The sequence below is a fragment of the Bacillus sp. FSL R9-9492 genome, from assembly GCF_038007365.1.
GTDB lineage: Bacteria > Bacillota > Bacilli > Bacillales > Bacillaceae_G > Bacillus_A > Bacillus_A mycoides.
This window is the reverse complement of sequence record NZ_JBBOXC010000001.1, coordinates 205,343-295,000: the sequence shown is the minus strand read 5'-3', so window position 1 is coordinate 295,000 and position 89,658 is coordinate 205,343. Positions and strand designations below refer to the sequence as shown.

At 37.8% G+C, this 89,658-nt stretch carries 76 protein-coding genes, 14 tRNA genes, 9 rRNA genes and 2 riboswitches (2 of these 101 only partly in view); of the genes, 16 read left to right on the top strand and 83 right to left on the bottom strand.

The features are described 5' to 3' along the window. Together MKY70_RS01660 and MKY70_RS01655 are read left to right on the top strand one after the other, a co-directional pair. Positions 1-911: the 3' portion of a glycosyltransferase gene (locus MKY70_RS01660; protein WP_341022722.1), read on the top strand. It extends 1,021 nt beyond the left edge of the window; the window shows 911 of its 1,932 coding nt (coding positions 1,022-1,932); its start codon lies off the left edge, out of view; its stop codon occupies positions 909-911. A gap of 66 nt (positions 912-977) precedes the next feature. Beyond that, positions 978-1,754: a class I SAM-dependent methyltransferase gene (locus tag MKY70_RS01655; RefSeq protein ID WP_341022719.1), complete on the top strand. Its 777-nt coding sequence runs from the start codon at positions 978-980 to the stop codon at positions 1,752-1,754. Between the two features lie 40 nt (positions 1,755-1,794). Here MKY70_RS01655 and MKY70_RS01650 read toward each other — a convergent pair whose 3' ends face one another. Next, complete coding sequence (locus tag MKY70_RS01650) at positions 1,795-2,739, bottom strand: NAD-dependent epimerase/dehydratase family protein (RefSeq protein WP_341026347.1); 945 nt, start codon at positions 2,737-2,739, stop codon at positions 1,795-1,797. A gap of 302 nt (positions 2,740-3,041) precedes the next feature. On the opposite strand from MKY70_RS01650, the gene MKY70_RS01645 reads away from it, so the two are divergent. The 4 genes from MKY70_RS01645 (at position 3,042) to MKY70_RS01630 (ending at position 6,954) form a co-directional block, all read left to right on the top strand. After that, positions 3,042-3,836, top strand: a complete 795-nt coding sequence (locus tag MKY70_RS01645) for a sulfotransferase family 2 domain-containing protein (protein WP_341022716.1) — start codon at positions 3,042-3,044, stop codon at positions 3,834-3,836. A gap of 204 nt (positions 3,837-4,040) precedes the next feature. After that, positions 4,041-4,763, top strand: coding sequence for a class I SAM-dependent methyltransferase (locus MKY70_RS01640; RefSeq protein ID WP_341022713.1), 723 nt, complete (start codon positions 4,041-4,043; stop codon positions 4,761-4,763). Positions 4,764-4,789: 26 nt separating this feature from the next. Further along, positions 4,790-5,662, top strand: a complete 873-nt coding sequence (locus MKY70_RS01635) for a class I SAM-dependent methyltransferase (protein ID WP_341022711.1) — start codon at positions 4,790-4,792, stop codon at positions 5,660-5,662. 215 nt (positions 5,663-5,877) lie between these two features. Further along, entirely contained in the window at positions 5,878-6,954 is a 1,077-nt protein-coding gene (locus MKY70_RS01630) for a glycosyltransferase WbsX family protein (protein ID WP_131247422.1), read from the top strand. A 14-nt stretch (positions 6,955-6,968) separates the two neighbouring features. On the opposite strand, the gene rrf (MKY70_RS01625) is transcribed toward MKY70_RS01630, so the two are convergent. The 27 genes from rrf (MKY70_RS01625) to MKY70_RS01495 form a co-directional block, all read right to left on the bottom strand. Further along, a 5S ribosomal RNA gene (gene rrf / locus MKY70_RS01625) occupies positions 6,969-7,084 on the bottom strand. Positions 7,085-7,134: 50 nt separating this feature from the next. Next, positions 7,135-10,056 (bottom strand): 23S ribosomal RNA (locus MKY70_RS01620). Between the two features lie 146 nt (positions 10,057-10,202). Beyond that, positions 10,203-11,754: ribosomal RNA gene (locus MKY70_RS01615) — 16S ribosomal RNA — on the bottom strand. Together the 16S, 23S and 5S rRNA genes form the textbook arrangement of a ribosomal RNA operon. A 350-nt stretch (positions 11,755-12,104) precedes the next feature. Continuing rightward, positions 12,105-12,836 (bottom strand): DsbA family oxidoreductase, encoded by a 732-nt coding sequence (locus MKY70_RS01610; RefSeq protein WP_002091706.1) that lies wholly within the window; start codon positions 12,834-12,836, stop codon positions 12,105-12,107. A gap of 191 nt (positions 12,837-13,027) precedes the next feature. Then, a complete protein-coding gene (locus MKY70_RS01605; RefSeq protein ID WP_215576746.1) occupies positions 13,028-13,987 on the bottom strand; it encodes an alpha/beta hydrolase in 960 nt (319 codons plus the stop codon). Between the two features lie 242 nt (positions 13,988-14,229). Continuing rightward, positions 14,230-14,345, bottom strand: a 5S ribosomal RNA gene (gene rrf, locus MKY70_RS01600). Between the two features lie 50 nt (positions 14,346-14,395). After that, positions 14,396-17,317 (bottom strand): 23S ribosomal RNA (locus MKY70_RS01595). A 146-nt stretch (positions 17,318-17,463) separates the two neighbouring features. Beyond that, a 16S ribosomal RNA gene (locus MKY70_RS01590) occupies positions 17,464-19,015 on the bottom strand. 295 nt (positions 19,016-19,310) lie between these two features. Then, a complete protein-coding gene (locus MKY70_RS01585) occupies positions 19,311-20,816 on the bottom strand; it encodes a sensor histidine kinase (RefSeq protein WP_341022692.1) in 1,506 nt (501 codons plus the stop codon). After that, the gene (locus MKY70_RS01580; protein ID WP_341022691.1) at positions 20,800-21,501 is read right to left on the bottom strand and encodes a response regulator transcription factor; all 702 of its coding nucleotides are present in this window, start codon (positions 21,499-21,501) and stop codon (positions 20,800-20,802) included. Before MKY70_RS01580 ends, MKY70_RS01585 begins: the two co-directional genes overlap by 17 nt. Before the next feature lie 145 nt (positions 21,502-21,646). Continuing rightward, a complete protein-coding gene (locus tag MKY70_RS01575) occupies positions 21,647-22,972 on the bottom strand; it encodes an NCS2 family permease (RefSeq protein WP_002091603.1) in 1,326 nt (441 codons plus the stop codon). Between the two features lie 128 nt (positions 22,973-23,100). Beyond that, a riboswitch (purine riboswitch) is annotated at positions 23,101-23,202 on the bottom strand. A gap of 258 nt (positions 23,203-23,460) precedes the next feature. Continuing rightward, positions 23,461-23,853, bottom strand: a complete 393-nt coding sequence (locus tag MKY70_RS01570; RefSeq protein ID WP_137057628.1) for a hypothetical protein — start codon at positions 23,851-23,853, stop codon at positions 23,461-23,463. After that, positions 23,840-24,646 (bottom strand): metallophosphoesterase, encoded by an 807-nt coding sequence (locus MKY70_RS01565; RefSeq protein ID WP_137057629.1) that lies wholly within the window; start codon positions 24,644-24,646, stop codon positions 23,840-23,842. The genes MKY70_RS01570 and MKY70_RS01565 overlap by 14 nt, the downstream gene beginning before the upstream one ends. Next, positions 24,647-25,891 carry a tyrosine-type recombinase/integrase gene (locus MKY70_RS01560; protein WP_240381260.1) on the bottom strand — a complete coding sequence of 415 codons (1,245 nt, stop codon included), beginning with the start codon at positions 25,889-25,891 and terminating at the stop codon, positions 24,647-24,649. Continuing rightward, positions 25,888-26,094 (bottom strand): DUF3173 domain-containing protein, encoded by a 207-nt coding sequence (locus MKY70_RS01555; protein ID WP_137057631.1) that lies wholly within the window; start codon positions 26,092-26,094, stop codon positions 25,888-25,890. Before MKY70_RS01555 ends, MKY70_RS01560 begins: the two co-directional genes overlap by 4 nt. Positions 26,095-26,114: 20 nt before the next feature. Next, on the bottom strand, positions 26,115-27,143 hold the full coding sequence (locus MKY70_RS01550) for a replication initiation factor domain-containing protein (protein ID WP_341074446.1): 1,029 nt from the start codon (positions 27,141-27,143) through the stop codon (positions 26,115-26,117). Continuing rightward, entirely contained in the window at positions 27,124-27,627 is a 504-nt protein-coding gene (locus MKY70_RS01545; RefSeq protein ID WP_137057633.1) for a peptidase, read from the bottom strand. The genes MKY70_RS01550 and MKY70_RS01545 overlap by 20 nt, the downstream gene beginning before the upstream one ends. A 287-nt stretch (positions 27,628-27,914) precedes the next feature. Further along, entirely contained in the window at positions 27,915-29,183 is a 1,269-nt protein-coding gene (locus MKY70_RS01540; RefSeq protein WP_341074445.1) for an FtsK/SpoIIIE domain-containing protein, read from the bottom strand. Between the two features lie 112 nt (positions 29,184-29,295). Next, complete coding sequence (locus MKY70_RS01535) at positions 29,296-30,201, bottom strand: hypothetical protein (RefSeq protein ID WP_341074444.1); 906 nt, start codon at positions 30,199-30,201, stop codon at positions 29,296-29,298. 238 nt (positions 30,202-30,439) lie between these two features. Then, a complete protein-coding gene (locus MKY70_RS01530; protein WP_137057635.1) occupies positions 30,440-30,979 on the bottom strand; it encodes a hypothetical protein in 540 nt (179 codons plus the stop codon). Positions 30,980-31,356: 377 nt separating this feature from the next. Continuing rightward, positions 31,357-33,078 carry a DUF2326 domain-containing protein gene (locus MKY70_RS01525; RefSeq protein WP_341074443.1) on the bottom strand — a complete coding sequence of 574 codons (1,722 nt, stop codon included), beginning with the start codon at positions 33,076-33,078 and terminating at the stop codon, positions 31,357-31,359. Beyond that, positions 33,069-33,296, bottom strand: a complete 228-nt coding sequence (locus tag MKY70_RS01520; RefSeq protein ID WP_137057637.1) for an ABC-three component system middle component 6 — start codon at positions 33,294-33,296, stop codon at positions 33,069-33,071. Before MKY70_RS01520 ends, MKY70_RS01525 begins: the two co-directional genes overlap by 10 nt. Further along, positions 33,280-34,266 carry an ABC-three component system protein gene (locus MKY70_RS01515; RefSeq protein ID WP_341074441.1) on the bottom strand — a complete coding sequence of 329 codons (987 nt, stop codon included), beginning with the start codon at positions 34,264-34,266 and terminating at the stop codon, positions 33,280-33,282. The genes MKY70_RS01520 and MKY70_RS01515 overlap by 17 nt, the downstream gene beginning before the upstream one ends. A 252-nt stretch (positions 34,267-34,518) precedes the next feature. Then, the gene (gene guaA, locus MKY70_RS01510) at positions 34,519-36,057 is read right to left on the bottom strand and encodes a glutamine-hydrolyzing GMP synthase (protein WP_131248060.1); all 1,539 of its coding nucleotides are present in this window, start codon (positions 36,055-36,057) and stop codon (positions 34,519-34,521) included. 165 nt (positions 36,058-36,222) lie between these two features. Next, a riboswitch (purine riboswitch) is annotated at positions 36,223-36,324 on the bottom strand. A 139-nt stretch (positions 36,325-36,463) separates the two neighbouring features. Then, complete coding sequence (gene groL / locus MKY70_RS01505) at positions 36,464-38,098, bottom strand: chaperonin GroEL (protein ID WP_088034007.1); 1,635 nt, start codon at positions 38,096-38,098, stop codon at positions 36,464-36,466. A gap of 37 nt (positions 38,099-38,135) precedes the next feature. Further along, positions 38,136-38,420 carry a co-chaperone GroES gene (groES, locus tag MKY70_RS01500; RefSeq protein ID WP_002009985.1) on the bottom strand — a complete coding sequence of 95 codons (285 nt, stop codon included), beginning with the start codon at positions 38,418-38,420 and terminating at the stop codon, positions 38,136-38,138. Positions 38,421-38,494: 74 nt separating this feature from the next. Beyond that, a complete protein-coding gene (locus MKY70_RS01495; protein WP_002029450.1) occupies positions 38,495-38,623 on the bottom strand; it encodes a hypothetical protein in 129 nt (42 codons plus the stop codon). 199 nt (positions 38,624-38,822) lie between these two features. On the opposite strand from MKY70_RS01495, the gene MKY70_RS01490 reads away from it, so the two are divergent. Together MKY70_RS01490 and MKY70_RS01485 are read left to right on the top strand one after the other, a co-directional pair. Beyond that, a complete protein-coding gene (locus MKY70_RS01490) occupies positions 38,823-39,572 on the top strand; it encodes a CPBP family intramembrane glutamic endopeptidase (protein WP_341022686.1) in 750 nt (249 codons plus the stop codon). Then, positions 39,569-39,760, top strand: coding sequence for a YdiK family protein (locus MKY70_RS01485; protein WP_001246201.1), 192 nt, complete (start codon positions 39,569-39,571; stop codon positions 39,758-39,760). Before MKY70_RS01490 ends, MKY70_RS01485 begins: the two co-directional genes overlap by 4 nt. A gap of 29 nt (positions 39,761-39,789) precedes the next feature. Here MKY70_RS01485 and MKY70_RS01480 read toward each other — a convergent pair whose 3' ends face one another. Beyond that, positions 39,790-40,419: a redox-sensing transcriptional repressor Rex gene (locus MKY70_RS01480; RefSeq protein ID WP_000372704.1), complete on the bottom strand. Its 630-nt coding sequence runs from the start codon at positions 40,417-40,419 to the stop codon at positions 39,790-39,792. Positions 40,420-40,606: 187 nt separating this feature from the next. On the opposite strand from MKY70_RS01480, the gene MKY70_RS01475 reads away from it, so the two are divergent. After that, positions 40,607-42,529, top strand: a complete 1,923-nt coding sequence (locus tag MKY70_RS01475; RefSeq protein ID WP_217809914.1) for an ABC-F family ATP-binding cassette domain-containing protein — start codon at positions 40,607-40,609, stop codon at positions 42,527-42,529. A 413-nt stretch (positions 42,530-42,942) separates the two neighbouring features. Here the strand turns inward: MKY70_RS01475 and tsaD are convergent, their stop codons facing one another. From tsaD to MKY70_RS01365, 22 genes are all read right to left on the bottom strand, one after another. After that, positions 42,943-43,959, bottom strand: coding sequence for a tRNA (adenosine(37)-N6)-threonylcarbamoyltransferase complex transferase subunit TsaD (gene tsaD, locus MKY70_RS01470; protein ID WP_002009991.1), 1,017 nt, complete (start codon positions 43,957-43,959; stop codon positions 42,943-42,945). Beyond that, a complete protein-coding gene (gene rimI, locus MKY70_RS01465) occupies positions 43,959-44,402 on the bottom strand; it encodes a ribosomal protein S18-alanine N-acetyltransferase (RefSeq protein WP_002063534.1) in 444 nt (147 codons plus the stop codon). The genes tsaD and rimI overlap by 1 nt, the downstream gene beginning before the upstream one ends. 13 nt (positions 44,403-44,415) lie before the next feature. Next, positions 44,416-45,108: a tRNA (adenosine(37)-N6)-threonylcarbamoyltransferase complex dimerization subunit type 1 TsaB gene (tsaB, locus tag MKY70_RS01460; protein WP_341022682.1), complete on the bottom strand. Its 693-nt coding sequence runs from the start codon at positions 45,106-45,108 to the stop codon at positions 44,416-44,418. Beyond that, positions 45,089-45,562 (bottom strand): tRNA (adenosine(37)-N6)-threonylcarbamoyltransferase complex ATPase subunit type 1 TsaE, encoded by a 474-nt coding sequence (gene tsaE / locus MKY70_RS01455; RefSeq protein ID WP_016101417.1) that lies wholly within the window; start codon positions 45,560-45,562, stop codon positions 45,089-45,091. The genes tsaB and tsaE overlap by 20 nt, the downstream gene beginning before the upstream one ends. 174 nt (positions 45,563-45,736) lie before the next feature. After that, a tRNA-Asp gene (locus MKY70_RS01450) sits at positions 45,737-45,812 on the bottom strand. 3 nt (positions 45,813-45,815) lie between these two features. Next, positions 45,816-45,892, bottom strand: a tRNA-Met gene (locus MKY70_RS01445). A gap of 12 nt (positions 45,893-45,904) precedes the next feature. Beyond that, positions 45,905-46,020 (bottom strand): 5S ribosomal RNA (rrf, locus tag MKY70_RS01440). Positions 46,021-46,122: 102 nt separating this feature from the next. Beyond that, positions 46,123-49,044 (bottom strand): 23S ribosomal RNA (locus MKY70_RS01435). A 146-nt stretch (positions 49,045-49,190) separates the two neighbouring features. Further along, positions 49,191-50,742 (bottom strand): 16S ribosomal RNA (locus tag MKY70_RS01430). 76 nt (positions 50,743-50,818) lie between these two features. Beyond that, positions 50,819-50,889: transfer RNA gene (locus tag MKY70_RS01425), tRNA-Gly, on the bottom strand. Position 50,890: 1 nt separating this feature from the next. Further along, positions 50,891-50,967 (bottom strand) — tRNA-Pro (locus MKY70_RS01420). Positions 50,968-50,970: 3 nt separating this feature from the next. Further along, positions 50,971-51,047, bottom strand: a tRNA-Arg gene (locus MKY70_RS01415). A 96-nt stretch (positions 51,048-51,143) separates the two neighbouring features. Then, positions 51,144-51,226: transfer RNA gene (locus tag MKY70_RS01410), tRNA-Leu, on the bottom strand. A gap of 16 nt (positions 51,227-51,242) precedes the next feature. After that, positions 51,243-51,315 (bottom strand) — tRNA-Lys (locus tag MKY70_RS01405). A gap of 5 nt (positions 51,316-51,320) precedes the next feature. Continuing rightward, positions 51,321-51,395 (bottom strand) — tRNA-Gln (locus MKY70_RS01400). Between the two features lie 87 nt (positions 51,396-51,482). Continuing rightward, positions 51,483-51,558, bottom strand: a tRNA-Asp gene (locus MKY70_RS01395). 3 nt (positions 51,559-51,561) lie between these two features. Next, a tRNA-Met gene (locus MKY70_RS01390) sits at positions 51,562-51,638 on the bottom strand. Positions 51,639-51,662: 24 nt separating this feature from the next. Then, positions 51,663-51,738: transfer RNA gene (locus MKY70_RS01385), tRNA-Val, on the bottom strand. Between the two features lie 4 nt (positions 51,739-51,742). Continuing rightward, positions 51,743-51,817: transfer RNA gene (locus MKY70_RS01380), tRNA-Glu, on the bottom strand. Positions 51,818-51,825: 8 nt separating this feature from the next. After that, a tRNA-Ser gene (locus tag MKY70_RS01375) sits at positions 51,826-51,916 on the bottom strand. A gap of 3 nt (positions 51,917-51,919) precedes the next feature. Further along, positions 51,920-51,994 (bottom strand) — tRNA-Asn (locus MKY70_RS01370). Positions 51,995-52,108: 114 nt separating this feature from the next. After that, positions 52,109-52,564, bottom strand: a complete 456-nt coding sequence (locus MKY70_RS01365; protein ID WP_016095131.1) for a SprT family protein — start codon at positions 52,562-52,564, stop codon at positions 52,109-52,111. 210 nt (positions 52,565-52,774) lie between these two features. On the opposite strand from MKY70_RS01365, the gene cmpA reads away from it, so the two are divergent. Beyond that, positions 52,775-52,891, top strand: coding sequence for a cortex morphogenetic protein CmpA (cmpA, locus tag MKY70_RS01360; protein ID WP_001143642.1), 117 nt, complete (start codon positions 52,775-52,777; stop codon positions 52,889-52,891). A 57-nt stretch (positions 52,892-52,948) separates the two neighbouring features. On the opposite strand, the gene MKY70_RS01355 is transcribed toward cmpA, so the two are convergent. The 6 genes from MKY70_RS01355 to acpS form a co-directional block, all read right to left on the bottom strand. After that, entirely contained in the window at positions 52,949-55,117 is a 2,169-nt protein-coding gene (locus MKY70_RS01355; RefSeq protein WP_140152430.1) for a Tex family protein, read from the bottom strand. Positions 55,118-55,185: 68 nt separating this feature from the next. Continuing rightward, positions 55,186-55,536, bottom strand: coding sequence for a type II toxin-antitoxin system endoribonuclease NdoA (ndoA, locus tag MKY70_RS01350; RefSeq protein WP_000635965.1), 351 nt, complete (start codon positions 55,534-55,536; stop codon positions 55,186-55,188). Between the two features lie 4 nt (positions 55,537-55,540). Further along, entirely contained in the window at positions 55,541-55,828 is a 288-nt protein-coding gene (locus MKY70_RS01345) for an antitoxin EndoAI (RefSeq protein WP_000004570.1), read from the bottom strand. 311 nt (positions 55,829-56,139) lie between these two features. Further along, entirely contained in the window at positions 56,140-57,309 is a 1,170-nt protein-coding gene (gene alr, locus MKY70_RS01340) for an alanine racemase (RefSeq protein WP_088034765.1), read from the bottom strand. Positions 57,310-57,426: 117 nt separating this feature from the next. Then, positions 57,427-58,377: a LolA family protein gene (locus MKY70_RS01335; RefSeq protein ID WP_002091373.1), complete on the bottom strand. Its 951-nt coding sequence runs from the start codon at positions 58,375-58,377 to the stop codon at positions 57,427-57,429. Between the two features lie 156 nt (positions 58,378-58,533). Then, positions 58,534-58,893, bottom strand: a complete 360-nt coding sequence (gene acpS, locus MKY70_RS01330) for a holo-ACP synthase (protein ID WP_088034763.1) — start codon at positions 58,891-58,893, stop codon at positions 58,534-58,536. Positions 58,894-58,985: 92 nt separating this feature from the next. Between acpS and MKY70_RS01325 the strand changes: the two genes are divergently transcribed. After that, complete coding sequence (locus tag MKY70_RS01325; RefSeq protein ID WP_088034761.1) at positions 58,986-59,534, top strand: rhomboid family intramembrane serine protease; 549 nt, start codon at positions 58,986-58,988, stop codon at positions 59,532-59,534. Between the two features lie 166 nt (positions 59,535-59,700). Here the strand turns inward: MKY70_RS01325 and uvsE are convergent, their stop codons facing one another. The 13 genes from uvsE to MKY70_RS01260 form a co-directional block, all read right to left on the bottom strand. Further along, positions 59,701-60,663: a UV DNA damage repair endonuclease UvsE gene (gene uvsE / locus MKY70_RS01320; protein ID WP_002029436.1), complete on the bottom strand. Its 963-nt coding sequence runs from the start codon at positions 60,661-60,663 to the stop codon at positions 59,701-59,703. A gap of 93 nt (positions 60,664-60,756) precedes the next feature. After that, positions 60,757-62,385, bottom strand: a complete 1,629-nt coding sequence (locus MKY70_RS01315; RefSeq protein ID WP_088034759.1) for a DEAD/DEAH box helicase — start codon at positions 62,383-62,385, stop codon at positions 60,757-60,759. Between the two features lie 306 nt (positions 62,386-62,691). After that, complete coding sequence (gene murF / locus MKY70_RS01310) at positions 62,692-64,068, bottom strand: UDP-N-acetylmuramoyl-tripeptide--D-alanyl-D-alanine ligase (RefSeq protein ID WP_088034757.1); 1,377 nt, start codon at positions 64,066-64,068, stop codon at positions 62,692-62,694. 60 nt (positions 64,069-64,128) lie between these two features. Continuing rightward, complete coding sequence (locus MKY70_RS01305) at positions 64,129-65,217, bottom strand: D-alanine--D-alanine ligase (RefSeq protein WP_088034755.1); 1,089 nt, start codon at positions 65,215-65,217, stop codon at positions 64,129-64,131. Positions 65,218-65,517: 300 nt separating this feature from the next. Beyond that, positions 65,518-66,792 (bottom strand): MDR family MFS transporter, encoded by a 1,275-nt coding sequence (locus MKY70_RS01300; RefSeq protein WP_002029432.1) that lies wholly within the window; start codon positions 66,790-66,792, stop codon positions 65,518-65,520. A 233-nt stretch (positions 66,793-67,025) separates the two neighbouring features. Continuing rightward, positions 67,026-68,198 (bottom strand): homogentisate 1,2-dioxygenase, encoded by a 1,173-nt coding sequence (locus tag MKY70_RS01295; protein WP_002140161.1) that lies wholly within the window; start codon positions 68,196-68,198, stop codon positions 67,026-67,028. Then, the gene (locus MKY70_RS01290) at positions 68,164-69,120 is read right to left on the bottom strand and encodes a fumarylacetoacetate hydrolase family protein (protein ID WP_341022673.1); all 957 of its coding nucleotides are present in this window, start codon (positions 69,118-69,120) and stop codon (positions 68,164-68,166) included. The genes MKY70_RS01295 and MKY70_RS01290 overlap by 35 nt, the downstream gene beginning before the upstream one ends. A gap of 66 nt (positions 69,121-69,186) precedes the next feature. Then, complete coding sequence (gene hppD / locus MKY70_RS01285) at positions 69,187-70,305, bottom strand: 4-hydroxyphenylpyruvate dioxygenase (RefSeq protein ID WP_002140158.1); 1,119 nt, start codon at positions 70,303-70,305, stop codon at positions 69,187-69,189. Between the two features lie 310 nt (positions 70,306-70,615). After that, complete coding sequence (locus MKY70_RS01280; RefSeq protein ID WP_001083697.1) at positions 70,616-70,726, bottom strand: DUF3948 family protein; 111 nt, start codon at positions 70,724-70,726, stop codon at positions 70,616-70,618. Between the two features lie 42 nt (positions 70,727-70,768). Then, positions 70,769-70,885, bottom strand: coding sequence for a DUF3948 family protein (locus MKY70_RS01275; RefSeq protein ID WP_002029425.1), 117 nt, complete (start codon positions 70,883-70,885; stop codon positions 70,769-70,771). A 35-nt stretch (positions 70,886-70,920) separates the two neighbouring features. Further along, positions 70,921-71,037: a DUF3948 family protein gene (locus MKY70_RS01270; RefSeq protein ID WP_000654250.1), complete on the bottom strand. Its 117-nt coding sequence runs from the start codon at positions 71,035-71,037 to the stop codon at positions 70,921-70,923. A 35-nt stretch (positions 71,038-71,072) separates the two neighbouring features. After that, positions 71,073-71,189, bottom strand: coding sequence for a DUF3948 family protein (locus tag MKY70_RS01265; RefSeq protein WP_002029425.1), 117 nt, complete (start codon positions 71,187-71,189; stop codon positions 71,073-71,075). A gap of 35 nt (positions 71,190-71,224) precedes the next feature. After that, positions 71,225-71,344, bottom strand: a complete 120-nt coding sequence (locus MKY70_RS01260; protein WP_002009865.1) for a DUF3948 family protein — start codon at positions 71,342-71,344, stop codon at positions 71,225-71,227. A gap of 464 nt (positions 71,345-71,808) precedes the next feature. Between MKY70_RS01260 and MKY70_RS01255 the strand changes: the two genes are divergently transcribed. After that, positions 71,809-72,681 (top strand): Cof-type HAD-IIB family hydrolase, encoded by an 873-nt coding sequence (locus tag MKY70_RS01255; protein WP_002091393.1) that lies wholly within the window; start codon positions 71,809-71,811, stop codon positions 72,679-72,681. Positions 72,682-72,863: 182 nt separating this feature from the next. Here the strand turns inward: MKY70_RS01255 and MKY70_RS01250 are convergent, their stop codons facing one another. From MKY70_RS01250 to MKY70_RS01230, 5 genes are all read right to left on the bottom strand, one after another. Continuing rightward, positions 72,864-73,829 (bottom strand): ABC transporter ATP-binding protein, encoded by a 966-nt coding sequence (locus tag MKY70_RS01250; protein WP_002091394.1) that lies wholly within the window; start codon positions 73,827-73,829, stop codon positions 72,864-72,866. Next, positions 73,826-74,806, bottom strand: coding sequence for an ABC transporter ATP-binding protein (locus MKY70_RS01245; protein WP_341022666.1), 981 nt, complete (start codon positions 74,804-74,806; stop codon positions 73,826-73,828). Before MKY70_RS01245 ends, MKY70_RS01250 begins: the two co-directional genes overlap by 4 nt. 10 nt (positions 74,807-74,816) lie before the next feature. Further along, positions 74,817-75,737, bottom strand: a complete 921-nt coding sequence (gene opp4C / locus MKY70_RS01240) for an oligopeptide ABC transporter permease (protein ID WP_061689742.1) — start codon at positions 75,735-75,737, stop codon at positions 74,817-74,819. An 11-nt stretch (positions 75,738-75,748) separates the two neighbouring features. Further along, positions 75,749-76,705 (bottom strand): ABC transporter permease, encoded by a 957-nt coding sequence (locus tag MKY70_RS01235; RefSeq protein WP_061689743.1) that lies wholly within the window; start codon positions 76,703-76,705, stop codon positions 75,749-75,751. Between the two features lie 107 nt (positions 76,706-76,812). Next, complete coding sequence (locus MKY70_RS01230) at positions 76,813-78,540, bottom strand: ABC transporter substrate-binding protein (RefSeq protein ID WP_341022662.1); 1,728 nt, start codon at positions 78,538-78,540, stop codon at positions 76,813-76,815. 349 nt (positions 78,541-78,889) lie between these two features. Between MKY70_RS01230 and MKY70_RS01225 the strand changes: the two genes are divergently transcribed. Next, positions 78,890-79,087: a hypothetical protein gene (locus tag MKY70_RS01225; RefSeq protein WP_002115459.1), complete on the top strand. Its 198-nt coding sequence runs from the start codon at positions 78,890-78,892 to the stop codon at positions 79,085-79,087. Between the two features lie 442 nt (positions 79,088-79,529). On the opposite strand, the gene abc-f is transcribed toward MKY70_RS01225, so the two are convergent. Both abc-f and MKY70_RS01215 read right to left on the bottom strand, forming a co-directional pair. Next, entirely contained in the window at positions 79,530-81,416 is a 1,887-nt protein-coding gene (gene abc-f / locus MKY70_RS01220; protein WP_341022660.1) for a ribosomal protection-like ABC-F family protein, read from the bottom strand. A gap of 124 nt (positions 81,417-81,540) precedes the next feature. After that, positions 81,541-81,675 carry an RAxF-45 family protein gene (locus MKY70_RS01215; RefSeq protein WP_002139888.1) on the bottom strand — a complete coding sequence of 45 codons (135 nt, stop codon included), beginning with the start codon at positions 81,673-81,675 and terminating at the stop codon, positions 81,541-81,543. 420 nt (positions 81,676-82,095) lie between these two features. On the opposite strand from MKY70_RS01215, the gene MKY70_RS01210 reads away from it, so the two are divergent. Both MKY70_RS01210 and MKY70_RS01205 read left to right on the top strand, forming a co-directional pair. Further along, a complete protein-coding gene (locus MKY70_RS01210) occupies positions 82,096-82,224 on the top strand; it encodes a hypothetical protein (RefSeq protein ID WP_002029408.1) in 129 nt (42 codons plus the stop codon). A gap of 135 nt (positions 82,225-82,359) precedes the next feature. After that, positions 82,360-83,154 (top strand): DUF4931 domain-containing protein, encoded by a 795-nt coding sequence (locus MKY70_RS01205; RefSeq protein WP_440582327.1) that lies wholly within the window; start codon positions 82,360-82,362, stop codon positions 83,152-83,154. 11 nt (positions 83,155-83,165) lie between these two features. On the opposite strand, the gene MKY70_RS01200 is transcribed toward MKY70_RS01205, so the two are convergent. Next, entirely contained in the window at positions 83,166-83,699 is a 534-nt protein-coding gene (locus MKY70_RS01200) for a transglycosylase SLT domain-containing protein (protein ID WP_000713256.1), read from the bottom strand. A 247-nt stretch (positions 83,700-83,946) separates the two neighbouring features. Here MKY70_RS01200 and MKY70_RS01195 point away from each other — a divergent pair, with 247 nt between their 5' ends. Continuing rightward, positions 83,947-85,596 (top strand): DUF2334 domain-containing protein, encoded by a 1,650-nt coding sequence (locus MKY70_RS01195; protein WP_088034748.1) that lies wholly within the window; start codon positions 83,947-83,949, stop codon positions 85,594-85,596. 32 nt (positions 85,597-85,628) lie between these two features. On the opposite strand, the gene MKY70_RS01190 is transcribed toward MKY70_RS01195, so the two are convergent. From MKY70_RS01190 to MKY70_RS01170, 5 genes are all read right to left on the bottom strand, one after another. After that, positions 85,629-86,399, bottom strand: a complete 771-nt coding sequence (locus tag MKY70_RS01190) for a TatD family hydrolase (RefSeq protein ID WP_088034746.1) — start codon at positions 86,397-86,399, stop codon at positions 85,629-85,631. A 746-nt stretch (positions 86,400-87,145) separates the two neighbouring features. Beyond that, positions 87,146-87,502, bottom strand: coding sequence for a YxeA family protein (locus tag MKY70_RS01185; protein WP_088034744.1), 357 nt, complete (start codon positions 87,500-87,502; stop codon positions 87,146-87,148). 249 nt (positions 87,503-87,751) lie between these two features. Continuing rightward, on the bottom strand, positions 87,752-88,588 hold the full coding sequence (locus MKY70_RS01180; RefSeq protein ID WP_002009911.1) for a YitT family protein: 837 nt from the start codon (positions 88,586-88,588) through the stop codon (positions 87,752-87,754). A gap of 117 nt (positions 88,589-88,705) precedes the next feature. Continuing rightward, on the bottom strand, positions 88,706-89,035 hold the full coding sequence (locus MKY70_RS01175; protein WP_341022657.1) for a PH domain-containing protein: 330 nt from the start codon (positions 89,033-89,035) through the stop codon (positions 88,706-88,708). Positions 89,036-89,195: 160 nt separating this feature from the next. Continuing rightward, a protein-coding gene (locus MKY70_RS01170) for a LacI family DNA-binding transcriptional regulator (protein WP_002009913.1) crosses the window boundary here: on the bottom strand, positions 89,196-89,658 show its final stretch. The gene runs 515 nt beyond the window's last position; 463 of the gene's 978 nt are visible here — the last part of the coding sequence; its start codon lies beyond the right edge, outside the window — the gene reads right to left on this strand; its stop codon occupies positions 89,196-89,198.

Genomic DNA, 89,658 nt, shown 5'->3' with positions numbered 1-89,658 from the left:
GCCAAGAGCTTATTGAAAAAGATTTCAACTTTCTTCATTACATTTATCAACTGTTAAACCTACTTGATCATAATTACAAAAAAATAAGCGTAATCATACCGAACTATAATTACGAAAAATACTTATCTGACCGAGTTAAATCCATATTAAACCAAACCTATCCCCTTTACGAACTAATTTTCCTAGACGATGCCTCTACTGACAATAGCGTATCTATATTTGAACAGGTGCTCTCAAACGAAAATAAGCCCCACCTAAAAGTTCAGCAGATTATTAATGATAAAAACTCTGGTTCTGTATTTAAACAATGGATAAAAGGCATCTCTGCAGCAACCGGTGATTATATTTGGATTGCAGAGGCCGATGACTTATGTGATCAGACATTTTTAGAAGAAGTAATACAAGGGTTTCATATAAATGGTGATGTTACCTTAAGCTACACACAATCAAAACAAATAGATGAACAAGGAAATATCCTAGCCAATCATTATTTAGATTACACAAATGATATTGATAAAGAAAAATGGAAAAGTTCTTATTTCCGAAAAGGGATAGATGAAATACAAGATACATTACTTATTAAAAACACCATACCTAATGTCTCAAGTGTAGTTTTTAAAAACATAGATATAAAAACAACAGAAAAACAATTAGAAAAGTTTAAAGTAGCTGGTGATTGGTTTTTCTATGTTTCTATTCTTAAAGAGGGGAACGTTTATTTCAATCCAAAACCGCTAAACTATCATAGACGACATACAAATAGCGTAACGAGAACAGAAGATTCATATTCCCATTACAGTGAAGTTGTACAAATGCAGAATTTCATTAAAGAAACCTTTACTATCGACGACATTTCAAAAAAGAAAATGTACACATATAGAAAGTACCTTAAAGCATATTTGAAGATTTAATGATATATTTTATTCGCCATCAGTATCTCTTGTAAAACGTTACTATCATTTAAGGGGGGTTACTCTTTGAAAGAATTTATAGAAGCAAATAAAGATTTGCTTTCTCAAATTGCACACAACTACAATGTAAATGCAAGTATCCATCCAGAGGATCATATCTTTCAATTCCTTGTCACTAATCCAGTCTTCCCATCTAAAAAAGAAGCGATAGATTATTATTTTCAAGATGGGAGAAAATCCGCAGAAACACTTTTAGATTTAATTACTTCCTTTTATCCCCCTATAGACACTCCAATTAAATTATTAGAATTCGCATCCGGATATGGCTGCGTAACACGTCATTTATTAAACCCACAAACGAACTTAAGTATAACTACCTGTGATATACATGAAGAGGCTATTAATTTTATTGAAAACACATTAAATACTTCTTCTATCTTATCTCACCCTGAACCTGAACAAGTAAAATTGGCCTCGTCTACGTATGATATCGTCTTTTGTCTATCCTTTTTTTCTCATATGCCTGATACAACTTGGTTTCGTTGGCTTCAAACATTGTATAATGCTGTTTCTCCTGAAGGCTTACTCATTTTCACAACTCATGGTTATCAAAGTAAAAAGTACTTCAGCTTTCCAGATTTAAATAAACAGGGTTATTGGTTTCTCCCTTCTAGTGAACAATTGGATTTAGATGTTCATCAATACGGGCAAACGATCGTTAGTCCCTCTTACGTATGTGACAAAATTAAATTATTACCCTATAACCCTGTCATCAAAAAATACACTGAAGGTTTTTGGTGGGAACATCAAGACCTTTGGGTAATAAAAAAAGAAATAAAATAATAAACCACGCTCTACTGATACAAAAGTAGGGCATGGCTTATTATTTTTTACTATATAAGAACTCTTCAATCCATAGCTTATTTAATCTAATTCCACTTTTGAAATCTATTTTCGGTTCCCAATTACATTCTCGTCTTACTCTATCTATATTTAAAATGATTTTTTGAACATTTTCTTGCCTTTGTTTATAGCAAGTAAAGTCCACTTTTCTTTCCGTTAATTTCTCCAATTCTACTATAATTCGTTTTAAAGAGAGACCCTTGCCGCTCCCTATGTTATACACACAAGATTTCAAACGATTTAATTGTGATAGTTGTATAGTGATTTCAACTAAATCATCGATATAAATATAATCTCGAATAATCTCTTGTGGATTCCCATATATATTAATCTTTTCATTACTGAGATGCTGATACAAAAAACAATTTATTGCCCCAACTTTCTTTAAAGGATTTTGATATTTTCCATATGGATTAGAATATCTGCATACAACATATTCAATTCCGTATTTTTTCTTATAAAAGTACAAGTAATTTTCAAGCGATACTTTTGTTATTCCATAAGGAGAAAGTGGTTTTAATGGATGTTCCTCATCAATAGGTAAATATTCCGGTTCACCATAAACCGTTCCTCCAGAAGATGCTAATACAATTTTTTTAACAGGAAAATTTTTAACACTTTCCATGAAGTTAAGAAAAAAAAAGCTACTGTTTATATCTCCGAAAACATCTTCAATTGAAGTTGCTACATTAGACGTTGCAGCTAAATAAATAATAATATCCACACTCACTAAAGCTTTATATATATCTTTAACATTCGCTAAATCACCTTTAATAAATTCAACCTCACTTATAATATTTTGAGGGAAATTATTTATATGTCTGGAAAATACTTTTACATTTTGACCTTGTTTCAATAAACCTAATGCGAGGTTTATACCAATGAAACTATTTCCACCTACTATTAAATAATTATTCTTCCTCATAATATCCTCTCTAGTAATAAGATTTTTGCTTATCACACCTAGAAATACAAATAAACGAACTTGGTCACCTCTATTATTCATTCTCTTATAATTGTATGCCCCTTATAAATTTTCATTATCTTTATTTTATATTTTCCTTTTAGAATCGATACCTTATTTAAGATGACCGCAAAAACACTCATAATATTTACTCATTCCCATGAATATATTGGATTAGTAAAAACTTGCCTTCTCATATTCTCGTTTATTCTATTTAAAAACCTTCTCCATAAATAAAACGTTCAAAAAGGAGCACTACATGTATGAAGAATGTAAATCAAGAGCTTTTAAATCATGTAATCCTACATAAAGATCGAATCCCACATTTCCATAAAGACTTTCCACTTATACTATTCTGGAGCCATAGAAGCGGATGTACTACTTTAGCTAATTGGTTCTTTTTTCAAATTGGATTATTTACTGAAGCAAAGAAATACCATGACTTTATTCATTACTATGAATTCTGGGTGTATAAAAACAACACCAACTACATACCAGAGTTACAAAATGGGCTTCTAACAGCAAAAAAAGATGTTTGTAAACTTGTACGGAATCCCTATACAAGGGCGGTCAGCTCCTTTTTATTGCTTGCTGACAATCCATATGCTAGCCCTCAATGGGAAAGTATCCGGCATTATTTTTATAATGACAAATATAGTAATCAAGGAATATCATTTAAACAATTTTTATATTACGTTCAAGCATTCAGTTCCAATTCCCTAGCAATAGATATACATTTTAGTCAGCAATACGTCCCAGGTGAAGAAAACTTCATCCAACGCTATATTCCTTTAGAAGATTTTAATACACAAATCACCAAGATAGAACACACGTACGATTTGACTAAATCAAATTTAGCGCTTCTTACAAATTCAGATCATCATCGTGCTCATAAGATGCTTTATACGGGAAACTATGCAGAACTTAGCATTACAGATGTATCCTTCCCCCGCTTTCCAACATATGAAAGCTTTTATGATAAAGAAACCATGGATTTAGTTACAGAAATATATGCACAAGACTTTGAAATGTATCCGTACACAAAAGGGACATTCTAAGTCGATACATTCTTCAATGAATAAAAGCGAATGTATCGCATAGCATAAAGTGAAACTTTAATTAGCGTGGGGTTCTCTCCCGCTAATTATTCCATTCTACCAATCTCACTTTTATGAGTTCCCTAATTTCCACCCACTCTCTTTGATTTCGCTGGTTGTTGACGTGTGTGTCATATGCATTTTTTTACACAGGAGTGATGTCATGTGGAAGGTAATTTGAAGCACAATAATGGATATTGCGTTATTTGTGAGAAGAAAGCTACATTTATAGAGCATAATGATTGGCTTAGAGATCACTACTTATGTTCTACATGCCACTCTATACCAAGGCAGCGCGCTCTAATCCATGTTTTAAATACATTTTTTCCAAAATGGGGTTCCTATCATATCCACGAATCCTCTCCTGGGGGAATTACAACTCAACTACTAATAAAAAACTGCAAAAACTATACATACTCTCAATACTTTAAAAACTACCCTCTCGGCCAATACTTTCAAGGGGTTAGATGCGAGAACTTAGAAGACATGACTTTTCAAAATGAATCTTTTGATTTATTCATTACTCAAGATGTCTTTGAACATGTAATGGAGCCAAACAAAGCCTTTAAAGAAATAGAGCGTGTATTAAAGCCTGGCGGCGCTCATGTGTTTACTGTCCCTTGGTATCATACACTCACAAAGACTTTACAAAGAGCAAGAATCAATAAAGAAGGAATCGAATATATTGAGGAGCCAATTTATCATGGTAATCCTATTGATGAGAACGGGTCTTTAGTAACATTTGATTGGGGTCAAGATATGATTGAATATATTTATACACATGCAAATATGTATACCATTGTTTATTTAAACAAGGATAGATCACTGGGGTTAGATGCTGAATTTCTACATGTTTTTATTAGTAAAAAACACGAAAATGATTTTTAGGAACTATATAATTTGGAGGTTAACAAATGAATAACTTTAAGTTAGGAAGTGATTTTGATAACCTTGTTAGCCCACTTTCTGATGTTGAACTTCTTAATCTATTTATACAAAGTTGCTCACAAACAAAGATAAATGGCATCCCAGTACCTATGTTCCCCTCCGAAGAAATTCAACAACAGTTTGTAGGTGCTTCCTATGAACATGCTCTTTATGAAGCATATTTGTTTTATAGCCTTGTAAAAACATATGCCCAAAATTTAGGCGTTCCCTTGAATAAAGAACGTAAAATTTTAGACTTTGGTTGCGGATGGGGAAGAATCATACGCTTCTTTTTCAAAGATGTTCGCCATAAAAATTTACTTGGTATTGATGTAGATCCTGCAATGATTAACCTTTGCAACGAAACGTTAGGAAGAGGCAGGTATAAAATAGCTCCCCCACAACCTCCTGTAGAATTTATTAATGACAATTCATTAGACATCATATTCGCTTATTCTGTATTCTCACATTTATCCGAAGAAACTGCAGAAAATTGGATAAAGGAGTTTTCAAGAATTCTTCGTCCAGGTGGAATCTTCATCGCAACAACACAAGCACGCTATTTTCTCGATTTCTGTCAACAATTCAAGGAACACCCTGAATTAATTCAAACTGGGTGGCATAAAACTTTATCTCAAGCTTTTCCAGATATAAATCGTGCTATCTCGGATTATGAAAGCGGAAATTTTGTCCACAGTCCTACGGGAGCTGGAGACGTTAGAAATAGTAGCTTTTACGGAGAAACTGTTATACCTAGGACCTATATTAAAAATCACTATGAGAAGTATTTAAAGCTACGGGACTTTTTTGATGATACAAACCGGTTACCCCAAGCTCTATTTGTTCTCCAAAAAGATTAACTCTTTTCGCTCATTTTATAATGAAGATCATTTTGTATCTCAGCCGTATATATTAAATCATCAAAGATTTCCATATCAAGCAAACTGCACAAAAGAATTCATTATGCAGCATAAACACAGTAAGTAAATAACATATCTCATGTTTTAACTAGATTCGAAAAATCAAAAGTAACTTCCCACCACTTGAACTACGAAGAACATAAGGGGGATATATTTTGAAAATAATCGCTTTTTACTTACCACAGTTTCATCAAATAAAAGAAAATGACCGATGGTGGGGGAAAGGGTTTACTGAATGGACAAATACTAAAAGTGCACGACCTTTATTTTCAGGACATTACCAACCTAGAGAACCTTATCAAGATTTTTATTATGACTTAACCACCCCATCCGTAAGAAAATGGCAAGCAGAAATCGCCAAAGCACATGGCATATATGGTTTTTGTTATTACCATTACTGGTTTAAAGGGAAGAGGCTATTGGAGGCACCCTTTAATGAGGTACTTAAGATGAAGGAACCAGATTTTCCATTTTGCCTTTCTTGGGCAAATGAACCGTGGACAAAAACTTGGGATGGTCTTGATAGTCACATATTAATGCCTCAAAATTATGGAGAATTATCGGATTGGAAAGAACACTTTGAGTATTTATTGCAAGCTTTCCAAGATGAGAGATATATCCGTATAGACGATAAACCACTATTCATTATTTATCGCCCTGGGCATATTCCTCATTGTGAACAAATGCTTCATTATTGGAATACACTCGCACAAGAAAATGGTTTGAAAGGTATATACTTTGCAGAAACATTAAACAGCTTTCCACTTCCTAATATAAATGGATTTGATGCTAGCATTCAATTCGAGCCTTTTTATACAATTGCTCATGATAGCTCTTCAGACATAAATAAGACAATATATGAGTCTGGTAAACAAATAAACGCTTGGGATTATGATAAAGTGTGGATGTATATACTAAAGCGATCTCCTCCAGAGAAAAAAACATTTCCTGGTGCCTTTGTTGACTGGGACAATACAGCACGCCGCAAAGACTTAAATAGCAGTATCTTCCTAGGTTCTACCCCTAAGAAGTTCACGATATATTTAAGCAAACAAATCCAGCGTACCTATTCTCTTTACAACAGCGAGTTTTTATTTATTAATGCGTGGAATGAATGGGCAGAAGGTACTTACTTAGAACCAGATAAAAGGCATGGATTCGCCTATTTAGAAGGAGTTAAGCAGGCAATTAACAGAGGTATGAAAGCATACAAAAAAGACGAGTCATTCTGACTCGTCTTAAAGTTGCTTGGCGACGTCCTACTCTCACAGGGACAAGGTCCCAACTACCATCGGCGCTAGAGAGCTTAACTTCCGTGTTCGGTATGGGAACGGGTGTGACCTCTCTGCCATCATCACCAAACTGATGAAGGTATATTCCTTCAAAACTAGATAACATTAGCTTCATATTATATGGTTAAGTCCTCGATCTATTAGTATTCGTCAGCTCCACATGTCACCATGCTTCCACCTCGAACCTATCAACCTGATCATCTTTCAGGGATCTTACTAGCTTACGCTATGGGAAATCTCATCTTGAGGGGGGCTTCATGCTTAGATGCTTTCAGCACTTATCCCTTCCGCACATAGCTACCCAGCTATGCCCTTGGCAGAACAACTGGTACACCAGCGGTGCGTCCATCCCGGTCCTCTCGTACTAAGGACAGCTCCTCTCAAATTTCCTGCGCCCACGACGGATAGGGACCGAACTGTCTCACGACGTTCTGAACCCAGCTCGCGTACCGCTTTAATGGGCGAACAGCCCAACCCTTGGGACCGACTACAGCCCCAGGATGCGATGAGCCGACATCGAGGTGCCAAACCTCCCCGTCGATGTGGACTCTTGGGGGAGATAAGCCTGTTATCCCCGGGGTAGCTTTTATCCGTTGAGCGATGGCCCTTCCATGCGGAACCACCGGATCACTAAGCCCGACTTTCGTCCCTGCTCGACTTGTAGGTCTCGCAGTCAAGCTCCCTTATGCCTTTGCACTCTACGAATGATTTCCAACCATTCTGAGGGAACCTTTGGGCGCCTCCGTTACACTTTAGGAGGCGACCGCCCCAGTCAAACTGCCCACCTGACACTGTCTCCCGGGTCGATAAGACCCGTAGGTTAGAATTTCAATACAGTCAGGGCGGTATCCCACCAGCGCCTCCACCGAAGCTAGCGCTCCGGTTTCAATGGCTCCCGCCTATCCTGTACAAACTGTACCAAAATTCAATATCAGGCTACAGTAAAGCTCCACGGGGTCTTTCCGTCCTGTCGCGGGTAACCTGCATCTTCACAGGTACTATAATTTCACCGAGTCTCTGGTTGAGACAGTGCCCAAATCGTTACACCTTTCGTGCGGGTCGGAACTTACCCGACAAGGAATTTCGCTACCTTAGGACCGTTATAGTTACGGCCGCCGTTTACTGGGGCTTCAGTTCAGAGCTTCGCTTACGCTAACCCCTCTCCTTAACCTTCCAGCACCGGGCAGGTGTCAGCCCCTATACTTCGCCTTACGGCTTCGCAGAGACCTGTGTTTTTGCTAAACAGTCGCTTGGGCCTATTCACTGCGGCTTTCCGTTAAGAAAGCACCCCTTCTCCCGAAGTTACGGGGTCATTTTGCCGAGTTCCTTAACCAGAGTTCTCTCGCACACCTTAGGATTCTCTCCTCGCCTACCTGTGTCGGTTTGCGGTACAGGCACCTTTTATCTCGCTAGAAGCTTTTCTTGGCAGCGGGGAATCAAAGACTTCGCTCCATAAGGAGCTTCCCCATCACAGCTCAGCCTTCACGATAAGCGGATTTGCCTACTTATCAGCCTAACTGCTTGGACGTGCACAACCAATCGCACGCTTCTTCTATCCTTCTGCGTCCCTCCATTGCTCAAACGATAAAGAGGTGGTACAGGAATATCAACCTGTTGTCCATCGCCTACGCCTGTCGGCCTCGGCTTAGGTCCTGACTAACCCTGAGCGGACGAGCCTTCCTCAGGAAACCTTAGGCATTCGGTGGACGGGATTCTCACCCGTCTTTCGCTACTCATACCGGCATTCTCACTTCTAAGCGCTCCACCAGTCCTTCCGGTCTGACTTCACTGCACTTAGAACGCTCCCCTACCACTGATACCATTGGTATCAATTCGCAGCTTCGGTGGTGTATTTAGCCCCGGTACATTTTCGGCGCAGAGTCACTCGACTAGTGAGCTATTACGCACTCTTTAAATGGTGGCTGCTTCTGAGCCAACATCCTAGTTGTCTAAGCAACTCCACATCCTTTTCCACTTAATACACACTTTGGGACCTTAGCTGGCGATCTGGGCTGTTTCCCTCTTGACTACGGATCTTATCACTCGCAGTCTGACTCCTAAGGATAAGTCATTGGCATTCGGAGTTTGACTGAATTCGGTAATCCGATGAGGACCCCTAGTTCAATCAGTGCTCTACCTCCAAGACTCTTACACTTAAGGCTAGCCCTAAAGCTATTTCGGGGAGAACCAGCTATCTCCAGGTTCGATTGGAATTTCTCCGCTACCCACACCTCATCCCCGCACTTTTCAACGTGCGTGGGTTCGGGCCTCCATTCAGTGTTACCTGAACTTCACCCTGGACATGGGTAGATCACCTGGTTTCGGGTCTACGACCACGTACTAAACGCCCTATTCAGACTCGCTTTCGCTGCGGCTCCGCCTCTTCAGCTTAACCTCGCACGGGATCGTAACTCGCCGGTTCATTCTACAAAAGGCACGCCATCACCCATTAACGGGCTCTGACTATTTGTAGGCACACGGTTTCAGGATCTCTTTCACTCCCCTTCCGGGGTGCTTTTCACCTTTCCCTCACGGTACTGGTTCACTATCGATCACTAGGGAGTATTTAGCCTTGGGAGATGGTCCTCCCAGATTCCGACGGAATTTCACGTGTTCCGCCGTACTCAGGATACATTCAAGAGAGAACGAAGTTTCGACTACGGGGTTATTACCCTCTGTGACGGACCTTTCCAGGTCGCTTCGTCTACCTCGTTCCTTTGTAACTCCGTATAGAATGTCCTACAACCCCAAGAGGCAAGCCTCTTGGTTTGGGCTAGATTCCGTTTCGCTCGCCGCTACTCAGGAAATCGCATTTGCTTTCTCTTCCTCCAGGTACTTAGATGTTTCAGTTCCCTGGGTCTGTCTTCCATACCCTATGTATTCAGGTAAGGATACCATACCATTACGTATAGTGGGTTTCCCCATTCGGAAATCTTCGGATCAAAGCTTACTTACAGCTCCCCGAAGCATATCGGCGTTAGTCCCGTCCTTCATCGACTCCTAGTGTCAAGGCATCCACCGTGCGCCCTTTCTAACTTAACCAAACTAAAATTAAAAAAATATGAGCTACACTGTTATCTAGTTTTCAAAGAACATACATTTAAACTTGAGAGATAGTTCTCTCAAAACTGAACGAAACAAAACAAGTCAACGTTTATTGATGAACTGCGTTCATCAATTCTCCATAGAAAGGAGGTGATCCAGCCGCACCTTCCGATACGGCTACCTTGTTACGACTTCACCCCAATCATCTGTCCCACCTTAGGCGGCTGGCTCCATAAAGGTTACCCCACCGACTTCGGGTGTTACAAACTCTCGTGGTGTGACGGGCGGTGTGTACAAGGCCCGGGAACGTATTCACCGCGGCATGCTGATCCGCGATTACTAGCGATTCCAGCTTCATGTAGGCGAGTTGCAGCCTACAATCCGAACTGAGAACGGTTTTATGAGATTAGCTCCACCTCGCGGTCTTGCAGCTCTTTGTACCGTCCATTGTAGCACGTGTGTAGCCCAGGTCATAAGGGGCATGATGATTTGACGTCATCCCCACCTTCCTCCGGTTTGTCACCGGCAGTCACCTTAGAGTGCCCAACTTAATGATGGCAACTAAGATCAAGGGTTGCGCTCGTTGCGGGACTTAACCCAACATCTCACGACACGAGCTGACGACAACCATGCACCACCTGTCACTCTGCTCCCGAAGGAGAAGCTCTATCTCTAGAGTTTTCAGAGGATGTCAAGACCTGGTAAGGTTCTTCGCGTTGCTTCGAATTAAACCACATGCTCCACCGCTTGTGCGGGCCCCCGTCAATTCCTTTGAGTTTCAGCCTTGCGGCCGTACTCCCCAGGCGGAGTGCTTAATGCGTTAACTTCAGCACTAAAGGGCGGAAACCCTCTAACACTTAGCACTCATCGTTTACGGCGTGGACTACCAGGGTATCTAATCCTGTTTGCTCCCCACGCTTTCGCGCCTCAGTGTCAGTTACAGACCAGAAAGTCGCCTTCGCCACTGGTGTTCCTCCATATCTCTACGCATTTCACCGCTACACATGGAATTCCACTTTCCTCTTCTGCACTCAAGTCTCCCAGTTTCCAATGACCCTCCACGGTTGAGCCGTGGGCTTTCACATCAGACTTAAGAAACCACCTGCGCGCGCTTTACGCCCAATAATTCCGGATAACGCTTGCCACCTACGTATTACCGCGGCTGCTGGCACGTAGTTAGCCGTGGCTTTCTGGTTAGGTACCGTCAAGGTGCCAGCTTATTCAACTAGCACTTGTTCTTCCCTAACAACAGAGTTTTACGACCCGAAAGCCTTCATCACTCACGCGGCGTTGCTCCGTCAGACTTTCGTCCATTGCGGAAGATTCCCTACTGCTGCCTCCCGTAGGAGTCTGGGCCGTGTCTCAGTCCCAGTGTGGCCGATCACCCTCTCAGGTCGGCTACGCATCGTCGCCTTGGTGAGCCGTTACCTCACCAACTAGCTAATGCGACGCGGGTCCATCCATAAGTGACAGCCGAAGCCGCCTTTCAATTTCGAACTATGCAGTTCAAAATATTATCCGGTATTAGCCCCGGTTTCCCGGAGTTATCCCAGTCTTATGGGTAGGTTACCCACGTGTTACTCACCCGTCCGCCGCTAACTTCATAAGAGCAAGCTCTTAATCCATTCGCTCGACTTGCATGTATTAGGCACGCCGCCAGCGTTCATCCTGAGCCAGGATCAAACTCTCCAATAAAGTTAGTTTGTCTAGCATCTAAAAATAAAAATTGACGTTCACGTTGTTTGTTTCGTTCAGTTTTCAAAGAACTTGTCTGTCGCTCATTTGCGACTTCCTTATGTTAACATTTTCATATTTCAATGTCAACTAAGTTTTTCATTTTGTTTTGTCGCTTTCTGCGTTGTTGCTATCGGCGACTTGTTCTATATTACACCTCTAAGATACAACCGTCAATATGTTTTTATAAAAAACTTCATTTTTTTATAAATCCTATTTACGTTATTAAATTATCTATCTATATACCTCTTCTATAAGAATAGATAAGCAACCCATGAAACACTCTATGGGTTGCTATTCCATCATAAAAACTATTGTTCTTTTGAAGGTACAGAACAACTTTCATCAGTACAAGACATATCACTTCCACCCTCTGAAGAAAGCTCTTGTAACTTAGGTGCAGGATTCTCTTCTTCCCACACTTGTTGAAGTGCACCAACAAAAGTTTCGAGTGGTTGCGCACCTGAAATAGCATACTTTTGATTAATAATAAAATAAGGTACTCCTGAAATTTGATATTGCTGAGCAATCGCTTCATCAATTCTAACATCATTTGCATATGCACCTTTATCATTAATAACACGTAAAGCTTCTTGCTTATCTAAACCTGAAGCTTCAGCAATAGTAGCAAGCGTATCCACATCACTTAAATTTCTCGATTCAGTGAAATATGCAAAAAGTAGATTTTCCGTAATCTCTTTTTCTTTCCCTTGATCCTTTGCAAATTTGGCAAGACGATGCGCATCAAAAGTGTTCGTCGGCTTCATCTCTTCAAAATTAAAACTTAAACCCATACTAGCTGCATGATTGCCTAGTTGTATATTATTACGCTTAGCTTCTTCAATACTAATCCCATACTTTGATGCAAGTACTTCATTAATACTTGTTCCAGAATAGATTGGAGCATTTTGGTCTAATTCAAAACTTTTAAACTCAACTTCAACATCCTTCTTATGCGGAAATTGCTCTAAAGCCATTTCTAATCTACGTTTCCCAATATAACAAAATGGGCATACAAAATCTGACCATACTTCAATTTTCATAGAAACACCTCATTAACATGTAGTTTTCAATTATTGTAGCACTGGCAATAAGGAATTCAAAAATTTATGCTTCAAACCTTATATACTACAAACCAAAATAAGTTTTTAAATAGAAAAAACGATAATCAAAAGTATAAAAACATTTCCTTCTGATTATCGTATATACAAAATACAAATCTAAAACAATCCAATTACGCTGGAATGTATCTCCCCACGAACTTCCATACGGTATTCCAATATTTATTCGAATCTACCTTCTCGGCTTCTCCATGTCCAGCACCTGGAACAATTAATTTCTCTTTTTCTACTTTTGCAGCATTATATACTTCATCTAACATTTCATAAGGAACGAATGTATCAGCATCCCCATGAATAAATAGCATAGGTGTTTTACTTTTCGCCACTTGTTTTATAGCTGAAGCTTCTTCTAAATCATATCCAGCTCTTAATTTTGTAACTGTATTTGCCGCATTCATAACAGGAAACTTCGGCAAGTGGAATAAATCGTTTAATTGATACGTAAATTCATCAATAACAGTTGAGTATCCACAATCTTCAATAATAACTTTAACGTTAGCAGGTAACTCTTCACCTGAAGTCATCATTACAGTAGCCCCGCCCATTGAAACTCCAAAGAGTGCTATTTCAGCATTAGGGTCTTTCTTTACAATTTGTTGAATCCAAATCAAAATATCTTTACGATCGTGCCAACCCATCCCTATATAATCGCCTTCACTATTTCCATGCCCACGAAGGTCTGGCGCTATGACATTATATCCTTCTTCATAAAAGTTCCGGATATATTTCATCATTTTCGATGCCCTGCTATCATATCCATGAACTACAATTGCCCATTTATGGCTAGATTGTTCATTCATATATTCATAACCTGTTAAATTCAACTTATCGAAAGAATTTACGTTCAATGTATTAGGTTTATGATTTGATACAAAGTTTGCATCCTTTTCTTCATTTGTAGCAAACACACCTCCCGATGCATTCAGAGTTTCTACTAAGTGAGGATTATCCTCTAAAAACTCTTTCTCTTGTTTCGCATTCAACGCATAATTATAAAAATAATTCCCGGCTAACATATAAGTAATTGCTAGAAGGACTAAAACTACTATAGTAATTACACCTATCTTTTTCATATTATCTCCTTTTTCAAAATTAAATCTTCTTATATTCAAGTACTCAAAAAAACAACTGCACTATTTTAACACACCGACAGCTTGCTTCTACAAAAAATAAAATAGAAAATCTTAAACTACACATCAAAAATGACGAAAGAAAATGAATATGAGAGGATCAAAAGAATAAGGATTACTTACTTGAGACTGATAAGAAGTTTAAAACACAAAAAAGACGAGTCATTCTGACTCGTCTTAAAGTTGCTTGGCGACGTCCTACTCTCACAGGGACAAGGTCCCAACTACCATCGGCGCTAGAGAGCTTAACTTCCGTGTTCGGTATGGGAACGGGTGTGACCTCTCTGCCATCATCACCAAACTGATGAAGGTATATTCCTTCAAAACTAGATAACATTAGCTTCATATTATATGGTTAAGTCCTCGATCTATTAGTATTCGTCAGCTCCACATGTCACCATGCTTCCACCTCGAACCTATCAACCTGATCATCTTTCAGGGATCTTACTAGCTTACGCTATGGGAAATCTCATCTTGAGGGGGGCTTCATGCTTAGATGCTTTCAGCACTTATCCCTTCCGCACATAGCTACCCAGCTATGCCCTTGGCAGAACAACTGGTACACCAGCGGTGCGTCCATCCCGGTCCTCTCGTACTAAGGACAGCTCCTCTCAAATTTCCTGCGCCCACGACGGATAGGGACCGAACTGTCTCACGACGTTCTGAACCCAGCTCGCGTACCGCTTTAATGGGCGAACAGCCCAACCCTTGGGACCGACTACAGCCCCAGGATGCGATGAGCCGACATCGAGGTGCCAAACCTCCCCGTCGATGTGGACTCTTGGGGGAGATAAGCCTGTTATCCCCGGGGTAGCTTTTATCCGTTGAGCGATGGCCCTTCCATGCGGAACCACCGGATCACTAAGCCCGACTTTCGTCCCTGCTCGACTTGTAGGTCTCGCAGTCAAGCTCCCTTATGCCTTTGCACTCTACGAATGATTTCCAACCATTCTGAGGGAACCTTTGGGCGCCTCCGTTACACTTTAGGAGGCGACCGCCCCAGTCAAACTGCCCACCTGACACTGTCTCCCGGGTCGATAAGACCCGTAGGTTAGAATTTCAATACAGTCAGGGCGGTATCCCACCAGCGCCTCCACCGAAGCTAGCGCTCCGGTTTCAATGGCTCCCGCCTATCCTGTACAAACTGTACCAAAATTCAATATCAGGCTACAGTAAAGCTCCACGGGGTCTTTCCGTCCTGTCGCGGGTAACCTGCATCTTCACAGGTACTATAATTTCACCGAGTCTCTGGTTGAGACAGTGCCCAAATCGTTACACCTTTCGTGCGGGTCGGAACTTACCCGACAAGGAATTTCGCTACCTTAGGACCGTTATAGTTACGGCCGCCGTTTACTGGGGCTTCAGTTCAGAGCTTCGCTTACGCTAACCCCTCTCCTTAACCTTCCAGCACCGGGCAGGTGTCAGCCCCTATACTTCGCCTTACGGCTTCGCAGAGACCTGTGTTTTTGCTAAACAGTCGCTTGGGCCTATTCACTGCGGCTTTCCGTTAAGAAAGCACCCCTTCTCCCGAAGTTACGGGGTCATTTTGCCGAGTTCCTTAACCAGAGTTCTCTCGCACACCTTAGGATTCTCTCCTCGCCTACCTGTGTCGGTTTGCGGTACAGGCACCTTTTATCTCGCTAGAAGCTTTTCTTGGCAGCGGGGAATCAAAGACTTCGCTCCATAAGGAGCTTCCCCATCACAGCTCAGCCTTCACGATAAGCGGATTTGCCTACTTATCAGCCTAACTGCTTGGACGTGCACAACCAATCGCACGCTTCTTCTATCCTTCTGCGTCCCTCCATTGCTCAAACGATAAAGAGGTGGTACAGGAATATCAACCTGTTGTCCATCGCCTACGCCTGTCGGCCTCGGCTTAGGTCCTGACTAACCCTGAGCGGACGAGCCTTCCTCAGGAAACCTTAGGCATTCGGTGGACGGGATTCTCACCCGTCTTTCGCTACTCATACCGGCATTCTCACTTCTAAGCGCTCCACCAGTCCTTCCGGTCTGACTTCACTGCACTTAGAACGCTCCCCTACCACTGATACCATTGGTATCAATTCGCAGCTTCGGTGGTGTATTTAGCCCCGGTACATTTTCGGCGCAGAGTCACTCGACTAGTGAGCTATTACGCACTCTTTAAATGGTGGCTGCTTCTGAGCCAACATCCTAGTTGTCTAAGCAACTCCACATCCTTTTCCACTTAATACACACTTTGGGACCTTAGCTGGCGATCTGGGCTGTTTCCCTCTTGACTACGGATCTTATCACTCGCAGTCTGACTCCTAAGGATAAGTCATTGGCATTCGGAGTTTGACTGAATTCGGTAATCCGATGAGGACCCCTAGTTCAATCAGTGCTCTACCTCCAAGACTCTTACACTTAAGGCTAGCCCTAAAGCTATTTCGGGGAGAACCAGCTATCTCCAGGTTCGATTGGAATTTCTCCGCTACCCACACCTCATCCCCGCACTTTTCAACGTGCGTGGGTTCGGGCCTCCATTCAGTGTTACCTGAACTTCACCCTGGACATGGGTAGATCACCTGGTTTCGGGTCTACGACCACGTACTAAACGCCCTATTCAGACTCGCTTTCGCTGCGGCTCCGCCTCTTCAGCTTAACCTCGCACGGGATCGTAACTCGCCGGTTCATTCTACAAAAGGCACGCCATCACCCATTAACGGGCTCTGACTATTTGTAGGCACACGGTTTCAGGATCTCTTTCACTCCCCTTCCGGGGTGCTTTTCACCTTTCCCTCACGGTACTGGTTCACTATCGATCACTAGGGAGTATTTAGCCTTGGGAGATGGTCCTCCCAGATTCCGACGGAATTTCACGTGTTCCGCCGTACTCAGGATACATTCAAGAGAGAACGAAGTTTCGACTACGGGGTTATTACCCTCTGTGACGGACCTTTCCAGGTCGCTTCGTCTACCTCGTTCCTTTGTAACTCCGTATAGAATGTCCTACAACCCCAAGAGGCAAGCCTCTTGGTTTGGGCTAGATTCCGTTTCGCTCGCCGCTACTCAGGAAATCGCATTTGCTTTCTCTTCCTCCAGGTACTTAGATGTTTCAGTTCCCTGGGTCTGTCTTCCATACCCTATGTATTCAGGTAAGGATACCATACCATTACGTATAGTGGGTTTCCCCATTCGGAAATCTTCGGATCAAAGCTTACTTACAGCTCCCCGAAGCATATCGGCGTTAGTCCCGTCCTTCATCGACTCCTAGTGTCAAGGCATCCACCGTGCGCCCTTTCTAACTTAACCAAACTAAAATTAAAAAAATATGAGCTACACTGTTATCTAGTTTTCAAAGAACATACATTTAAACTTGAGAGATAGTTCTCTCAAAACTGAACGAAACAAAACAAGTCAACGTTTATTGATGAACTGCGTTCATCAATTCTCCATAGAAAGGAGGTGATCCAGCCGCACCTTCCGATACGGCTACCTTGTTACGACTTCACCCCAATCATCTGTCCCACCTTAGGCGGCTGGCTCCATAAAGGTTACCCCACCGACTTCGGGTGTTACAAACTCTCGTGGTGTGACGGGCGGTGTGTACAAGGCCCGGGAACGTATTCACCGCGGCATGCTGATCCGCGATTACTAGCGATTCCAGCTTCATGTAGGCGAGTTGCAGCCTACAATCCGAACTGAGAACGGTTTTATGAGATTAGCTCCACCTCGCGGTCTTGCAGCTCTTTGTACCGTCCATTGTAGCACGTGTGTAGCCCAGGTCATAAGGGGCATGATGATTTGACGTCATCCCCACCTTCCTCCGGTTTGTCACCGGCAGTCACCTTAGAGTGCCCAACTTAATGATGGCAACTAAGATCAAGGGTTGCGCTCGTTGCGGGACTTAACCCAACATCTCACGACACGAGCTGACGACAACCATGCACCACCTGTCACTCTGCTCCCGAAGGAGAAGCTCTATCTCTAGAGTTTTCAGAGGATGTCAAGACCTGGTAAGGTTCTTCGCGTTGCTTCGAATTAAACCACATGCTCCACCGCTTGTGCGGGCCCCCGTCAATTCCTTTGAGTTTCAGCCTTGCGGCCGTACTCCCCAGGCGGAGTGCTTAATGCGTTAACTTCAGCACTAAAGGGCGGAAACCCTCTAACACTTAGCACTCATCGTTTACGGCGTGGACTACCAGGGTATCTAATCCTGTTTGCTCCCCACGCTTTCGCGCCTCAGTGTCAGTTACAGACCAGAAAGTCGCCTTCGCCACTGGTGTTCCTCCATATCTCTACGCATTTCACCGCTACACATGGAATTCCACTTTCCTCTTCTGCACTCAAGTCTCCCAGTTTCCAATGACCCTCCACGGTTGAGCCGTGGGCTTTCACATCAGACTTAAGAAACCACCTGCGCGCGCTTTACGCCCAATAATTCCGGATAACGCTTGCCACCTACGTATTACCGCGGCTGCTGGCACGTAGTTAGCCGTGGCTTTCTGGTTAGGTACCGTCAAGGTGCCAGCTTATTCAACTAGCACTTGTTCTTCCCTAACAACAGAGTTTTACGACCCGAAAGCCTTCATCACTCACGCGGCGTTGCTCCGTCAGACTTTCGTCCATTGCGGAAGATTCCCTACTGCTGCCTCCCGTAGGAGTCTGGGCCGTGTCTCAGTCCCAGTGTGGCCGATCACCCTCTCAGGTCGGCTACGCATCGTCGCCTTGGTGAGCCGTTACCTCACCAACTAGCTAATGCGACGCGGGTCCATCCATAAGTGACAGCCGAAGCCGCCTTTCAATTTCGAACTATGCAGTTCAAAATATTATCCGGTATTAGCCCCGGTTTCCCGGAGTTATCCCAGTCTTATGGGTAGGTTACCCACGTGTTACTCACCCGTCCGCCGCTAACTTCATAAGAGCAAGCTCTTAATCCATTCGCTCGACTTGCATGTATTAGGCACGCCGCCAGCGTTCATCCTGAGCCAGGATCAAACTCTCCAATAAAGTTAGTTTGTCTAGCATCTAAAAATAAAAATTGACGTTCACGTTGTTTGTTTCGTTCAGTTTTCAAAGAACTTGTTTGCCGCTCATTTGCGACTCCCTTATGTTAACATTTTCATATTTCAATGTCAACCAAGTTTTTTTATTTCTTTTGTCGCTTTCTGCGTTGTTGCTATCGGCGACTTGTTTTATATTACACCTCTAAACTCTAATCGTCAATATGTTTTTCTAAAAAAATATAAAAAGGCTTATCCCTGTTAAAATAAGCCTTTTTATCCTATAACATTCTATTCATTTATTATTTTTCTATAATTGGTAATGAAACGATGAACTGAACGATCCCGTCCTCATACTCAGCTCGAATACTACCACCTTGCAACTCAACAATACTTTTCGCAATAGCTAATCCGAGCCCCGAACCTTCTGTTACTCTACTTCTAGATTGATCTTTCTTATAAAACCGTTCAAACAAGTTCCCTAACTCTTCTCTCGTAAACTCTTCACTATGATTCGCAATAACAATTTGTATATTCCTGCGCTGCCTTTGAAGAGAAACTTTTATCTCTCCGTCATCTTTACTATACTTAATTGCATTCATTAGTAAGTTGTCGAATACACGAACCATCTTTTCCGAATCAATCATCGCATATGCACGTTCCTCAGGAAACTTCTTAACAAACATAAGGCCATGCTCTTCCGCTTGTGGTACTAACTCTTCTATTAATTGATCAAGTAACTCATTTACACACACTTCCTGTTTTTCTAATACAACTTGTTCATTCGTTAACTTCGTATACTCAAATAAATCTTCTATTAAATTCTTTAACTGCTCCGACTTTGCAAAAGCAATTCTCGTATACTCATCATGTTGTTCTTTATTTTCATATTTAGAATCTCGAAGTAATCGCAAGTAACCCATTATAGAAGTCAGTGGTGTACGTAAATCGTGTGATACATTCGTAATAAGCTCACTCTTTTGCTTCTCTAATTTACGTTCCTTTTCTATATTATTCATAAGCTCTTCCGCCATATTATTAATATTCTCAGTTAAAGACGCAATCTCATCTTCACCTTTTTTCTCAATACGGTACGCTAAGTTTCCTTTTTCTATTTCCTTTACACCTTGTGCCATCGCTTCAATTTGCTTCATCTTTCTCTTTGTTATATAGAAGAAAGAGAAAATAAATACAAGTACACCTATGAAAAACGGAAACGGTCCTTCTTGCGTATCATATATTACTTCACCTTCTGGAATCCCACTAACAAACATGTATAAATTCTTATCTTCTATTGTAATAGGTGCAAAAGCTATAAATTCTTTTCTCGTACTTTCAAATTCTTTTCTACCATTCATATAATTAATCGCAAACGATGATGCATTACGAATTGTATTATGCAAATCAATTTGCTCTTCTTGCGCCTGCTTCGTTTTATATAAAACTTTACCGCTCTCGTCAGTGACCAATACTTTTAAAGCTCTAGAGTTTTGTTCTGAATTTTGATTCTCTATTTCAATCATAGTTGATATAGCTTCTAATTTATTTTCATGAACTGAACTATTTGCCACGCTTTGAGCTTGTTGATTAATTTGTTCCATACCAACCCGATAATCGATCGTCGCCTCTCGATTCGCATTCTCAAAAAACGGTGCTGCTGCCTTCGCTGACAAAATCCCTAACAACGCACAAGCAGTAAACGCAGTAATAAGTTGAATTCGTATACTCCGTTTCACACTCTTCACTATCTTTCCAATTAATTCTCGAATTTTCCTAACATAAGTAAATGGATTAAATATCTTTTTCAATCTTATACCCCACTCCCCATACTGTTTTTATATATATTGGCTTCCTTGGATTCTCCTCAATCTTTTCACGCACTTTCCGAATATGAACCATTACCGTGTTATCCGACTGGAAAGATCTTTCGTTCCAAACTTTTTCATAAATTTGTTCCGCACTAAAGACCATCCCCGGATTACGGACTAGTAATTCTAAAATTGAAAATTCCCTCGGGGTCAGTTTCACTTCTTCTCCATCCACAATGACTGTATGAGTGGAGATGTTTATTTTCATCTCTCCAATTTCTAACTCGTCCTCATTTTGAATAGCAAAGCCATTCATTTTCATATAACGACGTAGCTGCGATTTAATTCTTGCGATTAACTCTAACGGATTAAACGGTTTTGCTACATAATCATCTGCACCTGTTGTTAATCCTAAAATTTTATCCATATCTTGCGTTTTTGCCGAAAGCATAATAATCGGCATTTCCTTCGCTTCCCTTACTTTCATACACATATGAATACCATCTACTTTCAGCATCATAATATCTAATACGACTAAGTGCACTTCATTTTCTTCTAATATACGTAACCCTTCTTCTCCGTCCCCTGCTTGCAGTACTTTATATCCTTCGTTCTTTAAATAAATTGTAATAAGGTTCCTAATTTCTTTTTCATCATCTACGACAAGTATTGTTTCCCCGGCCATACTCTCTCCCCCATCACTTTTTTAATCCCTAACTTCTATTATAAGAAAACTTCTGAAGAAAAACGCTCGGAAATCCTTAAGATTTTCTGAAGACGCAAAAAAGGTCTAGACTCCCCTCAAGTCTAGACCTTTCAAAAAACCCCTTTTATTTACGAACGTAGATGAAATATAGTACGAATAAAACTCCCATAACATACATAATTGGATGAATCTCTTTACGACGACCACTCACAACCATTGTAATTGGATAGAAGATAAACCCGATTGCAATTCCTGTTGCGATACTATACGTAAGTGGCATTGAAATGATAGTAAAGAACGCTGGCACTGCAATCTCGAATTTCTTCCAATCAATTTCTCCTAAAGATGAAACCATCAAGATTCCTACAATAATTAATGCTGGCGCTGTTACAGCTGGTGTCACAACACTTAATAGTGGTGAGAAGAATAGTGCCAGTAAGAAGAACCCTGCTGTTACAACCGCTGTAAATCCAGAACGTCCTCCTGCTGCTACCCCCGCAGACGATTCAATGTAAGACGTTGTTGTTGATGTACCTAAAATCGCACCAATTACAGTTGCAATCGCATCTGCAAATAACGCTTTACCTGCACGTGGTAATTTATTGTTCTTCATTAATCCCGCTTGATTCGCAACCGCTACAAGCGTACCTGCTGTATCAAAGAAATCGATAAAGAAGAACGTTATAATAACAATCGCCATTTCAACAGTGAAAATGTCTCCAAAGTGAGTTAACGCTACCCCGAACGTTGGTTCTAGACTCGGTATTGCTCCCACTACAGCTTTTGGTGTATCAATTAATCCCGTTGCTACTCCTAAGATCGCTGTAAGGATCATACCGTAGAAAACTGCACCATTTATTTTTTTAATCATGAAAATGATTGTAGTAACAACTCCGAAAATTGCTAATAACGTTGTGCCCTTCGTTAAATCCCCCAATCCAACAAGGACAGCATCATTCTTTACGATAATTCCAGCGTTTTGGAATCCAAGGAAGGCAATGAACAATCCAATACCCGCCGCTACTGCAAACTTTAACTCTACTGGAATTGCATTAATAATTTTTTCACGAATACCTGAAGCAGTAAGAATAATAAAGATAATACCTGACATTAATGTTCCAGCAATCGCCGTTTGCCACGGAATTCCCATCGTTAACACCGCTGTATAAGCAAAGAACGCGTTTATTCCCATACCTGGCGCTAAAGCAATCGGATACTTCGCAAATATCCCCATAATTAACGAACCAATCGCCGCTGCTAATGCTGTAGCAACAAATACTGCACCTGGATCCATTCCTGTACCTGCCGGTAATCCTTTAACATTTCCAAGCGACAGCGTAGCAGGATTGACAAATAGTACGTAAGCCATAGATAGAAATGTCGTTAAACCTGCTATGAACTCTGTTTTATAATTTGTGCCGAGTTCATCAAACTGAAAATAGCGTTTCATCTTACGTTTCCCCCGTTATATGATTACTCGCCGTATTTCACCCTAGCCCTCTTTTATCTATAAAAATAAAAAAGGCTTCCATTGCATATACATGGAAGCGTTCTATGAATAAAGACAAGTTTCCCCTCATCTTTATCAAAACGCCTCGTAGTCAAGCCATTTACGGTAGCTAGGTAGAAACTTTCGGGCCATATCCCCGATATTATACGACGGCATAATATTCACTTTTCGTTTGAATTACATACTCATATTAACTCGAGGAGGTGGTTTTGTCAATTCAAAAGCGAACATTTTTATAAAATTTTATATTTTCGTTCGTATTAAGGGTAAAAACAAAAAGATCCATCTATACATAAATGATAGATGGATCCTTTTTATTACAATACTATTCCCACTCAATCGTAACAGGTATGAGATAAGTAGTGATATATAGCTACTTTATCTATTTTTCAAGTGTTTGGTGGGGTAATTGGTGGTGAATAAAAATATTATCGAGCGTTCAACGAATTTATGCAAACTAAATAACAAGCAAAATCCCCAAATCTCTTTCTATCACTTTCAATAGTTCCTAACTCGTCAAACCACACTGAACTCCAATTTTGTTGTTTCATATAATTTGCAATTACTTTTAGATTTGTCATAAATGCATTGTGTTGATGTGTTCGGGAATTATCAATGTCTCTACGCTCTTCTAACGTCTGTATACTCCATTCAGCACGAGTATTCGCATAAACGATAGCAGATTTAATCATATCTTCCCAAAACTCCTTAAAATCACTGTCTCTGGTATTAGCAGACTGTAATATTTGAGCATAAATTTCTTCGGCTTCTTGAAAAGTTAAACTACCCTTTTCTTCTAAATATTTTTTATAAGTCAGCATAAACCTCTCTCCATTCTCCTTGTACAGTATCTTTTTCAAAGGTTGAATATCTTTTCTTTTCCGTATCATATTTTAAGACCGGAATATTACCGCTTTTTTCAACAGTACCATCAATATAAAAATGACTTTCCCCATCCCAATAAACTTTTCCAAGATATTCTTTTTTATTTGCTATCTCCACACTTGAAATATGCCCTGCAATAATATCTTTATAAAAATATCCTGTCTCAGCTGGGTACTTTTGTGTGAAATACTCTTTAGGAGTACCATGTTTCCACAAATCTTCGGCTTCTTCTAAAATACCAGCATGGACAAATATTTGTTGGTCTGTTTCAAAGTAACGAAGCTGTTTAGAAATATTCAGTAACCATTTCAACAAATCACCATGTTTCTTCTTAATAGCTTCCTTTAATGCCTCACTTACTTTTTCATATGAATAGGTTAAAGGCTGAAAAGTATCAAAAATCCCTCTATACTCCTCGACAGTAAGGAAACTTTTAAAGGTACATATATCTGGCTCCTGAAATAATAATTTAAAATCATCCTCTTGGGAATATAACCAATGCAGGAATATTTCATCATGATTTCCTACCAAAATAATAACTTGATCCACATGATTTTCATGTAATTCTTTTATGTAATATAAAACCCTACATGAATCATTTCCTCCATCCACGTAATCACCTAGGAAGATAATTTTGTTTTCTTTATTCTTTAAATCAACATTTTTCAACGAATCAATCATTTGATTGTAATAACCATGAATATCGCTAACTGCATATATTGTAGCCATTTATTTATCCCTTCTTTTTTTTATAACTTGATTTCCATTGAAAATTATCTTCGTATATTCGGCAGTTTCTATTTTTATATTCCCTGACATCTCCTCAGCAATTGCCATATCAGCACCACTCCACATATGAGCATAATGTTTTAAAGTAATCTCAGGACTTGAATGACCCATACGTTGAGATAAAACTAGCACCGACACATTAAATTCATTAATAAGATATGAAGCATGAGAATGACGCAATCCCTTTGCTTGTATCTTTTTCACTCCTGCAAATTTAGAATATCGCTCAATAATTCGTGATATCGTTGATTTAATCATCGGTAGACCATCATAACTAAACACAAAATCATTTTCCTTACCTAATCCAATCTCTGTTTGCCTACTTTTCCAGTCATTTAAAATTTTGATAGTGTCATCATCCAGTGCTACTATTCTCTTTCCACCTTCTGTTTTTGTATATGAATTCCGTTTCCAATCCGCTCTGTTTTTTATAATAAGCATATGATGAATCCTTATACGTTTCTTTGTTAAATCAATGTCATTCCAATATAAAGCTGTTCCTTCATTCACACGAATCCCTGTCATATAATAAACCCATAACATAACGAAATTTAAGTGTTCATAAAAATCACCAATATAAATTTGATTTATCACTTTTTCAAATTCTTGTTTTGTCCAATAGGGTACAATAGCTTTTCCTTTGTTGATTGCCCTAACCTTTTTTGAAATATTGTATTCTAAGTATTGCATTTCAACAGCTTTATCTAAACTTTTACGAAATGTTCCAAAAACTAAACTCGCATAGGATTGAGCATACCCAGCTCCTCCACTTTCTTGACTTGTTAATAACCATGTACGAAAATTTTGTACGTCCTCAACTGAAATAGAACGGAGAGGAATTGAAGCAAATCTATCTCTTATCTTTTCCAATATTCTTTGCTTAATAGAAAAGGTACTTTCTTCAACTTCTGTTTGATAATACGACATATATACAGTATTCATAAATTGCTCGTAAGTCATTTTATAGTTAGCGTAACTATTGACTTTATGATATTCTCTTTTTAATCGAGTTAACTCTTTGTTAGCTTCGAACGCGGAAGAAAAGGGCTTTCCATTAACGTCTTTCCTTCCTTTTTTTCGTATTCGTTTTCCTGTAATCCGATCAATGCCAAATTCTGATTGATAAAAGAAATTTCCCTTATCATCAACATATACACCAGGGTATTTCGTTGTTTGCTGCGTCATTGGGAATTACTCATTTCTGTTATAAGAGCAACTCCTAAAATGGATTCAACCACATCCCTCGGTACTCTCCCCAGTCTTTTGTTGTTATAATACGGACAACCTTTTTGCACCATGATTGCTTTTGCTTGCCTAATTAGTGAAACAGCTTGATATTTCTTATATCCTAGTTTAATTAAATCATCTTTACATATTGTTGTACCCATCACAACAACCCCTTTCCACGCTAATATTCATCCTCACTCATAAGTTCTAAAACACGTTGCTCAATTAATGTTTGGTCGGACTCAGTGATTTTTTCTTTCCCCATATGTATTAACTCTTTCAAATAAAGATCAGCATATTTTTCACCATATACGCGCCTAAATGACTCATAGAGCATACTGATTGATTTTACCGTAGCATTTTCAACCCAATTTTTCTTTTTCTTTAAGGTGAGCTTTTCACGCTCTACTTTTAAGGGGATTTCCTCAATACCATCTACAAGTTTTTGCCACCATCTCATTGTAGGAAGTCTATTTTTATTATGTAAGTCACTAGCACCCTTAGGTTGTGTCTTGAAACAATAATGAGCTGATAAAATACCTTTAACTATGGTATTAAGTGGTTTCCCATTCGATATTTGAAGAGCAACTTGCATTGCTTTATTTCCAGTCAGCTCTAGTTCCCATCTGACCCACTTTTCAACATTTACAATTTCACCTGCATTATCTCTTCTTTCTTGTTTTTTATCATAGATTCGTAATATTTGCGGAGATGCACCAATATACAATGTAAAACCGGTCAATTTCCCATCAAGAATCCTACCACTATTTATTTCAATAAATTTATGACTTTTCGTACTTAACTGTCCTCGTTTCACATAATCCTGCAACACTTTTACAGATGGAGTAGCATCATCAAAAATATCTAAAGCTAAATCTATTCTTGATACTTTACCTTGTATTTCTAAAATAACTGATACAAATTTGTACCAATGCCAACCATCAAACCTCGACATGTGTTCTTCATATTGTCTACACGCTTGTCCAGGCATATCTATAAGAACACTACTGTGACTTCGTGAGGAATGAAGCTTTATATTCGCAAAGCTAATGCACATATCGTAAGTAGGATATGGAGACCCCTTAATCTCTGAAGAAAATTCAGAGATTGGGATTCCTAAAATTCCATCAGCGACTGCCGGTAACTCACTATTTGGAATCGAACAACGAAGGTAATCAATTAAGCACTGATTACTTCGCTTTTGACTCATGTACTTCACCAATAGTGTAACTATCAGCTTCAATTTTGAGTTCTGAATACTGCCATGTATCGATCATTGGCTTACCTTGTCCGACAAATGTTTTCTTTTGCACCTTTTTAGGTTTTACTTTAAACCCTGTAAAAGAAATTGGAATAAATTCACCATCTTCGTAATCATCAAAGATAGGTAAACTATCTTGCTTTTCAATAACTACAGTAATAGGCGAACCAATTTCAGTACCACCATTTTGTAATACAAGCTCAATAAATGGTCTATCGTAAACTTTAAAAGTTATTGCATACTTACCTGTTTCAACTAGCTCACCATTTAGATTCTTTTCTTTTTCAATTCGAGTAGCAAAGCCATCCTTTTGCACCAACATTGCTGTAGGAACTTTAAATTGTTTAATGTCAAAATGAAAATCACCTAATTCGACATTTTCCGAGTCATTTAAAGAATGTAATCTTGACGATTTTAAAATTAATTTCCCCATGTTTCCAACCCCTTTTTATCATTTTTTAATCCCGAACTCTCGGGATTTTGAGTAACCTTCCAAACCTAGGGCCCCAACCGATTGAATCATTTCCATTGAGGGTATTACACCCGTGTTACATAACGGGTTGCTTCGCTAATTTTGGTTATTTATAAGTGTTGGGCAAAGAACACCCAACAAGGCATAACTTTTCACGAGCATTTCTTGCCACTCCGTTTGGCGACTAACTTCGCCACCGAAACACTCGCAAAAAGTTACGCTCAATTTTTTAGATTGATGAAATCACTTTATTTAGAGGTATCCGCCATTTGTTGATTTCCCATCAATTTTTCTATTTCTGCTATGAAGTCAAAGTCTTTGTCTATATATGGAGTTTCAAAATAGACTGGGGCAGCGTGAACGCCATCCAGTTGAATATACCCTCCACCTTTCTCTGTAACCGTCTTATATTCAACGTTATTGGTATCAAATATCATGTTATAGCCAATTGAGTCCATAGCACCTAAACCTGCTTTAAACCCCATCTGTGCCCTTATATTCGTAGGCAGGTCATCTGCTGAAGGACGTTGCATAAGTATCTCTATCATGACGCCTGCTTGTCTGCCTTTCATTACTAGAGTAAAAACGTAATCTAATGCCTCTTTAGCAATTTTCTTATCTACTGAATGCATAAAGGCTGAAAATTCATCAAAGACAACTATAACTACAGGTAAATTAAAGTCCTTGTATGTCTTGCCAAAGGCGGATATATCATTGAAATAGTTAGAATATCTTTGCTCCATCAATTCAACGACTTCTCTGAGCATTTTGCATATTTGATTGGCTTCTGTAGCAACTTTCCCTTCAAACCCCGTAACGAAACGCAATAGGCTTAAATCTGCTTTTTTTGGGTCAATAATTCTCAAATCTGCTTGAGGAGATAAGTTCAAGTAAGAAACTATTTTCCCCAAAATGAAGAACGACTTTCCAGATCCAGTTCCCCCAACGATAAGGGAGTGGACGACCTTGTGGAGTTGGTAAGATATATTTCCAGTAATTCTAATTTCATCTGAACCATTTGATTTACTTATTGTTGAAGTTAGGTTAATGCGTTCGTCTTTGTATTTTAAGAAAGTATAGTCAACATAATTAACAGTTATGTTTGTTGTTTCTAATTCCATTCCTAAAGTAGCTTCGAGGTTTTCGCCAAGATTGGTAGCTTCTTTTGTAAATCGGTCACCATCTCTCCTTATCCGCACATAAATATATTTTTCCGCTTCTTTGTAATAAATACGAATAACCCTTACAATACGCTTTTCTCTGACGACCTTATCTTCTCTCATAGTCTCAAAGTAATCTTCATCATATAATTTCAGCGTGTCTATCATATAAGCTAGATTGTTAGCAATCCATGACTTATGGCCCTTAACAAAGTTAAAATAGAATCTAATAATTTTATAAATAGATACCGCCCAAAAAACTGTTATTAGCGAATCAACGAAACCATTGAAACTCACAGAGCTATAAATCACAGGAATATTAATTATTAGTGGCGGAATAGCGTTTGAAATCTTCACAAAGAATATCGTCAACATAAGAATGAATATTACAAGGAAATATTTTAATAATCTATTTTTCCTTTGTGGATATACAACATTGTGCCACTCACTGTTTCTTTTATTGAACATGTTAGTAAGTGCATTCTCCATGAATTTCACACATTCTAACACCCCGTTCTTTAATCGCATTCGTCATAAATTCAATACATGAAATAAATTCCTCTTTAGAAGGTTGAAGTTTTGTGCCATCAAAGAGTCCAGTCCATAATTCTTTAGGTTTTGAACTAGAATCATAAGGGTCTTCTAAAAAACTTTGGAAACAATATTTTTCAATGAATTCTTTATAGCTTCCAAAAGAATTTAACCAGTTCATGACCGAAGCAATGACTTCTTCTTCTGTTAAATAAACTTTCCCAAAAAATCTACTTTCACCTAGAAATCTACTCAAAATTTCTTTAAGCTCAAGGTTGGAAGCTTCATTATTTTTACTCTGAAAATATAAGAAAATTTTATCAAGAGCTACGAAAAAATTATCGGCAGTCTTTGCGGCCCTCCCTAGATTAAAACCTCTACACACTGGAGAAAAATTTGATAGATAATATACTGAATCTAAAAATTCTAGCATTGATTCATGAACTTCAACATATTGCTTTTTAATATAAAAGCTCCATATAGCTGAATTTGAGATTTTATTACTATTATTTGCGATCCCTTCAGCAATCATTTCATTTTTCACTGCTGGGATATTTGGTACAATCAGTTTTTTTGATTTTTTGATTAAAATATCTTCATGATAATATCTCAAATATGTGGTAAAAAAACTTTGTGGAGAAATTAAAGTATCAGTATAAGTGGTTTCTCCTTCTCCAAAAAGAAATTCTAGATTTTCCTTAACAACAGAAGAAGAGTCACAATCAAACTCCAAATTAGAACAATTTAGGAGTTTATAGTTAATAAACGTTTCCAAAGGGTTTTTTCCGATTAATGAGCCGTTATCATAAAGTCCAATACAATTTTCCGTAAAATTTTTTTCCATATTTTTCACAATCCTTTTGTTTTTTATTATCTAAGATACAGAAGGAGTGTAACTAAATCATGTTCTTCCTTCTTAAGATCCAAACCCTTAATTCTCCTTTTTTTCTCCTTTCAGTTAATATAATACACCTTCGTCAATTTACCGTCAATATTTTTTCTCCATAAATTCTCCTTTTATTTTTGTTATAAAAAAATACTGCTAATTTATAGCAGTACTAAACATTAATAAACATCTCTTTTTATTGAATCTCACAACTCTTATCAACTTCAGTTTCAATATCACTTAATAACTTAATAACCGTATTACTAAATTCTTCATCATATTCCAATTCTATTTTTTCTTTATACTTATTAATAATATTTTTTAATGCTTGAATATCAATTCTTTGCCCTTTATTTTTATTACTACGCCCTTTCACATCTTCAATGTTTTTCATAAAAGCAGCTTTAAGTATAAGACGAATACAAACCCCAATTGTAACACTTCTAACTCCAAGTAACTTTGGCAGTTCTTTTTTCAGTGTTTGGATTCCCAGTTCAACTTCATTACTAACTTGAAGTTTAGGTCTTAATGCACCTTCCTTAATTTCATAATCATTTAGCAACTTAATCTTAGAATCAAATACTCCTTTCCAATCATTAACCCATTCCGAATCATTGAATGCCTGCATAAGCACGTTCCCTTTCGTCATGCTGATTCCAGTTCGGTCTTCATACATATGTTTTAACTCTTCAATTAATTTCGCTGTTTCAATTGATATTCTTACTTGATAATTCATTATTTTTCCTCCTTTCAATTGAAATTCATTATAATAATCGTCAACTTATTTTCTCCAATTTTATCATAGGCTTGCTATTTTTTATTGTCAATTTTTCTCTGGTAGCTATAAATAAACTCAGAATTCTAAAACTATGGGGGGAGAAATGGTAGAGAACTATATAAAAATAAGCCTATTTTAAAGATTTATCATCACAATAAACCCTGTAAAATAGGCTTTCTTAAATATCATCAGTCTTAATTCTTATTCCTATTGAACTAATACATGCGTTAGCCATACATGAATCCTCAGATTCACTGTTATACAAAATACAATAGAAATATTATTTCCTATAAAGTCTAATGACGTTTTCTTATTTCTATTCTAAAATAAATAGCTTAATTATCTTCAATCTTAAAAAGTTTATCATTCTCCGACAACTTCAGAACAATATGCTTATCATTATTCAATCCATCTGGTATTTTATCTTTTAATATCGAAAAAACTAATTGTATATTGTTCTTCGAAGCAAACTCGTTCACTTTTACCAACTGGTTTCCATGCATTAATTCTTTTTTATCATTTAATATAAAATTAAGTGCCGGTATATTTTCACTTCTAGCAAATAGTATATAAGCTATATCGAAACATAATATTTCACCTTGTTTTTTACCTGAACTTGTATTTAAGTTAAAACTTTCAAAGGAGTAAAAAGGTTGTTTAGTTTTTCTATCTTCATTTATTTTAAATGAGATACCGTATTCTTCTCCATATAGTTGTTTCGATACTTCAGTAAAATATCTATTGAACTTCATGAGTTGTTTCATCAGTAAATTTTGAAATTCTTCTGAGAATCTATTTCCTTCAAGTAAATCAATTTCTTCACTAATATTTCTAATATTAGTTTCAGATAGTTCAATCTGTGAGATACTATTCTCCACTTCCCCAAGCCTTCTATAATTATTGGTTAATTCACTAATAATTTTTTCTAAATCACTAAATGTATCGCTTATTGAAAGCTTAGATACTAAATCCTTTTCTAATAACAGATCATTTTCCAATTCTTTTTTATATTCTTCTATTTTAGATTCTAAACTTGGTAAATCTTGAGTAATATACTTTATTTTCTCCAGAATCATATTATTATGATATTTTACCATCTCTTCAAAAGTTACTTGTATGTTACTAACGCTTTTCTTTGCAACCGAATATATTTCTTTTAATGAGTTTAAATCAACGACAGAAATATCTTCTCTTAGCTCAGCTTCAGTTTCTCTTAATATTTCTCTTCTTAAAGATAATTCACTAATCTTAGAACTTAATCTACTTATTTTATATTTAAGTTTATTAAGTTCTTGCAAATCCTCATCATAGTTTTCATTTATGTTTAAATCATTTTTTTGTTTTTCTAATCTGTTAATATGATCTTTAATAATATCTAACTGAAGCTCTAATTCCGTTTTAGATTGTTTTTTTTCTAATCTTCCCTTGAAATTTTGCTCAACCTTAAGTTTCTTCATTAGGAATGTTCTGTCAGAGACTGGTAGACCAAACATAAACAAATACAGTGTTTCATATTCAACATTTGTTGTAAAAGTATTTAATACCTTTAGAGTGTTATTTATTCTTTCATCTTTGTATCTTATATTGTGAGCGATAAGTTGACGAATCCCTGGCTTATCATTCTCTCTCTCTCCAATAATTAAACTACTTAACTTTTCTTCAAAATCCCTACCACTATTTTTTTTGAGATTTTCTCCATTTATCGACATAATTTTTTTATTTCTTTGTAAAAAATTACGTTTAATTATTATTTCTTTTGACTTTTCATCCATTAAATCTTCTTTTAAATTTAACTCTATTGATACTTCATTACTCACCAAATAATCTTTCACAAATTCTATAGTTTGTTTCGACTCAGGATCACTATATATTTGTTCCGGATTCCCGCCTAGACAGTAATCAATCAAGGCTAGAACAGTAGTTTTGCCAATATTATTACCAGTTTCAATTTCATTTGAATTTTGAGTTTCATCTAAAATTAAATTTGTACCTGTATGGAAGCCAATTTCTCTAATTACTCTTGAATTAGATAGTATTCTTAATTCGTTTAAGAACATAAGAACACACCTCCCTTTTTATCAACTTTTGCTGCTTCTATTAAGTATAGCCAATCCAAACAATAAGAAAAAACTTTCAAAGATATATTATGCTTCTCTTTTACCAGTTTATATAATGTAACTATATCCTGTCCTTCTTTAGCTTGAATCTCTATTATAACTAAAGAAGCATAATAAAATATACTCATTTCGGGTTTCATATCATTTAGTAGCAACATGAGTATACCCCCTAGGATTTTTAAAAATTTTACATCTTACAAATGCATCCACAACAATTATTCTTACACACATATCTATTTCCTCTTCAGGAATTTCGGATAACATGTCACCTTCCATCACGTGTTCTTGGACTTTACCAAGAATATTAAAGAATTTATCTATATTACTTATATCTTTATTAACAATTTCTTTTTCATAAAATGAAGCTATCTTTCTAAATACAGAAAGTGTTTTATTAGTCCCTCCTCGAATAAACTCTTCATAAAGTTTATCTAGCATACCATAATATATAATATATGCATCAAAAGTGGACTCTTTAATATCCATTAAATTATTAAATTCAATTTTTTCCTCAATTCCATATTCATTTAACGGTACATGATTTGTAACATTTTCTAGGTTCTCTTTTGCTAGAAAATTCACTATTGTAGCTAGATTAGAACTAATCCTAACTATATTTGGTCTTTCCCCGAACTCTTTTTGTACTAAGTCATATAAATTTGTCAATTTATCGATGGGCAACTGTGACACACTTTCTAATATAGTCACTTTATCCATAATATCTGTTCCTGGTTCAAAATTAATATTGTGTTTATTTATATAGGTTTTTTCTCTTAATTTCTTTGCCTCATCAGCAATAAATAAAAATTTAAGTTTATAATCGTCTTGTGCAAGATCCTTAATCTTTTTCTTTTCTAAAGTATCATTTATCTTCTTAGGTGTAGCTGTAGAAGATACCTGCACTACTATTTTTTTCTGTTCATCAATTAGATCAATAGCTTCATAGTTTGCTTTTCCGACATTTGAAGGTATAAGTTCGTAATCATAAAGTATGTTTAAAAAATCTCTAAAAAACGTTTCTGAATGAATATTTAAATCTAAAAAATTTAGTTTTCCATTCGTTTTTATTATTGATGCAAGTGTCCCTATTTTCTCAGCAATGTAATTATAATATCTTTGCCTATTCATTTTTATCATTCCGCTCTAAATCGTTTACTCTAATTATACAATAATTTATAACCCACTAATATAATTTTTCGCTTCTACTAGATTTAAGAAAATTAACGATCTTTTTTAACAGTTCCTTAAAATAAAAAGCCCTCCCAAGAAATTGGGGGGGCTTTTGGTGGGGAACTATATATTTTCAAACCTTTTTTACAGTTTAATTAATGTAGAAAACACTTAAAAATAAGCTTCCACAAATTAATTTATTTAATACCGTTATTCCCACTCAATAGTTGCTGGTGGCTTACTCGTTATATCATACACGATACGGTTAACGTGTTTTACTTCGTTTACGATACGTACAGAGATTTTCTCTAATACGTCCCAAGGGATACGTGCCCAGTCAGCTGTCATACCATCGATAGATGTTACTGCGCGGATACCTACTGTGTAATCGTAAGTACGCTCGTCACCCATAACACCTACACTACGCATACCAGGAAGCGCAGTGAAGTATTGCCAAACTTCGCGGTCTAATCCTGCTTTTATAATTTCTTCACGTAAAATCGCATCAGATTCACGAACGATTTCTAATTTCTCTTCTGTAATTTCACCTAATACACGAATACCAAGTCCTGGACCTGGGAACGGTTGACGCCATACGATTTCATCAGGAATTCCTAATTCTGATCCTAATACACGTACTTCATCTTTAAATAAAGTGTTTAAAGGCTCAATTAATTTGAACTGCATGTCTTCTGGAAGTCCACCAACGTTATGGTGAGATTTAATTGTTTGTGCAGTTGCTGTACCACTTTCAACGATGTCTGTATAAAGTGTACCTTGCGCTAGGAAGTCCATTCCTTGTAATTTAGAAGCTTCATCATCAAATACGTAAATGAATTCATTACCGATAATTTTACGTTTTTGCTCTGGATCTTCTACACCTTTTAACTTGTTCATGAAGCGCTCTTGTGCATCCACTTTAATAACGTTCATATGGAAGCCTTCGCTAAATGTTTTCATAACACCTTCTGCTTCATCTTTACGAAGTAAACCGTGGTCCACGAAAATACATGTTAATTGGTCACCAATCGCTTTATGAATTAATACTGCTACAACAGAAGAGTCTACACCGCCACTAAGTGCGCATAATACTTTTTTGTCTCCAACAGTTTCACGGATCTTCTCTAATTCTACTTCAATAAAGTTCTCCATGTTCCATCCTTCAGAACAACCACATACGCCGAATACGAAGTTTTTAATTAAATCGTTACCGTGCTCAGAGTGACGTACTTCTGGGTGGAATTGTACACCGTATAAGTTTTTGTCTTCATTGCTCATACCAGCAATTGGACAAGACTCACTTGTTGCATCTACTACGAATCCTTCAGGTAAACCAGTTACTAAGTCACCATGGCTCATCCATACAACTTGCTCTTCTGGAAGGTTCGCATATAATTTTGATTCGTTCTCTACTTTAAGAACAGCTTTTCCATACTCACGGTGGTTGGCACGTTCTACTTTCCCACCGAAGTGTTGCGTCATAAGCTGCATACCGTAACAAATACCGAAAATCGGTAATCCTAGCTCAAAGATTTTTTCATCACAATGTAATGCGCCTTCACCGTATACACTATTTGGTCCACCAGAGAAAATAATCCCTTTTGGATTCATTGCTTTAATTTCTTCTGCAGTAATTGTATGTGGATGAAGTTCACTGTATACACCGAACTCACGAATTCGACGTGCTATTAACTGATTGTACTGACTCCCAAAATCTAAAACGATAATTGTATCATGCTGCTTCTTCAAAATAATCACCCCAACGTTAGTTCTCGTATATAAATATTTTCACCAATTTGGCGAAAAGCATTACTAATATAATAAAAAAAGCCAGTCCTCCGCCTCTAGTCTCATGACAAAGAAAAGGCAGGGGTCTGGCTTTATAAAGAAAGATAGTCTTCCGCTCTTTATAAATATAAGACGCACTGCCTTCATAGTCAGGTTGTTTACGGTAACCCGGTAGAGACTCTCAAACCATATCATCGAGGATATATGAAGGATTGTTTTATATTATCTTCCTAGATTCTAACAATGAAGTATCGGTATGGTCAAGAGAGAAAGCGACAAAATTCTACAGAAATTATTTTCCTGCGCTCAAAAACATAAAAAAACATCCACTTCTATATAGAAGTGGATGTTTTTCGGGAGAACGGAATTACATCATTCCGCCCATACCGCCCATGCCCATGCCGCCCATGTCAGGCATTGCTGGTGCATTTGGTTCTGGCTTGTCAGCAACTACAGCTTCAGTCGTTAAGAACATAGCTGCAACAGATGCTGCGTTTTGAAGTGCAGAACGAGTTACTTTAGCTGGATCTACGATACCAGACTCAAGCATGTTAACCCATTCGCCAGTAGCTGCGTTGAAACCAACGCCTACTTTTTCGCCTTTTAGACGCTCTACAACTACAGATCCTTCTAGACCAGCGTTGATTGCGATTTGACGAACTGGCTCTTCTAGTGCACGAAGTACGATGTTGATACCTGTTGCTTCGTCGCCTTCAGCTTCGATAGAAGCTACTTTTGTGTATACGTTCATAAGTGAAGTACCACCACCTGCAACGATACCTTCTTCTACTGCTGCACGAGTTGAGTTAAGTGCATCTTCAATGCGAAGTTTGCGCTCTTTTAACTCAGTTTCAGTTGCTGCACCTACTTTAATTACTGCTACACCGCCCGCAAGTTTAGCAAGACGCTCTTGTAATTTTTCACGATCGAATTCAGAAGTAGTTTCTTCTAATTGCGCGCGGATTTGACCGATGCGAGCTTCGATTTGTTGTGAATTTCCAATACCTTCAACTACAGTTGTGTTTTCTTTCGTTACAACAATTTTACCAGCGCGTCCTAAAGATTCAACTGTAGCAGATTTTAAGTCACGTCCTAATTCTTCAGTGATTACTTCGCCACCAGTTAAGATTGCGATATCTTCTAGCATTGCTTTACGACGGTCACCAAATCCAGGAGCTTTAACAGCAACTACATTGAATGTACCACGAAGTTTGTTCACTACTAATGTAGCTAACGCTTCGCCTTCTACATCTTCAGCAATGATAAGAAGTGGTTTACCTTGTTGTACCACTTGCTCTAATACTGGTAAGATTTCTTGGATGTTAGAAATCTTTTTGTCAGTAATTAAAATGTATGGGTTATCAAGAACTGCTTCCATTTTGTCAGAATCAGTAATCATGTAAGGAGATGCATATCCACGATCAAATTGCATACCTTCTACTACGTCTAATTCTGTTGTGAATCCTTTAGATTCTTCTAAAGTAATAACGCCGTCGTTACCAACGCGCTCCATTGCTTCAGCGATTAATTGACCTACTTCTTCGTCAGCCGAAGAAATAGCAGCTACTTGTGCGATAGAAGATTTACCTTCGATTGGTTTAGAAATCGCTTTTAATTCTTCAATTGCAGCAGTAACAGCTTTTTCGATACCTTTACGAAGACCCATTGGGTTTGCACCAGCTGTTACGTTTTTAAGACCTTCACGAATCATAGCTTGCGCTAATACAGTTGCAGTTGTCGTTCCGTCACCAGCTACATCGTTTGTTTTGCTAGCAACTTCTGCTACTAATTTCGCACCCATGTTTTCGAATGCATCTTCTAATTCGATTTCTTTTGCGATTGTTACACCATCATTTGTAATAAGTGGTGAACCGAATTTTTTCTCAAGTACAACGTTACGACCTTTTGGTCCAAGCGTTACTTTTACTGCGTTTGCAAGAGTGTCGACACCGCGAAGCATCGAACGACGTGCTTCTTCACTAAATTTAATATCTTTTGCCATAATAATTGACCCCCTTGGATTTTTAAAATGTATATAATTAACCGATAATTGCTAAAATGTCACTTTCACGTAAAATCAAGTAGTCTGTACCTTCGTATTTCACTTCAGTACCTGCATATTTTGAGAAGATGATAAGATCACCTGCTGCTACCTCTAAAGCAACACGCTCACCATTTTCAAGCACTCGGCCTGTACCTACTGCAATAACTTTACCCTCTTGTGGTTTTTCTTTTGCAGTTTCTGGTAATACAATACCACTTGCTGTTTTTTCTTCTGCTTGAACAAGTTCAATTACAACGCGATCACCTAATGGCTTTAGCATGAACAATAACCTCCTCATTTTGTTATGTAAATTTTATTTATTAGCACTCAAGTCACACGAGTGCTAACACACTTCTAATAATAAATAATCTCAATTTCTTTTGCAAGTAAAAAAATCATAATTTTTTCGCAAATTACTTTATGCACTTTCCTATATATCATTACTTCTTCTACTGCCTTTACTATATGAATCGTTGTTCCCACTTCTTGTATGTTACAATATGAAAGACACCCTAAGTTGTTTTCGCTAAACGTACAACTTTTTCCTGTCTCCTATTTTATTTTCAAATACTTATTTACAAAAAAAATATAATTCAAATGAAAGTTTATATCGTAGGTAGCATATTTACATGTTATCCTACCTTATCTCATACACTAGAGTTAGAAAGGATGGTTAAACCATTTGAAGAAACAATATTGGTGGATTATCGTTACATACATTTTAATGCAGTTATCAGGCATTGCCGGGTTACCGCTTCTCCTGAAAACTGGACTATACGATAATAGGGGATTTACTAGAGAGGAAAAACTTCAACTCATAACTGGTCATTGGGCTATCATTAGCTTTTTCATTGCATTATGCGTTGTACTTTGGTTACTCAGAACAGACATTCGTGACAGGCATTTAGATAAAATGCGCTCTACTGTTCCAGCTACAATTGGGTGGATTTTTATTGGTTTCTTCTTAGCGCTGTTCTCACAAAGCATTGCCGGTATGATTGAAATACGTTTATTAGGGATTACACCTGGATCCGAAAATACAGCAAGACTTATGGACATCGCAAGAACGACACCTTGGTTCCTTATTGTCATATCTATAATAGGACCTATTTTGGAAGAAATCGTATTTAGAAAAATTTTATTCGGTACACTTTATAAGAAGTTTAACTTCTTTATTGCCGCTATTATTAGTTCACTTGTATTCGCGGCGATTCATTTTGATTTTACTCACTTATTGGTATACACTTCTATGGGGCTCGTATTCGCCTTTTTATACGTAAAAACGAAACGAATTATAGTTCCTATTGCAGCTCATGTTGCAATGAATACATTAGTTGCAGTTGCTCAAGTTGTAGTAAGCAATGAGCAAATTCAAGAAATGATTAAAGAAGCTGAAAAAATGCAAGGCTTTATCGGAGGATTTTTAGTATGAGAAACTCACCATTGTTCATGGCTGCATTGTACTTTCTTCTTGGATGTATCTTTACACGCTTCGCCATTACGAACGTAACAGATACAATCTGGAATATGTGGACAATACTATTTGCAGTTATGGCAACAATTGATTTTAATTTGGCACTTCGCCTTATCTTAGTTAAATTCACAAAGAAAAAACAATAATAAAACGCAGAGGTCATCTCCTCTGCGTTTTATTGTGGATAATTCTTCAAAAAGTAAACAAGTGTTTGTAACTCTACAGCTAAATCAATGTGATGAATCCTTATATTCTCTGACACATTTAAGCGTGCTGGTGTGAAATTTAAAATACCATGCACGTTCGTTTCTGCCAATCTATCTGCCACAGATTGCGCTACTGTAGCGGGTACCGTTAATATTGCCACTTGTATATCAGTTGATAAACGTTCTTCTAGTTCATCCAAATGATATACAGGAATGCCTCCGATTTCTGTTCCAACTTTCTCTTCACTAACATCAAACGCCATTTCAATTTTTGTATTATTGTTTTTCGTGAAATTATAATGTAAGAAAGCGGTCCCTAAATTACCTACTCCAATAAGTGCCACGCGTGTTATATCATCTTGGTCGAGTGTTTCACGGAAAAATGATAATAAATAATTTACGTTATATCCATATCCTTTTTTCCCTAACGCTCCAAAATATGAAAAATCTCTTCGAATAGTTGCGGAATCAACCTTTACCGCTTCACTCAATTCGGCTGATGAAACACGTTGCTTACCAGAAAGAGATAAGTTTTGGATAAATCGATAGTATAGAGGCAATCGTTTGGCAGTGGCTTGTGGAATTTTTTGCTGATCCATATAACCTCTCCTCTCTTCCTATCTTTATTCTTATACTTGAATCAAATACAGAAGTTTAGTACTCATGAATTTCCTTGTATAATAAAGAGAAGAAGTATTCTCTCTTTATTTTAAACTATACACTATTTTTAGTATGATTGAGAAATATAAACATGGCAAAGTTAAGAAATTATTTGAGGTGAAAACATTGATATTATTACAAGTGAATGGGCTTTCGAAATTATACGGTGCAGAAACGATTCTTGCAAACATAAAATTGGAAGTACAAACAAAAGATCGTATCGCATTAGTCGGACGAAATGGAGCTGGAAAATCTACATTATTAAAAATAATAGCTGGCGAGTTATCTCATGATGGTGGTGAAATTATAAAACCGAAAGATGTCTCAATGGGGTATTTAGCTCAAAATACCGGATTAGAAACGTCTTTAACAATTTGGGATGAAATGTTAACCGTCTTTACACACTTGCAGCAGATGGAGACAAAACTTCGAAGGCTAGAGCAAGAGATGGGAAAAGAAGAAAACTTTTCAAATGCGGCTATATATGAGAAATTATTAGCTGATTATGACCAATTACAATTAGATTATAAAGATCAAGGCGGCTATCAGTACGAAGCGGATATACGCTCAATTTTAAGCGGTCTTGGCTTCCCAGTTGAAACGCATCAGACGAAAATTTCCACATTAAGTGGTGGACAAAAGACTCGATTAGCTCTTGGGAAATTATTATTAACTAGACCAGACTTACTTATTTTAGACGAACCTACAAACCATTTGGATATTGAGACACTAACATGGCTTGAACAATATTTACAAGGCTATCCTGGCGCGATTTTAATCGTTTCCCATGACCGTTATTTCTTAGATAAACTTGTTACACAAGTATACGAAATTTCTAATAAGGAAAGCCGACGATTTTTTGGTAACTACAGTAAATATTTAGACTCAAAATCAGCTCTATACGAGCAAGAAATGAAGCGTTATGAAAAACAACAAGATGAAATTTCTAAACTGGAAGACTTTGTACAAAAAAATATAGCTCGTGCATCTACGACAAAACGCGCTCAAAGTCGCCGTAAACAATTAGACAGAATGGAAGTATTAACTAGACCATTAGGCGATTCTAAATCAGCTTCCTTCCACTTCGATATTGAAAAACAAAGTGGAAATGATGTTTTACAAGTGAAAGATGCAACTATTGGCTATTATCAGGAACCGATTATTGAACATGTAAATATGCGCTTAACTCGCGGTGACAGTGTTGCCTTAGTTGGGCCAAACGGAATTGGAAAATCTACATTATTAAAATCCATTGTGAATAAGTTACAGCTATTACATGGAAACGTTGCTTTCGGCTCAAATGTATCTGTTGGTTATTATGATCAAGAACAAGCCAACTTAACATCTTCGAAGCGAGTTTTAAATGAATTATGGGATGAATATCCCCTGCAACCTGAAAAAGAAATTCGCACTATACTAGGCAATTTTTTATTCACAGGGGATGATGTACTCAAACCAGTATCTTCTCTTAGTGGTGGACAAAAGGCTCGACTAGCTCTTGCAAAACTTATGATGCAAAAATCCAATTTATTAATTCTCGATGAGCCAACAAACCATCTTGATTTAAATAGTAAAGAGATTTTGGAGAATGCTTTAATTGATTACCCAGGTACTCTTCTATTCGTCTCTCATGACCGCTATTTTATTAATCGCGTAACGACAACCGTTGTTGAGTTATCAACAGAAGGTGCACAAGAATATTTAGGTGATTACGATTATTACGTTGAAAAGAAAAATGAAATGATTGAACGTGCGGAACTAGAGCAAGAAGATGAAGTACCTGTTCAAAAAGTGGTGGCACAAGAAAAATTAAATTATCTCGAAGAAAAAGAACGTAAACAGCTAGAGCGTCAACGTACTCGAAAGATTGAAGAACTGGAACAAAATATCGTAGGCTTAGAAGAAGAAATTGCTACGTTAGAAGATCAGCTTTGCTTACCAGAAATATATGCAGATTATGAAAAGGCTAGTGAAATTACAACTAAAAAGCAAACACTGCAAGAACAACTTGAAGCTTGTATGGCAGAATGGGAAGAACTGCATATATAAGAGAATTTAAAAGAGGAGGATGTCTCATAAGTCGGGCTTTTTGACGAGATGACCTCCTTTTTATTTTCTTTTTTGGAATCAATACCATAGTAAATAAAATTATATAACCGATTCGACAAGGGTTGACAATAGTAGCACCTTATATAATAAGAGGAGGATGTTTCAAAATGTTTTTTGGACATCTCTTTGTTTTTTATTTCCCAAAAAAGAATTTCTTCAAAGGTCAGACTTCCTCTATGTTATCCACAAGGTTATACACATATCCACCTTTATAATATAAACTTTCAAATAACTTTTCCACATTATCCACAACTACATAAAAAGTTATACACATTTTATGTACACAAAAAAACCCAAATTATCAACAGATAATTTGGGTTTTATCCACAAGCTGTGGTTAATTTTGTGTATAACTATGCTTCAATATCTAATCCTGGATTTGCATTTAAAGCTAATGTAGCGCGTTTTCCTTGTTCGTATGCAATTGTACCTGCAGCTGCAATCATCGCTGCATTATCTGTGCATAAAGATAGAGGAGGAATAATTAGCTCTATATTTTCTTTTTGTGCAAATTCTGCTGCTAAACGTGCACGAAGCCCTTTATTAGCAGCTACTCCACCAGCAAGAAGCACTTGTTTTACATTATAAGCATCTGCTGCACGAGACGCTTTCGTTACAAGTACATCTATTACACTTTCTTGGAAACTTGCTGCTAAATCTTCTGGTGCAATTTCTATACCGCGCTGTTTTGCGTTATGCACAGTGTTGATAACTGCTGATTTCAATCCACTAAAGCTGAAATCATACGAATCAGGTTCTAGCCACGCACGAGGCAAATCAATTGTTGGTTTTCCTTCATGCGCAAGGCGATCAATATGAGGACCACCTGGATAAGGCATTGATAATGTACGAGCTACTTTATCGTAAGCTTCTCCTGCCGCATCATCTCGCGTTTCACCAATTACTTCAAATGAACCATGTTCTTTCATATAAACAAGCTCCGTATGTCCACCGGATACAACAAGCGATAGTAACGGGAATTGTACTTCTTTTACTAAACGATTCGCATAAATATGACCAGCAATATGATGAACACCAACTAGAGGGATATCATGAGCAAAAGCCACAGCTTTCGCTGCATTTACACCTATTAAAAGTGCTCCGACTAAACCTGGGCCTTCTGTTACAGCAATTGCATCAATATCCTCAAAAGTGATATTCGCTTCTTTTAAAGCTTCTTCTAACACAACTGTGATTTCTTCTACATGATGACGGGATGCAATCTCTGGTACTACTCCGCCAAAACGCTTATGACTTTCAATTTGCGATGCAACGACATTCGCAATGATTTCCGTTCCATTTTTAACAACTGCTACAGCTGTTTCATCACAGCTTGTTTCAATACCAAGTATAATCGTATTTTTTTCCATTATATATTCACCCACATTACAAGACCATCTTCCTGATTGTCTGCATAGTATCGTTTACGAATCCCACCATTTTGAAATCCGTATTTTCTGTATAACTGCTTTGCTACTTCATTTGACATGCGTACTTCAAGTGTCATTGTTTTTACTCCTAACCCTTTCGCTTCGGAAATGACTTCTTTCAATAAGGCATCCCCTAGCTTTTGACCTCTGTATTCCGGCAGGATAGCTATATTTGTTACATGTGATTCATCAATAATTATCCACAATCCACAATATCCAATTACGAGACCATCTTTTTCTAGCACGACATAATGTGCATGTTCATTCACCTCTAATTCACGGTGAAAGGCATCTGCAGTCCAAGGGGTTGAAAAAGATGCTTCTTCAATAGCTACAATTTGAGCAATATCATCAAGTGCCATCTTTCTAAATATCATATCCATCTTCTGTAGGCCCCTATTGTTTTTGACTTTCTAACCATTTTGTTTCAGCTTCAGCTAAACGAAGATAGCTAGGAACAAACGTATGCACGTCTTGTTCTTCTTTTTGTAATCCTAAACATGCTAATTCACTTGGTCTCGGGTTATTCTTAGTGAACGGAGCAAATACAGCTTGATCACCTAAATATTCTACAATTGTTTCTTTATGCAATTTAACATCGTTACCAATAAATAAAACAGGCTGTTCTTTATCTTTTAACATTTGCAACCAGTCAACAATAAGAATAATTCGGTCTTCTTCTATTGAAGTTATACGCTCTCCTTCATATGTATATAACCCCGTGTAAATTTGACCACGTCGGCCATCAAATAAAGGACAAATTAGTCCATTAAAATTAGTACCATTTGCAGCCACCACTTCCAAACTTGATACACCTACAATTGGTATTTGAAGTGACCAAGCTAATGTTTTTGCCGCTGTCACACCTATACGAACACCTGTATATGATCCCGGTCCAGCTGCTACAACAATTTTAGTCAATTCTTTCGGTTTTACACCGCATTCTTTTAACAGTTTCTCTACAGCTGGCATAAGACGTACAGAATGGTTTTTTGTTAAATTTGTAATGATTTCCCCAATCACGTTCCCTTCCTCAATAAGGGATACACCCATTACGTCATTTGAAGTATCAATTGCTAGTACTTTCATCTTGTAATAGCTCCTCACATAATCTAATATAGCGATCTCCAATTGGCTCGAGTACAATTTTTCTTGTATCATCTCCAGCATGGAATAAACTAATTTGCAACTTCTCATTCGGTAAATATACTTCTATTAAATGAGCCCATTCTACTACTGTGATCCCTTCACCATAGAAATACTCATCAAATCCTAAATCTTCTTCACTTTCCGCTAAACGATACACATCCATATGATATAGCGGTAATCTTCCTTTATATTCTTTAATAATATTGAAGGTAGGACTATTTACGACTCTTTTCACTCCAAGACCTTTTGCTAGTCCTTTCGTAAAAGTCGTTTTGCCAGCTCCAAGATCACCTTCTAAAATAATTACATCTTTTTCTTTTACAAGTCTCCCTAATTTTTCTGATAATCGCTGGGTTTCTTCGGAAGATTTTGTTGTTATTTCATATTTACTCACAGACTTCACCTACTTTACTCACAATGTTCTCTGCTCTTTATTATACAGGTTTTAAATATATAAAAAAGTCCTTAGGAGTTTTCCTAAGGATAGTTTGACTGTCTTTATTAGTTTTTTGTTAAAACAAATAAAAAAATACGAAACAACTTGTTTCGTTCTTTTCTTTATATAAAATGGCGGTCCCGACCGGGGTCGAACCGGCGATCTCCTGCGTGACAGGCAGGCATGTTAACCACTACACCACGGGACCATTTGGTTGCGGGGACAGGATTTGAACCTGCGACCTTCGGGTTATGAGCCCGACGAGCTACCGTACTGCTCCACCCCGCGATGATATAAATAGCCTGGCAACGTCCTACTCTCACAGGGACAAGGTCCCAACTACCATCGGCGCTAGAGAGCTTAACTTCCGTGTTCGGTATGGGAACGGGTGTGACCTCTCTGCCATCATTACCAGACTATATTCATTTAAGACAAGAATTATCATAACTCATTCGACATTTAAAGTCAATAAGTTTTTTATATTCTCTCAAAACTAGATAACATTAGCTTCATATTATATGGTTAAGTCCTCGATCTATTAGTATTCGTCAGCTCCACATGTCACCATGCTTCCACCTCGAACCTATCAACCTGATCATCTTTCAGGGATCTTACTAGCTTACGCTATGGGAAATCTCATCTTGAGGGGGGCTTCATGCTTAGATGCTTTCAGCACTTATCCCTTCCGCACATAGCTACCCAGCTATGCCCTTGGCAGAACAACTGGTACACCAGCGGTGCGTCCATCCCGGTCCTCTCGTACTAAGGACAGCTCCTCTCAAATTTCCTGCGCCCACGACGGATAGGGACCGAACTGTCTCACGACGTTCTGAACCCAGCTCGCGTACCGCTTTAATGGGCGAACAGCCCAACCCTTGGGACCGACTACAGCCCCAGGATGCGATGAGCCGACATCGAGGTGCCAAACCTCCCCGTCGATGTGGACTCTTGGGGGAGATAAGCCTGTTATCCCCGGGGTAGCTTTTATCCGTTGAGCGATGGCCCTTCCATGCGGAACCACCGGATCACTAAGCCCGACTTTCGTCCCTGCTCGACTTGTAGGTCTCGCAGTCAAGCTCCCTTATGCCTTTGCACTCTACGAATGATTTCCAACCATTCTGAGGGAACCTTTGGGCGCCTCCGTTACACTTTAGGAGGCGACCGCCCCAGTCAAACTGCCCACCTGACACTGTCTCCCGGGTCGATAAGACCCGTAGGTTAGAATTTCAATACAGTCAGGGCGGTATCCCACCAGCGCCTCCACCGAAGCTAGCGCTCCGGTTTCAATGGCTCCCGCCTATCCTGTACAAACTGTACCAAAATTCAATATCAGGCTACAGTAAAGCTCCACGGGGTCTTTCCGTCCTGTCGCGGGTAACCTGCATCTTCACAGGTACTATAATTTCACCGAGTCTCTGGTTGAGACAGTGCCCAAATCGTTACACCTTTCGTGCGGGTCGGAACTTACCCGACAAGGAATTTCGCTACCTTAGGACCGTTATAGTTACGGCCGCCGTTTACTGGGGCTTCAGTTCAGAGCTTCGCTTACGCTAACCCCTCTCCTTAACCTTCCAGCACCGGGCAGGTGTCAGCCCCTATACTTCGCCTTACGGCTTCGCAGAGACCTGTGTTTTTGCTAAACAGTCGCTTGGGCCTATTCACTGCGGCTTTCCGTTAAGAAAGCACCCCTTCTCCCGAAGTTACGGGGTCATTTTGCCGAGTTCCTTAACCAGAGTTCTCTCGCACACCTTAGGATTCTCTCCTCGCCTACCTGTGTCGGTTTGCGGTACAGGCACCTTTTATCTCGCTAGAAGCTTTTCTTGGCAGCGGGGAATCAAAGACTTCGCTCCATAAGGAGCTTCCCCATCACAGCTCAGCCTTCACGATAAGCGGATTTGCCTACTTATCAGCCTAACTGCTTGGACGTGCACAACCAATCGCACGCTTCTTCTATCCTTCTGCGTCCCTCCATTGCTCAAACGATAAAGAGGTGGTACAGGAATATCAACCTGTTGTCCATCGCCTACGCCTGTCGGCCTCGGCTTAGGTCCTGACTAACCCTGAGCGGACGAGCCTTCCTCAGGAAACCTTAGGCATTCGGTGGACGGGATTCTCACCCGTCTTTCGCTACTCATACCGGCATTCTCACTTCTAAGCGCTCCACCAGTCCTTCCGGTCTGACTTCACTGCACTTAGAACGCTCCCCTACCACTGATACCATTGGTATCAATTCGCAGCTTCGGTGGTGTATTTAGCCCCGGTACATTTTCGGCGCAGAGTCACTCGACTAGTGAGCTATTACGCACTCTTTAAATGGTGGCTGCTTCTGAGCCAACATCCTAGTTGTCTAAGCAACTCCACATCCTTTTCCACTTAATACACACTTTGGGACCTTAGCTGGCGATCTGGGCTGTTTCCCTCTTGACTACGGATCTTATCACTCGCAGTCTGACTCCTAAGGATAAGTCATTGGCATTCGGAGTTTGACTGAATTCGGTAATCCGATGAGGACCCCTAGTTCAATCAGTGCTCTACCTCCAAGACTCTTACACTTAAGGCTAGCCCTAAAGCTATTTCGGGGAGAACCAGCTATCTCCAGGTTCGATTGGAATTTCTCCGCTACCCACACCTCATCCCCGCACTTTTCAACGTGCGTGGGTTCGGGCCTCCATTCAGTGTTACCTGAACTTCACCCTGGACATGGGTAGATCACCTGGTTTCGGGTCTACGACCACGTACTAAACGCCCTATTCAGACTCGCTTTCGCTGCGGCTCCGCCTCTTCAGCTTAACCTCGCACGGGATCGTAACTCGCCGGTTCATTCTACAAAAGGCACGCCATCACCCATTAACGGGCTCTGACTATTTGTAGGCACACGGTTTCAGGATCTCTTTCACTCCCCTTCCGGGGTGCTTTTCACCTTTCCCTCACGGTACTGGTTCACTATCGATCACTAGGGAGTATTTAGCCTTGGGAGATGGTCCTCCCAGATTCCGACGGAATTTCACGTGTTCCGCCGTACTCAGGATACATTCAAGAGAGAACGAAGTTTCGACTACGGGGTTATTACCCTCTGTGACGGACCTTTCCAGGTCGCTTCGTCTACCTCGTTCCTTTGTAACTCCGTATAGAATGTCCTACAACCCCAAGAGGCAAGCCTCTTGGTTTGGGCTAGATTCCGTTTCGCTCGCCGCTACTCAGGAAATCGCATTTGCTTTCTCTTCCTCCAGGTACTTAGATGTTTCAGTTCCCTGGGTCTGTCTTCCATACCCTATGTATTCAGGTAAGGATACCATACCATTACGTATAGTGGGTTTCCCCATTCGGAAATCTTCGGATCAAAGCTTACTTACAGCTCCCCGAAGCATATCGGCGTTAGTCCCGTCCTTCATCGACTCCTAGTGTCAAGGCATCCACCGTGCGCCCTTTCTAACTTAACCAAACTAAAATTAAAAAAATATGAGCTACACTGTTATCTAGTTTTCAAAGAACATACATTTAAACTTGAGAGATAGTTCTCTCAAAACTGAACGAAACAAAACAAGTCAACGTTTATTGATGAACTGCGTTCATCAATTCTCCATAGAAAGGAGGTGATCCAGCCGCACCTTCCGATACGGCTACCTTGTTACGACTTCACCCCAATCATCTGTCCCACCTTAGGCGGCTGGCTCCATAAAGGTTACCCCACCGACTTCGGGTGTTACAAACTCTCGTGGTGTGACGGGCGGTGTGTACAAGGCCCGGGAACGTATTCACCGCGGCATGCTGATCCGCGATTACTAGCGATTCCAGCTTCATGTAGGCGAGTTGCAGCCTACAATCCGAACTGAGAACGGTTTTATGAGATTAGCTCCACCTCGCGGTCTTGCAGCTCTTTGTACCGTCCATTGTAGCACGTGTGTAGCCCAGGTCATAAGGGGCATGATGATTTGACGTCATCCCCACCTTCCTCCGGTTTGTCACCGGCAGTCACCTTAGAGTGCCCAACTTAATGATGGCAACTAAGATCAAGGGTTGCGCTCGTTGCGGGACTTAACCCAACATCTCACGACACGAGCTGACGACAACCATGCACCACCTGTCACTCTGCTCCCGAAGGAGAAGCTCTATCTCTAGAGTTTTCAGAGGATGTCAAGACCTGGTAAGGTTCTTCGCGTTGCTTCGAATTAAACCACATGCTCCACCGCTTGTGCGGGCCCCCGTCAATTCCTTTGAGTTTCAGCCTTGCGGCCGTACTCCCCAGGCGGAGTGCTTAATGCGTTAACTTCAGCACTAAAGGGCGGAAACCCTCTAACACTTAGCACTCATCGTTTACGGCGTGGACTACCAGGGTATCTAATCCTGTTTGCTCCCCACGCTTTCGCGCCTCAGTGTCAGTTACAGACCAGAAAGTCGCCTTCGCCACTGGTGTTCCTCCATATCTCTACGCATTTCACCGCTACACATGGAATTCCACTTTCCTCTTCTGCACTCAAGTCTCCCAGTTTCCAATGACCCTCCACGGTTGAGCCGTGGGCTTTCACATCAGACTTAAGAAACCACCTGCGCGCGCTTTACGCCCAATAATTCCGGATAACGCTTGCCACCTACGTATTACCGCGGCTGCTGGCACGTAGTTAGCCGTGGCTTTCTGGTTAGGTACCGTCAAGGTGCCAGCTTATTCAACTAGCACTTGTTCTTCCCTAACAACAGAGTTTTACGACCCGAAAGCCTTCATCACTCACGCGGCGTTGCTCCGTCAGACTTTCGTCCATTGCGGAAGATTCCCTACTGCTGCCTCCCGTAGGAGTCTGGGCCGTGTCTCAGTCCCAGTGTGGCCGATCACCCTCTCAGGTCGGCTACGCATCGTCGCCTTGGTGAGCCGTTACCTCACCAACTAGCTAATGCGACGCGGGTCCATCCATAAGTGACAGCCGAAGCCGCCTTTCAATTTCGAACTATGCAGTTCAAAATATTATCCGGTATTAGCCCCGGTTTCCCGGAGTTATCCCAGTCTTATGGGTAGGTTACCCACGTGTTACTCACCCGTCCGCCGCTAACTTCATAAGAGCAAGCTCTTAATCCATTCGCTCGACTTGCATGTATTAGGCACGCCGCCAGCGTTCATCCTGAGCCAGGATCAAACTCTCCAATAAAGTTAGTTTGTCTAGCATCTAAAAATAAAAATTGACGTTCACGTTGTTTGTTTCGTTCAGTTTTCAAAGAACTAAAAGCGGGTGAAGAGAATCGAACTCTCGACCAGAGCTTGGAAGGCTCTTGTTTTACCACTAAACTACACCCGCGTGGTCGGGAAGACAGGATTTGAACCTGCGACCCCCTGGTCCCAAACCAGGTGCTCTACCAAGCTGAGCCACTTCCCGTTATGGCGCGCCCGAGAGGAGTCGAACCCCTAACCTCTTGATCCGTAGTCAAACGCTCTATCCAATTGAGCTACGGGCGCTTATTCATGATGTTTTTTCGTCGTTGTATTTTGGCGACTCAATTATCTTACCATACTACATTTTCAAATGCAAGTACTTTTTAAAAGATTTTTTGATGCGGCCGAGAGGACTTGAACCTCCACGGGGTTTCCCCCACTAGGCCCTCAACCTAGCGCGTCTGCCGTTCCGCCACGACCGCGCGGAAAAAACAAAAGTGAGCCATGAAGGATTCGAACCTTCGACCCTCTGATTAAAAGTCAGATGCTCTACCAACTGAGCTAATGGCTCGTAAATGGCTGGGCTAGCTGGATTCGAACCAGCGCATGACGGAGTCAAAGTCCGTTGCCTTACCGCTTGGCTATAGCCCATCGAAATAGTCATCTTCTTTTCAAAGACAAATGTTATTTTACCATAATATCCAATAAAAAACAACTGCTATATAGCAGAAGTTAAAATGGCGGTCCCGACCGGGGTCGAACCGGCGATCTCCTGCGTGACAGGCAGGCATGTTAACCACTACACCACGGGACCATTTGGTTGCGGGGACAGGATTTGAACCTGCGACCTTCGGGTTATGAGCCCGACGAGCTACCGTACTGCTCCACCCCGCGATAATATTATTTATATAATTTATATGGTGGAGGATGACGGGATCGAACCGCCGACCCCCTGCTTGTAAGGCAGGTGCTCTCCCAGCTGAGCTAATCCTCCGAAGTGGTGACCCGTACGGGATTCGAACCCGTGTTACCGCCGTGAAAGGGCGGTGTCTTAACCACTTGACCAACGGGCCAATATGTATGGCAGAGAAGAAGGGATTCGAACCCTCGCACCGCGTTAGCGATCTACTCCCTTAGCAGGGGAGCCCCTTGAGCCACTTGGGTACTTCTCTGTATGGCTCCGCAGGTAGGACTCGAACCTACGACCGATCGGTTAACAGCCGATAGCTCTACCACTGAGCTACTGCGGAATAATGAAGACAATTTGTATCTTATAAAAATTCTCATCGTAAGTCAAGAAGTTTTTTCACAACATCTTGCGCAAACGTGACATGTTTATAATATACTGGATTGCGTTTTCACTGTCAAGATGTTTTCACTACCAGTTTTAGTTGTCCTTTACACTTTCCACATACATATCTTTGTGTATTTATTTGACGTCTTCTTACATATTGAAAAGAACACCCCATACATTCATACATAGAAACTCTCGTTTCCTCCTCACTAATCATTCTTTTACAAAAACGTGGTGCACCTACTTTCTTTAATAACTCACGAAAATCTCTATCTCGATGCTTATACCCTTTTCCTGTGATATGTAAGTGATAATGACAAAGTTCATGTTTAACAATTCCGACTAACTCTTCTTTTCCATATACTTCGTAATATCGATAATTCAATTCTATATTATGATTCTTCAATAGATAGCGCCCACCAGTTGTACGTAACCTACTATTAAACATCGCTTTATGTAAAAACGGCATTCCAAAGCATTGTAACGATACCTCTTCCACTAACCGCTGAATTTCTTGCTCATCCATTCTCATTCCTCCTAAACTAAAAAATATTTCCACACTTTTCTCCCTTCTTATACATATAGTAAATAGTACATATACCCATCCTCATTCAAGAAGCGTGATTTCTAAAAATGCAGCATTGCTAGAAATCCACTCACCAACCTCTCATCAAAGTTACTTTAACTAAAAGGAGCTACTTTTTTTGAGAGCAGGATTAAACAAGGAGGGATTCCTATGCCCACGTGGCTAAAGAAACAAATGCAACGTGCATATTTTGAGAAAAACCGGTATCAAATCAAGTTACTAAATGAATGCTGGTTTTATTATAGTAAAATACATCAAAGCTCATAATCAATTAAACTTTCCAGTTCATAAAAAAAGAGCAGTTTCATCTGCTCTCTTTTCTTACTATTCAATCGGTAACATTGATAATGCAACACGACCTTTTTTCATATCAATATCATCTACCCATACCTTTACAATTTGTCCCACGGATACAATATCTAATGGATGCTTTACAAATTGTTTGCTTAATTTAGAAATATGTACTAAACCATCTTGCTTCACACCAATATCAACAAAGGCACCGAAATCAACAACATTGCGGATCGTTCCCTCTAATTCCATACCACGCTTTAAATCTTCTAATTTTAAAATCCCCTTTTTCAAAAGTGGCTTTGGCAACTCATCCCTCATATCTCGCTCCGGGCTAATTAAAGCATCCATAATATCAACTAACGTCGGCTCACCAATCTCCGTCTCTTGAGATAATTTAGAAATATCTACTCCTTCGAAACTCTTTTGCAAGTTTGGTTTCCCCACATCATTCTTTGATAACCCTAAGCTCTTCAATAGCAATTCAACATTTTTATATTGTTCTGGATGAATCCCTGTGCGATCTAACGGATTTGCTCCTTCTAATATACGTAAAAATCCGATACATTGTTCATAAGTTTTCGCACCTAAACGTGGGATTTTCTTTAATTCAGTACGCTTCGTGAATTTCCCATCTTCCTCACGCTTAGCTACAATGTTTTTCGCAACTGTTTTTGATAATCCCGAAACATATTGCAACAATGCAACTGAAGCTGTATTTACATTAACACCAACTCGGTTAACTGCTGTCTCTACTACAAATGTTAATGATTCATTTAATCTCTTTTGAGATACATCATGTTGATATTGTCCCACCCCAACAGATTTAGGGTCAATTTTCACAAGCTCTGCAAGTGGATCTTGTAGACGTCTCCCAATTGAAACAGCACTTCTTTCTTCAACCTGTAAATTCGGAAACTCCTCGCGAGCTACATCAGATGCTGAGTACACACTAGCACCCGCTTCATTTACAATAATGTAAAATACATCTCGTTCTACATTTTGTAATACATCTACTATAAATTCTTCCGTTTCCCTCGAAGCTGTACCATTTCCAATTGCTATCATTTCAACTTCATATTTATCTATAATTGAAATGATTTTCTTTTTTGCATCCTCATATTTACGAGCAGGCGGATGCGGATAAATAACATCTATGTGAAGAACTTTTCCTGTATCATCTACTACAGCTAATTTACAACCGGTTCTATATGCTGGATCTACCGCTAACACAACTTTCCCTTTCATCGGAGGTTGTAATAATAAATTACGTAAATTCTCAGAGAAAATATGAATCGCTTGTTCTTCGGCCGTTTCCATTAATTCTTTACGAATTTCTCTTTCTATTGAAGGTTGAATTAATCGCTTATATCCATCTTCCATCGCTAATTGTACATAATGCGCACTTTTAGAAGCTTCATCAAGAATCATTTTTTTATGTAAAAACTGAAGAATTTCTTCAATTGGCGTGATAACAGAAACTCTTAATACGTCTTCCTTTTCACCACGATTCATAGCTAGTACACGATGCGGTACTACTTTTTGCAACGGTTCTTCATAGCCATAATACATTTCATATATATTCTTTTCATCTTTTTCTTTATCTTTTACAGATGAAGACATAATCCCTTTTCGGAAAGTAGTATTGCGAATCCAACTACGATATGCCGCATTATCCGAAACAAGTTCCGCAATAATATCTTGCGCACCTTGCAACGCATCTTCTGCAGACGCCACTTCCTTTTCTGCATTAACAAATTCCATAGCCTTCTCTGCTGGATTTTCTTTTTTATATAATAATAGCCACTCAGCTAACGGTTCTAATCCCTTTTCTTTAGCAATTGTAGCTTTCGTTCTTCTTTTTTCTTTATATGGACGATATAAGTCTTCTACTTCTTGAAGTTTTGTTGCAGCAACAATATGACGACGCAACTCTTCGGTTAGTTTACCCTTTTCACCAATAAGACGAAGAACCTCTTCTTTCCTATCTTCTAGTTGCATCATATATTGCCATCTTTCTAAGATTGCACGAATTTGCACCTCATCAAGAGACCCTGTCCATTCTTTTCGGTAACGAGCGATAAATGGAACTGTGTTACCTTCTTCTGTTAATTGAATAACATGACGAACTTGCTTTTCTGTAAAGCCTAATTCTTTCACTAACATTTTCATTAACCCTTGTCGATTATCTACCATTTCCATATCCAACCGTAACCTCCTCTATAATAAAAAAAAGTTGCCCTGTAAAGAGAGCAACTTAAACTGCCGATTTAAAAATCTATTAGTCCTAAACTAATTTGTAACGCTTCATCTACACGACTCATCATCACTTCATCCAAATGAGTGATTTTGTCCGTTAAGCGTTGCTTATCGATTGTTCGAATCTGCTCAAGTAAAATAACAGAATCCCTCTCAAAACCGTACTTTTTCGCATCAATTTCCACATGAGTGGGTAATTTCGCTTTTTGAATCTGTGCAGTAATAGCCGCTACAATCACAGTCGGACTAAAACGATTTCCGATGTCATTTTGAATGACAAGAACCGGACGAACGCCTCCTTGCTCAGAACCAACAACTGGGGAAAGGTCTGCAAAATACACGTCGCCGCGTTTTACAATCAAAATATTACCCCCCGCTAACTAAGCGTTCTACTGTATGAGCTGCTTCATACTCTGCTAAGAAAGCTTCAGATGCAATACCAAGATTAATTTTTCCCATTTCAATGTACCCACGTCGCATTGATTCATGTTGGTAGCGTTTCTTCGTCTTATGTTGACGCAATAACAGTTGTGTTGCCTGGCAAATTAGTTCATGGCGATTCTTATTCTCTTGTTTTCCAATTCCGTCCAATTCCGTTACCATTTGCTTTGGCAACCGAACCACGATTTCAGTAGTTACACTTGATTCGGACACAAAAATACACCTCCACCGTCAACTACACACCCAAATATATATATGACACCTATTGTAATAATACCATTGTATGGAGCCTGTTGCAAAGACTTCCTTATTCCTTGCTTATGTTTTCCAATTCATAAATAAAACATTCATCTTCTTTTACTTTTTATCTCTTTCAAACAAGAAATAAAGCAATCCTTCAGTAATATTTCATTGCAACTTATATTAATAACAAGTATAAAAAGAAGCTCCCCAGCGAAAAAGAGCCTATTCTTTATTAGTGAAACTCCTCCAAATGACGAGATGCTGAGTAATAATACCTTCTTCTATATATCGTTCAAATAATTGATTACTTCTACAACTTTACCGTGTCGTATAAATATTCTCGGTACACGGAAGCTTATCGTTGCAATAATTTCATAATTAATAGTCCCGGAATATTCAGCAACCTCGGTAGCACTAATATACTCATCACCTTGTCTCCCAATGAGTGTAACTTTCGTACCAAGTGGCACTTCACAAGGAAGATGTATCATGAATTGATCCATTGTCACTCGCCCTACAATCGGTACTCTTTCACCGTTTACAAGTACCTTAAACCCTTGCAATCTTCTAAGCCAGCCATCTGCATATCCAATTGCAACTGTCGCAATCCATTCTTCAGTTCTCGTTCGGTATGTGACATTATAACTAATCCCATCTCCTTTAATCACTTGCTTAATATGAGCAACTTTCGTGTGAAGTGACAACGCCGGTTCCAATTTAAATGGTAAAAAAGGACGTATTTCTACAGATGGGGATAATCCATACATCGCAATACCAATTCGCACCGCATTAAATGTAATCCCTTGAAACCTTAACGTTGCGGCGCTATTGGCTGTATGGACAAATTTAGGATTCACTCCAAATTCTTTCAACCAACGTAACTGCTGCAAAAATGTATTATATTGCTTATCAAAGTAAGAAGTCTCAACCTCATCCGCTGTTGCAAAATGCGTATATACTCCTTCTAACTCTAAAAATGGCGCACCTTCTAAACTCTTTAAGAACCCTTTTAATTCTTTTCGTTCACGTATTCCGATTCTCCCCATACCACTATCAAAATTAATATGGAATTTCATTATTGATGAACCATCCCAGAGCTTTATCGCTTCTTCCACCCATTCTTTTTGAAAAACAGTTAATGCTACATCATTTTCAGCAGCTACATTTACATCACGGGGCGGGGAAGGACCTAATACTAAAATCGGTGCAGTAATACCAGCCCTCCGAAGCACTAAAGCTTCATCTAAAAAAGCAACTGCTAATCTTGTTGCTCCTGCTTCTAATGCAGTTTTAGCCACCGGTACATAATCGTGCCCATATGCATTCGCTTTAACTACAGCAAAAATCTCTACATCACTTGGAATGGACTCTTTAATATGTGTAACATTGTTATAGATCGCATCTAAATCTACTTCCACCCACGTGTCACGGTAAAACGGCGCTTCTTCCATAAATACACTTCCTTATACACGATATGCGAAGCTTATTCTTTTATATGCTTCTTTTATGAAATCCACCTTCAAACTAAGAAAAGACGTGGTGCACATATATCACCACGTCTAAGAAGTTTACTTCACCTGCTTCGCTGTAACCGAACGAGCAACCATCAACAACTCATTCGGCTCTAAACCTTTAGACACGAGCATATATTCTACTCCGTTATGTGACCACGTTACAGAGTCTTTCGTCAATGCACCAATCGTGAAACCAAGATCAACCGGCTCTCCACTTACACTTACCGCCGATGAGGCCTCTGCAACTTTTGACTTTTCTTGTATTAAAGTAAAGGATTTCTTACTTCCAGTGTATGTGAGTATTGCACGCTTGCCACTGTCTGTCTTCAACTCTTCTTCCTCTTTCAAAGTCATACCTTGCGGTGTATCACGTGGATATAAAATAGCAAACGGTTTGTCTTCTTTCGCTGCCGTCTGAACATCCACTTGTGCTCTAGACATATTTTGTTTCGTATCAAATGCACCTTTATCAAACTTTGCATCAAACTTTACTTTAGTGAAATCTACTTTTACAAGGACATTTTGATCATTATCCATCAGTTTCACAGAAACTGGTGTTAAATCACTTTTATTCAGCTTAATTTCTTGTTTCGGCAACATATTTTGATGTTGATAATTTGTTTTTGTTTTAAACACATAATACTTATCTGTTTTCTCGAAAGAGAGATTTTTCTTATCTTGCAAAATATCTCTTACAAGTGATTCATATAAATAAGCCTGGCTACTATTTTGCGGCCAATCACTTTGAAAACGGAAACTCTTATTAAGTGCCGGTGTTAATACAAATACACCTTCATCATTCCTTAAAATAATTTGACTCTGATCCTTTTTCGCATTCTGCAAATTCACACGATAATACGAAGGTTCTTTATGCCAAATTTCTACATTGTACTCTTGAGGTTCATTTCCTGTTTTAATAGATAATTTCGCTTCAGCTTGATAACTCTTCATACTTTTAACTTTCGTTTCTAAATCTCTCACAACATCTTCCTGTTTCTTTTCCATACAACCCGCCAACACAAAAACGGTCAATAAACCGACAAGAACTAAAAACAGACGCCTTTTCATCACTTCAGCCCCTTTGCCCCTATAAATGAATGGAAGATATGCCTTCCTTATCGCTACCCCAAATATATGAGACAAAGATATAAAATATGCAGACTAGCGTGACGAGCTTTCCAAAACAACTTGAGCAACGGCAAATTCTTTACTATGACTAATTGATAAATGAACAATATGCTCTGTATTTGTAATGATAATCGGCTTACCTCTATCATCATTCCTTACTTCAATATCTAAAAAACTCACTTCTTTCCCGATACCGGTCCCTACCGCTTTAGAATACGCCTCTTTTGCTGCAAATCTTCCAGCTACGAATTCTATAAGACGACTTCCTTTCAGCCCCTCGGCAACACCACGTTCTCTTTCAGTTAAAATACGTTCCATAAATTTAAGCTTTCCATCTAGCATTTTTTCAATTCGATTTAACTCAATAATATCGATTCCAATCCCTACAATCATTTCAAAATCCCCTTCTTCTATTTAGCTTTCTTCATTCATATTGTAAGAATAACAGAGAATCTTTCTGATGCAAAAGGAGTGATACTAACAACATGCTAATACCATCCACTCGCATTTCCTTACAACCGATTATCATTTCTTTACTTCTTATACAATTAGTCATGATTATATTGAGCGACTTTTCCCTCTTTCACCTGGCAGCCTACAATGAATATATCGCTAAAGGAGAATGGTGGCGTGTCATAACTTCCTTACTTGTACACGTAGACTTACAACATTTCCTTTCTAATAGTATTTGTTTATTCGTATTTGGTTCTTCTATCGAAAAACAACTAGGACACTTTTCTTTCATCATTATTTTTTTCCTTTCTGGCATTCTCGGGAATATTTCTTCTTATATTATTATGCCTCTTGAATATATTCACGCCGGAGCATCTGGTGGTATTTTCGGATTACTAGGCGCCCAATTATTTTTATTGTATAGTCGATATCGTTCTTCAAAACCAAGAGACATCGCTATTTTTTCAATAATGATATTTATATTACTACTATTTACTTTCTTTAATCCCTCTGCCAATCCTATAAGCCATTTAACAGGACTGATCATCGGCGGCATGTGCACCCCTTTTTTAATAAAGTGAAACTTTAATCAGTGGGGGGGTTCCATCCCCCACTGATTATTAGTTGAACCAATCGGGCTTTTACGGGCAGTTGATCTCCCACCTAACTCCCTCGCATTCGCCGAATTTTGAGGCGGGAGTCTTACTGCCCGTTAATGCGGGACAAAAAAAAACGATGGCGCAGAGCTTATTTAATATAGAAGCTCGCACCATCGATAATTTCCACATCTGTTTGTTTACTTAACTCTCTCATTAGTTGAAATAAAGACTCGTCCTTTTTCTTCGCCTCAATCATACAATCAATTCGCGGAACACTCCCCTTTATCTTTTTCAAAAAAGATAAGAAAGTATCTACATCAATAAAATCTGCATGTGCTCTCGGGTTTTTTCCATCTCTAGGACTGGAGATGTGCATTTTAACCGGTAACAAAGACGATTCCCACGTATGTACAACACGCGCCCAATCTTCATGCCAATCTTCCTGGTCATTATTCATCATATGATGGTGCAAATCAAACACGACTGGAATGTCTAATTTCTCACCTAAATACAATGTTTCTTCTAAAGAAAAGGTCGTGTCATCATTTTCTAATATAATCATCTCTTGAATACCTCTTGGAACAGTTGACCAATTTTCTATAAAGCGTTCTAATGCAAGCTCCTTATCTTTATAACCTCCTCCCACATGTAATACACATCGTTGCTTATGTTCAATTCCCATACCCTTTAACAATTTTTTGTGCATCTGCAATGTCTTTACAGATTGTTTGAAAATACTCTCCTCAGGTGAATTTAGTACAACAAAGTGATCTGGATGGAAGTCAATTCGCATATTCATACGAATTGCATATTCACCTAATTCTTTCAGATTTTCTTTTAACGGACGAATATAGTTCCAATCTAACAACTCCTCATGATTCGCTAAAGGAATAAGCTTAGAACTAAGTCGAAAGAAAGATATATCATGCCCTTTATTATGTTTTAATAACCGTAAGCAATTTTCCAAATTTGAATTAGCGATTCTTTCAAGTTTACGAATCGCAGCCTCTCGATCATCAATCCGCTGAAACTGTGCATACGTCATCGTTTGAGATGGAGAAGCATTCTTCAAATGTACACTCATCGCAACATACCCAAGTCTTACAAGCATATAGCACCTCATTTCTATACGAGTTACTATGTAGTATGCACAATTACAGAAATAAAAAAAGAGAATGCCCAGCAAAGGGCATTCTCTTTTTTATTAAGCTTGTGGACGGCTATGATGTTTTCTTTCGCCGCGTCCATTTGAAGATCCAGGGCGACCTTCACCTTTACGACCACGGTTACCATCACGGCTACCAGCATCACGGCTACCGCCATCACGATTACGATCACGGTTACGACCATCGCCACTTCCGCTTCCGCTTCCACGTCCATCACGATTGCGATCACGGTTACGACCATCGCCACCGCCGCGTCCATCACGACTACGATTACGATCACGGTTACCATCACGGTATCCACTTCCGTTACCACCGCGTTTTTTAGAACCGCCACCGCCACCTCTTGAAACAACTGGTGGTTCTGATGTTAAAGCGATCGGAGTTGTATCCGGCTCTTTTGTCATCATTTTTAAAGCAGCAGCTACTACTGTTACAGAATCATTCTCTTCTAACATTTCTTCTGCAATACGCTTGTAGTATGATAAGTTATCATTTTCAATTGTGCTTTGAAGTTTTTCAGCGATTAAACGTTGTTGACCTTCTAACGCCTCGTCAAGTGTCGGTGCGTCCATACGATCAACCTTACGTTTTGTTGTACGCTCGATATTTTTTAATTGTCCTGATTCACGTGGTGTTACAAATAACATTGCAATACCTTTTTTACCAGCACGGCCAGTACGACCGATACGGTGAACGTATGATTCTGGATCTTGTGGGATATCGAAGTTGTATACGTGTGTTACGCCTGAAATATCAAGACCACGTGCAGCAACGTCTGTTGCAACAAGAACTTCAATAGTACCTTCTTTAAATTTACGTAATACAGACATACGCTTCGCTTGTGTTAAGTCACCGTGAATACCTTCTGCTGCATAACCACGTAAGTTTAATGCTTCTGATAATTCATCAACACGACGCTTTGTACGACCGAATATGATTGCAAGCTCTGGAGATTGAATATCTAGTAAGCGTGTTAACACGTCAAACTTTTTCTTTTCTTGCACTTCTAAATAGAACTGCTGAATGTTTGGCATTGTTACTTCTTTTGCTTTTACTTTAATGTGTTGAGGCTCAGTCATGAAACGCTCAGCAATACGACGGATTGGATCTGGCATTGTCGCTGAGAATAATAATGTTTGATGTGTTTCTGGCACATCTGTTAAAATCGCTTCAATATCTTCAATGAAGCCCATGTTTAACATTTCATCCGCTTCGTCAAGAACAACAGTCTCTACGTTTTGTAAGCGAAGTGTTTTACGGTTGATATGATCTAAAATACGACCCGGCGTACCTACAATAATGTGTGGGTGTTTTTTTAGAGCACGAATTTGGCGGTTAATATCTTGACCACCATAAATTGGTAGAATACGAACACGTTTATGTTTACCAATTTTGTATAGCTCTTCTCCAACTTGAATTGCTAATTCACGCGTTGGCGCGATAACAATACCTTGAACTGCTTCTTTATTTGTATCCACTTTATCTAATAGTGGTAATCCGAATGCTGCTGTTTTCCCTGTACCTGTTTGCGCTTGCCCAATAATATCCTTACCTTGCAATGCATGTGGAATTGTTTCAGCTTGAATCGGCGTAGCCTCTTCAAAGCCCATACTTTCAACAGATTGTAGTAAAGACTCACTTAATCCTAGTTCTCGAAATGTTGTCAATGTTACTTCTCCTTTTCTATCCTATACTTATCATTTAAAAAAAGGCGTTTTCCGAACTTGCGGAAAAGCCATTTTCCTGAATACTTACGTATATAACCGGGCGTATATTCTTCACGAAAATACTTCTAAACGTTATTACACTTTATCAATTATAAGTTTTGTAGGTGTAAAAAGCAAACCCCAACTGTTACCTTATTTCATATTCAGAGCTTTTTTCTTTACTTTTATTTTTTTATTGTTTACTGTAAGCGCTTATTATAAGTTTCCACTATTTTCGTGGCTATCATCCCTATTTATATACACCAATTATTTCAACATCGTAATTACTTCTTCTAATTTCATGCCGCGAGATGCTTTTACTAATACAACATCTTTCGTACCGACTACTGCTTGCAACTCTTTTATTAACTCTTCTTTACTATCATACGCTTTTACACGGTCTTTAGGGAAATTAATTTTTGCACCTTCAGCAATTTGAGCCCCTAATTTACCATATGTGAATACATATGAAATTTTTGCTGGATCAATTAATTTACCTACTTCATAATGAAATTGCACTTCTTGATTTCCAAGTTCTAACATATCACCAAGCACAACAATTTTTTTAGCAAATCCATCTAAACCATTCATTAGGTGGAACGCAGCTTCCATAGCTGTTGGACTAGCATTATAAGCATCATTGATAATTGTTAAACCACTATCTTTTTTTACAATTTCCATACGCATACCTGTCATTTGAAGTGTTACTAAACCTTGTTTCATTTCTTCCCACGTTACACCAAAATGTTTTGCAATTGCCATTGAAGCAAGCGTATTATATACATTATGCTTTCCTAGTACTGGCAAATAGAATGACAAAGTTTCATCCCTGTTCATCTTAAAGTGTGTCCCAGTAGCCTGCAATGTTACAGTAGTTGGATAGTAATCATTTGCTCTCGCATCACCAAATGTAACTGTTTCAGCTGCTAAATTCATTTCTGGAACACGATTCGTTAATAGCGGCTCATCTCCATTATATACGAACACGCCACCCTTTTGTAAACCTGTAACAATTTCTAACTTCGCTTCAGCAATCGCCTCACGAGAGCCTAAATCCATTAAGTGCGCCTCACCAATGTTCGTAATAATAGCTGCATTAGGACGAGCTAACTTAGATAGAAATTCAATTTCTCCGCGGCTTGACATGCCCATTTCTAATACAGCTACTTCTGTATTTTCCTCTAAATTTAAAATAGTAAGAGGTAAACCGATGTGGTTATTGAAATTACCTTCTGTTTTTTGAACTTTAAATTTAGTCGCAAGAATACTTGTTACAATATCTTTCGTAGATGTTTTACCATTACTACCCGTTACACCAACAACTTTTACATCCAATTGATCACGATAGTTTTTCGCTAACATTTGCAATGCTGCTAGTGTATCTTCTACAAAAATAACCGGAAGATTTTCAGGTGGGTTTTCTACATCTTTCATCCATAATGTAGCAATCGCCCCATTTTCAACAGCTTTGTCTACAAAAGCATGTCCATCGAAACGTTCACCTTGAATTGGAACATATAAATTTCCATTTTCAATTTTCCTCGTATCAATAGACACTCCTTGTATAGTAATTCCCTCATACTGCTCTGCTAATCCAGTACCATTTATCATCTGCTCTACTTGTTTTAACGTTCGATTTATCATGAAAACACTCCTTACATAGAGGAAGCACTATTCCTTCGAATAGTGCTTCCTCCTTTTTTGTTAGATTGTATATTTAATTTTTTGTTTTTCTTCGTGACGCTCAATCGCTAAGCGAATTAGCTCTTCAATTAATTCCGGATACGGTAACCCTGTATGTTGCCATAATAGAGGGAACATACTAAACGGCGTGAATCCTGGCATTGTGTTTACTTCGTTAATATATACTTCTCCATCTTTCGTTAAGAAGAAATCAGCTCGTGTTAAGCCCGAACCATCTAATGATTGGAATGCGATAATTGCATCTCGCTTAATTACATTAGACTCTTCTTCTGTCATTTCAGCTGGAATAATTAACGCTGTATCACCATCGATGTATTTCGATTTGTAATCATAAAAATCTTTTTTCGGTACAATTTCACCTACAACTGAACATTTCGGCTCATCATTACCTAATACACCAACTTCTACTTCACGACCTACAATATTTTCTTCTACAATAATTTTACGGTCAAATTGGAATGCCTCTTCGAATGCATTCTCAAGCTCTTCACGATCGTTACACTTATTAATACCAACACTTGAACCAAGGTTTGCTGGTTTTACGAAGCAAGGATATCCTAATACTTCTTCTACTTTTTCATACGCTGTTTCACGATCTTTTTCCCATGCGCTACGAATGAAAGATGCATATTTCGCTTGTTTCAATCCAGCTTCTGCAAAGATATTTTTCATAACAACTTTATCCATACCAGCAGATGATGCTAATACACCGTTACCTACATATGGAATGTTTAGTAATTCTAATAACCCTTGTACTGTTCCATCTTCGCCATTCGGTCCATGTAATAATGGGAAAATGACATCAATTGTATCTTCTTGTTTAGAAGTTGCCGTTGGGATAATTTCTGTACTTAATGATACAGGAGAAATTGTATTCTCTTCCCCACTCATTTGTAATGCCTCAACATTTGTTACTTCGCCTTCAATACGCTCTCCACGCATCCATTGGCCTTGTTCTGTAATATAAATTGGATGAATCTCGAATTTATCTTGATTTAATGCTTTAATAGCAGCAAGAGCCGTTTGTAACGAAACTTGATGCTCAGCTGATTTTCCACCGTATAATAAACCTAATTTAATTTTTGTCACTGAAATCACCCTAACCAATTGTTTTCATTTTTCTATTTTAGCACTTTTTATAAAAATAGGTAGTTCCTATTTGAAATAAAATGTAACTTCCACAAATAATTAAAAGACACCACTTATTGGTTTTCTACACTTTTTCTCTTTAATTTCTACACACCTAAACAAAATTAAACTTTAGAGCAAAATTGCTATCTAATCTAGTTATGTACCTAAAATATGTAGAAATCCACTTTGTGTGTATGTCATCTATATTACCTTACCATTTGTGGAGAATGAAAAAACACTGATTAAAGTTTCATTTTATTAAGAAGACTGTTTTGTAGGCGTATCTTTTTGCCTCTGCTCAACAAGACGATCTAAAGAAACATATACAAAGCCTGCAACTACACACCCTACACTTAAAATTGTAAATAAGTAGTGACCAAGCAAACGATCCAATAAAAAACCACCAAGAAGTGGACCGAATGCACTTCCTGTAATCCACTGCAAACTCGCCGCCCCCATATAGGTTCCTCTCAAATGCTCAGGGGCCAAATTCGCTACAAACGTCATCTGTACAGGCGACATAATCATCTCGCCTAACGTATATATGGCATAAACAAACATTAACGTCATTAAAATAATTGTAGCATTTGTATCATATTCTCCAAACCACTTCGGTAACCATCCTATAAAAAACAAACCAATTCCGAACAAACACGCACCGTATAACATCGTCTTTCCAACAGGTTTATCTGTCGCCCATTTTGAAATTTGAAATTGAAATAAAACAACTAATAGACCATTTAATGCCATTAAATATGGGTATGGATTGTTGACTCCAAAAATATCCTTCATTTCGTTATCAAAGTGAAGCGGTAACATGCCTTCTGTTTGAGAAAACCCCATAGAAATAATGATCCCCGCTAACAAATAAATCATTAACGCCTTATCCCTCATTAAAATTTTCCAAACTGCTCCGGATTCCTGCTCTTTACTTTTTTCCGTCATATCCGTAATTTTTGGCATTGTTTCTTTAATAAGTACTAACACTAGTAGCGCATAAAACAACATAGCGGATGAAGCAATAATAAACACGAGGTTCTTTGATAAAACAACTACTGATGCTCCCATTATCGGTCCAATTGCAGCACCAATATTGTGTCCCATTCGCAATAAACCATATGCTTCTGTTCTTTTTTCTGGCGCCGTCACATCTGCAACCATCGCTGATGCCGCTGGGTGAAATAGCGAATTACTTAACCCTAAAAAAATAGATAAAATGGCATATGGAATAAACCCTTCTATAAATAAAAAACCGAGCATTAGTAATGCATTACTCGCCATTGAAAATATCATAATTGGCTTTCTTCCATATATATCAGCTATTCTTCCGCCTATAAGCGAACCAAAACTTGCAGCTATTGGAGAAAGCGCCATAATGATTCCAACTTGTAATAAAGAATCTACCTTATCTTTTAAATATAGTGCAAAAAAAGGCATTAACATCATCATCGCAATTCCGTTCAATGTCTCACCGATAAATCGAATCCATACGTTACGATCCATCCCTCTTAACTCACGCCATGTATTTTTCATAAATTCCCCCCTTAGTTCCCCAACAATTATATTATATATAATTAGAAAAATGTAAATTTTCAAACGAAAAATCTATCCATAACAATCCCTTTCGAAATAAGTAGAAATTCTTCTGAATATGCACGATCTTTATCACTCTTTCTATATATCTTTCTATAACTTTTTTGGGTATTATTATACATGTCGATTCCATAAAAGAGGCATGCTCCCGTAGTGAGCATGCCTCTTTTTACTTATTTCACAGTATATGAACCCTCTTCAATCCAGCTATACATATATTTTTCATCTTCCGTCTCATGTGCTTGTTTTACAATACGAAGCGGACGGAATGTATCTATCATAACAGCCAGTTCAAGTGTCTCTTTCTTCCCTATACTCGCTTCTGTTTTCCCTGGATGTGGCCCATGCGGGATCCCGCTTGGATGAAGCGTAATAGAACCTTCTTCTACACCTTTTCGGCTCATAAAATTACCTTCTACATAGTACAGTACCTCATCACTATTCACATTACTATGATAATATGGTGCCGGAATAGATTCTGGATGATAATCGTATAAACGCGGTACGAAAGAGCAAATGACGAAATTATGCCCTTCGAATGTTTGATGTACTGGTGGTGGCTGATGAATACGACCTGTAATTGGTTCAAAATCCTCCACATTAAAGACCCACGGATATAAATACCCATCCCATCCAACAACATCTAACGGATGGTGCCCTAACACATGCTTGTGCATATAACCTCTCGACTTTGTCATTACGACAAACTCACCTTTTTCATCATATGTCTCCAATTTCTCCGGTCCACGCATATCTCTTTCACAAAACGGACTATGTTCTAACAATTGCCCATATTCATTGCGATAGCGACTTGGTGTTGTAATTTGGCTATTTGCCTCTACAACAAGAAACTTAGTCTCTCCCTCATCTGGAATAACACGATAAATCGTTCCAATTGGAATTGTTACATAATCACCTTTTCTATAGTGAATCGTTCCAAACATCGTTTCAATTTTTCCTGTTCCATAATGAACAAATAACATTTCATCGCCATCACCATTACGGTAAAAATAATCCATTTTTTCTGTTGGACTCACTACTCCAATTAATAAATCCTCATTCCCAAGCATAAAGTTTCTTCCGCTTACTGCATCACCAGTTTTTTTATTTTCTTTCGTACGGAAGTGGCGATGAGCAAGAAGGGCATCCTCTTCATACTGTAACTGACAAGAATGCGATAATGCCGCGTGCCCTACTTCTGTTGGCATATAATGATGATACAAAATAGACTGGGTACCAGAGAAACCTTTTGTCCCCATTACCTGCTCACGATAAAGCGATCCATCTTTTTTACGAAATTGTACATGTCGTTTATGAGGTAGCTCCCCCATGTGACGATAAAACATGCCCATCACCTGCTTTCATGTCTTTTTTGACCGTATTACGTAACGTACCTAAACCAGTAATCGACAGCTCTACAACATCTCCATCTTGTAACCACTCTTCTGTACCAAGTTCTAAAATACATCCTGTTCCTACTGTCCCAGAACCAATCACATCTCCTGGATATAACGTAACGTCTTCCGAAGCACGTTCAATCATTTCAGCAAATGTATAGTAAATATCTTGGAAGTTTCCCTTTGATAATATCTTTCCATTTACATGAGCAGTCATCTCTAAATCATAACGATCACCGTTACGATAAACGTCTAATTCCTCTTTCGTAACGAGATACGCTCCTAATGAAGTTGCAAAATCTTTTCCTTTCGCTGGACCGAGTCCCACTTTCATTTCTGTTGCTTGTAAGTCCCTTGCACTCCAGTCGTTCATAATGCAGTAACCAAAAATATATTCCTCTGCTTGTTCACGAGAAATGTTTCGTCCTTCTTTCCCAATTACGCAAGCAATCTCTAACTCATAATCAAGCTTTTTAGACTTCTTCGGACCAATAACAAAATCATCTGGCCCAATAACAGCACGGTGGTTCGTAAAATAAAAAACCGGGATATCATACCATTCAGGTACAACATCTAGCACTCTTCTCCCGCGGGCTGTTTTTACATGCTGCTCAAATGCATAAAAATCTCGAATGCTACTCGGATTAGGAATTGCCGCTGCTAATTGAACTTCCTCTAAGGAATATATACCCTTTTCAGGATTCTTAATATTACGCAATACTTCTACATACTCATCTGCTTTCTCTAAAAAGGCGAACATAGAAGAAGGTAATTGTCCATCACTCGCAAGATTCATATCGATTACTTTGTCACCTTCAAGCCATCCAGCTCGCATTTCTTTCGATGGGAGACGAAATGTAACAAATTTCATCGTGATTCCTCCCTATGAAAATGAAATTTCCACCAACAAAGGAACTCTTGCTGGTGGATACAAATTTTATAAATTTCCGCGACGCTCTTGTTCTCTTTCAATTGATTCGAATAACGCTTTAAAGTTCCCTTCGCCAAATCCACGAGAACCTTTACGTTGGATGATTTCAATAAATAGAGTTGGACGATCTACAATTGGTTTCGTAAAGATTTGTAATAAATAACCTTCTTCGTCACGGTCTACTAGAATCTTCAATTCTTTTAATCTATCAATTTCTTCATCAATTTTCCCCACTCGTGCAGTTAACTCATCGTAATACGTATCTGGCGTATCTAAAAACTCCACGCCATTCGCACGAAGCACTTCAATTGTTTTTACAATGTCACTTGTTAATAAAGCAAGATGCTGTACACCCGCTCCATTATAGAACTCTAGATATTCTTGAATTTGTGACTTTCTTTTTCCATCTGCTGGTTCATTAATTGGAAACTTAATACGGCTTCCATTCGTCATAACTTTTGACATTAATGCCGAATACTCTGTGCTAATATCGTCATCATCAAAGTGAATCATTTGTTTAAATCCCATGACGTTCTCATAATAACTAACCCATTCTTCCATTTTCTCAACGTTACCAACGACATGGTCTACAGCAATTAAACCGGATTCTTCAAATGGAATATTGAACTCTACCTTTTGAAATCCTGGCATGAATGTTCCTTTATAATTTTTACGCTCTACAAGCGTATGAATTGTATCACCATACGTACCAATAACCGCTTTCTTCAAAGTACCTTCCTCATCTGTTAACTCTTCAGGTGGAGCAATCGCAACAGCGCCACGCTTCACCGCTTCAGAGTAGGCTTTATCAACGTCATCAACAAGTAAAGCCACATCTTTCACTCCATCACCATGAGTCTTTACAAACTCTGCAATACGACTATCGCTACTTAAAGCTCCAGACACAACAAAACGCATATTTTTTTGCACAAGAACATAAGATACCTTTTCACGGTTTCCTGTTTCTAATCCAGAATAGGCTACAATTTTGAATCCAAACGCTCTTGCAAGGTAATAACTTGATTGCTTTGCATTTCCTACGTAAAATTCCAAATGATCTACATCACGTACCGGAAAAAAGTCCTCCATTTGTGCAGCTAGCGTATCCATAGATTTTTGTTTCATAATATCTTCATCCCCCTGTAAATAGATTAAATGGTCCATACTTAAAACCAACCGAAAACGCTTCCAACATCAATTAATAGAAATTAGTTAGCAAGCTAACAATTTCCGACCTTTAAAATTTTCTATCTTTTCTGTCAAATTCCTCTTTTTTTCTTACATATAAAATTCGACTTTTTTCTCTTTAAAGTAAGGGGAAAATATTAATACTTGAAGGTATATATGAGAGGAAAACAAAAAAGACTCCAACATATTAACTACTTACTAATACGTTAGAGTCTTTATTTTTTTTGAATGATTGTATTTATATTTTTCATACTAATATATTTGCAAGGAATAGAATAAATGATGTTAATATTACCGCTCCGCCTAATGATCCTAATAAATCTGTTTTTGTTACTTGTAACACTTGTTCACTGTTCATATTCCTCATTCTCCTTTCATTTTGTACAATTTAAAACTTTTATTATACTAATACGCTTGATAGAAATACGATTAATGCTGTTAATACTACTGCTCCGCTTGCTGATCCTAAGAAATCACCTTTTGTTACTTGTAATACTTGCTCTTTCATATCTTTCATTCTCCCTTCATTTATCTTTTGTTACAAAACTTCTATTATACTAATACGCTTGATAGAAATACGATTAATGCTGTTAATACTACCGCTCCACTTGCTGATCCTACGAAGTCACCTTTTGTTACTTGTAATACTTGCTCTTTCATATCTTTCATTCTCCCTTCATTTATCTTTTGTTACAAAACTTCTATTATACTAATACGCTTGATAGAAATACGATTAATGCTGTTAATACTACCGCTCCACTTGCTGATCCTAAGAAATCACCTTTTGTTACTTGTAATACTTGCTCTTTCATATCTTTCATTCTCCCTTCATTTATCTTTTGTTACAAAACTTCTATTATACTAATACGCTTGATAGAAATACGATTAATGCTGTTAATACTACTGCTCCGCTTGCTGATCCTAAGAAGTCACCTTTTGTTACGTTTAATACTTGCTCGTTGTTCATATCATTCATTCTCCTTTTTTATAAGTTATCTATATGTAATTACTAAGAAATGATTAGTTCATAGTTTTCATGTTAACGTTACATTGAAATTAATTACGTAACGTTTGTAACACTAATGTAACATAACTATTATTACGTTGCAATATAATTACGTAAATTTTATTACACTTTTTTTACGTTTTTTTAAATTAACACTCAAAAACCTTGTTTTAATGCGTTTTCTACTACAATCATATTTGTAACACTAGTGTAACATTAAGGTCATAAAGCGAAATATAATATTATTCATCTCTATTTTGTTAAAAACCAAAGTGAAACTTTAATCAACGAGAGTTCCATTCCCTACTAATTATTCCCCTCACCAATCGCACTTTTACTAGAAATTAATGCGGGATAAAATACTATCTTTCCAAGATAAGTTTATATGTTTCCTCTATATAACTATGTATAATGGAAACAAAGAGGTGGTCATTTTGAAATTAATCGCACTAGATATGGATGGTACACTACTATCATCTAATCTTGAAATCTCCAAAGAGAACTTACAAGCTATCCAAACCGCAAAAGAGGCTGGTCATATTGTAATGATTTGTTCTGGCCGCGCGAAAGAGGATGCTTTGAAATTATTGGAAGAATATAAACTATCTCTTCCAGTTGGAGCAAGCAATGGGGCAATTGTTTATGTAGACGGAAAAGTAATTAACTCGCGTTGTTTACAAAATGATAAAGTATACAAGCTTGCAAAATTACTAGAATCTGAAGGTTTTCCATATAAGTTGTACACAAATAAAGGGGTTTACTCTCCTTATACATGGCAAGATCAAGTTATGCAGGCATTCGAAGAAAACAAGCATACACTAGATGTTACACTTGAGGAACTTGAAAGAATTACAGAAAAACAAAAGAAATCAAACTTAATTACTGATTTCCAAAAAATCGAAGATGTCGTAAATAATCCAGAATTAGAAATATCTAAATTCTTTATTTTGACATTTAATGCTGCTCATCGTTCGCAGCTATTGCAAACTTTACAAGAAGATACGGATATTTCAGTTACCGCATCAGCTCCTACTAATGTAGAAATTATGGATAAGCATGGCCATAAAGGCAATGGTTTGCAAGAAATGGCAGCTTATTTCAATATACCAATTGAAGATACTGTTGCAATCGGTGACAACTTTAATGATGTGCCAATGCTACAAGTAGCCGGCTTATCAGTTGCAATGGGAAATGCTGAAGAAGACGTAAAAAAATTATGTGACGTTGTTACATTAACAAATAATGAAAACGGTGTTGCTCATGCAATTGAGCAATTTGTATTAAAACAAACTTCATCTAGTAAATAAAGTTCAACTTTAATCAGAGGTGGGGTTCCTCTGATTATTAGTTGAACCAATCGGGCTTTTACGGGCAGTTAATCTCCCACCTAACTTCCCCGCATGTGTCGAATTTTCAGGTGGGAGTCTTACTGCCCGTTAATGCGGGGTAAAAAAAGGACTCTTTCACATTTTGAAAGAGTCCTTTTCTTTTACACATGATGACAAGCAACAAAATGATCTTCACCCACATTACGGAATTCTGGTACATTCGTTTTACAAATATCTGTAGCAACGGGGCAACGTGTATGAAAACGGCAACCTGATGGTGGATTTGCAGGACTTGGAATATCCCCTTCTAGAATAATCCGTTCTCGCTTAACCGTTGGATCCGGTATTGGCACTGCTGATAACAATGCTTTTGTATATGGATGAAGCGGATTCGCAAATAACTCATCACGTGATGCTGTTTCCACAATAGTTCCTAAATACATAATTCCAATTTTCGTACATAAGTGCTCCACAACACTTAAATCATGTGAAATGAATAAATAGGATAATCCCTTTTTCTCCTGTAATTCACTAAACAAATTAATGATTTGCGCTTGAATAGATACATCTAATGCCGCAACAGGCTCATCAGCCACAATAAATTCTGGATCTAATACCATCGCCCTTGCAATAACGATACGTTGACGTTGCCCACCGGAAAACTCATGAGGGTACCTGTCAATATGATACGGCGCTAAACCACATAACTCCAATACTTCTATCACCTTTGCACGGACATTTTCTTTCGTCGCTAGTCCGTGAGCCAACATTGGCTCACCAAGCGCTTCTCCAATTCTCATTCTTGGATTTAATGAGCTAAATGGATCTTGAAAGACGAGCTGCATATTAGGACGATGCTTTCTCAGCTCTTCTTTTGATAAAGCATGAACATCTTGACCTTTAAATTTCACTTCACCTTCTGTTTTTTGAACGAGACGGAGAATTGTTTTTCCTATCGTCGTTTTCCCACTTCCAGACTCTCCTACAAGGCCAAACACTTCTCCTTTATCAATTGTAAAGCTTACCCCATCTACCGCTTTCACATGTCCAATCGTTCTACTAAATACGCCGCCCTTAATCGGAAAATACGTTTTTAAGTTCTTCACTTCTAATAATGGTTCACTCATTGCCCAGCACGCTCCTCATATAACCAACAAGCTACTTTATGATCCTCGTCATGCACATTAAGATTTGGCGCTTCATTTTTGCATATTTCCATGCAATGTTCACAGCGACCACTAAAGTAGCAAAACTCATCTAAGCCAACTAAATTTGGAACTTGCCCTGGAATAGAATAAAGTTTATCTGTTCGTTTCCCCATTACTGGTTTTGATTTTAGCAACCCTTGCGTATATGGATGTTTCGGATTTTGAAATATTTCTAGTACCGGTGCCTCTTCAATAACTTTTCCACCATACATAACGACAACATAATCGGCCATTTCCGCTACAACACCTAGATCATGTGTAATTAATAAAATGGACGTTTTAAATCCCTCTTTTACTTGTCTTAGTAAGTCTAATATTTGCGCTTGAATCGTAACGTCTAGAGCTGTTGTCGGTTCATCTGCAATTAATAACTTTGGATTACAACTAAGTGCAATAGCAATCATAATACGTTGTAACATACCACCGCTTAATTCGTGCGGATAAGAATGGACAATTTCATCAGCACGAGCAATACCAACTTTACGAATTAATTCAATTGCTTTTTTGTATGCTTCGTTTTTGCTAAGTAGTTCATGCTCTCTTAACGTCTCAACAATTTGCTCTCCAACAGTAAAGACCGGATTAAGCGATGTCATCGGTTCCTGGAAAATCATGGCGATATCATTTCCTCTTAAACTACGAAGTTCTTTCTCTTTCATTCCTAAAAGACTTTTTCCTTCATAAAGAATATCACCACCAACGATGCCGCCAGATTCAGCAATAAGTCCCATAATAGATAAAGCCGTTACACTTTTCCCGCAACCTGATTCGCCTACTACACAAACTGTTTCACCTTCTCGAACTGAAAAGCTAACATGATTGACAGCCTTTACTGTACCTTCTTCCGTCTGAAAGTGTGTTTGTAAATCCTTTAGCTCTACTACCGCTCTACTCATGCTTTCTCACCTACCGCTTCATCTTTGGATCTAATGCATCACGAAGTGCATCGCCAAGTATATTAATTGATACAACTGTTATAAAGATTGCAAAACCAGGTGGGATCCATAACCACGGACGCTTTTGGAAATCGATTAATGAGTTTGCTGCACTAATCATATTTCCCCACGATGGTGTAGGCGGGACAACACCAAGACCTAGGTAGCTTAGTGCAGATTCACTTAAAATAGACCCTGCCACACCTAATGTCGCTACAACAATTAATATTGGAAAAACGTTTGGAATTAAATGATGGAGAATTTTACGAGAATCTTTTAATCCCAATACGTCCGCTGCCTGCATAAATGCTTGCTCCCGCAGCGTTAAAATCTGCCCTCGCACAAGACGAGCAAGTCCTGGCCATCCTACTAAGCTTAAAATAATCATTACGACATATAACCGGTATTCTGATGGTAGTTTCCATTCTGATAAAATTGCCCCCATTATAATAAGCAACGGTAATCCTGGAATGGACATTAACACATCTGCAATACGCATAATTAGATGGTCTACAATGCCACGATAAAAACCAGCAATGGCTCCTAACAAAGCACCGAGTATAACAGATAGTAACATCGATGCTAAACCGATTGTTAATGAAATACGTCCTGCTTGCATAAGCCTAGTTAAAATGTCTCGTCCTAATTGGTCTGTTCCGAGCCAATGTGAAAGGTTAGGTGGTTTATTAATTTGCGTTACTTGTACTGTCCCCGAAGCATATGGTGAAAAGATTGGACCAATGAAACTAAATAAAAACATAAATATTAAAACGTATAAACCAAACAATGCCATCTTATTTTGCTTTATTTTTTTATAGGCTTGACGCCATGGTGATGATTCGTTTCTTTTTTTCGGTTCTTTCTTTTTCTTTATTGTTGTAATAGTCTCCATATCTTCCTCCCTTACTTCAGTCGAATTCGTGGATCAACAAGCCCATATACAATATCTGCAAAAAAGTTCGCCATAATTGTTAAACAAGAAAGAAACATCGTAAATGCCATTAATACTGTATAATCACGAAAGTTCAATGCTTCTAATTGAATACTTCCAATACCTGGCCAGTTAAAGATTTGTTCAATAATAATTGCGCCAGAAAATAAGCCTGGTAATTCAAACGCAAGTAAAGTAATCGCTGGTAAAATTGCATTTTTCAATGCATGCTTATAAATAACTTTTCTTTCTTTCAACCCTTTTGCACGTGCAGTACGAATATAGTCTTGTCTTACAACATCCAACATACCTGTTCTAAAATATCGTGTTAATGACCCTACACCGAGAAGCGTTAAAATAAATACAGGCAGAATCATATGACGTAGTACTTCCAATATGTATGTGATACCTGTCGAATTACTTCCAATATCAATCATGCCGCCAATTGGTAATAAATTTAAATCAACTGCCAATAATTTAATTAAGAACAATCCTATAAAAAATGATGGGAATGACATTGCAGCAAAAACACCAATTGTTACAAGTCTATCAAACCATGAATGCTGTTTTGTTGCTGAAACAACACCAATTATAAGAGCAATAATCCAAGTGAAAAATAAAGCTGCAACTGCAACAATAAATGTATTCCAAATGAACTTATTAAGTAATGATGTTACTGGTTCTTGATATTGTAATGAGAAACCAAAATCACCGTGCAATGCGTTACCTAGCCAGTGAAAGTATCTTTCAATAATCGGCTTATTTAAACCATACAGTTCCCTTAATTCTTGAGCTCTCTCTGGTGTTAACTTTGGATTTGAATCAATATAATCACCTGGCAAGAGTGCAAATAAGAAAAAGATAATAATGGACGTACCAAACAATGTAGGAATCATTTGTAGAAACCTACGAATGATGTATGTTTTCACCTTTTGTCTCCCCAATCCTATTTACTTAAAAATAGAAGAACATTTTTTCAAAGCAGCGTTTATTCCTTGCTGTATGAAAAAATGTCTTCTATTATTTCAGTTAATCTTTATTTTTCAACTGATAGCACTGGTAAGTTAGAACTAATACCATCATATTTTTCTGGATTGATGCCTTGTATACGTGCATTGTGAGCGTAAAGTAGTTTACGATAGTTTAGTAAAATAACCGGTGGATCATCGCTTAACTCTTTATACAGTTCTTTATAAACTGCTTTACGTTTTTCAATATCTGTCGTCTCTATGCCTTTTACAATTAATTCATCAACTTTCGGATTACTATAACCTGTATCACTTTTTGGGTTAGTTGATAAGTAGTCACTTACCACTTCACTTGGATCACTAATTCCTGGTGTTGAAACCGCTGCTAAATCATAGTCACCTTTTCCCACTTTTGAAAGCATCGTATTAAAGTCCATTAGCTCTGGATTTATTTCAACACCGATTGCTTTGTAGCTTTCTTTTGCAATTGGAATAAAGATATCATTTGTTTTTCCTGTATTTGATGCGTAGTATGCTAATTTTAATTTTTGACCATCTTTTTCACGAACCCCGTCAGAACCTACTTTCCAACCAGCTTCATCCAATAATTTTTTAGCCTTTTCTACGTCGTATGGATATTTATTAATTCCTTCTTCCGTATATGCCCACGAAACTGGAGCAATTGGTACGTTAGCAACAGAACCATATCCTTGTAAAGCTGTATCAACATACTTCTTACGATCTAACCCATAAGTAAGTGCTTGGCGGACTTTCTTATCTTTCAAATATGGCTTCTTATTATTCACATAAATATAAGCGATATCACTAGAAGACTCGAGATTAATATTCGCAAAACCTAATCCTTTTAATTGTTCTATATTTTCAGGATTTGCTCTAAATCCACTATAATCCAGTTCACCTGTTTGGAATAATTGGAATCCAGTATCGCCTGATGTTATTTTGTAAATAAAGTTTTTGATTTTCGGTTTTCCTGCATAATAATGTTCATTGGCAACAAAGCGAACTTCTTGACCTGGAACATATTTCTCAAATTTATATGGTCCCGCAGCAATTGGTTGCCCATATAATGCTTTTAAATAGTCTAAACTTGTATTTTGTTTATAATCTTTTCCATAATAAGCTTTTGATAACACTGACCCACCTAAAGCAGTTAATGCCTGAGAATTAACTTTTTCAGTTACAATTTTAATTGTTTGTGGATTAACAACTTGAATCCCTTCAATAGAAGTTGCTTTTCCTTCTTTATATTCTTTCCCACCTTTAATGGCATACTGAGCAATATCCACCCCACCTTCATATGCTTTATCATGGAGTAGTGTTAATGTGAATGCTACGTCATCCGCTGTTAAAGGGGAACCATCACTAAACTTTAAATCTTTACGTAAATGGAATGTATATGTTAACTGATCAGCAGAAATATCCCATTTTTCTGCAAGGTCTGGAGCAGGTTTACCTTGTTTGTCTGTTGTTACTAATGATGCAAAAATAACAGACGTTACGTTTCCATCCCAACCATTCTCTTGGAAATATGGTAAGAAAACGCCTCCTGGCTTAGAAATAGCCGTGATAAAAGTGTCCTTCCGCTGATTTGCTTTTTCTGGACTTTTCTTCTTATCTGTAGCTGGAATTGTTTCAATCTTAGAGTCTTTTAAATCCTGTTTTTGCACTGATTCTGTAGAAGCCGTATCCTCCTGTCCCCCACAAGCAGATAACACAAGCGAACTACTCAGTAATACCGAAAATACACCAGCCCATTTTTTTGTCTTTTTCTTCATTGTCCCCACCCTAACTTTTTTTTAATAATTACACCTTATGAACTGCTTGACTAATGTATGCCTCCCACAGCAACATTTATAACCAATCGGAAAAGTCGGTTTTAATCGTAAAAAAATAGATGTTTTTGAGGGGTAACAATCTTATTCCGACCTTTCCGGTAGACTTTATGGTTATTAGCTTATATCTTTCAGTATATTTTGTCAATTATTTCTATATAAATATTTTGAGAGTTTTTTCAAAATTATTTATCAATCTTTAATTTAGGCAAACTTAGTAAAAAATTCATTCTATTATCTAATAGCCCAGCATAGAATAATAACAATTAACTACCAAGAAGGGGGCGAAAATATGGACAACCTATTCCAATATGTCCTGCACTATGTATTATTAACAATCATAATAGTCGGGGCGTTATTACTGTTCCCTTTCTTCCCAAAGTTCGTCCTCTTTTTAGCTTTTTTTATTATGCTCGGGATCGCTATTATAATTTCAACGAGGGAAGATACCACACAAAAAGAAAGCAGAGTTCAGCGCGTAAAGCTGTAACTCTGCTTTCTTTTTTACTTTCAACCATGAGTCTCTATCACGCATACTTATGTCTCGGGAAATAATTAGCCTACACTTCTGTAATTACTATTATTGAAAAAGATTTTGATAACATTTATTTTTCTCTTTACCAGTTCTTCAATTTCGATATGGAATTTTTGCTGGATGAAAATTGCGTAACATAAATTTATCAAAATTACTGTTTCACGTGAAACACATTTTTTATTTATCCCTTACGTAAAATATTATTATAAAGTTAAACTTTAATCAGTGGGGGTTTTGTTCATCCCCCACCGATTATTAACCCTCACCAATCGGGCGTTTACGGGCAGCAGGGCTCCCACCTAATTTTGAGGTGGGAGTCTTACTGCCCCGCAAATAGCGGGATAAAAAAGAAAGCTAATCCCTTCAGCAAAACTGAAAGGAATTAGCTTTCTACTTTTTACTCCACAATGTTCTCTAACTCATTATATAACTCCGCTCGTAAAAACTCTTTTTTCGTTTTTTCTTCATATAATTGTTCAAGCATTTCAACATCAACTACATTTTCCATTTTACATTCGAGTGCATATATATCTTCTTCTATATGCATTAACTCATTTTCAACTGCCTCTAAATCCCTAGACTTCTTCTTTTTTATAGGCATTACTTCTAACGCTTTATTCCCTTGCTGTTGCTGCTTCTGTTTTACTACTTGTTTCTCAATTCTTTCTTCCCACTTTTGACGAGCCCATGCATAGTTCCCTGCAAACTCAAATAATTTGTGCTCATCAATCCAATATGTCTTTTCAAACAATTTATTTAAGAAATAACGATCATGTGAAACAGCTAAAATCGTTCCATTATATTGTTCAAGGGCCTCCTCTAAAACTTCCCTTGATTCAATATCAAGATGATTCGTCGGTTCATCTAAAATAAGAAAGTTAACATCTTGATACATAAGTTGCGCGAGCCTTAACCTCATTTTTTCTCCACCGCTAAGTTGTGTTACTTTCTTAAAAACAGCTGGACCATAAAATAAGAAACGAGCTAATATATGTCTTGCTTCTCCCTCTGTTACAGCCACGCAATCTCTGAAAGCTTCCAATACATTGTTCTTCATATTCCCGTACGCATGTTGCGATAAATAACCGATTTTCACACTACTACCAATCCGAATTTCTCCAGCATCTTGCTGCATTTCTTTTAGTAATAGTTTTAATAACGTAGTCTTTCCTGTACCATTACGTCCAACGATAGCTGCGCGCTCCTGAAAACGAATATGCAAATTTACTTTCTCGAATAAAGATCGTTCATCAAATCCTTTACTCACTTCTTTCATTACAACAACATCTTTCCCGCTTCTCTCTTGCCCTTCAAACTGAAGTCCCATCTGTTTTCTATCCAAAATGGGTCTCTTTAGTTTCTCTATGCGCTCTAATGCACGTTCCATATTTCTGGCTCTCTTATGCAATCCTTCATTCGGCGGATTCGCTTGATTTGCCCATTCACGTAGACGCTTAATTGCTTCTTTCATTTTCTTTATTTTCTTTTGCTGTTCTTGATACGCTTGAAATTCTTGAAGCAGCCTTTCTTCCTTTTCCTCAACAAACTGTGAATAGTTCGTATGATATACGTGAATTTCTCCATCTTCTAAATCAAAAATTTTCGTTACAACTTCATCAAGGAAATAGCGATCATGCGAAATGACCATAACTGTTCCTGTATATTCTTTTAGAAATTGCTCTAACCACTCGACTGCAAATAAGTCCAAATGATTTGTTGGTTCATCTAACAAAAGTAGATCTGGTTTCTGCAATAGCATATACGCAAGACTTACTTTTGTTTGTTCTCCACCACTTAACTCCATAAATGATCGGGGAAATAGTTCCGTCACCTGTAGACCATTTGCTACCTTCATAATATTCGCTTCTATTTCATAGCCACCGAGAAACGCGTATCTTTCTTGAATTACTCCGTATCTCTCCATCAATTTTTGTAAAGCAGATGCTTCCTGTTCTTCCGCCATATTTTTTTCTAAAGCATGCATTTCTATCTCCAACTCTTTTTCCTTTTTAAAAGCGGAGCTTAATACATCATATACATTCATTTCATTATTAAATTTTGGAATTTGTGCTACAAGACCAATGCGCGTACCTTTCTTCACATGGATAGCTCCCGCATCCAAACCCTCAATTCCTGTTAAAAGCTGAAAGATAGTTGTCTTCCCACTACCGTTACGACCAACTAATCCAATACGTTCTCCATTCTTTATTTCAAGCGATATATTTTCAAATATGATGTTTCCACCAAAAGATTTCTTTACATTATTTACACTACAAATTGTCATTTTCCGTACTCCTTTCAATATAAAAAACCATGGGAAAGAAACATTCCCCATGGTTTTTGTCATAGAAAAAGGAAGCCAAATAGCTCCCTTTTCACACGTTTATCAAAAATGGGTGAAGAGACTTCTATCGTTCAATAGCTACTATGCAATTGTTAAAAAAGGGCATACGTATCCCGTTAACAACTACATCATGAAAAATCGCACGACAAATATAGATATAATCTAAAAATTTTGCGCGCGTAGCTAAAGAACATTTCATCTCATTCACTCCTTTCGTACGGAATTTAATACTTACTTCTTTATTATACTTCCCCGATTTATGTTTGAATAGTCATTTTTCTGAAAATAATGAAGATAGACTAAACATTTCAATAAGTGACATCAAATCTTACAAAACTGTTATGTTCACGTAATGGAAAGCGATAGTACGAAAAGATACCTCCCTATACAATAAAGATGTAAACAAGAGAGACAAAAACAAGGAGGAAACAATCATGATGAAAGAAATCGTAAAAGCAATCTTTGAGGTATTAGTGAACGGACAAGCAGTTGTAAAAGAACTAAACGAACTATAAAAGGGAGGAAAGAACTATGATGAACATGGTAAAAATGATCTTACATGCTTTAGTTGATGCGAAAGCAGTTAGCCAAGAATTAAACCAACAATAAAAAGGGGTATATGAATATGAAGAAAGCCATTATTGTAATCGCAAGTACAGCAATTGCCTTATACACAATAAAAAATAGAAAAAAGAAACAAAATGAAAATGCTCTATATTATCCATACACACTATTAAAGAAAAAATAAAAGACAAGGTACCCTATTGCAATGAGGATATCTTGTCTTTTATTTTTCCCTATTCCCTTTAAAGGATTTCCTTCTCCTTTTCCCGAATGTATTAAGCGGGATTTTTACATATATTTTAAAGGGGCATATATACAAATGGATACACAACAACTATATTTTTTAAACGATATCGGTAAACAAAAACCAGAAAGTATTCGGAACAGAAACACTGCATGTCCTTTTTGTGACAGAGAAAATTTAACGGATATTTTAGCAACTGAGGGCTCTATTATTTGGTTAAAAAATAAATTCCCTACATTAAAGGATACCTTTCAAACCGTGCTAATCGAAACAGATAATTGCGAAGACCATATCGCAACATATACAGAAGAACATATGAGAAAACTAATTCGCTTCTCTATTCTCCATTGGTTAAACTTACAGGAAAATGAAGAATTCACTTCTGTGATTTTATACAAAAATCATGGTCCATTTTCAGGCGGAAGTTTGCATCATGCACATATGCAAATTATCGGAATGAAACATGTAGACTATCTTGAAAATATTGAGGAAGCAAATTTCCAAGGGGTAATTGTTCAAAAAAATGAACGCATTGAACTCAACATTTCAGAGCGTCCTATTATCGGCTTTACTGAATTTAATATCATCATTGAAGATATTGCATTTATAGATGAAATGGCCAATTATATTCAGCAAACTGTACGTTACATACTGACAGATTTCCATAAAGGATGTAGTAGTTATAACTTATTCTTCTATCACTTAAACAGGAAAATCATTTGTAAAGTTGTTCCTAGGTTTGTCGTTTCACCGTTGTATGTAGGATATAAAATACCTCAAGTTTCTACAAAACTAGAAGATGTGAAAATACAACTAGCGCAGTATTTCATGAAAGAAAAGGATGAAATTATTCATAAAAAAACAGAGTAGGTATAGAAAACCTACTCTTTGATTACACCTTTATTTCGATAGTATACATCCTCTAATCCGATGTTATACTTCATATTGTTATCCGTCCACTCTGGTCCTAAATTCCCTGGCCATCCAGATGTATTCGCTATATATTTCAGTAATGCAAAATCAGTCAAACCTTTTTGCACCCCGCGCTTATAACCTTTCATTAAATGCGGCATTGCAATTTGCGCATTTGTACGTGGATCTTTCAGCTCTTCATCAGTTAAATGATCTGGCGCAAGCCCACCACCGCGGTGTAATTGAAACAATCCGAATGAAGTTCCGTTATCTCCAACACTTCTTGGATTTAACCTACTTTCATGTTCGGCAATTGTAAGAGGTATCCATTCCGGAAGGTTTACTTTCTTTGCTTCCTCTATAATGATTTGTTTCATCTGTTTTGCTTCTTCTGAATCAACATAGCTTGTCTCATTCATTAGCTTACCCATTCCTTCAGACTTTCCTTGGAAATATAAATACACTCCAAGAACAACTAAAAATCCTACAAAGAATTTCTTCACTACCTCTACCTCTTTCTCCGCTGAAATTTGTCCCCTTTCAGCCTTTCTTTTACAATTACCAACACTCTATCATTCTCTTACCTTTCAATCATAGCAAATTACTATACATATTATCATCATGCTTTAGACCGATTTTGCGAAAAAACATATGGTAAATACGTGCAAAAATGTAACTTACATGGACTATAACTTATTTCTTGTATATAATTGTAAATTGAATTCTACATATAGAATAGGAGCACACAAAATGAAAAAATGCCTAATACTCTTGTTCAGTATTTTACTACTCATACCTGTACACACATCCGCACAAACATCATCAAAACCAAAGGTACTTATTTTATATAGTACAGAAAATAATACAGTTACAAACAATGTACAAATCCTTAATACTCAGTTAGGGCACTTTACAAAAGATATAACAGTGAAAAGTTTAAAAGAGATAAATGAAATTACTAACTCATCTTCTTATACACATATCGTTTATATCGGAGAGAAAAAAGAAGATTTTTCTATTGCAGCAAAACAATTTCTAGAAAACTTCTCAGGTCCCATATTAGTTTTAGGACAAAATGTTGAACAATTATCTAACCGTTTTTCTTTCATTACCTCGAAAGAAACAGATATACGAATTCACACTATAGAATATCCGACTAACCAGTTAAAAAATGAATTACATGAAGAACGCTTAATGAAGAAAATTGAAACAACAGGAACAACTCTTGCTTACGCCTTGAGTGCCGATGGAAACCATCCGTTAATCGTTCAGCAAGGAACATCATATTATGTTGCAACTCCAAACCTTTTCGATTGGATGTCTCATTACGTCGGTGAAATGTTATTTTCTTATTTCGGACAAAAACCTGAAACAAATAAAACTTCAGCTTATTTACGTCTTGAAGACGTTCATCCAGCTGTAGATGTAAAGCAATTAAAAGAAATCGCTGAATTACTAAAAGAGAAAAAGCTCCCTTATATGATTACCGTTATCCCTGTTTACAAAGATCCAGACACAGGAAAAACAGTACATTTAAAGGATAACTCTGAATTAATCGATGTTTTACACTTTATGCAAGATAATGGTGGCTCTATCGTTATGCATGGTTACACACATCAGTTTTATGATAGTGAAACTGGCGAAGGTTTTGAATTTTGGGATGTAAAAACAGATCAACCAATTCGCCAACCAAACCATGAAAAATCAAAAACAAAAAAAGATTTTCAGTCTACAGAAGACTATAATAAATACGTAAAAAACGGGCAAGCCTTCGAAGAAAAATATATTAAAGATCATATTGAAAAAGGGATTACAGAGCTTGTAGAAGCTAAATTATATCCAGTTGCCTTTGAAGCTCCGCACTATACAATGTCTCAAAAAGGATATGAAATACTATCACAATATTTTTCAACTTATGTAGGACAAATACAACTAAACGATACAACTTGGAAATCAATGCACTCACCGGCTTATATAAGTACACCGTCATTTTTACATGGGATGAAATTAATTCCTGAAACTGTTGGCTTTATTGAAGAAGGGAAGCCACAAGCTATAGCAAAAATGAAAGAACGTGCTTTATCTATCACTAAACTATCTGATGGAATTATCGGTGCATTTTATCATCCTTACTTGGGCGTTGAACCATTAAAAGAAGTATTAAAAGAACTAGAAAGTATTCCAAACATAGAGTGGATTGATTTACAAAAAGACATGAATGAAGTAAAAATGAAAGATATTCATATTACTACTAATAAAGAAGGCATTCACGTTGAAAAACCAACAAGTGCGAATGACATAATTGATTATATAAAACAATATGGGTTCTTCCTTATAATTGGGTTCATTATAATTGTCTTTCTTTTATTATTAAGACGTGCGAAAAAATTAGAGTCATAAAAAAAACACCAAGCGAGATGCTTGGTGTTTTTTTATGACTCACTAACTTTATAAAATCGCACCGTATTCGCATATATTTGCTCAGTAACTTTCTCTACTGATATTTTTTTTATTATACTAATTTCTTGTAATACATCTTTTATCATATAAGGATGTGTCATCGTATCCTTCTGAAATTCCCACGGCCCATCTGTTTCTACCATCATATATTCAAGCGGATAATACGAAACTATTTTTCTAATTTTCTCCTTATGTAAAACATCCGGTGTGATAGAAATATAATAACCGTTCCTCATCATCCGTTTCATTGTCTCTTCACTTCCTTTAAACCAATGAAAGTGTGCACGCGAAACTTTATATTCTTCAAGTAAACCACATACAGTGTCAGTATCTTCATAAACCGCATGCAATATAATTGGCAAATCGTATTTACTAGCTAGTTCCACAAACTTTTTTAACACCGCTATGTATGGATCAATAGCAATATTTTCATCTTCTTTCCTTAAATAATATGGCAAGCCCACTTCACCAATCGCAACGATTTCCTCTACATGATCTTCAATTAATTTATAAATTTGCTCACATTCCTCTTTATAAATGGGCTGCTCCGGATGAAAACCTATTGCTGGATGTACAAAAGGATATCGCTTTGCTAAAGATAAAGTTTCTAGACATGATTGATAATTCATAGATACTGCAATAAGCCCTTGTATCTCTTTACTGCTTTCCACATCTGTAATTAATCTACTTTTCTCTTCATTCTCATATTGATCAACATGTATATGGCTATCAATCCATTTCATCTTTATGCCCCCATAAAAAAAAACAAGAAAGGGTCCCCCTTCTTGTTTTATCATCTATATTAGTTAACAATTAAATTTGTTATTATATCAAATAATCCAATACATACTATGGCAACAGTAAAGTAGCTACAAAAATCTTTAATTGGAAACTTCACTACTTCTTCTTTACGCATCCCCGTTTTCTCCCTTCTTAATATATCCCTAATTATTTTTTATCTATTTGTATCTATTATGCAAAAAATATGACAAAATTACTATCGAATTAACTTACGTAAACCTTACAATGTTGTAAGGTTTGAAAAAGAGCCTCATCTAAATAGAGATGAGGGCTATTAAAAATTAGTTGGTTTTTCATTCTTCATTAACATTACAAACAGAAAGTGATACAGTGAGACTTTCTAGTTACACTATATGAAATTTACTATATTTTAACCATCGAATTACATTACAGAAGGCTTACATGTTTGTAAGCTATGTGTAATGTAATTCGATAGTTTCCCTTACCTATATTTCGTACAATAAAGTTAGAAAGTAAGCCAAATAAGAAGAACACTCACATAACCAAATTACATTGCTAGTAGCCGACTCTTCTTATACCTTTCACTCATGCTACTACAATGTACCCCCTTCCCCTTTATATAATAAGAAAAGCCTTAGTCCATATGGACTAAGGCTTTTTCACGAACCTAAAATACCCCTACCTAGTATTTTTATTTTCGACAAAAAATAGGCGGGGGTATAATTCGCTATCTAATCGTTAAAAGTTTACTCTTCGCATTAATAGGAATATTTACAGCTTCAATTTCTTCAATTGCCTCGCCGTAGCGTCCTTTTGCGTACACCTTTAATGCTTCATCTCTCTTTAACATATGCTTAACAGTCTTCTTTATTTTTTGTTCTCTTCCACGTTCATCAAATGCAATAAATTCATATTCATACCATTCATCACCGACATGCTGACCAATCGCATCCACAATTGTATAGTATTCTTTCGTCGTATAAAGCGGATTATATTTATCAATAACTGGTCCAAGTTTCGTAGGTAGTAATACTACTACTATCACTACCATAGCTATTACAGTAGTAATTATTTTTTTCTTCATAATACTGATCTTCCTCCTCTGCAGGATACTTATACATCCATTCTAAAGAGCAGGAATTTAATCTACCATTCAATCCCATTACATTACCCTTACATTTTTGTAAGAATAAAGTGAAACTTTAATCAGTGGGGGTTTACGGGCAGTTGATCTCCCACCTAACTTCTTTGCTCCAGCTGAATTTTGAGGTGGGAGTTCTACTGCCCGTTAATGCGGGATAAAAAAAGATGAACGAATTTTCTCGTTCATCTTTTAGCTTGCTTTAAAGCCACCGCCAAGTACATCACGCACATCGTGAATGACAACGAAGGCATCTTCATCAACTCTACTAATAACTTGCTTTAACTTAACAAGCTCTTGTTTATTAATAACGATATATAAAACTTCTTTATTTTTACCAGTATATCCGCCGCGTCCTTCTAATACAGTGACACCGCGTGTCATGTTTTTCGTAATAGTTTCACGTATTAAATCCGGTTGATTTGAAATGATTGTAACAGCTGTTTTTGTATCCATACCTTCCACGATGAAATCAATTACTTTCGCTCCGACAAATACAGCTACAAGTGTATACATTGCCTTTTCTTGTCCTATTATAAATACAGAACCCGCAATTACAACGATATCAATAATAAGTACGCCTTTACCAACGCTCCAACCTAAATATTGATTTGCTAGTCGAGCTAAAATTGCCGATCCTCCTGATGTACCTCCAGCTTTGAACATACAGCCTAATCCGATACCTACAAATACACCAGCAAATAAAGCTGCTAGTAACGTATCACTATTTACTTGATATTCGATATGTTCTGTAACATATAAAAACAAAGAGGTTTCCACAATACCTATAATTGTGTAAACCATCGTTTTCTTATCAAAAAATTTATAACCTACAGCTAATAAAATTGCATTCAAACCAAAATTCACAATTCCTGGTGACCAATCAAATAAATAGTACGTAACAACCGTTAAACCAATAATTCCACCCTCTGATAAACGGTTTGGAATTGCAAAGTAATTAATACCAATTGCGAATAATAATGAACCAATTGTAATTAGTGTTATTTCCTTTATACGTTGATTAACCATAGTTCATACCTCCCCCCATTTGACATTGTATCACTATCTCCTAGAGGTTTAGAAGTTGTTTTTATTCCGCATTTTTCCTCACAAAGACCAAGATATTATGTTTAAACAAAGGGGTGATTAATTATTCATATTCGCTCTAACTGTACGGACAAAGCGCTCCACATTCCCACTCTGAATATACTTAGCTCTAATGGTTTCACGATTACAAGTACATTCGAAATATGGACGGAAATCTATGTCATCTATATGCAAATATGAATACTCTTCAAATATCGCAGGATAGTACGAAAATTTCCCGTAAAACAGAAGACGTCTAGTAGTGGCAACAAAAATCCCATGTTGATAACATAAAGTAAATTCATCCTTTTCAAATATCCCTACGACAAACGCTAAAATCTTTTCGTCATCCTCTACATATTTTTTCATACTTAATAAAAGTTCATTCATGCATATCCCTCCAAATTCTATTCATTGTTTTAACACTTGAAAAGAATCCATGGATTATTACAGACCGGTGTAACTCTTTTATAAAGTATGAAACGCGTTTCCTGTCAAAGACATTTCAAAAAATAATCCGTTATGTGATTATACACATAACGGATTAACACTAAACCGTAGAGCGTTCCACAAGTTTATACGGAATTTCCATCTTTTCTTGTTTAGAACTCTCATCACTTACTTGCCTATAAAACATTTCAAAAGCCGTCTTACCTATTCCCTTTAAATTTTGGTCAATGGTTGTCAGTTGTAAAACTTGAGAAATCGGTTGATTATCAAAACCAATAATCGCTAAATCCTCAGGAACTTCAATACCTAATTTTTCAACTTCTGTCATGATCCCAATAGCAACTTCATCTCCTGCCACTATTAATGCTTCAGGGGGATTCTCCATCTCCTTGAATTGATGTGCAACTCTTACACCATCTTCTAACGTAAAGCATTCTGTGAAAATCCGATCTTCCATCACTTCTTCATCTATTAATTGTAGCTGTTGTTTATAAGCATCAAAACGTTTCTTACTACTTGGCCCTAACTTTCTTCCCGTACAATATCCAATCTTCTTATAACCT

Excerpts from the sequence above, each read along its gene's own strand:
- MKY70_RS01515 (WP_341074441.1), bottom strand. The coding sequence starts at position 34,266 with ATGAATAGGCAAAGATATTATAATTACATTGCTGAGAAAATAGGGACA.
- MKY70_RS01480 (WP_000372704.1), bottom strand. The coding sequence starts at position 40,419 with ATGGATCAGCAAAAAATTCCACAAGCCACTGCCAAACGATTGCCTCTA.
- MKY70_RS01260 (WP_002009865.1), bottom strand. The coding sequence starts at position 71,344 with ATGAATGATATGAACAACGAGCAAGTATTAAACGTAACAAAAGGTGAC.
- MKY70_RS01550 (WP_341074446.1), bottom strand. The coding sequence starts at position 27,143 with ATGAGTCAAAAGCGAAGTAATCAGTGCTTAATTGATTACCTTCGTTGT.
- MKY70_RS01530 (WP_137057635.1), bottom strand. The coding sequence starts at position 30,979 with ATGAATTATCAAGTAAGAATATCAATTGAAACAGCGAAATTAATTGAA.
- MKY70_RS01185 (WP_088034744.1), bottom strand. The coding sequence starts at position 87,502 with ATGAAGAAAAAAATAATTACTACTGTAATAGCTATGGTAGTGATAGTA.
- alr (WP_088034765.1), bottom strand. The coding sequence starts at position 57,309 with ATGGAAGAAGCGCCGTTTTACCGTGACACGTGGGTGGAAGTAGATTTA.
- MKY70_RS01275 (WP_002029425.1), bottom strand. The coding sequence starts at position 70,885 with ATGAAAGATATGAAAGAGCAAGTATTACAAGTAACAAAAGGTGATTTC.
- MKY70_RS01535 (WP_341074444.1), bottom strand. The coding sequence starts at position 30,201 with ATGGAAAAAAATTTTACGGAAAATTGTATTGGACTTTATGATAACGGC.
- MKY70_RS01290 (WP_341022673.1), bottom strand. The coding sequence starts at position 69,120 with ATGAAATTTGTTACATTTCGTCTCCCATCGAAAGAAATGCGAGCTGGA.
- acpS (WP_088034763.1), bottom strand. The coding sequence starts at position 58,893 with ATGATTGTAGGGATTGGAATCGATATTATTGAGTTAAATCGAATTGAA.
- opp4C (WP_061689742.1), bottom strand. The coding sequence starts at position 75,737 with ATGGAGACTATTACAACAATAAAGAAAAAGAAAGAACCGAAAAAAAGA.
- murF (WP_088034757.1), bottom strand. The coding sequence starts at position 64,068 with ATGATAAATCGAACGTTAAAACAAGTAGAGCAGATGATAAATGGTACT.
- rimI (WP_002063534.1), bottom strand. The coding sequence starts at position 44,402 with ATGGATATGATATTTAGAAAGATGGCACTTGATGATATTGCTCAAATT.
- uvsE (WP_002029436.1), bottom strand. The coding sequence starts at position 60,663 with ATGCTTGTAAGACTTGGGTATGTTGCGATGAGTGTACATTTGAAGAAT.
- MKY70_RS01210 (WP_002029408.1), top strand. The coding sequence starts at position 82,096 with ATGAATATGAAGAAAGCCATTATTGTAATCGCAAGTACAGCAATTGCC.
- MKY70_RS01580 (WP_341022691.1), bottom strand. The coding sequence starts at position 21,501 with ATGGCCGGGGAAACAATACTTGTCGTAGATGATGAAAAAGAAATTAGG.
- MKY70_RS01525 (WP_341074443.1), bottom strand. The coding sequence starts at position 33,078 with ATGTTCTTAAACGAATTAAGAATACTATCTAATTCAAGAGTAATTAGA.
- groL (WP_088034007.1), bottom strand. The coding sequence starts at position 38,098 with ATGGCAAAAGATATTAAATTTAGTGAAGAAGCACGTCGTTCGATGCTT.
- MKY70_RS01485 (WP_001246201.1), top strand. The coding sequence starts at position 39,569 with ATGAGAAACTCACCATTGTTCATGGCTGCATTGTACTTTCTTCTTGGA.
- MKY70_RS01205 (WP_440582327.1), top strand. The coding sequence starts at position 82,360 with ATGGATACACAACAACTATATTTTTTAAACGATATCGGTAAACAAAAA.
- MKY70_RS01645 (WP_341022716.1), top strand. The coding sequence starts at position 3,042 with ATGAAGAATGTAAATCAAGAGCTTTTAAATCATGTAATCCTACATAAA.
- MKY70_RS01230 (WP_341022662.1), bottom strand. The coding sequence starts at position 78,540 with ATGAAGAAAAAGACAAAAAAATGGGCTGGTGTATTTTCGGTATTACTG.
- tsaB (WP_341022682.1), bottom strand. The coding sequence starts at position 45,108 with ATGAAAGTACTAGCAATTGATACTTCAAATGACGTAATGGGTGTATCC.
- MKY70_RS01175 (WP_341022657.1), bottom strand. The coding sequence starts at position 89,035 with ATGAATGAACTTTTATTAAGTATGAAAAAATATGTAGAGGATGACGAA.
- MKY70_RS01295 (WP_002140161.1), bottom strand. The coding sequence starts at position 68,198 with ATGTTTTATCGTCACATGGGGGAGCTACCTCATAAACGACATGTACAA.
- MKY70_RS01365 (WP_016095131.1), bottom strand. The coding sequence starts at position 52,564 with ATGGATGAGCAAGAAATTCAGCGGTTAGTGGAAGAGGTATCGTTACAA.
- MKY70_RS01355 (WP_140152430.1), bottom strand. The coding sequence starts at position 55,117 with ATGGAAATGGTAGATAATCGACAAGGGTTAATGAAAATGTTAGTGAAA.
- MKY70_RS01280 (WP_001083697.1), bottom strand. The coding sequence starts at position 70,726 with ATGAACAGTGAACAAGTGTTACAAGTAACAAAAACAGATTTATTAGGA.
- MKY70_RS01215 (WP_002139888.1), bottom strand. The coding sequence starts at position 81,675 with ATGAAATGTTCTTTAGCTACGCGCGCAAAATTTTTAGATTATATCTAT.
- MKY70_RS01180 (WP_002009911.1), bottom strand. The coding sequence starts at position 88,588 with ATGGTTAATCAACGTATAAAGGAAATAACACTAATTACAATTGGTTCA.
- MKY70_RS01605 (WP_215576746.1), bottom strand. The coding sequence starts at position 13,987 with ATGAAAAAGATAGGTGTAATTACTATAGTAGTTTTAGTCCTTCTAGCA.
- MKY70_RS01270 (WP_000654250.1), bottom strand. The coding sequence starts at position 71,037 with ATGAAAGATATGAAAGAGCAAGTATTACAAGTAACAAAAGGTGACTTC.
- groES (WP_002009985.1), bottom strand. The coding sequence starts at position 38,420 with ATGCTAAAGCCATTAGGTGATCGCGTTGTAATTGAACTTGTTCAAGCA.
- MKY70_RS01195 (WP_088034748.1), top strand. The coding sequence starts at position 83,947 with ATGAAAAAATGCCTAATACTCTTGTTCAGTATTTTACTACTCATACCT.
- MKY70_RS01570 (WP_137057628.1), bottom strand. The coding sequence starts at position 23,853 with ATGCTGACTTATAAAAAATATTTAGAAGAAAAGGGTAGTTTAACTTTT.
- MKY70_RS01265 (WP_002029425.1), bottom strand. The coding sequence starts at position 71,189 with ATGAAAGATATGAAAGAGCAAGTATTACAAGTAACAAAAGGTGATTTC.
- MKY70_RS01335 (WP_002091373.1), bottom strand. The coding sequence starts at position 58,377 with ATGGAAAAGAAACAGGAAGATGTTGTGAGAGATTTAGAAACGAAAGTT.
- MKY70_RS01520 (WP_137057637.1), bottom strand. The coding sequence starts at position 33,296 with ATGTTGCTACTAAATGATATGAAACCCGAAATGAGTATATTTTATTAT.
- MKY70_RS01545 (WP_137057633.1), bottom strand. The coding sequence starts at position 27,627 with ATGGGGAAATTAATTTTAAAATCGTCAAGATTACATTCTTTAAATGAC.
- MKY70_RS01225 (WP_002115459.1), top strand. The coding sequence starts at position 78,890 with ATGGACAACCTATTCCAATATGTCCTGCACTATGTATTATTAACAATC.
- MKY70_RS01565 (WP_137057629.1), bottom strand. The coding sequence starts at position 24,646 with ATGGCTACAATATATGCAGTTAGCGATATTCATGGTTATTACAATCAA.
- MKY70_RS01560 (WP_240381260.1), bottom strand. The coding sequence starts at position 25,891 with ATGACGCAGCAAACAACGAAATACCCTGGTGTATATGTTGATGATAAG.
- tsaD (WP_002009991.1), bottom strand. The coding sequence starts at position 43,959 with ATGGAAAAAAATACGATTATACTTGGTATTGAAACAAGCTGTGATGAA.
- MKY70_RS01650 (WP_341026347.1), bottom strand. The coding sequence starts at position 2,739 with ATGAGGAAGAATAATTATTTAATAGTAGGTGGAAATAGTTTCATTGGT.
- MKY70_RS01325 (WP_088034761.1), top strand. The coding sequence starts at position 58,986 with ATGCTAATACCATCCACTCGCATTTCCTTACAACCGATTATCATTTCT.
- hppD (WP_002140158.1), bottom strand. The coding sequence starts at position 70,305 with ATGAAACAAAAATCTATGGATACGCTAGCTGCACAAATGGAGGACTTT.
- MKY70_RS01300 (WP_002029432.1), bottom strand. The coding sequence starts at position 66,792 with ATGAAAAATACATGGCGTGAGTTAAGAGGGATGGATCGTAACGTATGG.
- abc-f (WP_341022660.1), bottom strand. The coding sequence starts at position 81,416 with ATGACAATTTGTAGTGTAAATAATGTAAAGAAATCTTTTGGTGGAAAC.
- MKY70_RS01245 (WP_341022666.1), bottom strand. The coding sequence starts at position 74,806 with ATGAGTAGAGCGGTAGTAGAGCTAAAGGATTTACAAACACACTTTCAG.
- MKY70_RS01575 (WP_002091603.1), bottom strand. The coding sequence starts at position 22,972 with ATGAAACGCTATTTTCAGTTTGATGAACTCGGCACAAATTATAAAACA.
- MKY70_RS01610 (WP_002091706.1), bottom strand. The coding sequence starts at position 12,836 with ATGAAAATTGAAGTATGGTCAGATTTTGTATGCCCATTTTGTTATATT.
- cmpA (WP_001143642.1), top strand. The coding sequence starts at position 52,775 with ATGCCCACGTGGCTAAAGAAACAAATGCAACGTGCATATTTTGAGAAA.
- MKY70_RS01635 (WP_341022711.1), top strand. The coding sequence starts at position 4,790 with ATGAATAACTTTAAGTTAGGAAGTGATTTTGATAACCTTGTTAGCCCA.
- MKY70_RS01250 (WP_002091394.1), bottom strand. The coding sequence starts at position 73,829 with ATGAGTGAACCATTATTAGAAGTGAAGAACTTAAAAACGTATTTTCCG.
- MKY70_RS01190 (WP_088034746.1), bottom strand. The coding sequence starts at position 86,399 with ATGAAATGGATTGATAGCCATATACATGTTGATCAATATGAGAATGAA.
- MKY70_RS01555 (WP_137057631.1), bottom strand. The coding sequence starts at position 26,094 with ATGGGTACAACAATATGTAAAGATGATTTAATTAAACTAGGATATAAG.